Origin of the sequence: Demequina mangrovi, from assembly GCF_000759715.1 — a bacterium.
Lineage (GTDB): Bacteria > Actinomycetota > Actinomycetes > Actinomycetales > Demequinaceae > Demequina > Demequina mangrovi.
This window is the reverse complement of record NZ_BBLU01000001.1, coordinates 171386-286728: the sequence shown is the minus strand read 5'-3', so window position 1 is coordinate 286728 and position 115343 is coordinate 171386. Positions and strand designations below refer to the sequence as shown.

Annotated in this window: 99 protein-coding genes (2 of these 99 running past the window's edge); 33 read left to right on the top strand and 66 right to left on the bottom strand. The window is 72.2% G+C overall.

Features of this window, described 5'->3' with window-relative positions:
* The 12 genes in view from TR42_RS13970 to TR42_RS01225 are tightly spaced (at most 34 nt apart) and all read right to left on the bottom strand, a layout consistent with a single transcriptional unit that may run on beyond the window.
* Positions 1–1087 carry the 5' end (the start) of an eCIS core domain-containing protein gene (locus tag TR42_RS13970; RefSeq protein WP_052405489.1) on the bottom strand. 2717 nt of this gene lie to the left of the window's left edge, so only the first 1087 of its 3804 coding nucleotides appear in the window; the start codon lies at positions 1085–1087; its stop codon lies off the left edge, out of view.
* Positions 1063–2676 (bottom strand): hypothetical protein, encoded by a 1614-nt coding sequence (locus tag TR42_RS14930; protein WP_042212267.1) that lies wholly within the window; start codon positions 2674–2676, stop codon positions 1063–1065. The genes TR42_RS13970 and TR42_RS14930 overlap by 25 nt, the downstream gene beginning before the upstream one ends.
* Positions 2673–3344, bottom strand: coding sequence for a phage baseplate assembly protein V (locus tag TR42_RS01270; RefSeq protein WP_042212264.1), 672 nt, complete (start codon positions 3342–3344; stop codon positions 2673–2675). Before TR42_RS01270 ends, TR42_RS14930 begins: the two co-directional genes overlap by 4 nt.
* Positions 3344–4429 carry a phage late control D family protein gene (locus tag TR42_RS01265; protein ID WP_042212262.1) on the bottom strand — a complete coding sequence of 362 codons (1086 nt, stop codon included), beginning with the start codon at positions 4427–4429 and terminating at the stop codon, positions 3344–3346. Before TR42_RS01265 ends, TR42_RS01270 begins: the two co-directional genes overlap by 1 nt.
* Positions 4422–4610: a hypothetical protein gene (locus tag TR42_RS01260; RefSeq protein WP_143058858.1), complete on the bottom strand. Its 189-nt coding sequence runs from the start codon at positions 4608–4610 to the stop codon at positions 4422–4424. The genes TR42_RS01265 and TR42_RS01260 overlap by 8 nt, the downstream gene beginning before the upstream one ends.
* Positions 4611–4644: 34 nt before the next feature.
* A complete protein-coding gene (locus TR42_RS01255; RefSeq protein WP_042212259.1) occupies positions 4645–5814 on the bottom strand; it encodes a CIS tube protein in 1170 nt (389 codons plus the stop codon).
* A gap of 2 nt (positions 5815–5816) precedes the next feature.
* The gene (locus TR42_RS01250; protein ID WP_201770758.1) at positions 5817–6362 is read right to left on the bottom strand and encodes a phage tail protein; all 546 of its coding nucleotides are present in this window, start codon (positions 6360–6362) and stop codon (positions 5817–5819) included.
* Entirely contained in the window at positions 6349–8334 is a 1986-nt protein-coding gene (locus TR42_RS13965) for a phage tail sheath family protein (protein ID WP_052405488.1), read from the bottom strand. The genes TR42_RS01250 and TR42_RS13965 overlap by 14 nt, the downstream gene beginning before the upstream one ends.
* Positions 8331–8786, bottom strand: a complete 456-nt coding sequence (locus TR42_RS01240) for a phage tail protein (protein WP_042212256.1) — start codon at positions 8784–8786, stop codon at positions 8331–8333. The genes TR42_RS13965 and TR42_RS01240 overlap by 4 nt, the downstream gene beginning before the upstream one ends.
* Before the next feature lie 29 nt (positions 8787–8815).
* On the bottom strand, positions 8816–10690 hold the full coding sequence (locus tag TR42_RS01235) for a phage tail sheath family protein (RefSeq protein WP_042212254.1): 1875 nt from the start codon (positions 10688–10690) through the stop codon (positions 8816–8818).
* A 10-nt stretch (positions 10691–10700) separates the two neighbouring features.
* Entirely contained in the window at positions 10701–11513 is an 813-nt protein-coding gene (locus TR42_RS01230) for a hypothetical protein (RefSeq protein ID WP_042212252.1), read from the bottom strand.
* Positions 11510–12127, bottom strand: coding sequence for a Pvc16 family protein (locus TR42_RS01225; RefSeq protein WP_042212251.1), 618 nt, complete (start codon positions 12125–12127; stop codon positions 11510–11512). Before TR42_RS01225 ends, TR42_RS01230 begins: the two co-directional genes overlap by 4 nt.
* A 115-nt stretch (positions 12128–12242) precedes the next feature.
* Between TR42_RS01225 and TR42_RS01220 the strand changes: the two genes are divergently transcribed.
* The 6 genes from TR42_RS01220 to TR42_RS01195 all read left to right on the top strand — a co-directional run bounded on the left by TR42_RS01220 (position 12243) and on the right by TR42_RS01195 (position 30985).
* On the top strand, positions 12243–13265 hold the full coding sequence (locus tag TR42_RS01220; protein WP_042212249.1) for a hypothetical protein: 1023 nt from the start codon (positions 12243–12245) through the stop codon (positions 13263–13265).
* A gap of 111 nt (positions 13266–13376) precedes the next feature.
* Entirely contained in the window at positions 13377–14126 is a 750-nt protein-coding gene (locus tag TR42_RS01215; protein ID WP_042212247.1) for an AfsR/SARP family transcriptional regulator, read from the top strand.
* Between the two features lie 157 nt (positions 14127–14283).
* Positions 14284–26814: a CshA/CshB family fibrillar adhesin-related protein gene (locus tag TR42_RS01210; protein ID WP_042212246.1), complete on the top strand. Its 12531-nt coding sequence runs from the start codon at positions 14284–14286 to the stop codon at positions 26812–26814.
* 189 nt (positions 26815–27003) lie between these two features.
* On the top strand, positions 27004–28560 hold the full coding sequence (locus tag TR42_RS01205) for a Re/Si-specific NAD(P)(+) transhydrogenase subunit alpha (protein WP_042212244.1): 1557 nt from the start codon (positions 27004–27006) through the stop codon (positions 28558–28560).
* Positions 28557–29963, top strand: a complete 1407-nt coding sequence (gene pntB, locus TR42_RS01200) for a Re/Si-specific NAD(P)(+) transhydrogenase subunit beta (protein ID WP_042212242.1) — start codon at positions 28557–28559, stop codon at positions 29961–29963. The genes TR42_RS01205 and pntB overlap by 4 nt, the downstream gene beginning before the upstream one ends.
* Before the next feature lie 113 nt (positions 29964–30076).
* Entirely contained in the window at positions 30077–30985 is a 909-nt protein-coding gene (locus tag TR42_RS01195) for a DUF6544 family protein (RefSeq protein ID WP_042212240.1), read from the top strand.
* Positions 30986–30991: 6 nt separating this feature from the next.
* Here TR42_RS01195 and TR42_RS01190 read toward each other — a convergent pair whose 3' ends face one another.
* Positions 30992–32350, bottom strand: a complete 1359-nt coding sequence (locus tag TR42_RS01190; protein ID WP_042212237.1) for a pyridoxal phosphate-dependent decarboxylase family protein — start codon at positions 32348–32350, stop codon at positions 30992–30994.
* A gap of 218 nt (positions 32351–32568) precedes the next feature.
* Positions 32569–33399: a hypothetical protein gene (locus tag TR42_RS01185; RefSeq protein WP_042212234.1), complete on the bottom strand. Its 831-nt coding sequence runs from the start codon at positions 33397–33399 to the stop codon at positions 32569–32571.
* Between the two features lie 296 nt (positions 33400–33695).
* Between TR42_RS01185 and TR42_RS01180 the strand changes: the two genes are divergently transcribed.
* Positions 33696–34913: a cobalamin-independent methionine synthase II family protein gene (locus TR42_RS01180; protein WP_042212231.1), complete on the top strand. Its 1218-nt coding sequence runs from the start codon at positions 33696–33698 to the stop codon at positions 34911–34913.
* A gap of 66 nt (positions 34914–34979) precedes the next feature.
* Here TR42_RS01180 and TR42_RS13960 read toward each other — a convergent pair whose 3' ends face one another.
* Complete coding sequence (locus TR42_RS13960) at positions 34980–35624, bottom strand: Pr6Pr family membrane protein (RefSeq protein ID WP_052405487.1); 645 nt, start codon at positions 35622–35624, stop codon at positions 34980–34982.
* Between the two features lie 151 nt (positions 35625–35775).
* Between TR42_RS13960 and TR42_RS01170 the strand changes: the two genes are divergently transcribed.
* Positions 35776–36837, top strand: coding sequence for a tRNA-dihydrouridine synthase (locus tag TR42_RS01170; RefSeq protein ID WP_042212229.1), 1062 nt, complete (start codon positions 35776–35778; stop codon positions 36835–36837).
* 21 nt (positions 36838–36858) lie between these two features.
* Here the strand turns inward: TR42_RS01170 and TR42_RS13955 are convergent, their stop codons facing one another.
* Positions 36859–38562 carry a M15 family metallopeptidase gene (locus TR42_RS13955; protein ID WP_052405486.1) on the bottom strand — a complete coding sequence of 568 codons (1704 nt, stop codon included), beginning with the start codon at positions 38560–38562 and terminating at the stop codon, positions 36859–36861.
* A gap of 556 nt (positions 38563–39118) precedes the next feature.
* Between TR42_RS13955 and nrdD the strand changes: the two genes are divergently transcribed.
* A complete protein-coding gene (nrdD, locus tag TR42_RS01160; protein WP_042212228.1) occupies positions 39119–41365 on the top strand; it encodes an anaerobic ribonucleoside-triphosphate reductase in 2247 nt (748 codons plus the stop codon).
* 5 nt (positions 41366–41370) lie between these two features.
* Positions 41371–41934: an anaerobic ribonucleoside-triphosphate reductase activating protein gene (nrdG, locus tag TR42_RS01155; RefSeq protein WP_042212226.1), complete on the top strand. Its 564-nt coding sequence runs from the start codon at positions 41371–41373 to the stop codon at positions 41932–41934.
* 251 nt (positions 41935–42185) lie between these two features.
* Here the strand turns inward: nrdG and TR42_RS01150 are convergent, their stop codons facing one another.
* The 5 genes from TR42_RS01150 to TR42_RS01130 all read right to left on the bottom strand — a co-directional run bounded on the left by TR42_RS01150 (position 42186) and on the right by TR42_RS01130 (position 48408).
* On the bottom strand, positions 42186–43088 hold the full coding sequence (locus TR42_RS01150) for a glutaminase (protein ID WP_052405485.1): 903 nt from the start codon (positions 43086–43088) through the stop codon (positions 42186–42188).
* A 28-nt stretch (positions 43089–43116) separates the two neighbouring features.
* The gene (locus TR42_RS01145; protein WP_042212223.1) at positions 43117–44859 is read right to left on the bottom strand and encodes an AMP-binding protein; all 1743 of its coding nucleotides are present in this window, start codon (positions 44857–44859) and stop codon (positions 43117–43119) included.
* A gap of 71 nt (positions 44860–44930) precedes the next feature.
* Positions 44931–45788 (bottom strand): MaoC family dehydratase, encoded by an 858-nt coding sequence (locus TR42_RS01140; protein ID WP_042212221.1) that lies wholly within the window; start codon positions 45786–45788, stop codon positions 44931–44933.
* The gene (locus tag TR42_RS01135) at positions 45788–47140 is read right to left on the bottom strand and encodes a 3-oxoacyl-ACP reductase (RefSeq protein WP_042212219.1); all 1353 of its coding nucleotides are present in this window, start codon (positions 47138–47140) and stop codon (positions 45788–45790) included. The genes TR42_RS01140 and TR42_RS01135 overlap by 1 nt, the downstream gene beginning before the upstream one ends.
* Complete coding sequence (locus tag TR42_RS01130) at positions 47140–48408, bottom strand: acetyl-CoA C-acetyltransferase (protein WP_042212218.1); 1269 nt, start codon at positions 48406–48408, stop codon at positions 47140–47142. Before TR42_RS01130 ends, TR42_RS01135 begins: the two co-directional genes overlap by 1 nt.
* Before the next feature lie 74 nt (positions 48409–48482).
* Between TR42_RS01130 and TR42_RS01125 the strand changes: the two genes are divergently transcribed.
* The 4 genes from TR42_RS01125 to TR42_RS01110 all read left to right on the top strand — a co-directional run bounded on the left by TR42_RS01125 (position 48483) and on the right by TR42_RS01110 (position 53107).
* Entirely contained in the window at positions 48483–49106 is a 624-nt protein-coding gene (locus tag TR42_RS01125) for a TetR/AcrR family transcriptional regulator (RefSeq protein WP_042212216.1), read from the top strand.
* Between the two features lie 19 nt (positions 49107–49125).
* Positions 49126–51069 carry an acyl-CoA dehydrogenase family protein gene (locus tag TR42_RS01120; RefSeq protein WP_052405484.1) on the top strand — a complete coding sequence of 648 codons (1944 nt, stop codon included), beginning with the start codon at positions 49126–49128 and terminating at the stop codon, positions 51067–51069.
* A 100-nt stretch (positions 51070–51169) separates the two neighbouring features.
* On the top strand, positions 51170–52429 hold the full coding sequence (locus TR42_RS01115; protein ID WP_042212214.1) for an MFS transporter: 1260 nt from the start codon (positions 51170–51172) through the stop codon (positions 52427–52429).
* Positions 52430–52489: 60 nt separating this feature from the next.
* The gene (locus TR42_RS01110) at positions 52490–53107 is read left to right on the top strand and encodes a YitT family protein (RefSeq protein WP_042212212.1); all 618 of its coding nucleotides are present in this window, start codon (positions 52490–52492) and stop codon (positions 53105–53107) included.
* Here the strand turns inward: TR42_RS01110 and TR42_RS01105 are convergent.
* Positions 53104–53592: a glutathione peroxidase gene (locus TR42_RS01105; protein ID WP_042212209.1), complete on the bottom strand. Its 489-nt coding sequence runs from the start codon at positions 53590–53592 to the stop codon at positions 53104–53106. The two genes, TR42_RS01110 and TR42_RS01105, sit on opposite strands and share 4 nt — an antisense overlap.
* Positions 53593–53678: 86 nt before the next feature.
* On the opposite strand from TR42_RS01105, the gene TR42_RS01100 reads away from it, so the two are divergent.
* Positions 53679–54935 (top strand): DUF2254 domain-containing protein, encoded by a 1257-nt coding sequence (locus TR42_RS01100; protein WP_052405483.1) that lies wholly within the window; start codon positions 53679–53681, stop codon positions 54933–54935.
* Positions 54932–55825 (top strand): NUDIX domain-containing protein, encoded by an 894-nt coding sequence (locus TR42_RS01095; RefSeq protein ID WP_042212208.1) that lies wholly within the window; start codon positions 54932–54934, stop codon positions 55823–55825. Before TR42_RS01100 ends, TR42_RS01095 begins: the two co-directional genes overlap by 4 nt.
* Here TR42_RS01095 and TR42_RS01090 read toward each other — a convergent pair.
* Both TR42_RS01090 and TR42_RS01085 read right to left on the bottom strand, forming a co-directional pair.
* A complete protein-coding gene (locus TR42_RS01090; protein ID WP_042212206.1) occupies positions 55819–56889 on the bottom strand; it encodes a class I SAM-dependent methyltransferase in 1071 nt (356 codons plus the stop codon). The two genes, TR42_RS01095 and TR42_RS01090, sit on opposite strands and share 7 nt — an antisense overlap.
* A gap of 71 nt (positions 56890–56960) precedes the next feature.
* Positions 56961–57587 carry an alpha/beta hydrolase gene (locus TR42_RS01085; RefSeq protein ID WP_052405482.1) on the bottom strand — a complete coding sequence of 209 codons (627 nt, stop codon included), beginning with the start codon at positions 57585–57587 and terminating at the stop codon, positions 56961–56963.
* A 140-nt stretch (positions 57588–57727) separates the two neighbouring features.
* Here TR42_RS01085 and TR42_RS01080 point away from each other — a divergent pair, with 140 nt between their 5' ends.
* Entirely contained in the window at positions 57728–58669 is a 942-nt protein-coding gene (locus TR42_RS01080; protein ID WP_042212203.1) for a PfkB family carbohydrate kinase, read from the top strand.
* A gap of 21 nt (positions 58670–58690) precedes the next feature.
* Positions 58691–59395 (top strand): purine-nucleoside phosphorylase, encoded by a 705-nt coding sequence (gene deoD / locus TR42_RS01075; RefSeq protein WP_042212202.1) that lies wholly within the window; start codon positions 58691–58693, stop codon positions 59393–59395.
* Positions 59396–59423: 28 nt separating this feature from the next.
* On the opposite strand, the gene TR42_RS01070 is transcribed toward deoD, so the two are convergent.
* Positions 59424–60137: a gamma-glutamyl-gamma-aminobutyrate hydrolase family protein gene (locus tag TR42_RS01070; RefSeq protein ID WP_042212200.1), complete on the bottom strand. Its 714-nt coding sequence runs from the start codon at positions 60135–60137 to the stop codon at positions 59424–59426.
* Between the two features lie 156 nt (positions 60138–60293).
* Between TR42_RS01070 and TR42_RS01065 the strand changes: the two genes are divergently transcribed.
* On the top strand, positions 60294–61142 hold the full coding sequence (locus tag TR42_RS01065; RefSeq protein ID WP_042212198.1) for an HAD family hydrolase: 849 nt from the start codon (positions 60294–60296) through the stop codon (positions 61140–61142).
* A gap of 25 nt (positions 61143–61167) precedes the next feature.
* On the top strand, positions 61168–61641 hold the full coding sequence (locus TR42_RS01060) for a hypothetical protein (protein WP_042212196.1): 474 nt from the start codon (positions 61168–61170) through the stop codon (positions 61639–61641).
* Positions 61642–61657: 16 nt separating this feature from the next.
* Here the strand turns inward: TR42_RS01060 and TR42_RS01055 are convergent, their stop codons facing one another.
* From TR42_RS01055 to TR42_RS01035, 5 genes are read right to left on the bottom strand one after another with little or no spacing between them, the layout of a single operon-like run.
* Positions 61658–62863 carry an MFS transporter gene (locus TR42_RS01055; RefSeq protein WP_052405481.1) on the bottom strand — a complete coding sequence of 402 codons (1206 nt, stop codon included), beginning with the start codon at positions 62861–62863 and terminating at the stop codon, positions 61658–61660.
* A gap of 5 nt (positions 62864–62868) precedes the next feature.
* Positions 62869–64128 (bottom strand): aminotransferase class III-fold pyridoxal phosphate-dependent enzyme, encoded by a 1260-nt coding sequence (locus TR42_RS01050; protein WP_042212194.1) that lies wholly within the window; start codon positions 64126–64128, stop codon positions 62869–62871.
* 1 nt (position 64129) lies between these two features.
* Positions 64130–64906, bottom strand: a complete 777-nt coding sequence (locus TR42_RS01045) for a hypothetical protein (RefSeq protein WP_042212191.1) — start codon at positions 64904–64906, stop codon at positions 64130–64132.
* Positions 64906–65523, bottom strand: coding sequence for a TetR/AcrR family transcriptional regulator (locus TR42_RS01040; protein ID WP_042212190.1), 618 nt, complete (start codon positions 65521–65523; stop codon positions 64906–64908). The genes TR42_RS01045 and TR42_RS01040 overlap by 1 nt, the downstream gene beginning before the upstream one ends.
* Positions 65520–66308, bottom strand: a complete 789-nt coding sequence (locus TR42_RS01035) for an SDR family NAD(P)-dependent oxidoreductase (RefSeq protein WP_042212187.1) — start codon at positions 66306–66308, stop codon at positions 65520–65522. Before TR42_RS01035 ends, TR42_RS01040 begins: the two co-directional genes overlap by 4 nt.
* A 176-nt stretch (positions 66309–66484) precedes the next feature.
* Between TR42_RS01035 and TR42_RS01030 the strand changes: the two genes are divergently transcribed.
* On the top strand, positions 66485–66922 hold the full coding sequence (locus tag TR42_RS01030; RefSeq protein WP_042212185.1) for an OsmC family peroxiredoxin: 438 nt from the start codon (positions 66485–66487) through the stop codon (positions 66920–66922).
* Here the strand turns inward: TR42_RS01030 and TR42_RS01025 are convergent.
* Complete coding sequence (locus tag TR42_RS01025; RefSeq protein WP_042212182.1) at positions 66919–68331, bottom strand: amidohydrolase; 1413 nt, start codon at positions 68329–68331, stop codon at positions 66919–66921. The genes TR42_RS01030 and TR42_RS01025 overlap by 4 nt on opposite strands.
* A 78-nt stretch (positions 68332–68409) precedes the next feature.
* On the opposite strand from TR42_RS01025, the gene TR42_RS01020 reads away from it, so the two are divergent.
* Positions 68410–69183 (top strand): EI24 domain-containing protein, encoded by a 774-nt coding sequence (locus TR42_RS01020; protein ID WP_052405479.1) that lies wholly within the window; start codon positions 68410–68412, stop codon positions 69181–69183.
* A gap of 12 nt (positions 69184–69195) precedes the next feature.
* On the opposite strand, the gene TR42_RS01015 is transcribed toward TR42_RS01020, so the two are convergent.
* A complete protein-coding gene (locus tag TR42_RS01015; protein ID WP_042212180.1) occupies positions 69196–70089 on the bottom strand; it encodes a LysR family transcriptional regulator in 894 nt (297 codons plus the stop codon).
* Positions 70090–70188: 99 nt separating this feature from the next.
* Here TR42_RS01015 and TR42_RS01010 point away from each other — a divergent pair, with 99 nt between their 5' ends.
* Positions 70189–73557, top strand: a complete 3369-nt coding sequence (locus tag TR42_RS01010) for a bifunctional proline dehydrogenase/L-glutamate gamma-semialdehyde dehydrogenase (RefSeq protein ID WP_042212178.1) — start codon at positions 70189–70191, stop codon at positions 73555–73557.
* Between the two features lie 36 nt (positions 73558–73593).
* Here the strand turns inward: TR42_RS01010 and TR42_RS01005 are convergent, their stop codons facing one another.
* The gene (locus TR42_RS01005) at positions 73594–74691 is read right to left on the bottom strand and encodes an FAD-dependent oxidoreductase (protein WP_042212176.1); all 1098 of its coding nucleotides are present in this window, start codon (positions 74689–74691) and stop codon (positions 73594–73596) included.
* Between the two features lie 48 nt (positions 74692–74739).
* Positions 74740–75270, bottom strand: a complete 531-nt coding sequence (locus TR42_RS14925; RefSeq protein ID WP_052405478.1) for a MarR family winged helix-turn-helix transcriptional regulator — start codon at positions 75268–75270, stop codon at positions 74740–74742.
* 105 nt (positions 75271–75375) lie between these two features.
* On the opposite strand from TR42_RS14925, the gene TR42_RS14920 reads away from it, so the two are divergent.
* The 9 genes from TR42_RS14920 to TR42_RS15375 all read left to right on the top strand — a co-directional run bounded on the left by TR42_RS14920 (position 75376) and on the right by TR42_RS15375 (position 83309).
* On the top strand, positions 75376–75528 hold the full coding sequence (locus TR42_RS14920) for a hypothetical protein (RefSeq protein ID WP_161786605.1): 153 nt from the start codon (positions 75376–75378) through the stop codon (positions 75526–75528).
* A gap of 21 nt (positions 75529–75549) precedes the next feature.
* Positions 75550–76194 carry a CDP-alcohol phosphatidyltransferase family protein gene (locus tag TR42_RS00995; RefSeq protein WP_052405477.1) on the top strand — a complete coding sequence of 215 codons (645 nt, stop codon included), beginning with the start codon at positions 75550–75552 and terminating at the stop codon, positions 76192–76194.
* Positions 76195–76224: 30 nt separating this feature from the next.
* Complete coding sequence (locus TR42_RS00990; protein ID WP_081953096.1) at positions 76225–76647, top strand: FHA domain-containing protein; 423 nt, start codon at positions 76225–76227, stop codon at positions 76645–76647.
* 111 nt (positions 76648–76758) lie between these two features.
* Positions 76759–77388 (top strand): transcriptional regulator FtsR, encoded by a 630-nt coding sequence (ftsR, locus tag TR42_RS00985; RefSeq protein WP_161786604.1) that lies wholly within the window; start codon positions 76759–76761, stop codon positions 77386–77388.
* Between the two features lie 90 nt (positions 77389–77478).
* A complete protein-coding gene (locus TR42_RS00980) occupies positions 77479–78051 on the top strand; it encodes a MerR family transcriptional regulator (RefSeq protein WP_042212173.1) in 573 nt (190 codons plus the stop codon).
* 149 nt (positions 78052–78200) lie between these two features.
* Positions 78201–81608 (top strand): pyruvate carboxylase, encoded by a 3408-nt coding sequence (locus TR42_RS00975; RefSeq protein WP_042212169.1) that lies wholly within the window; start codon positions 78201–78203, stop codon positions 81606–81608.
* Between the two features lie 82 nt (positions 81609–81690).
* Positions 81691–82188, top strand: coding sequence for a flavodoxin domain-containing protein (locus tag TR42_RS00970; protein WP_042212484.1), 498 nt, complete (start codon positions 81691–81693; stop codon positions 82186–82188).
* A 123-nt stretch (positions 82189–82311) separates the two neighbouring features.
* A complete protein-coding gene (locus tag TR42_RS00965) occupies positions 82312–83058 on the top strand; it encodes an aquaporin (protein WP_042212167.1) in 747 nt (248 codons plus the stop codon).
* Between the two features lie 122 nt (positions 83059–83180).
* Entirely contained in the window at positions 83181–83309 is a 129-nt protein-coding gene (locus TR42_RS15375) for a hypothetical protein (protein WP_268871157.1), read from the top strand.
* Positions 83310–83327: 18 nt separating this feature from the next.
* Here the strand turns inward: TR42_RS15375 and TR42_RS00960 are convergent, their stop codons facing one another.
* The 3 genes from TR42_RS00960 to TR42_RS00945 form a co-directional block, all read right to left on the bottom strand.
* Positions 83328–83903 (bottom strand): hypothetical protein, encoded by a 576-nt coding sequence (locus TR42_RS00960; RefSeq protein WP_042212165.1) that lies wholly within the window; start codon positions 83901–83903, stop codon positions 83328–83330.
* A 21-nt stretch (positions 83904–83924) separates the two neighbouring features.
* Positions 83925–84626, bottom strand: a complete 702-nt coding sequence (locus tag TR42_RS00955) for an N-formylglutamate amidohydrolase (RefSeq protein WP_042212163.1) — start codon at positions 84624–84626, stop codon at positions 83925–83927.
* 575 nt (positions 84627–85201) lie between these two features.
* Positions 85202–86551: an RICIN domain-containing protein gene (locus TR42_RS00945; RefSeq protein WP_042212160.1), complete on the bottom strand. Its 1350-nt coding sequence runs from the start codon at positions 86549–86551 to the stop codon at positions 85202–85204.
* A 398-nt stretch (positions 86552–86949) separates the two neighbouring features.
* Between TR42_RS00945 and TR42_RS00940 the strand changes: the two genes are divergently transcribed.
* Positions 86950–87282 (top strand): RNA polymerase-binding protein RbpA, encoded by a 333-nt coding sequence (locus TR42_RS00940; protein ID WP_042212482.1) that lies wholly within the window; start codon positions 86950–86952, stop codon positions 87280–87282.
* Between the two features lie 42 nt (positions 87283–87324).
* Here TR42_RS00940 and TR42_RS00935 read toward each other — a convergent pair whose 3' ends face one another.
* The 29 genes from TR42_RS00935 to carB all read right to left on the bottom strand — a co-directional run.
* A complete protein-coding gene (locus TR42_RS00935; RefSeq protein ID WP_042212480.1) occupies positions 87325–88068 on the bottom strand; it encodes a polyprenol monophosphomannose synthase in 744 nt (247 codons plus the stop codon).
* Positions 88062–89594, bottom strand: a complete 1533-nt coding sequence (gene lnt, locus TR42_RS00930) for an apolipoprotein N-acyltransferase (protein WP_052405474.1) — start codon at positions 89592–89594, stop codon at positions 88062–88064. The genes TR42_RS00935 and lnt overlap by 7 nt, the downstream gene beginning before the upstream one ends.
* Before the next feature lie 128 nt (positions 89595–89722).
* On the bottom strand, positions 89723–92470 hold the full coding sequence (locus TR42_RS00925) for a DEAD/DEAH box helicase (RefSeq protein ID WP_042212157.1): 2748 nt from the start codon (positions 92468–92470) through the stop codon (positions 89723–89725).
* A 9-nt stretch (positions 92471–92479) separates the two neighbouring features.
* A complete protein-coding gene (locus TR42_RS00920; protein WP_042212155.1) occupies positions 92480–93409 on the bottom strand; it encodes a diacylglycerol/lipid kinase family protein in 930 nt (309 codons plus the stop codon).
* A complete protein-coding gene (tatC, locus tag TR42_RS00915; RefSeq protein ID WP_236623288.1) occupies positions 93406–94179 on the bottom strand; it encodes a twin-arginine translocase subunit TatC in 774 nt (257 codons plus the stop codon). The genes TR42_RS00920 and tatC overlap by 4 nt, the downstream gene beginning before the upstream one ends.
* Positions 94163–94369, bottom strand: coding sequence for a twin-arginine translocase TatA/TatE family subunit (tatA, locus tag TR42_RS00910; RefSeq protein WP_042212151.1), 207 nt, complete (start codon positions 94367–94369; stop codon positions 94163–94165). Before tatA ends, tatC begins: the two co-directional genes overlap by 17 nt.
* A 36-nt stretch (positions 94370–94405) precedes the next feature.
* Positions 94406–95314, bottom strand: a complete 909-nt coding sequence (locus TR42_RS00905; protein WP_052405472.1) for a helix-turn-helix transcriptional regulator — start codon at positions 95312–95314, stop codon at positions 94406–94408.
* Complete coding sequence (locus TR42_RS00900) at positions 95307–96275, bottom strand: helix-turn-helix transcriptional regulator (RefSeq protein WP_161786603.1); 969 nt, start codon at positions 96273–96275, stop codon at positions 95307–95309. Before TR42_RS00900 ends, TR42_RS00905 begins: the two co-directional genes overlap by 8 nt.
* 5 nt (positions 96276–96280) lie before the next feature.
* Positions 96281–97123: an ATP phosphoribosyltransferase gene (gene hisG / locus TR42_RS00895; protein WP_042212149.1), complete on the bottom strand. Its 843-nt coding sequence runs from the start codon at positions 97121–97123 to the stop codon at positions 96281–96283.
* A gap of 10 nt (positions 97124–97133) precedes the next feature.
* The gene (locus tag TR42_RS00890; RefSeq protein ID WP_042212147.1) at positions 97134–97397 is read right to left on the bottom strand and encodes a phosphoribosyl-ATP diphosphatase; all 264 of its coding nucleotides are present in this window, start codon (positions 97395–97397) and stop codon (positions 97134–97136) included.
* A 66-nt stretch (positions 97398–97463) separates the two neighbouring features.
* On the bottom strand, positions 97464–97880 hold the full coding sequence (locus TR42_RS00885) for a hypothetical protein (protein WP_042212145.1): 417 nt from the start codon (positions 97878–97880) through the stop codon (positions 97464–97466).
* A 70-nt stretch (positions 97881–97950) separates the two neighbouring features.
* On the bottom strand, positions 97951–98415 hold the full coding sequence (ribH, locus tag TR42_RS00880) for a 6,7-dimethyl-8-ribityllumazine synthase (protein ID WP_042212142.1): 465 nt from the start codon (positions 98413–98415) through the stop codon (positions 97951–97953).
* Positions 98412–99653 (bottom strand): bifunctional 3,4-dihydroxy-2-butanone-4-phosphate synthase/GTP cyclohydrolase II, encoded by a 1242-nt coding sequence (locus tag TR42_RS00875; protein ID WP_042212140.1) that lies wholly within the window; start codon positions 99651–99653, stop codon positions 98412–98414. Before TR42_RS00875 ends, ribH begins: the two co-directional genes overlap by 4 nt.
* Positions 99650–100240, bottom strand: coding sequence for a riboflavin synthase (locus tag TR42_RS00870; RefSeq protein ID WP_042212138.1), 591 nt, complete (start codon positions 100238–100240; stop codon positions 99650–99652). The genes TR42_RS00875 and TR42_RS00870 overlap by 4 nt, the downstream gene beginning before the upstream one ends.
* Complete coding sequence (gene ribD / locus TR42_RS00865; RefSeq protein WP_042212136.1) at positions 100241–101248, bottom strand: bifunctional diaminohydroxyphosphoribosylaminopyrimidine deaminase/5-amino-6-(5-phosphoribosylamino)uracil reductase RibD; 1008 nt, start codon at positions 101246–101248, stop codon at positions 100241–100243.
* A 10-nt stretch (positions 101249–101258) separates the two neighbouring features.
* A complete protein-coding gene (rpe, locus tag TR42_RS00860) occupies positions 101259–101927 on the bottom strand; it encodes a ribulose-phosphate 3-epimerase (RefSeq protein ID WP_042212134.1) in 669 nt (222 codons plus the stop codon).
* A 43-nt stretch (positions 101928–101970) separates the two neighbouring features.
* A complete protein-coding gene (locus TR42_RS00855) occupies positions 101971–103209 on the bottom strand; it encodes an AGE family epimerase/isomerase (RefSeq protein WP_042212132.1) in 1239 nt (412 codons plus the stop codon).
* Between the two features lies 1 nt (position 103210).
* Complete coding sequence (locus tag TR42_RS00850; RefSeq protein ID WP_042212130.1) at positions 103211–104188, bottom strand: acetylxylan esterase; 978 nt, start codon at positions 104186–104188, stop codon at positions 103211–103213.
* A gap of 42 nt (positions 104189–104230) precedes the next feature.
* Complete coding sequence (locus TR42_RS00845; protein WP_042212129.1) at positions 104231–105577, bottom strand: RsmB/NOP family class I SAM-dependent RNA methyltransferase; 1347 nt, start codon at positions 105575–105577, stop codon at positions 104231–104233.
* Entirely contained in the window at positions 105574–106509 is a 936-nt protein-coding gene (gene fmt, locus TR42_RS00840; RefSeq protein WP_042212127.1) for a methionyl-tRNA formyltransferase, read from the bottom strand. Before fmt ends, TR42_RS00845 begins: the two co-directional genes overlap by 4 nt.
* A 49-nt stretch (positions 106510–106558) precedes the next feature.
* Positions 106559–108526, bottom strand: coding sequence for a primosomal protein N' family DNA-binding protein (locus TR42_RS00835; RefSeq protein ID WP_052405470.1), 1968 nt, complete (start codon positions 108524–108526; stop codon positions 106559–106561).
* Positions 108527–108531: 5 nt separating this feature from the next.
* Positions 108532–109701 (bottom strand): methionine adenosyltransferase, encoded by a 1170-nt coding sequence (gene metK / locus TR42_RS00830; RefSeq protein WP_042212126.1) that lies wholly within the window; start codon positions 109699–109701, stop codon positions 108532–108534.
* 27 nt (positions 109702–109728) lie between these two features.
* Complete coding sequence (locus tag TR42_RS00825) at positions 109729–110313, bottom strand: hypothetical protein (protein WP_042212124.1); 585 nt, start codon at positions 110311–110313, stop codon at positions 109729–109731.
* 64 nt (positions 110314–110377) lie between these two features.
* The gene (gene coaBC, locus TR42_RS00820; protein ID WP_042212122.1) at positions 110378–111601 is read right to left on the bottom strand and encodes a bifunctional phosphopantothenoylcysteine decarboxylase/phosphopantothenate--cysteine ligase CoaBC; all 1224 of its coding nucleotides are present in this window, start codon (positions 111599–111601) and stop codon (positions 110378–110380) included.
* An 8-nt stretch (positions 111602–111609) separates the two neighbouring features.
* Positions 111610–111882, bottom strand: coding sequence for a DNA-directed RNA polymerase subunit omega (gene rpoZ, locus TR42_RS00815; protein WP_042212120.1), 273 nt, complete (start codon positions 111880–111882; stop codon positions 111610–111612).
* A 38-nt stretch (positions 111883–111920) separates the two neighbouring features.
* A complete protein-coding gene (gene gmk, locus TR42_RS00810) occupies positions 111921–112475 on the bottom strand; it encodes a guanylate kinase (protein WP_042212118.1) in 555 nt (184 codons plus the stop codon).
* A complete protein-coding gene (gene mihF / locus TR42_RS14695) occupies positions 112472–112786 on the bottom strand; it encodes an integration host factor, actinobacterial type (RefSeq protein ID WP_042212116.1) in 315 nt (104 codons plus the stop codon). The genes gmk and mihF overlap by 4 nt, the downstream gene beginning before the upstream one ends.
* 27 nt (positions 112787–112813) lie before the next feature.
* A complete protein-coding gene (gene pyrF, locus TR42_RS00800) occupies positions 112814–113653 on the bottom strand; it encodes an orotidine-5'-phosphate decarboxylase (RefSeq protein ID WP_143058860.1) in 840 nt (279 codons plus the stop codon).
* 132 nt (positions 113654–113785) lie between these two features.
* Positions 113786–115343, bottom strand: partial view of a carbamoyl-phosphate synthase large subunit gene (gene carB / locus TR42_RS00795; protein WP_042212112.1) — the 3' end only. The gene runs 1739 nt beyond the window's last position; only the last 1558 of its 3297 coding nucleotides appear in the window; the start codon falls outside the window, past its right edge; the stop codon is at positions 113786–113788.

Here is a 115343-nt window from a genome sequence, read left to right as displayed (position 1 = left end):
AGCCATGGATCACGCGCTCGCGGACGGCCGCATGCGCCCCAAGACCTGTCGCGTCCTCGAGCGCGCGCATCATCTGGGCCCGCACCTCAGGCGAGAGGTTCACGCTCACCGGCGTGTCGCCGGCGCCCGGTGCGACGCGCGACTGGCGCAGGATCACGGACATGCCGTCCTGGGCGCGCGTGGCGATCGCGTCGACGCCGGGCGGCGGGCCCACCGCCTGATAGAGGGAAAACCCGAGCTCGTAGCGATGAGACCTCAGCGCGAGGTCGGCGCCGATGACACCCACCAGCGTGGCGAGCCTGGGGATCTCCGCCGGGTCGACCCACGGGAGGTGGGCCGCCCGCAGTGCGTGAAGTACCTCCTGCATTCGGGTGGGCGCGATGAGCCCGCCGCCCGGCGTGCGGCGCTTGCCGGGGTCGCCCAGCAACCAGGCGTCGTCGATCAGAACCGTCCCGTCGGCGAGCACCTGGAAGTGAGTGCCCTCGGGCAGCTCGGCGGTGTCTACGGTGACGGCGGGCTGGCGGTGCACCAACGAGGAGGGCTCCCGGCGATGCTGGAGCACGTGCGTGAGCTCGTGGGCCAGCAGTCGGCGGCCCTCGGGGGCGTCGGGAGAATATGCGCCCGCGGAGAACGTGATGTGGCTCCCGACCGTGAACGCGGTGGCGCCCACCCTCGCGGCCGCGTCCGACGCTGCTGGACCCGTGTGGATCCGGACGTCGTCAAGGGGCGTGCCCAGGGCGGGCTCGGCCCACGCGCGCGCCGGACGCGGCAGGGGGCGACCGGGATCCGCGGGAGTCGGATCGCCCGCGCCGCCGACCCGGGTGGCCCGCGCCTCCGCCGGGTCCGGCGTCGGCCCGGTCGGCGCGCTCGTGACCCGCGAGGCCGTCGCGTGGGCTTCGGCCTCACGGGGGCTCGCCGGATGCGTGAGCGGTACCCGAGCGGAACCGCCGAGCGCGAGCTGACGGGGAAGCGTGCTCCGGGTGCGCGTCGCCGCGACGTGGCGTGGCGTCGTCGGGGTGACGGGTTGCGGCGCAGCGCGCGCGCCGACGCCCGCGCGCTGGCCTACCGCGACCGCGTCGCCGGGCACAGCGGATCGTCCGGGCTGTCGGTCCGCGGCAACGGCGCGGGCGGCACCGCGGTGGTGGGATCCGTCCCGGCGACCAACGCATGCGTGAGGTTGTGGTTGCCGGCGAACACCTTGCCCGCGCCGTCGGGCAGGTCCGCGTCGTCGAGGGCGCCCGCCCAGTCCGGATGGTCGCCGTCGATCGGCACATCCCGGAAGTCCATGCCCATCGCGAGGTTGAACTCGGCGCGCGCATCGGCGCTGAGCGATCCCAGCGAGGCCGTCGCCAGGAAGTCCTCCATCGCCGCGAAGCCCACGCGAGGCGGGATGCAGAACCTCAGCGCGAGCATCCACCACAGCTGGAACGCGAGCACGACGATCGGCAGGAACATGAGGAACAGGAAGAACGCGACGATGAAGAGCAGTTCGATCGCGAACGTGCACACGGCCGCGCCGGCGCCGATGACGCCTTTGCCGGAGCCTGGCGGCCCGCCGAACGGGCTGAACTTCATCTGGGAGCCCGGCGGGGTGACGATGCGGACGCCACCGGGGCCCTGCGGCTCGCCCGCGCGGGCGGCGAGGCGACGGAAGTCGGGCAGCGTGATGGTGACGGTGCGGTTCTTGGTGCCCGCCGGGTCCATGGGATCGGCGAGGCGGAACGGCTCCGTCGGCGCGCTCGCCCACGTCTCGGGCGGGCAGCCGGGCCGCACGCGCGTGACGACGCACTCGATCTCGTAGATGGCGTGCGGGTCGAGCTTCGGCTCGATCGCATCGGGCCGGCCCCCCGGGCGCGGCGCCATCCAGTGGTCTCCCGAGTAGGTCGGGACCACGCCGAACCAAAGCGAGCGCGAAGCGGGCCCCGCGGGCCCCGCATCGTCCGCGCACTCCTTGTCCCGGGACCGCACAGGCATCCGCGTCATCGGCACTAGCTCCTCGGTCTCCCCGGGGGTCGGCGCATCGGCGGGGGAGCACACCGTCGCCCACCGCCCGCCGCCGCCGGGTGACGTGAGCCAGCGCTGGACGTCGGTGCTCCAGTCGATCTTCGCCAGGTCGTCCTCGTTGGCCTTCTTGAAGCGCTCGCGCCACGCCGTGTCCGCCCACCACACGTCGCGGACGTCCGGCGCGTTCGCGGCCTTCTCGAGCGCGGGGTCCTTCGCGAGCTCGGCGACCAGCTTGCTTGCCACCCGCCGCGACGGCTGGCCCTTGCCCGTGACGCACGTGTGGAGCCGCCGCATGCGGAACCCGACCGTGATGTCCTCGTGCCGGCCCGCACGGGGCAGCCCGGGCGCGTCGCACAGCACCTCGACCACCACCACGTAGAAGCGCTCATGGAGCGGCTGGTAGAGCTTGCGCAGATGAGTGGGCACCAGGCGCGACGTGGCGAGGCGCGCGCGCCCGTTGCCGGACGGCGACGTGACGGGTACCGGGTACGTCCACACGTCGTCGGCCCCGAACTCCACGCTGTCGGCGGGGTCCGCGAGCATGCGGTCGACGAAGTCGGGGGCGTCGTACATCTGCAGCCGAGGCCGATGCGCGAGCGGCGAGCGCAGGTCGACCTGCTCGCGCTCCCTGAAGTACCAGGGGGAGCACATGACGAAGCCGATGTCGTTCACCAGAGGTTCCCCACTCCCGGGCTGTACATGGGCGAGGTCACCGCGACGTTGGCGATGAGCGTCTGGCAGGTGACGATGCCGCTGAACGTGGAGGTCGGGGCGTTCACCGAGAGCGACGGCGCCGTCACCGTCACCACGCTGTTCGCGTTGATGTCGATCCCGCCGGTCGCGTTGAGCGTGATGGTGCAGCCGTTGACGTGCGTGATGGTGATCTCCTGCGGGCTCTCGCTCAGCACCACCTGGTGACCGCTGCGCGTGGTGAGGCTGATCTTCGGCGCGCCCGCGGTGTCATCGAACTCGAGCCGGCTGTCCTCACGCGTGCGGAGCACCCTGATGTTGTTCGGGTCCTGGGGCGACTCCGGCTGCCCGGCGGTGCCGTTCCACGCCGCGCCCACGATGTAGCCGCGGCGGAAGTCGCCGGCCTCGAAGGCGACCACCACCTCGCTGTCGACCTCGGGCATGATCTGGAGACCCTGGTCCTTGTCCGCGTAGGGCGAGCACAGCCGTGCCCATCCCCGCACGTCGCGGTCGCCGTCGGTCCCCAGCGACGGGAACCTGACCTGCACCCGGCCTTGGCGTGCCGGGTCGTCCGTGATCTTGGTGACCAGCGCCGGGTACACCCCGAAGAAGCGGGGACCGGCACCGTCCGTCGGCTGCGGGAGCGCCATCACGCCGCCTCGTTCAGGGTCGCGCGCTCGGCCTGGAACGAGGTCCGCAGCCCGCGCACGTTGTCGTACGTGTGCGTCACGCGCGTGACGTAGTAGCCGTCGCCGTCGAACGGCGGTCCGACCAGCTCGAGCCGCACCTGGCTTCCGACATCCAGCTGCGGCGTCCCTCGCGTGGTGCCATGCACCGTGACGAACCGGCGGGAGCGGCGGAGCATCTCCGCCCGCGCCCACGCTGAGGCCTGCGCGGCGGTCTCGGGCACCTCGCGCACGCGCATGCCGGCGCTCGCCCCGAACGCCTGCTCGAGCACCTGGGGGCCGGTGCGCCCGGGTTGGGCCTCCGCCTGGATGGCTTCGGCACCCGCACGCTCGTCGATCACGTCCTCCGTGCGCGTGTTGTAGCCGCTCACCACCACCTCGGTGCGCTGGTGTGCGAGGTCTGCGCTGATCCGGCATGTGAGCAGGTCGCCACCGTGAAGGAGGGTGATGCGCGCGCCGGTGCGCGACGGGCGGTCGCTGAGATGCAGGGTCCCGTCGCGGCACCACAGGTCCGTCTGCAGCAGCCGCGCGCGCTCACGCAGGAAGGCGAGGTCGCTCTGGTTGATCTGCTGCAGCACGTCGTGGCGGGGGCCCTCGGCGGCGACATCGGCGTCCAGCCCGTGCTCCTGCGCGAGCTGGCGGACCACGTCGGCGTCCGTCACATCGGTGTAGGTGCGCATCCGGCGGGTCATCCGCAGGCGCATCAGCGGGTCCTCGGCAAGCATCACCACCGCCGGAGGCTCGCTGTCCCCGAAGACCGCCTCGATCGCCGAGACCGCGCCGTCGAACACCTCGTGCTGCGCGCCGCTGCCGCCCACCGCGACCTGGATCTCGGTACCGAAGTCGAACTCGCTGCCGTCGAGGTGGAGCATCGGCCCGGGCGGGCCTGCCGCCCCGATGCCGCTCGCGACGAACCGCGCCTCGAGGGTCCGCAGCCCATCCACGCCCTCATCGATGGTGAGCCGCACGCAGTCGCGGGCGAGCGTCCCCACCACCTCGCGTGCGACGGTGAACACCGGCGACGCGACGGCGAGCAGCGCATCAGTCATCGAAGTCCTCGGCCCGGACGCGCCGGCGAAGCTCGGTCACGCGGCGCTCGGCGGCGCTCCAGCGATCCTCGTTCACGCCAGGGTAGGTGGGAGCCTGCTCGCCCGACGAGGCCGCGGCGGCGCCGCCGCCCGCGCCGTTGCTCGAGAGATCCGTGTGGACCTCGCCCACGTGCACGGCCACCGCGACCACCTCCCCCGAGCCTCTGCGTGCAGTCTCACGGCCCTGGCGTCGCCGCAGCGTCACCGGAGACGCGAGCGCGCAGGGGCACGCCGCGGCCGAACGTGAGGCTCCGCGCATCCGTGTGCGCGCTCGCGTGGGCGCTCGCGGACGCCGAGGCCTGGGCCTGGAGCGGCACCGCGAACTGTGCGCGTGCACCCGCCTGCGCGGATGCGGCGGCTGAGGCGTCGGCGCGGGCGCCTGCCTGCACGATGCCGCCAGCCTCGGCGAGCGCGAAGCCCGCGGCGGCCTGCGCGCCGACGCCGCCCACGCGCGCCGCCGCGCCGCCCTCAAGGCCCAGCGCCGCCCGTGCACCCGCCTCCGCCGAGACGCTCGCTGACGCCGTCGCACCACCCGCGACCCCGAGTCCGGCCGATGCGGACGCGGCGGCGCCGAGCTGCACCTGGGCACCCGCGCTCAGCGAGAGCGGGCTGTCGAGGCCGGCCATCGCGGAGCGCCACGTCTCGGGATCCTGGTCGAGGCGTGTGAGCAGCTGCTGCACGCTCTCGCCCGCGCGGGCGATCACCGCCGCGACCGGGTTCGCCGTCGGCGCCGAGCCGGCCCCGTTGCCCAGCGGCGGATCGGGAGTGGTGGCGCCATCGGAGTACTGCGGCCCGGGCGTGCCCTTCAGAGCGTCGTCGCGTTCCCGGGCACCGGGGCCGAGCTCCGCCGCGTCCCACTTGCCGTTGACCTCGGTCATGGACACCGAGACCTTGGCCCGCAGCGGGTAGCCGTCGGGGGAGAAGTAGTCGATGTCCTCGGTGAGCTGGGTGACGATGCCGTAGAAGAGGAACTTCCCCCAGTGGAACAGCAGTGCCGGCGGCGGCTTGCCGGGGTCCTTGTCGTTGGGGGTGCAGAACCTCCGGATGTGCTCCGTGAGCTCGCGGACGTCCTGAGGCTCGCCCTTGTTGTTCAGCGCCTCGGCAGTGTCGAACTCCAGGTCGAAGGAGAGTGTCGACGGCTGCACCGACGGGGTCTGATGCTTCTGCGTCCGCGTGGTCGAGCCCCCGGTATCCACATTGTTCGTGGTGGAGATCTTCAGGGACGTGGGGTTGAACTGCACCCGTTCTCCGGCAGCGCCCTTCTCGTACCAGTACCGACGCGTGCCCTTCTTCTTGTCGACGACCTTGTCCTTGAGCGGGATCAGCTCCGCCACCTCGAGCTCCATGACTACGTCTCCATCCGCAGGCCCTCATGGGCGATGTGCAGCTCCTCGACCGCGATCTCGCCGGTCCGCGCGTTGAGCGTGGGTCCGGTCACCTTCAACGGCAGCCCGCGCTCGAAGGTCCACACCGCCATCGTGCGCGTGCCGGCGGCGTTCTGGATCTCGATGCGGCCGTTGTAGCGCGTCACGGGCAGCTCGCCGCTCACGGTGCGGGTGAGCCACAGCCACAGGTCGGCATTCGCGCGCGATTTGCCGTCCTTCGCGAACATGCCGCGCTTGAGGACGATGGGGGAGAGCTTGACCCGGCCCACGCGGCGGATGACGCCGTCGTTGCGCCCGCCCTCCAGGTACTCCTTCACGTCGGTCTCGAGCTCGAGGCCGCTGCACTCGGAGAACCCTCCCTTGCCCAGCGGCGAGGGGTTCCACTCGCTCGCATTGAACTTCTTCTCCTCGGTCGGTACGGGCCCCGGGGCCGCGGTCAGCGTGACCTGGAAGCGGAAGGCGGGCAGCAGGTAGCTCGGTGCCAACGCGAGGTCGCTAGACTCCGTCACTTTCCACCCCCAGCGCACCGTCGGGGTCCCGTGCGATCCGGACCAGGATGAACTCGAGCGGCGCCGCCGGTGCCACTCCTATCTCCGCGATGAGCCGTCCGAGCGCTTGGGAGGACGGCGGGTTGACGTCGTCGCCGCAGTGCACGAAGAAGGACTCGGCCTCGGAGCGGCCGGCGAACGCGCCCTGGCGAGCGAGTCCGCGCAGCAGGTGCGTGACGAGCTGGCGTAGCCGCTCGCGCAGCTCGGGTGTGTTCGGCTCGAATGCGAGGTCCGCGCACTCGCGTTGCAGGGTGAGGCGCAGCATCGTCATCAGCCGCCGCACGGACAGTTGGCGGTAGTCGGGGTCCGTGGACAGCGTGCGTGCCGCGCTCAGACGGAAGCCGTCGCGCTCTCGCCGGTAGACGTTGACGCCCATGCCGTGGAGCGACTCGTGCAGCGCGTCCGTCACCGCGGACCGTGCCTGCACCGCTCCGTCCGCGAGCTCGTTGGCGGGTCCCCAAGGGAGCCCGAGGCGGTTCTCGCGCGCGGCGATGATCCCGGCGGCGAAGCACGAAGGCGCCATCGTGACCGTCTCGCCGCCGCCCTCTGCTGCGACGGCCAGCCACGGGTGGTACGCCGCGGCGTAGGAGCTGTCGAACGTCGCGCGCCACGCGGCGATCTGTTCGACGGCGAGGCCGTCCGGAACGTCCAGCAACGCCACGAAGCGTTCGGCCTGGCGCGCCACCTCGACGATGCGGTGCTGGCGGAGCGTGATCTCGCGCATCGAGTCCGGGTCGCGTGCGTCCAGCCTGCCGCGGGGTGGATCCGGCGCGCGCCAGCCAGGCTCGGGCGCGGGCGGTTCGCACGAGCGGCACCGGCACGGCAGCGGCGCGTGCGGGTGCCTGGCAGGTGCCTGCGGCGCGGGCTGGTACGCGCCCCAGGTGAGGTCGGGCACGCACAGGAGGCCGATCTCGGTCACACGCGCCATCCGGTCGACGCCCACATGCGGGGCGGGCTGGCCCGGCGCGACCTCCTCGTCGATCGCGTGGAGGTCCGCGGGCCCGTCGTCGAAGAAGGCCGTGGCGTCGATGAGGTGGGCCCGATCGGCGCCTCGGTGCTCCAGCGTGGCGATCAGCGGCGAGAGGCTGGCCTCCGGCGTGAGGTCGACGTCCGTCCAGTCGCCGCGGGGGCTGACGAGACCTGACATCGAGGGATCCGCGAGCACGTCGCGGATCCACCGCGGGTGCCCGGGGTGGAGGCCCAGGCCGTCGATCACCTCGTCGGCGCGCCCCGGGGAGCGGGGCTGGCGCACCGTCAGGGTCGCCGTCACCACCTCGACCCGGAGCAGCACGCCCGACCCGAACGGTGGCGCGGTGTCGAGCGTCACCGCCCGCGCCGTTCCGCGGGGCGCGCGTCCATCCACGGCCTGCACCCGGCGGATCCGTGTCCCCGCCGGGTCGGCCGGCACGCTCAGGCGCAGCACCGAGCCCACCGGCGCATCCGCGCCTGCGGGAAGCATCAGGGAGCCGTCATCGAGGACCTCGGCGAGCACGCGCTGCGATGCGCGATACACGAGGGAGACGGCGAGGTCGTTGCCCCACTCGCCCTCGTCGGCAGCGCTCAGTCCCGCGGGCCGCCCGGCGTCGGGTGTGAGCAGGAAGCGGGCGGTGGCATCGTCGCCCGAGCCTGCCTCGGGGCTGTGCGGTGCGACCCGCAGCACGTACGCCGTGCGCCCGCCCTGGCGGAAGAACGCCGACACCGCGTACGGCAGCAACCGGGTCGGCCCGCCCGGCGGCGCCTCGAAACCGCCGAACGTGTCGACGAAGTCGGACCATCGTTCGACCCGCACCGGGGTGTCCACAGGTCCGCGCAGCGCGACGCCTACGAAGCCGGTGATGTCCAACCGCACGGGCCGGAGGTCCGCCTGCTGGCGCGCAGGCGCGAGGAACACGCCGGGTCGCCCCGGCGTGCGCGCGCCCGTCGCGGTGATCACGACGACGCGAACTCGATGCTCTCCGCGACGAGCTGGAGCTCCTCCATCGCGACCTCGCCGCCGCCCTTGCCCGCCAGGGTGGGGCCCACCCACTTCTTGGGCTGCGCTTGCATGAGGACCCACGAGCACACCACCTGCCGACCCTCGTCGAGCAGCGTGATGGTGACGGTCCGTGGCTCGAGGTCGCCCTGGCGCTGGGCCTTCAGCCATGCGAAGAGCCGCAGGTCGCCGATGACCCCGCGCTTGAGGGTGACGTCATCCGTGCTGTTGATGTTGGGCACCTTGCGCACATGGTTCTCGGCATCGTTGCCGTTGCGGTACTCGGAGTACTTGACCTCGTTGCCCAGGCCGCTGACGTCGGAGAACCCGCCAACGATCTGATCCTCGCCGCCCGCGGTGCCCAGCTTCACGATGAAGTTGAAGGCGCCGTAGGGGTTGTCCCGTGTTGCCATGGCTCACCTGCCTTCCGCCGCCGCGCGGCTCATGCCTGCCGTGAATCCGCGGTCCACTGCCCGATGCGGAAGATCACGAACTCCGCGGGGTAGGTGGGCGCGACGCCGATGAGGCAGATCATCCGGCCGTTGTCCAGGTCGTTCTGGGTCATCGTGGTGCGGTCGCAGCGCACGAAGAACGCCTCCTCGGGCTTGGTCCCGAGCAGCGCGCCCGTGCGCCACACCGTGATGAGGAAGTCCTCGATCGACTGGCGGATCGAGGCCCACAGGCGCTCGTTGTTCGGCTCGAACACCGCCCATTGAGTCGACCGCTCGATCGAGTGCTCGAGGAACAGGAACAGCCGCCGCACGTTGACGTACTTCCACTCGGGGTCGGAGCTCATGGTGCGGGCTCCCCAGACCCGGTTCGCGCGCCCCTCGAAGAAGCGCAGCGCGTTGACCCCCTCCGGGTTGAGCACCGACTGCCGGTCGAACGTGATGTTCTGCTTGAACCCGGTGATGCCCAGCACCACCTCGTTCGCCGGCGCCTTGTGCACGCCGCGCGCGACGTCGCTGCGTGCGTAGATCCCGGCGGCGAACCCGCTCGGCGGGAGCTGGAGCAGCGGCGTCGGTGCGCCGGGATCGGGCCGCACCGTCGGGTCGACGATCTCGACCCAGGGGTAGTAGAGCGCCGCGCGGGAGGTGTCGAACTGGGACCGGAACCCGCGGACCCCCGCGATCGAGCTGTCCTTGGGCGGGTCGACGATGCCGATGCGGTACGCCCGGGGCCGCTCGCAGTGCTCGATCAGGCTGTTGGTGATGGTGATCTGCTGAGGGAGGGGGAAGCGGACGGCGTCCGGCACCGCGACGATCGCGATGTCCTCCTGCTCCGCCAGCGCGCCGAGACCCGTGGCCACCTTCTTCTCGTCGTCGGGATCGGACAGCGCTCCCGCGTAGTCGGCCGGCACCACGGGCTGCCCCTCCGAGGAGCCCGTGAGGAGCGTCCACTCGGCCAACCCCTCGAGCCCGGCGACCAGGCCGGCGATCGGGGGCGTGACCGGTGGGTTCGCGCCGGTGTCGAACCAGATGAGGGTCTGCTCGTCCGGTGGCTCCTCGGGCTGGAGCACGTTGGCGATGCTCCTCGGGTGGTCGCTGCCCAGCTCGAGGCCGGGATAGGTGTCGAGCCGCAGATCTCCCCACCGCACGCTGATCGAGGCGGTGACGTGCGTGATCACGCCGGCGGGAGCGGTGACGGTTCCGTTGGCCTGGATCAGGCCCAGCCTTCCCTGGGCGTCCTTGCCCACGATGCGTACGTTGGCGGCGACGGGAGGGGTGGGCTCGATGCCCTTGGGGATCGCGTCCTCGGACGCGAAGGTCTCGACCGCCGCGCCCGGAAGCACGCCTCGCAGCACCGGCGGCCCGCCGTTGAGGCCCGGCGCCACGATGTTCTTGCTCCGTTCGAACGCCACCTTGACGGCGAAGCCGAGCCCGGCCTCGCCGGGCCAGCGCGTGCGGAAGAACGCGTTCGGCCCCACCGGCAGCTGGCCGAAGTTGCCCGCGAGCGCGACGGCGCCGTTGTCCTGGGTGAACGCGAAGACGCGCGACACGTAGAGCCGCCGCCCGCCGTTCGCGAAGAAGGCGCGTGCCGCGTACGCAAGGTAGTTGGTGCGGTCCGGGAGGCCCGCCTCGCCCACGGGCTCGAGGCCGCCGAAGGCGCGCTCGAACTCGGTGAAGCTGGTGACGAGCGTCGGTGGCGGGGCCATCACCAGCGGGTCCACCCAGTTGGGCGGGGTGAGGAAGTAGGGCACGGGACCGTACCGGGCGAGGCCCGTCATGCCGAGGGTCGAGGTGGCGACGCCCTCGATCGAGCGCGAGCGGAAGCTCGTCTCCTCGACGTAGACGCCTGGGGTCAGGTACTCGGGCATGGTGCTCTCCTCACGGAAGGAACGGGATGGCGGCCTCGAGGGCGCGGGTCCTGCCGACGTGGAGATCGACCGGCGAGGGTTGGGGGTTGCTCGGGACGAGAGCCGCTGGCGCGCTCCTGCCGCGCAGCAGCTCGGTGTCGAGGTCGGTCTCCTGCGGCGGGTTCGGCGGACGCGGGACCGGCTCCACGGGCGGGAGGGCCGCGGGCGCGGGAGGGGCGAACAGGGACAGCGGCACCTTCACGTCGTTGGAGAGCGGGTTCTGGCCCGCGGTGGAGACGCGCAGCACGAACTCGCCGCGGTCGTCCACGTGCGCCCGGCCCAGCACCACGTCGTTGGCGTCGATCGCAGTGAGCCGGGCCCACCGCACGGGATCCTCCCCGTGGACGATGCGTCCGCGCAGCGCGGTGCTCCCTGGCGGCAGCGGGTACGCGGCACCAGGCCAGAGCCACACGTGCAGGGTGCGCGCCCGCACGTCGACGTCCTGGGCGCGCACCTCGGCGAGGGTCCACAGCGGCACCTCGAGCCTGCGCGAGACGTAACGACGGCTCGGGTCGTCGAGGCGCACGGTGAGCGACGGCGGCCACAGCCGGTCGGCGCGGAGGCGGTACCGGCCGGTCCCGAGCCGCTCGAGGTCGAGGCATGGCCAGGTGCGGTCGGTGCGACGCGGCAGGAGCCGGGGCGGCGCCTCCCAGCCGACGCGCAGCGGTGCGTTGGCCGGTCCCGACGTGATGGCATCGTGCACCATCACTCCCAGCGCGAGGCGGTGCAGCACGGGGAGCTGCCCGCCCCCGGACGGGATCGTGTCGGGTTCTGTCGCGGTCATGTCGTCACACGCTCCACGCCGGCGGCGACGGTTCCCACGGCGCCGTAGCCGTCGCCGGGGGGCGCGTCGATGCGGATCACCCGCGCGATGTACGGCAGCTGCAGCCGGTAGGCGGTGTCCAGCGACTGGAACGCCTCGCTCATCGAGTCCATCGCGAGATCGTCCGGGACCACCTGGATCGCGTCGCCCTCGCCCCATGGATCGACGGTCTCGGTCGCCGAGACGGGGACGGGTCGCAGCATCGGCCCGGTGAGCAGGGGCTCGCCCTCGAGGATCTGCGCGGCGAGGCCGAGCCACCGCAGCTCCTCGTTGGCAGTGTCGACGTGCGTGCCCACCAGGAGGTGCATGCGCAACGGCAGGCGCGCGATCCCGTCGGTGCTGCCCGCGGCCGACCATCCCGGGCGAGTCTCGGGATCGACGCTGACGCGGTAGCAGAACACCGAGATCGCGGGCTTGGGAAAGATGTTGTTGACGTCCGTCTCGAGCGTCTTGAGGGTGCTGCTGTTGGCGAGCAGCGCTCGCACGCCCACCCCGCCGTCGCGCTCGTCGAGCCGGCGGCGCAGCAGATCGACGATGCTGAGCCCCGCCGCCTCGAGCGCTTGGTATCCCGCCATGCGGTGATGGTGGTGCCGCAGCCGTCACCGCGGCGTCGCGGGCGCCGCGGCGCGCAACGCCGGGGTGACAGCTGCGCGCCGAGACTCGCCATGCCGTCATCCGAAGGGAGCACCCATGAACACGGAAGAAGCAGCCCCGCAGGACCCGGACACGAAGCGCGGCTGCCGGCCCGACCCACCTGAATGCGGGTGCAGCCCGTCGACGGCGATCGACGAGCGGAAGTGCCGCGACGCGGGACTGTCCGCGCAGCTCGAGTACTCGAGCGCGCACGCCGAGGACCTTGCCGCGGCGAAGGGGCAGTACGACGAGGCGCGCAAGCAGTACCGCGAGAAGCGCCGCGAGGCCGTGCTCAAGGTCCAGGACATGAAGCATCAGGTCAAGCACCTCATCGAGCGCATCAAGTGCCTGATCGAGCAGGACCGGGTGATCCGCCTGCTGGACGAGGCGTACGACGATGTCAGCGAGCAATTGGACTGCTGCGAGGGGTGCGGCGAGTGCTGCGCCGAGGAGCGCGAGTTCGACACGGACCCACCCAAGGAGACGGACAAGGGCGACCGCAAGCTCGCGCACCGGATCGAGCGGTACGAGTCATGGATCGATGAGGCGAAGGAGTGCTTCGCGACGCTGGCGGGGGAGCCCGATGCCCTCGAGGCGCGCGTCGCGGAGGTCAAGCAGGAGCTCGACGGGATCCTCGCGGCGCTCGCGGACGATGCGGCCAAGGTGGATCTCAAGCGGCAGTACGTCCAGGCCAGGGTCACGCATCGCAAGCTCTGCAGGATCTGGAACGGCTTCGACGACACCGCGGCTTACGTCGACTGCCTGTGCACCGCGCTCACCACCTGGTCGGCCGGGGTGGACGCGGTCGCAGTCCTCAAGGGAGAGGCGGCGGTCCGGGAGTGCACGCGGCAGTCCGACGAGGACTGGTGCGCTGCGCTGACCGGGGGGCCGGTCGACGAGATCCTCGGCATGTACGATCACAAGTGCGGCTCCAATTCCCCGTGCGGACCCGACCAACCTGGTAAGCCCGACGACGAGCACTCCGACGACTGCGGTTGCGGCAAGCACAAGGACGACCACGAGCACGAGTACGACGATGACGCCGCGGAGCCGCCGGTCGCCCAGTCCTCCGGTGCGTGATCGAGCAAGGGGCCGAGTGTCCGGGCGTCGTTGTGACGGTTCGGTGACGCGCCAGACCTAGCGTCCCATGCATTGACGTCTCCGATATCGGTCGAGCAGGGGGGTCTGGCTATGACCGTCGCGTCCACCGGCACCCGCCAAGTCGCAGGCGACGTGGTCTGCCTTCTCGGCAATCCCACCGTCATGCAGGGCGGCCGGCGATATGCGGTGCCGGAGGGCTGCAAGCGCGTGCTCGCGTTCGTCGCCCTTCAGCACGGCCGGGTGGACAGACGTCACGCGGCCGGCTCGCTCTGGCCGGACGGCTCCGAGGGCAGGGCCGCGGGCAACCTCCGTTCCGCGCTGTGGAGGCTGCGCGGGGCCGGCATCACCGTCCTCGAGTCGGACAAGGCCAGCATCTACCTGCGTGAGCACACCACGACCGACCTGGACGAGCTGTGCGGGTGGGCCGACAGGCTCATCGATGGCACCGCGGTGGAGGCCGATCTCCGTGTGCCCGACTGGACCTCGACGGTCGCCGAGCTGCTGCCCGGGTGGTACGACGAGTGGGTCATCTTCGAGAGGGAGCGCATCCGGCAACGCATGCTTCACGCGCTCGAGGTCTTGAGCTGCACGCTCCGCCGAGTGGGTCGATACGGCGAGGCCATCGACGCCGCGATGGACGCGGTCGCCGTCGAGCCGTTGCGGGAGAGCGCTCACCGGGTCCTGGCGGAGGCGCATGTCGCGGAGGGGAACATCGTCGAGGCGAGGCGCACCTTCCTCCGCTACCGCGACCTCGTCCGCCGCGAGCTCGGCGTCGAGCCCAGCACGGCGTTCCGTGCGTGGCTGCAGAACTGTGCGGCGCGCCCGGCCAGGAGCGCTTGACGCATGGGCGATACGGCGCGCGACAGCCTCCGTGTAGCACTGAATCTCCCATCCTGCAGCGTGAGATGAATTCCCTGCATGAACCCGGCGCATAAGTCGCGGACTTCGCTTATCGGACTTACGTTGAATTCAAGTCTCCGATGGCGAGGGGTGGTTCGTGAACGGTGCGGTGAAGGGGTCCGTGCGCCCGCTGCGCACGCCGCAGAGGATGGCCACCGCGCTCGGCACGATCCTGGCGCTGGTGGCCACGACGTTCGTCGTGATCGTGGGTGGAGCACCCACGGCTGAGGCGCGTTACGCCGAGGGCGGCGACGGCCTGTACCCCGGATACATCGACTGGTTCGAGTGGGGATCCGACGGCGAGAACATCCCCAACGGCACCGAGCGCACCAACACGCGCAACGTGGGACTCCAGGAGCTCACCACCACGTGCACCATCACGGGCCTCAACGGCCAGGTCGAGGCGTACCGGCCCGGCAACTACCGGGGAGACGCGCTCGACAACCTCTACAACATCGGCGGCATCGACGGCGCCAACGAGCTGGTCTCCGGCGTCGCCAACACGATCAGCGCCGCGACGGTGTCCTTCGACTTCGATTGCGAGGTCACGCTCGACGGCACGCGTGTCGACGTCATGGGCCTCGTGGTCGCCGACGCGGAGTCGAACAACTCGCGTCAGGGCGAGTACGTCGAGGCGACCCCGGTCGAGAACGACGCCGTGTGGCGCGTCGTCGACCGTATGCGCGCGTGCGACACCTCGACGATCGCGACCCTCACGGGAGACACGTTGCGGCTCGAGTCGGACGGCACCCAGTGCTCCGAGGTCAACAACACGTACGGGCCGATCGCGGTCGGCTTCATGGAGGGTGCGACGGGCGCCCACGTGGAGATGCACGGTGGAGGCGTCAGCGCCGTCGCGCTCGGCGTGGTCTTCGAGGCTGACTTCGGCGACGCGCCGCTCAGCTACGGCTCCGCGGGGTCCCTGCTCCAGTCGACGTGGAGCGGCGGAACCGTCGGCCAGGGCGCCACCAACGTCTCCGACGACTCCTTCGTCATGGGCACGCCGGGCGGCTACGAGCCGATCCTGGGCTCCACCGTCGACTCCGACGCGGTCTACATCGGAAGCCAAGGCGCGGACTTCGACGACACCACGGGCAATCCCGCCAACGACGAGGACGGCATCTCGCCGCCCGGCGTGCTCGACACCGACTATGGAGAGACGTACTCGCTCGACGTGGCCTGCGTCGGCACGGGGTGGGTCTCCGGCTGGGTCGACTGGAACTTCAACGGGACCTTCGACGACTCCGAACGCGCGGGCGCCGTCCAATGCGCCGGCGGCACGGTCAACCTCACGTGGACCGTGCCGGACGATGCGGTGCAGACCGTGGTCGACCCGACCTACATGCGACTGCGCGTCGCCGCCGGCCAGTCCGGATCGGAGAACCCCAACAACATCACGAGCCGCGGCGAGGTCGAGGACTACCCGATCTACGTCGACCTGCCCGACCCCGGCCTCACCATCACCAAGGACGCGGAGCCGCCGGACTCGGCGCTCCCGGGCGACACGGTCGACTACACCATCACGGTGACCAACACCGGCGAGGTCGACTACAACGACGAGAACGGGCTCGCCTCGATCACGGACGACCTCAGCGCCGTCCTCGACGACGCGGTCTACAACAACGACGAGGCCGCGAGCACCGGCACGCCGACGTACAGCGAACCGGTGCTGAGCTGGGAGGGTGCGCTCGCGGTCGGGGAGTCGGCGACCATCACGTACTCCGTCACGGTCAACGACCCGGTGTCGGGAGACGGCCTGCTGAGCAACACCGTCGTGGGCCCGGAGGAGTCCAACTGCGCCGACGGCTCCGAGGACCCGGACTGCACCGTCGAGCTCCCCATCCGCGCGCTCGAGATCCTGAAGACCGTCGATCCCTCCGACGAGGCCGCGCCGGGCGACACTGTCACCTACACCGTCACCGTGACCAACCCGGGCCCCGCGGCCTACACCGCGGACGCGCCTGCGAGCTTCGACGACGACCTCAGCGGCGTCCTCGACGACGCGACCTACAACGACGACGAGTCGGCGAGCACCGGCACCGCCAGCTTCAGCGACCCGACCCTGCATTGGGAGGGTGCGCTCGCGGCGGGCGAGTCCGCGACCATCACGTACTCCGTCACCGTCAACTCCCCGCTCAGCGGGGACGGGCTGCTCGACAACTCCGTGGTCGGGCCGCCGGAGTCGAACTGCGACGACGGCACCGAGGAGGGCTGCACCACCGAGGTGCCCATCCGTGCGGTGGAGATCGTCAAGACCTCCGACGGCGCCGACGGCGTGCTGCCGGGCGACACCGTGACCTACGAGATCACGGTGACCAACAACGGCCAGGTCGACTACACGGTCGACGACCCGGCGTACTTCGACGACGACCTCAGCGACGTGCTCGACGACGGCGTCTACGGCGGCGGCAGCGCCACGAGCGGCGACCTCACCTTCACCGATCCCACGCTCCACTGGGAGGGTGCGCTCGCGGTCGGCGAGACCGTGACCATCACGTACACGATCACCGTCGACGACCCCGTGACGGGGGACGGGAACCTCTACAACGTGGTGGTCGGCCCGCCCGAGTCGAACTGCACCGACCCCGCCGAGACGCAGGACGCCGACTGCATCGAGCCCGATCCCATCCGTTCGCTCGAGATCACCAAGACGAGCGACCCGACGGACGAGGTGCAGCCCGGGGACACCGTGACCTACACCGTGACGGTGGAGAACACGGGACAGTTCAACTACACCGAGCTCGACCCTGCCGCATTCGAGGACGACCTCAGCGACGTGCTCGACGACGCCACCTACAACGACGACGCGACGGCCTCCGCAGGCGACGTGAGCTTCTCGGACCCGACGCTCTCCTGGTCCGGTCCGCTCGACGCGGGCGACACCGTCACCATCACCTACTCCGTGACGGTCGACGACCCGCCGGGCGGCGACGGGCTGCTGGTCAACGCGGTGGTGGGTCCGCCGGAGTCGAACTGCGACGACGGCACGGAGGAGGGCTGCACCACCGAGGTGCCCATCCGCTCCCTCGAGATCACCAAGACCGTTGACCCGAGCGGCGCCGTCCGCCCGAGCGACACCGTGACCTACACCGTCACGGTGGAGAACACGGGCGAGACCGACTACACCGTCGACGACCCGGCGTCCTTCGACGACGACCTCAGCGCGGTGCTCGACGATGCGACGTACAACGACGATGCGCTCGCGTCCTCGGGCGACGTGAGCTTCAGCGACCCCACGCTGCATTGGGAGGGCGCGCTCGCTGCGGGCGAGACCGTCACGGTGACCTACTCGGTGACGGTCGACGATCCGCCGGAGGGTGACGGTCTGCTGGTCAACGCGGTTGTGGGGCCGCCGGAGTCCAACTGTGACGACGGGACCGAGGAGGGCTGCACCACCGAGGTGCCCGTCCGCTCGCTCGAGATCCTCAAGACCGCGACGCCGTCCGACGGGGTCCTCCCCGGCGACACCGTCGACTACACCGTGACACTCACCAACACCGGCCAGGTGGACTACCTCCTCGCGTACTTCGAGGACGACCTCAGCGACGTGCTCGACGACGCCACCTACAACGACGACCTCGCCTCGACGAGCGGGATCACGAGCTACGTCGAGCCCGAGATCCGCTGGTACGGCCCGATCGCCATCGGTGGCACCGTGACCATCACGTACTCCGTCACGGTCGACGATCCACCCGAGGGTGACGGCTTCCTCACCAACGCGGTGGTGGGACCTCTCGAGTCCAACTGCGAGGCGGGCTCCACCGACCCCGACTGCACCACCACCGTTCCCGTCGGTTCGCTCGAGATCGTCAAGACCGCCTCGCCCGACGGCGAGGTGCTCCCCGGCGACACGGTGACCTACACGGTGTCCGTCACCAACACCGGCCAGATCGACTACACCGCGGAGAACCCCGCGAGCTTCGATGACGACCTCAGCGCGGTGTTGGACGACGCGACGTACAACAACGACGAGTCGGCGACCTCCGGCACCCCGACGTACAGCGAGCCGACGCTCTCATGGGAGGGCGCGCTCGCGGCGGGCGACACGGTCACGGTCACCTACTCGGTGACGGTGAACGATCCGCTCACCGGCGACGGGTTGCTGGACAACGCCGTCGTCGGGCCGCCGGAGTCCAACTGTGACGACGGCGCCGCTGATGAAGGCGCGGAGGGCTGCACCACCGAGGTGCCGGTCAAGGCGCTCGAGATCGAGAAGACGGCCGATCCCTCGGGCGAGGTGCTCCCGGGCGACACGGTGACGTACACGGTGACGGTGGAGAACATCGGCCAGGCGGACTACACGGCCGAGGCGCCGGCATCGTTCACCGACGACCTCACCGAGGTCCTCGACGACGCGACCTACAACGACGACGAGACCGCGTCCTCGGGCGACGTGAGCTACGCCGAGCCCACTCTCAGCTGGGAGGGCGCGCTCGCGGTCGGGGAGACGGTCACCATCACCTACTCCGTCACGGTCGACGACCCGCCGGACGGCGATGGGCTGCTCACCAACGCTGTCGTGGGGCCGCCGGAGTCCAACTGCGACGACGGCACGGAAGAGGGCTGCACCACCGAGGTGCCGGTCAAGGCGCTGGAGATCGTCAAGTCGTCCGACGGCGACGGCAGCACGCTGCCGGGCGACGTGGTGACCTACACGATCACCGTCACCAACACCGGCGAGGTCGACTACACGGCCGACGACCCGGCGAGCCTGGAGGACGACCTCAGCGGCATCCTGGACGACGCGGTCTTCAACGACGACGAGGCCGCCACCTCCGGCACGGTCGACTTCACCGACCCGACGCTGTCCTGGGAGGGCCCGCTGGCGGCCGGTGAGACCGTGACCATCACGTACTCCGTCACGGTCAACGACCCGCTGTCGGGCGACGGCGAGATGTTCAACGTGGTCGTGGGTCCGCCGGAGTCGAACTGCGACACCGCCGACACCACGGACCCCGACTGCGTCGAGCCCAACCCGATCCAGGCGCTCGAGATCGAGAAGAGCGCGGACCCCGACGGCGAGGTGCTGCCGGGCGGCACGGTGACCTACACGGTGACGGTCACCAACACCGGACAGACGGACTACACGGCGGAGAACCCGGCGAGCTTCGACGACGACCTCACCGACGTGCTCGACGACGCGACCTACAACGACGACGCGACGGCGGCCATCGGCACCGCGTCCTACACGGAGCCGATCCTCAGCTGGGAGGGTCCGCTCGCGGTCGGCGAGTCCATCACCGTCACCTATTCGGTGACCGTCGACGACCCGCCGACCGGCGACGGGCTGCTGGTCAACGCCGTGGTGGGTCCGCCGGAGTCGAACTGCGACGACGGCGCCGCTGATGAAGGCGCGGACCCGTGCACCACCGAGGTGCCGGTCAAGGCGCTCGAGATCGAGAAGGTCGCCGACCCCGCTGACGAGGTGCTCGCGGGCGACACCGTCACGTATACGGTCACCGTGACCAACTCCGGCGAGGCGGACTACACGGCCGAGGACCCCGCGTCCTTCGACGACGACCTCACGGAGGTCCTCGACGACGCGACCTACAACGACGATGAGTCCGCGACCTCGGGCGACGTCACCTTCTCCGACCCGACGCTGCACTGGGAGGGTGCGCTCGCGGCGGGCGAGACCGTCACCGTGACCTACTCGGTGACCGTGACGGAGCCGCTCACGGGTGACGGTCTGTTGACCAACGCGGTGGTGGGTCCGCCGGAGTCGAACTGCGACGACGGGACCGAGGAGGGCTGCACCACCGAGGTGCCCGTCAAGGCCCTCGAGCTGGCGAAGTTCTCCGATGCGGTCGGGAGAGCGCAGCCCGGCGACGTGGTGACGTACACCATCACGATCACCAACACGGGCCAGGCCGACTACACCGCGGAGGACCCGGCATCCTTCACCGACGACATCTCGGACGTGCTCGACGACGCGGTCTACAACGGCGACGAGTCGGCTTCCTCCGGCACGCCGTCGTACGCGGAGCCCACGCTGTCGTGGGAGGGCCCGCTCGCCGTTGGCGAGTCCGCGACCATCACGTACTCGGTCACGGTCAACGATCCGCTCAGCGGGGACGGGCTCATGACCAACGCGGTGGTGGGTCCGCCGGAGTCCAACTGCGACGCCGAGGACGCGGGACCCGAGTGCGAGGTCACCGTGCCGCTCGCCGCGCTGGAGATCGAGAAGACCGCGGACCCGGACGACGAGGTCTTGCCCGGCGAGACCGTGACCTACACGGTGACGGTCGCCAACACCGGCCAGGTCGACTACCTCGACGTCTCGTTCTCGGACGACCTCACCGAGGTCCTGGACGACGCGGTGTACAACGACGACGAGTCCGCGACAGCGGGCACCCCGACCTACAGCGAGCCGACGCTCAGCTGGACCGGTCCGGTCGACGCGGGTGAGACGGTGACCATCACCTACTCGGTGACGGTGAACGACCCCCTGACCGGCGACGGCCTGCTCGACAACGCTGTCGTGGGTCCGCCGGAGTCCAACTGCGAGGACGGCACGGAGGACGGCTGCACCACCGAGGTGCCGGTGAAGGCGCTGCTGATCGAGAAGACCGCCGAGCCCGCGGACGAGGTGCTTCCGGGCGGCACGGTGACGTACACGGTGACCGTGGAGAACATCGGGCAGGCGGACTACACGGACGATGCGCCGGCATCGTTCACCGACGACCTCACCGCGGTGCTGGACGACGCGGTTTACAACGGCGACGAGTCGGCGACGTCGGGCACGCCGTCCTACGCCGAGCCGGTGCTGAGCTGGGAGGGCGCGCTCGTGGCGGGAGAGACGGTGACCATCACGTACTCGGTGACCGTGAACGATCCGCTCACCGGTGACGGGTTGCTGGACAACGCCGTCGTCGGTCCGCCGGAGTCCAACTGCGACGACGGCACGGAGGAGGGCTGCACCACCGAGGTGCCGGTGAAGGCGCTGCTGATCGAGAAGACCGCCGAGCCTGCGGACGAGGTGCTCCCGGGCGGAACGGTGACGTACACCGTCACGGTCGAGAACATCGGCGAGGCCGACTACACCGCGGACGCCCCGGCGAGCTTCGAGGACGATCTGAGCGCCGTGCTGGACGACGCGACGTACAACAACGACGAGTCCGCGACCTCCGGCACTCCGACGTACAGCGAGCCCACGCTGTCGTGGGAGGGCGCGCTCGCCGCCGGCGAGACGGTCACCATCACCTACTCCGTCACCGTGAACGACCCGACCACCGGCGACGGGCTGCTGGACAACGCGGTCGTCGGTCCGCCTGAGTCCAACTGCGACGACGGCACCGAGGAGGGCTGCACCACCGAGGTGCCCGTTCGCGAGCTCGAGCTGGTGAAGACCTCCGACTCGGGTGGCGAGGTGCTCCCGGGCGACGTGGTGACCTACACGGTCACCGTCACCAACACCGGCCAGGTCGACTACACCGAGGACGCGCCCGCGACCTTCGACGACGACCTCAGCGAGCTCCTCGACGATGCGACCTACAACGGCGACGAGTCCGCGACCGGCGGGACCCCGTCCTACGCGGAGCCCCTTCTCAGCTGGGAGGGTCCGCTCGCGGTCGGCGAGTCCGTGACCGTGACCTACTCGGTCACCATCAACGAGCCCCTCAGCGGCGACGGCGAGCTCTTCAACGTGGTCGTCGGTCCGCCCGAGTCGAACTGCGACAGCGTCGACACGACGGATCCCGACTGCGTCGAGCCGAACCCGATCCGGGCGCTCGAGATCACCAAGCAGGCGGCGCCCGGCGACGAGGTGCTGCCCGGCAACGTGGTGACCTACACGATCACCGTGACCAACACGGGCGTGCTCGACTACACGGACGAGGACCCGGCGACGCTCGACGACGACCTCACCGAGGTGCTCGACGATGCGACGTACAACGACGACGAGTCCGCGACCGGCGGCACGGCGTCCTACAGCGAGCCGACCCTGCACTGGGAGGGTCCGCTGGGCGCGGGCGAGTCCGTCACCATCACGTACTCGGTCACGGTCAACGATCCGCTCACCGGTGACGGGCTGCTCGACAACGCCGTCGTCGGTCCGCCCGAGTCCAACTGCGACGACGGGACCGAGGAGGGCTGCACCACCGAGGTGCCCGTCCGTGCGGTCGAGATCCTCAAGACCTCCGACCCGTCGGACGAGGTGCTGCCCGGCGACGTGGTGACGTACACGGTCACCATCACCAACACGGGTCAGGTCGACTACGGCGCCGACCCGTCGGCGTACCTCGACGACGACCTCAGCGATGTCCTCGACGACGCCACCTACAACGGGGACGGCGCCGCGACCAGCGGCAGCGTCGACTTCTCCGACACGCTGCTGTCGTGGACCGGCGGCCTCGCGGTCGGGGAGACCGTGACCATCACGTACTCGGTGACGGTGAACGACCCGCCGACGGGCGACGGACTGCTCGACAACGCGGTCGTGGGTCCGCCGGAGTCGAACTGCGACGACGGGACCGAGGAGGGCTGCACCACCGAGGTGCCGGTGCGCACGCTCGAGCTCGTGAAGTCCTCGGACGGCGTCGGCTCGGCGCTTCCGGGCGACGTGGTGACCTACTCGATCACCGTGACCAACACCGGCCAGGTCGACTACACGGCGGAGGAGCCGGCGCAGATCACCGACGACCTCACCGACGTGCTCGACGACGCCACCTACAACGACGACGAGTCCGCGACGTCCGGGACGCCGACCTACAGCGAGCCGACGCTGTCGTGGGAGGGTCCGCTCGCGGTGGGCGAGAGCGTGACGATCACCTACAGCGTCACGGTCAACGACCCCCTCACCGGCGACGGGATCATGGACAACACCGTCCTCGGCCCGCCCGAGTCGAACTGCGACGCCGAGGACGCCGGCCCCGAGTGCGAGGTGACCCTCCCGATCCAGGCGCTCGAGATCCTCAAGACCGCGGACCCGGACGACGAGGTCCTGCCCGGCGAGACCGTGACCTACACGGTGACGCTCACGAACATCGGCCAGGTCGACTACCTGGGCGCGAGCTTCACCGACGACCTCACCGAGGTCCTCGACGACGCGGTCTACAACGACGACGAGTCCGCGACGTCCGGCACGCCGACCTACAGCGAGCCGACCCTCAGCTGGTCCGGGTCCATCGCCGCGGGCGACACCGTGACGGTCACCTACTCGGTGACGGTGAACGACCCGATGTCCGGCGACGGGCTGCTCGACAACGCCGTGGTGGGTCCGCCGGGATCCGCGTGCGAGGACGGGACCGAGGAGGGCTGCACCACCGAGGTGCCCGTGAAGGCGCTCGAGATCCTCAAGGTGGCCGACCCTGCCGACGAGGTGGTCGCGGGCGACACCGTCACCTACACGGTCACGGTGGAGAACATCGGGCAGGCGGACTACACGGACGATGCGCCGGCCTCCTTCGAGGACGACCTCACCGCCGTGATCGACGACGCGGTCTACAACGACGACGAGTCCGCGACGTCAGGCACGGCGTCCTACGCGGAGCCGGTCCTCAGCTGGGAGGGTGCGCTCGCGGTCGGCGAGACCGTCACGGTCACCTACTCCGTCACGGTCAACAACCCGCCCACGAGCGACGGGCTGCTCGACAACGCGGTGGTCGGGCCGCCCGAGTCCAACTGCGACGAGGGCACCGAGGAGGGCTGCACCACCGAGGTGCCGGTCAAGGCGCTGCTCATCGAGAAGGAGGTCGACCCGGCGGACGAGGTGCTGCCGGGCGAGGTGGTGACGTACACGGTCACGGTGGAGAACATCGGCCACGCGGACTACACCGCTGAGGCGCCCGCGTCCTTCGAGGACGACCTCACCGAGGTCCTCGACGACGCGGTCTACAACGACGACGAGTCCGCGACGTCCGGCACCGCCTCGTACGCGGAGCCGGTGCTGAGCTGGGAGGGCGCGCTCGCGGTCGGCGAGACCGTCACCGTCACCTACTCGGTCACGGTCAACGACCCGATGTCCGGCGACGGGCTGCTCGACAACGCGGTCCTGGGCCCCGACGGCTCCAACTGCGAGGACGGCTCGACCGACGAGTCCTGCACCACCGAGGTGCCCGTGAAGGCGCTGCTCGTCGAGAAGGAGGTCGACCCGGCCGACGAGGTGCTGCCGGGCGGCACGGTGACGTACACGGTCACGGTGGAGAACATCGGCCAGGCGGACTACACCGAGGACGCGCCCGCGTCCTTCGAGGACGACCTCACCGAGGTCCTCGACGACGCGGTCTACAACGCCGACGAGTCCGCGACCTCGGGCACGCCGTCGTACGCGGAGCCGGTGCTGAGCTGGGAGGGCGCGCTCGCGGCAGGGGAGTCCGCGACGATCACCTACTCGGTCACGGTCAACGATCCGATGTCCGGCGACGGTCTGCTCGACAACGCGGTGGTCGGACCTCCCGAGTCCAACTGCGACGAGGGCACCGAGGAGGGCTGCACCACCGAGGTGCCGATCCGCGCCCTCGAGATCCTCAAGACGGCCGACCCCGACGACGAGGTGCTGCCGGGCGGGACGGTGGAGTACACGATCACGCTCGAGAACATCGGTCAGGTCGACTACACGCGTGCGACCTTCACCGACGACCTCAGCGACATCCTCGACGACGCGACCGCGAACGGCGACTTCGCGGCCACTGCCGGCGGCTTCACCTACGCGAACCCGAACCTCACGTGGGTCGGTCCGATCGCCGTGGGCGACACGGTCACGATCACCTACTCGGTGACGGTCAACGACCCGCTGACCGGGGACGGATTCCTCACCAACGCCGTCGTCGGCCCGCCCGAGTCCAACTGCGACGAGGGCACGGAGGAGGGCTGCACGACCGAGGTGCCGGTCAAGGCCCTCGAGATCGAGAAGACCTCGGACCGCGGCGTCCGGGTACAGCCGGGCGACCCCATCGTCTACACGATCACGGTGACGAACATCGGCCAGGTGCCGTACACAGAGGAGGACCCCGCGGAGCTCACGGATGACCTCACCGCGGTGATCGACGACGCGACGTACAACGACGACGAGTCCGCGGACATCGGATCGGTGTCGTACGCCGAGCCGACGCTCAGCTGGAGCGGGTCGCTCGAGCCGGGGGAGACGGCGACCATCACCTACTCGGTGACCGTGAACGAGCCGGTGACCGGCGACGGCGAGATCGACAACGTGGTGGTCGGTCCCGAGGAGTCCAACTGCACGGATCCCGAGTCGACCGACGCCGACTGCATCGAGCACCACACGCTGCGCGCGATGGAGATCGTCAAGACCGCCGAGCCGGAAGGGTCGGTGACGGTCGGCGACACCGTGACCTACACGATCGAGGTGACCAACGTCGGCTCGGTCCCGTACACCTTCCTGTTCCCGGCCCGCATCGACGACGACCTCTCGGAGATCCTGGACGATGCGACGTACAACGACGACGCCGCCGCCGACACCGGCACGGTGAGCTACGCCGAGCCGACGCTCACGTGGACGGGTTCGCTGGGTGTGGGCGCCACCGCGACGATCACCTACTCGGTGACGGTGGACGACCCGCCGGAGGGTGACGCGTCCCTCGACAACGCGGTGCTCGGCCCGCCCGAGTCCAACTGCTTCGTGGCGACGCCGCGCGATGACGGTGAGGTGCAGCTCCCGGACGAGTGCCACGTCGAGACGCCCATCCGTCTGCTCGAGATCGAGAAGGTGGCCGACGTCGACGAGGTGATCCCCGGGGACGTGGTGACGTACACCGTGACGGTGACGTCGACGGGCACAGGCGACTACACGGACGAGGACCCCGCGTCGATGTCCGACGACCTCACCGGCGTGCTCGACGACGCGACCTACAACGACGACGCCGCCGCCGACGTGGGCGACGTGTCCTTCGCGGATCCGGTGCTCAGCTGGTCGGGCCCGCTCGCCGCCGGCGAGTCCGCGACGATCACGTACTCCGTCACGGTCGACACGCCGCCGACCGGCGACATCACCCTCGCGAACGCGGTGCTCGGCCCGCCCGAGTCCAACTGCCCGTCCGTGCTCCCCGTGAGCGGCGGCGGCATGGCCGTCGGCGTCGCGACCGCGATCCCGGAGATGCCCGAGGGCTGCCAGGTCATCACGCCGATCCGCATGTTCGAGGTGGAGAAGTTCGCCGACGCCGTCGAGGCGGACCCGGGTGACGTGGTCACCTACGTCGTCACGGTGACCTCGACCGGCACGGCCGCCTACACCGACGAGAACCCGGCGTCCTTCGAGGACGATCTCTCCGAGGTGCTCGACGACGCGACCTACAACGACGACGCCACGGCCACCGCAGGCGATGTCACGGTGTCCGCGCCCACGCTGTCCTGGACCGGCCCGCTCGAGGTGGGCGGCGTCGTGACGGTGGAGTACTCGGTGACGGTCGACGATCCGATGTCCGGCGACGGGACGATGGTCAACGTCATCACCCCCGGCGAGGGCATCGGCGGCGAGTGCTCGAGCGACGAGGCCTGCAGCACCGAGACCGTGATCGTCGCCCCGGAGGAGCCCGGCACCGGCGGGGTGCTGGGCAGCACCGGCCCGGAGCGTGCCGCGCTGTGGACGTGGGCCGCAGCCCTGCTGCTCGGCATGGGCGCGGTGCTCTACGGCACGGGCGCGGTGCGTCGCCGGAAGGACGGCGCGCGCTAGAAGGGACGAGCGGACGTCCGCCGGAGCGGCGCACGTCCGCTCTCCGTGCGAACGGAAGCGCGATAGCGCATGTCGAGACGTGGGCTACCGGGCCTTTCGCACCAGAACCCGGCACCGACCCTGCGACTAGAGTTCCCGGAGGGTCACGATGCGCGCGCGGAGGACCGCGCGCGTGACGAAGGAGGACGGATGAGGATCGGCGTTCCCATGGAGACGCGCTCGGGTGAGCGGCTGGTCGCCGCCAGCCCCGCCTCGGTCGCGGGACTGGTGAAGCTCGGCTACGAGGTGGTGGTCGAGACCGGTGCGGGGACGCACGCGAGCTTCCTCGACCAGCAGTACGTCGACGCGGGCGCGACGCTCGGCACGCCGGCGGAGGCCTGGGGCGCGGACGTCGTGACATGCGTGAACGCACCCGGCGACACCGAGATCGCCGCGCTCGCCGAGGGCTCGACGCTCGTGTCGATGATGGCGCCGCAGGCGAACGCCGCGCTCCTCGACGCGCTCAACAGCCGCGACGTCACGGGCCTCGCGCTCGACGCGGTGCCGCGCATCTCGCGTGCTCAGGCGATCGACGTGCTGAGCACGCTGTCGAACGTCGCCGGCTATCGCGCGGTGATCGAGGCGGCGGAGCAGTACGGCGGCATGTTCACCGGTCAGGTCACCGCGGCGGGCAAGACGACGCCCGCGACCGTGTTCATCATCGGCGCGGGCGTCGCCGGTCTCGCGGCCATCGGCGCCGCGAGCTCGCTCGGCGCCCAGGTGCGTGCGTTCGACGTGCGTCCCGAGGTCGCGGAGCAGATCGAGTCGATGGGCGGCACCTTCGTGCACGCGCCCGAGGCCCAGCAGGAGATCAGCGCCGACGGCTACGCGAAGCCCCTCACCGAGGAGCAGCAGGCCGCCGCGATGCGCGTCTACGCGGCCGAGGCCGCGAAGGCGGACGTGGTCATCACCACCGCGCTGGTCCGCGGCACCGCGCCCACGACCATCACCGCGGACGTGGTCGCGGGCATGCGCCCCGGCTCCGTCATCGTCGACCTCGCCGCCTCGGGCGGTGGCAACTGCGAGCTCACCGAGCCCGGCGAGGTGATCGTCAGCGACAACGGCGTGACCGTCGTCGGCTACACGGACCTCACGAGCCGCATGCCGCGCCACACGTCGCAGCTGTTCGGCACCAACATCGTCCACCTCATGGCGCTCCTCACGCCGGCCAAGGACGGCACTCTCGTGCTCGACCTGGACGACCCGGTCCAGCGGGGCATGACGGTCACCCACGGCGGCGAGATCATGTGGCCGCCGCCGCCGGTGAGCGTCTCGGCGGCGCCCCCGGTCGCCGCCGGCCCCACCGAGGAGGAGCTCGCGGAGGCCGCACGCCTCGAGGCCGAGGCTGCCGTCGCGCGGCAGAGGCGGCGGAACTGGCTGTACGGCGCGGGCGCCGTGGCGTCGCTGCTGCTGCTCGCCTTCGCGGACTCCGCGACCGTGGCGCACCTCACGGTGTTCGCGCTCGCCGTGATCGTCGGCTTCTACGTCATCTCCAACGTCAAGCACTCGCTGCACACGCCGCTCATGGCGCAGACCAATGCGATCTCCGGCATCATCCTCGTCGGTGCGCTGCTGCAGATCGGCTCGGCCGACGCGGTGGTGTCGACGTTCGCCTTCATCGCCGCCGCTGTCGCGAGCATCAACATCTTCGGCGGATTCCTCGTCACGTACCGCATGCTCGGCATGTTCCGGAAGGACGCGTCATGACCCTCGTCTCGCTCGCCCAGGCGACCTACGTGGTCGCCGCGGTGCTCTTCATCCTCTCGCTCGCGGGCCTGTCGAAGCAGGAGACCGCGCGTCGCGGCAACATTCTCGGCATGGCTGGCATGGTGCTCGCGCTGGCCGCGACGGTCGTGCTCTCGCTCGACAACAGCGAGCGCCCCGTGCTCGTCACCGCGCTGCTCATCGCGATGGTCTTCGCGATCGGCGCGGGCGTGGGCGTGTGGCGTGCCCGCACCGTGGAGATGACGCAGATGCCCGAGCTCATCGCGATGCTCCACAGCTTCGTGGGCCTCGCGGCGGTGCTCGTCGGCTTCAACTCCCACCTCACGGAGGAGGCGGACGCTGTCCACCAGGTCGAGGTGTTCCTCGGCGTGTTCATCGGCGCCGTGACCTTCACGGGGTCGATCGTGGCGTACCTCAAGCTCTCGGCGAAGATGAAGTCCCGGCCGCTCACGCTGCCGGGGCGCAACTGGCTTAACCTCGGCGCCGTGCTGGTGAGCCTCGCGCTCATGGCCTGGTACATCGGGACCGCCTCGGTGGTGCCGCTCGTCGTGATGACGGTCATCGCGCTCGCGCTGGGCTTCCACCTGGTCGCCGCGATCGGCGGCGGCGACATGCCGGTCGTGGTGTCGATGCTCAACTCGTACTCCGGCTGGGCGGCGGCCGCGGCGGGCCTCATGCTGAGCAACGACCTGCTCATCGTCACCGGCGCGCTGGTCGGCTCCTCCGGTGCGATCCTGTCGTACCTCATGTGCAAGGCGATGAACCGCGCGTTCATCAGCGTGATCCTCGGCGGCTTCGGCACCGAGGGCGGCACGTCGGCGAGCGCGGGGGAGCAGGGCGAGCACCGCGAGGTGAAGGCCCCCGAGGTCGCCGACATGCTCACGAGCGCGAGCCGCGTCATCATCGTCCCCGGCTACGGCATGGCGGTGGCGAAGGCCCAGTACCCGGTCGCCGACATGGTGGCGAACCTGCGCCACCACGGCGTCGACGTGCGCTTCGGCGTGCACCCGGTCGCGGGCCGTCTCCCCGGGCACATGAACGTGCTGCTCGCCGAGGCGAAGGTGCCGTACGACATCGTTCTCGAGATGGACGAGATCAACGACGACTTCGCCGAGACGGACGTCGTGCTCGTCATCGGTGCGAACGACGTGGTCAACCCCTCCGCCATGGAGGACCCGGGCTCCCCGCTCGCCGGCATGCCCGTGCTCGAGGTCTGGAACGCCAAGCAGTGCATCGTGTTCAAGCGCTCGATGGCGACCGGCTATGCCGGCGTGCAGAATCCGCTGTTCTTCCGGGAGAACTCCGCGATGCTGTTCGGCGACGCCAAGGCCCAGGTCGAGGAGATCCTCACCGCGCTGCGCGTGAACGAGGGCGCCTCCGCGTAGGCGTCGACGCGCTCACGGCCCCGGGGCCGTGGCGTGTCCGCGTCCGCGATGCGATGCTGGGAGGAAGGCCGACGACGCCGGGTCCCCGCGGCGCCGCTCACGAAGGAGGACGCATGCCGCAGGGGACCGATGCCGCGCTGGACGGGCGCAGGGGAGCCGAGGGAGCGCGCGCCCTCGCGATCGGAGGGGCGCTGGTCGCCGGAGCGGCGGCCGGCTGGTCCTGGCGCGCCCGGGGTCCGCGGTCGATGCGGGCGCGCTTCCGGCGGGCCTACGAGGCGCCCTTCCCGCCCGCCACGCGGCTCGCGACCGAGGAGGACATCGGCGGCCTGCCCGATGCCGTCGCCCGCTGGCTGCGTCACGCGGGCGTGGTCGGCAAGCCGGTGCCGAACGGGATGCGTGCCCGGCTGTCGGGGCGGCTGCGCGGCGCTCCGGACGCGCCATGGATGGTGGTCACCGGTGCGCAGGTCAACACGTTCGGCGCCGACTGGACCCGCTGGTTCCACCTCGACGCGCGGCTCATGGGGCTCCCCGTCGAGGCGCTGCATGTGATGGAGCGCGGCGCGGCCACGATGCGGGTCGACGCGCTCTCGCTCGTGCCCGTGATCCGCGAGGCGGGGCCGGAGATGAACGTCGCGGAGTCGGTCACGCTGCTCAACGACGCGTGCCTCATGGCGCCCGCGGTGCTGCTCGACGCGCCGATCGAATGGCGGGACGGGCATGAGCGCGGCGCGACCGCGGTGTGGACCGCCGACGGCGTGTCCGTCTCGGCGGCGCTCGAGATAGACGAGGAGGGGAGGCTGGTCGACTTCGTCTCCCGTGATCGCTACCTGCGTACCGGGAGGCACGAGGTGGAGCAGGTGCCGTGGGCGACGCCCGTCGGCACGCGCAGGAGCGCCGACGGTGTCGAGGTGTGCGGCGAGGGGGTCGCGCGCTGGGGCGAGGGCGAGGACGCGTGGACCTACCTCGAGATGCGCATCGACCAGGTCGATTACAGCGCGGTGCCGACCGTAGCCGGCGCATGACCTGCGTCAGGCGAGGGTGTCGAGCACCTCGCACAGCAGCGCGTAGGACGTGAGCGGGTTGATGATCGCGATCCGCAGCACGGGCTCGCCGTCGTGCGAGCTCGGGACCACGAACGCCCGCTGCGACGCGAGCAGCCGCTCGGACCAGGCGTCGTAGTCCTCCGCGGTCCACCCGTCGCGCCGGAAGACCACCACCGAGAGCTGCGGGCGCCTGACGAGGCTCAGCCCGGGTCGGCGCTCGATCTCCTCGGCCAGACGCGCCGCGAGGTCGATGCCCTGCGCGATGGCGGCGCGGTACTCGTCGGTGCCGTAGGTCGCGAGCGAGAACCACAGCGGCAATCCGCGTGCTCGACGCGTGAGCTGCACCGCGAGGTCCGAGGGGTTGGCGGCGACCGCGCTCGTAAGGGTGTCGAGGTACTCGGCGTGCTGCGTGTGGGCGCGAAGCGCGATGCTCGGGTCGCGATACAGGAGCGCGCAGGCGTCGAACGGCGCGAAGAGCCACTTGTGGGGATCGACGATGACCGAGTCGGCGTGCTCGACGCCCGCGTAGGCGGGCCGCATGCGCTCGACGAGCATCCCGGCCAGCCCGTAGGCGCCGTCGACGTGCAGCCAGATGCCGTGGTGCCGCGTCACCTCCGCGATGGACGCGATGTCGTCGATGATGCCGAAGTTGGTGGTGCCGGCCGTCGCGACCACCGCGAGGACCGCGTCGCCGTGGGTGGCGACGGCCTTCCTCACGGCGCTTCCGTGGAGGCGCCCGTCGGCGTCCGGACGGATGCCGACGATGTCGACGTCCATCACCGCGGCCGCCGAGGCGATCGACGCATGCGACTCCGCGCTGGCGATCACCTTCCACCGCGCAGGATCGCGCCGGCCCTGCTCGCGGTTGCGGCGCCGCGCGGCGTCACGAGCGGCCACGAGCGCCGAGAGGTTGCCGATGGTGCCGCCCTGGACGAAGACCCCGCCCGCGGTCCCCGGCAGCCCGAACTCGGAGGCGAGCCACGCCAGCACCTCGTTCTCGGCGTGCACCGCGCCGGCACCCTCGAGCCATGAGCCGCCGTAGATCGACGAGGCGGAGACGATGAGGTCGAAGGCCATCGCGGCCTTGCTCGGAGCGGAGGGGATGAAGGACAGGTAGCCGGGGTGGTCCGTCGACAGGCACGCGGGGGCGAGGACGTCTCCGAAGAGCGCGAGCGCCTCCTGCGCCCCGATGCCCGAGGGCGTGATCGACATGGGCGCGATGCGGGCCAGCTCCTCCGGAGGGACCGGAAGGTCGAGCGGGATGTCCTCCCAGAGCGCGCGACGACGCGAGTAGGCGAGCACGTCGTCGACGATCGCGCGGCTTTCGTCGGACAGGGCGTGCATGCGCGCAGGGTGCGTGCTCGGAGCGGGGGACTCGGGGATCACTGAGTCAGGATAGGTCCGCCGTGAAGCAAAGAGCGGGCGCGAAAGCACCGACCTGGCGCGCGTTCCTTGCGTGCGTGAAGCGTTGGCGCGCGAAAGCGTCGCGCGTACGTCGCCGTAACGACCGAGCCCCGCCCTCCGGGTGCGGAGGGCGGGGCTCGGGGAACGGAGTTCCCAGATCAGCGCGCGGAGGGGTCTCCCAGCCGGCGACGAGCGGCGGCTGCGACGTCGTGGTGCGAGAACTCGATGAAGAGCCGCACGCGGTCGGTGGGGAGCGCCGGGTTCTGCAGCAGCGCGATGAGCACCTGCGGGTGGCGCTCCGTCATCACGGCGGAGGACAGGGTCTCGACGGAGGTCGAGGGGTTCTGAGCGACCCACCAGCGGACGTCGGCGTCGTTGTCGCGCGCGAGCGCGGCGAGCTCCTCGACCGGGGTCGAGATGTCGGTCGCGCGCTGCAGCCGGTTGACGCCCTCGGTGCCCTTCTCGATGTCGCCTGCGACGCTCGACAGCGCCTCGGCCACGTCCGTCTGATCCTGGTAGCGGGTCGAGACGTCGCGGACGTACTCCGCGAGCTCGAACGCCTCCTCGGCGCGCGCCATGATCTCGAGCGCCGTGCGCGAGGTCGGGTTGCGGACCTCCGAACGGATGACGAGCGCGGTGCTGCGCAGCGCCTCGGCGAGCGCGAACGAGAGATGGGAGGTGTCGCCGTCGGCCTCCGCGCGGTACTGACCCTCGGTGCGGCCGAGCACCGCGAGCGCCTGCGCCACCGCCTCGACCCTGCCGGACTCGTGGGCGCGCTGGATGCCCTCGTCCGTGGTGCTGGCCTCCGCGGTCAGCCGGAGATCGTGGTTGAGCTCGACCACCGCGGCGGCGAAGAAGATCGTGTCGCACACACGGCCGGTCGCGCACGTCCCGCACGAGTGGCTCTCGACCGTCTCCTGCGCGGCATGCACCACGCGCTCCCGGTCCATGGTGATGGTCGGTGCTCCGCCCAGGTCCTGCGTGTCCACCGGTTCCTCCTCGCGCTGCCCGGCCCGGTTCGCGGGCGCGGTGTTCTGATGGCACCCATCGGCTGCCGCGTCGGGAAGTGTAGGGATCCCGTCGATGCTGTTTCCTGCCGGTGTGCGGAATCTCACCCGGGCGACGGGCCGCCCGCCTGTCGGTTTGCCGCGACCCCCGGATCCCGGGCAGACTGGGTCAGCCGCCACGCATCAAACGAGGCCTCGGATCCACCTGCGGTGGGCATTGCGGGCGGGCCGCCCTGCACCCCATGCGGGTCCTGTCGCCCGCGTTCCGAGGAGATCCGATGTCCGAGCTCATCATCGACACCACCACCGCGGGATCGCTCCCGCGCTCGCCCGAGCTGGTCGAGGCCACCAAGGCGCTCGAGGTCGCGGAGGACGGCTTCACGCTGATCCCGACCGACGAGTACCGCGAGACCGCGGCGCAGGCCGTGGCCGACCTCGTGCAGAAGCAGGTCGACGCCGGCATCACCATCGTCGGCGACGGCGAGCTCGGCAAGGCGATGACCGCGTCCGCCGACTTCGGCGCCTGGTGGTCGTACTCGTTCCAGCGCACCGCCGGCCTCGCGCTGCCGTCGAAGGACGCCCCGCGCCCCGAGCCGGTGCGCTCGTCGCCGGGCAACGTGCGCCTCACCTCGATGGAGGACCGTCGCGACTGGGTGCGCTTCGCCGCCGCCTACTTCGACCCGACCTCCGGCGTGCTCATGGGCGAGCCGCCCTTCTGGCCCCAGGCCGTCGGCCCGCTCTCGTACCGCGGCCACGACGCCATCGCCTCGGACGTCGCGCACCTGCGCGCCGGCCTCGACGCGGCCGGTCTCGAGACCGGCTTCATCACCTCGCTCGCCCCCGGCTCCGCCGCGCGCATCGGCAACTCCTACTTCGCGACGGAGGAGGAGCACATCTGGGCGTGGGCCGACGTGATGCGCGAGGAGTACAAGGCGATCGTCGACGCGGGCCTCACCGTCCAGCTGGACGACCCGTCGCTCGCCGAGAGCTGGGACCAGATCAACCCCGAGCCGTCGGTGGCGGACTACCGCGCCTTCATCCAGACCCGCATCGACGCGATCAACCACGCGATCGAGGGTCTCCCGCGGGAGCAGGTGCGCATCCACCTGTGCTGGGGCTCGTGGCACGGCCCGCACACCACGGACCTCGAGCTGCGTCACATCGTCGACCTCGTCGCGCAGATCAACGCCGGCTCCATCTCGTTCGAGGCGGGCAACGTCCGCCACGAGCACGAGTGGAAGGTGTGGCGCGACGTCGAGCTGCCCGCCGGCACCAAGCTGCTCCCGGGCGTCGTGAGCCACGCCACCAACGTCGTCGAGCACCCCGACCTCGTCGCGGACCGCATCGTGCGCTTCGCGGAGATCGTGGGACCCGAGAACGTGGTCGCCTCGACGGACTGCGGCCTGGGCGGCCGCGTCCACTCGCAGATCGCGTGGGCCAAGGTCGAGTCGCTCGGCGAGGGCGCGCGCCGCGCCGCCGCGCTTCTCAACGGCTGATCGCTCCGGGCGGCGTCACCCTCAAGGGGGTGGCGCCGCCCGCGTGCGTTCGGGCGTCCGCGCGCCTCAGCGGCGCGGCGGTGCGACACGCACCGGCGCGGGCCGGGGCCAGAACGTCGCGGGGCGGAGCACCGCGAGCACCCTCAGCACGCCCGAGACGGCGAGGCCGACGGCTGCGATCGCGCCGAGCGTGGCGACGATCGCGGCCGCGCCGCGCGCGGGATCGAGGAACGGGTAGGGCACCCAGCCGTCGAGGAAGGCGCGTACGAAGAGGTACGAGACCCAGATCGCCGGAAGGCTGAGGACGCTCCACAGCGTGCTCAGCGGCAGGCGCCGTCGACCGCCGATGAGCACCCAGTCGGCTGCGAGGATCAGGCCCGAGCCGCCGTGCAGAATCGCGTTGGCCCACGGGAAGTACGGCGTGGTGTACGGCGCGAGCAGCGCCCAGTAGACCGCGCCGACGACCACGAGGTACGTCGCGGAGTTGACGCGCAGCAGCGTCACCCATCGTCGTTCGCGGCCGGGCACGCGCGCCGCCGCCAGCAGCGCGACGATGCCGGCGACGTTCGCGAGGGGGGTGAAGTAGCCCGGGAGCTGTCCCCACGTGAACGTGCCGAAGGAGAGATCGGCCCAGGCCTGGAATCCAAGCGCCGAAGCGATCAGGGACGCGCCGATGAGGCGAAGCGTGCGGATGGTGGCGTCTTTGCTCACAGTTCGGGACTTTACCAAGAGATGACCCAGACTTGGCAAGGTCCCGCGCGTGTCTTTGAGTCCGGATTCGGCGCGCGCGGTGCTGGCGTGTTGCTGACCGTTGGCCCAAGGTCCCCTGCTGGGGCCCTGGCGACGGGCTAGCCTCGCCCGTATGACGTGGTTCTTCGATCCCCACCGCACCTACGAGGACAACCTGGCGCGGGGGCCGTTCGGGGCGTTCGCCGAGGATGGCGTCGTCGCGCCGGACGGGGAGCCGCGCCACCTGTTCCTCGGCACGCCCGTTCACAGCCCGTTCGGCATCGCAGCCGGCCCGCTCGTGAACGCCGCGTACTGCGCGGCGGCCTTCCGCGCCGGCTTCGACCTCGCGACCTACAAGACGGTGCGCAGCGGAGCCCACCCCTCGCACCCGTTCCCGAACACGCTGGCGGTGCATGTCGACGGCGACCTCGAGGCGGGCCGCACGGAGCCGCTGCTCGCGGATGCGGACCTCGACGGCGCGACGAGCATCTCCAACTCGTTCGGCGTGCCCTCGCGCGACCCCGACGGCTGGCAGCCCGACATGGCCGCGGCGGTGGCCGCCGCGGGGGAGGGCCAGGTGCTCGTCGGCTCGTTCCAGGGCACGCGACCGTCATCGGGTGGCGTCGACGCCTACGTCGCGGACCATGTGCGCGCGGCCAGGCTGGTCGTCGAGACCGGAGCGTCCGTGCTGGAGATGAACCTCAGCTGCCCCAACGAGGGGACGGGGAACCTGCTGTGCTTCGACACGCCGGGCGTCGCGCGTATCGCCGGCGCGGTCAAGGACGCCGTCGGCGACGTGCCGCTGCTGCTCAAGCTCGCGTACTTCCGGGACGATGCGGCGCTCGCCGGCCTCGTCGACGCGACCGCAGGCATCGTCGACGGCTACGCCGCGATCAACACGCTCCCGGCGCGGCTCGTCGACTCGCGCGGCGTGCAGGCGTTGCCGGGCGAGGGCCGGGAGACCGCCGGCGTGTGCGGCGACGCGATCCGCTGGGCCGGCCTGGAGATGACGGCGCGGCTCGCGCGGATCCGCGAGGACCGAGGTGCGGAGGTGACGCTCGTCGGTGTCGGGGGAGTGCTGACGCCAGAGCACCACCGCGCGTACCGCGCCGCAGGCGCCGACGCCGTCATGTGCGCGACCGGGGCGCTCCTCGACCCGGGGCTGGGACGTGAGGTGCGCGCCACCAGCGTCTGACCGGCGGCGCGCCGCCCCGGGTCAGGACGTGAGCGAGCTCTTGACCTTCGCGAGCATGTTGGGCTCTTCGGGCAGGTTGGCCGAGACGCCCGGCGCCACGAACTCGAGGTGCCACGACTCGGGCTTGCTGCCGCCCGAACGCGCCCACAGCGGGTGCACCCAGCCGTAGTCCTCGCCGTTCTGGCGCATCCAGGTCGCGGACGCCGAGCCGAAGTCCGCCGCCATGCCCCATCCGTGGTTCGACGTGCCGGGGGTCGCAGCGAGGTAGCCCTTCGACGCCTTGGTCGCGACCTGCGCGCTGTACGAGCGGTACGAGGAGCTCACATCGAGGTGGCTGCCGGTCTGCGCGTAGTAGTCGTCGTCCGCCGCCTCGAGGGCGTCCGCGGCGTCGCACTGCAGCATGTGGCCGCTCGCGAAGGACAGCTCGCACAGCTGCGAGGACGGGATGCCGCCGTTGCTGTAGGTCACGCCCGACGGCGCGCCGGACCAGCCGGAGGCGCGCAGCTGCGTCGCGTAGCGGTAGTCGGCGGTCATCGCCTCGTAGGCCGCCGCCACGTCACGCTTGTACTGCGCGAGGCGCTCCTCGTTGACGGACTCGCGGCGGGCGTTCTCCTGCTTGACCCACTTCTGGTGGGAGGCGTAGAGCGCCTCCTCGGCCTCCGCGACGGCTGCGGTCGCCTCCTCGATCTCGACCTTGACCGCCTCGAGCGCCTCGGCGTCCTCGCGGTCGACGTCGGTCTCGCGGTAGGCGACGAGCGCCTTCCGTGCGGCCTTGGCGTCGGCGATGGTCTGCTCGTCCGCCACGTTGCCGTCCACGGCCTCGATCATGTCCTTGGTGGAGCTCGCGGTGGCCTTGATGGCCTCGATCCGCTCATCGAGCGAGAGGTTGGCCTTCTCGAGCGCGGCCTCGGCGGTCGCGGCCTCGAGGACGGCGGTGGTGCCCTCGATGCGGCGGGTGGCCACGTCGAGCTGCGATGCCGCGGCCTCAAGCCTGGCGACGGTGGCGGTGACGGTCTCGAGGTCGTCGACCTCGCCTCGCAGCACCTGCGCGACCTCGGTCTCCTGCACGATCTCGGCGAGCGCCTCGGCCTCGTCCTCGGCGGTGAGGGAGCCGTCGGCGAGCACGGTCGTGTCGGTGTCGTCGTCGGCGGTCGTGCCGCTGTCGCCGTCCGTGGCGTCCGCGGACTCCGTGGCCTCGGGCGTCGGGGAGGCGCTGGGCTGCTCGCTCGCCTCGGTCTCCGCCTCCTCGGCGGCGCTCTCCTCGACGGCGTCCTCATCCTCGGCCGCGGTGGCGCCCAGCACGGCGCTCGGGTCGAGGGTGATCGTCGGGGACGTCGCGTAGGGGCCGTGGAGCTCGGTCGCGGCGCCCTCGGGGTCGAGGTACGAGGGCGGCACCACGGCCGTCGCGCTCACCTCGATCTTGTGGTTGGCGGCGGCGTTCGCGGCGTCGTTGGCGGCCTGGGACAGCTCGGTCGCGGCCGCCGCGACCAGCTCCTCGTCCGACAGGGCCTCCGAGACCTCGGAGACCTCGCGGGCCTTCGCGAGCGTCTCCTCGAGCTTCGCGCGCTCCTCGTCCAGCAGGCGTGCCTGGGCACGCGCCTCCTCCACGGCGTCTCCGACGCGGTGCTCGTGCACGCCGAGCGAGACGGCGACGCCGCCGAGGAAGCAGCAGACCGCGAAGGTGGACGCGGTCTGCCAGGTGAAGGACTTCTTGTTCGGGCGCACGGATCTCCAGGGAAGACGACAAGGACTGGCCATGCAGCGTGCGACCGCGGCGCGGCCTGCGGTGCACAGGAGGCATGGGCACTGCGAAGACGATAACTTCGCTATCGGGTGACATAACGGGACAGAAGGGAGTAAGGTTCCCGCCGCCTCGCGCGCTCGCCCGCTCCGGCGCGCTCAACCTCCACGGCACCAGGGGCGATATGGCCCCCGGGGTATCGCGCCATTCCGCGTGTGATCTACGTCTCACGGATGCCGGATCAGGCCCGCGATGCGCGCTCCGGCGAGCGAGGCGGGCGGCGCGCGTGCGATCGCCGCCGGTTCCGTGCGCGACACGCCGACGGTGCGGAATCGTTCGACTCCCTGCGCTCGGGCATCCCCGCACGCAGGTCGCGGTTCGTCCGCGGAGGGGTGGTCGGCCAGGGACCTAGGGCCCAGGATCCATGGACCACGAGATCTAGTGTTCTTGCGTGGTTTCGACCCCTACATCTAGTGGTTCGGAGCGGTGAGGCCTCGAGCATCGGGGCGGACGAGGCAGCGCAGCGAGGAGGAGACGGGCATGAGCATCACCGAGGTCGACAGGACCAGCGTCGGGCAGGCGACGGATTCCGGCGAGACCCTTCGGGTGGTGAAGCGCGACGGACGCACCCTCCGCTTCGACGAGCGGCGCATCGGCGTGGCGCTGGCCAAGGCCTTCGCCGCGGTCCACGGCGAGCTCACGAGCGCGCACGAGCAGGCCGTCGACGCCCTGGTGGCGCGCATCGGCGCCGAGCTCGACTCCCGGTTCCACGGCGAGGTGAAGATCTACGAGATCCAGAGCGTGGTGGAGCACGAGCTCCTCGAGGCGGGGGAGTACGACGTCGCCCGCGCGTACATCGACTACCGCGTCGACCGTGACTTCTCGCGGTCGAAGGCGATGGACCTCAACCACTCGATCTCCCGCCTCATGAGCAAGGACTCGGCGGTGGTGCACGAGAACGCCAACAAGGACGCCGAGGTCTACAACACGCAGCGCGACCTCACCGCGGGCATGGTCGGCAAGGCGGTCGGCCTGCGCATGCTCCCCGCGCACGTCGCGAACGCCCACCAGAAGGGCGACCTGCACTACCACGACCTCGACTACCACCCCTATGCGCCGATGACGAACTGCTGCCTCATCGACTTCAAGTCGATGCTGTCGACGGGCTTCCGCATCGGCAACGCGCAGGTCCAGCCGCCCCGCTCGATCCAGACCGCGACCGCGCAGATCTCGCAGATCATCGCCAACGTGTCGTCGAGCCAGTACGGCGGCTGCACGGTCAACCGCATCGACGAGCTGCTGGCGCCGTACGCGGACCTCAACTACGCGAAGCACATCGCGGATGCGCAGGAGTGGATCGACGATGCGGGCCGCAGGGCCGACTACGCGCGTGAGAAGACGTCGAAGGACATCTACGACGCGATGCAGAGCCTCGAGTACGAGATCAACACGCTCTTCACCTCGAACGGCCAGACCCCCTTCACCTCGGTCGGCTTCGGCCTGGGCACCGGGTGGTACGAGCGTGAGATCCAGCGCGCGATCCTCGAGATCCGCATCCGCGGGCTCGGCCGCGAGCGCCGCACCGCGATCTTCCCCAAGCTCCTGTTCACGCTGCGCGAGGGCGTCAACCTCAGCGCCGGCGACCCGAACTACGACATCAAGACGCTCGCGCTCGAGTGCGCGACAAAGCGGATGTACCCCGACGTGCTCTCGTACGACAAGATCGTCGAGCTCACCGGGTCCTTCAAAGCGCCCATGGGCTGCCGCTCGTTCCTCCAGGGCTGGGAGGACGCCGACGGGCAGGACGTGGTCGAGGGACGGATGAACCTCGGCGTCGTCACGCTCAACCTGCCGCGCATCGCCCTCGAGGCGGACGGGGATCTCGACACGTTCTGGCACCTCCTCGACGAGCGCCTCGACACCATGCACGACGCGGTCCTCTACCGCGTCGAGCGGTGCAAGGAGGCGGTCCCCGGCAACGCTCCGATCCTCTACATCCACGGGGCCTTCGGGAAGCGGCTGGCGCCGGCTGAGGATGTCGACACGCTGTTCCGTGACGGCCGTGCGACGGTGTCGCTGGGCTACATCGGGCTGTACGAGGTCGCGACGGCCTTCTTCGGCGGCGAGTGGGAGTCGGATCCCGAAGCGAAGGAGCTCACGCTGCGCGTGCTGCGCACCCTGCGCGACCGGGCGGCGGCGTGGAAGGCCGAGTCCGGCTACCACGTGAGCGTCTACTCGACCCCCTCGGAGAGCCTCACCGACCGGTTCTGCCGGCTCGACAAGGAGCGCTTCGGCTCCGTGCCGGACATCACGGACAAGGACTACTACACCAACTCGTTCCACTACGACGTGCGCAAGAACCCCACGCCGTTCGAGAAGCTCGACTTCGAGGCGGAATACGCGCAGTACACCTCCGGGGGCTTCATCCACTACTGCGAGTACCCGGTGCTGCAGCAGAACCCCAAGGCGCTCGAGGCGGTCTGGGACTACGCGTACACGCGGGTCGGCTACCTCGGCACCAACACCCCCATCGACCGCTGCTTCGAGTGCGGCTACGCGGGCGACTTCGAGCCGACGGCGCGCGGCTTCGCGTGCCCCGCGTGCGGCAACGCGGATCCGGGTTCCTGCGACGTGGTGAAGCGCACGTGCGGCTACCTGGGCAACCCCCAGCAGCGCCCGATGGTGCACGGCCGCCACCAGGAGATCTCGGCGCGCGTCAAGCACCTTCCGGGCGACGTGCGGGTGCCTCCGGCGCTGGTGGACCGCATGACCGACCCCCAGCGGTGAGGACGATGCACCGCGCACCCGACGCACGTACCTGGCGCTCCGACGCGGTGAGCCAGGGCTACGTCGCCGACTACAAGCCGTTCGTGTTCGTCGACGGCGAGGGTGTGCGGTGCAGCCTCTACGTGAGCGGCTGCCTGTTCGCGTGCGACGGGTGCTTCAACGAGGACGCGTGGAGCTTCCGGTGCGGCGAGCCCTACTCCGCGGAGCTCGAGGACCGCGTCCTCGCCGACCTCGCGCACGAGGCGGTCCAGGGGCTCTCGCTCCTTGGAGGCGAGCCCTTCCTCAACACCGGCACGTGCCTCGCGGTGGTGCGGCGCATGCGGTCCGAGCTTCCGGGCAAGGACGTGTGGTGCTGGACGGGCTACACCTTCGAGCGGATCGTGGCCGAGGGCGGAGACAAGCGCGAGCTCCTCGATCAGGTCGACGTCCTGGTCGACGGCCCCTTCGACGCGGCACGACGCGACCTCACGCTCGCCTTCCGCGGCAGCACCAACCAGCGGGTGCTCGACGTGCCTGCCTCGCTGGCCGCGGGGCGCGCTGTCGAGTGGGCGGGCCTGATCGCGAGCTGATTGTCCCGGCTTGCGCGCCCGAGGCTCGCTGTCGGCAGGCGCAATGGCGCGTGCTCGCGCCTTTCATGCACGAACGTCGCCGCGCGAGGGTGCTTCAACCGCCGGAGCCTCCCGCACCCCCACGAACTGTTCCTTCGTGCGTGAAAGGTGCGAGGAGCGAGGTACGCACACCATCGCGGTTGGTGCCGCCTCACGCATGAAAGGTGCGAGGGCGCTTCGCTCACGTCTCAGGTCTCAGGTCTCGGGACGCGTCAGCCCTGGGATGCGGCGAGCCGAGGTGCCATGACCCGCGCCACGTGCTGCGCACGCAGCGGGTTGCCCGTCGGATCGAGGCCGGGGGAGTAGGCCGCCAGCGCGCCGACGCCCGGCGCGACCATCACGAGCCCGCCCGCGATCCCGCTCTTCGCCGCCAGCCCCACCGAGGCCATCCACGCCTTGCTCGCCTCGTACAGGCCCGCGACCGCCATGGCCTCGACCGCGACCCGCGCGGCCTCGGCGCTCACCACCCGCTCACCGGTCGCGGGATCCACGCCGCCGCCGGCGAGCACGCCACCCATGCGCGCCAGCTCGACGACGCCGAGCCCCAAGCACGACTGGAACGTGTACAGGTGCAGCGCCTCCTCCACGCCGGAGCCGAGGAGGCTCCGCTCCGCGAGCAGCGTCGCGAGCAGCCGGTTGCGTTGGTTGGTCGCGTGGATCGCGGACACCATCGCGGCGTCAGCGGCGAGCGAGCGACCCGCGAAGCGCGACAGGCCCTCCCGGATCGCGTCCTCGGTCAGCAGGCTTGCGACGCTGATCGCGCCCGGGTTGACCATGGGGTTCGTCAGCCCGCCGGGCCGCCCCGTGATCGCGGCGGGGTCGTTGAAGGGCAGCCCGGTCGGCGCATCGCCCGTGAGGGCGAGCACGCGCGAGGCGCCGTGGAGGTCGACAGCCAAGGCGAGCGTGAAGGGCTTCGCCACGCTCATGAGGATGAACCTCGACTCGATGTGACCGGTGGCCACGGGATCCCCGGCAAGCCGGTGCACCCCGGCCGTGAGCAGCGCCGGATCCACGGCGGCGAGCGCCGGGTACACCTGGGTCACGTCCCCCGCCGGCCCGCGGCGCGCATCGGCCACGGCCGAGGCGAGCGCGGCGTGCATCGGTTCGGTGGTCACGCGCAGCATCGTCGCACGCGACGGAGCGTCACGATGCCGTGGCGTCCTCCGCGCGCGAGGCCTCGAGCTCGCGCAGCTCGCGCCGCAGCACCTTGCCGACGTTGTTCTTGGGAAGCACGTCGATGAACTCGATCTCGCGCGGACGCTTGTAGCCCGTGAGGCGCTCCTTGAGGAACACGCGGAGATCGTGCTCGGATAGCGTCTCGTCCCTGCGCACCACGTAGAGCTTGGGCACCTCGCCGGAGTGCTCGTTCGGGATCGGGATCGCGCCCGCCTCGACCACGAGCGGGTGGAGCATCGCGGCGTCCTCGATCTCACCGGGGTACACGTTGAAGCCGCCGCAGACGATGATCTCCTTCTTGCGGTCGACGATCGTGAAGAACCCGTCCTCGTCCTCGACCGCGATGTCTCCGGTCAGCAGCCAGCCGTCCTCGGTGAGGACCCGCGCGGTCTCCTCGGCGTTGTTCCAGTAGCCCTGCATCACCTGCGGGCCACGCACGGCGAGCTCGCCACGCTCACCGAGAGGCAACGGCTTCGCCTCGTCGTCGACGATGCGGACGTCGGTCGAGGGCAGCGGCACGCCGATGGTGCCGATGCGCGGCGGCATGTGCGTGGGGTTGACGCTCACCACCGGCGACGCCTCGGTGAGGCCGTAGCCCTCGGTGATGTCGTGACCCGTGACGTTCTTCCAGCGGTCGGAGACCGCCGAGCGCACGGCCATGCCACCGCCGACGGTGAGCTTGAGGCGGTCGAAGTCGATGTCCGCGAAGCCCTCGGCGTCGAGCAGGGCGCCCGCCAGGGTGCTCACGAGGATGAGCCCGTCGGGCTTGGTGGCATCGAGGGTCTTGACGAAGCCGGGCAGGTCGCGCGGATTGGTGATGAGCACGTTGTGCGAGCCGAACTTGTAGAAGCCGATGCAGTTCACCGTGAGCGAGAACACGTGGTAGAGCGGCAGCGCGGCGATGATCACCGACTGGCGCTCCTCGCCGAGCGTGTTGCGGATCTGGGCCATGAACTGGTCCTGGTTGGCCAGCAGGTTGCCGTGCGTGAGGACAGCGGCCTTGGCACCGCCGCCGGTGGTGCCTCCCGTGTACTGGAGGAACGCCACATCGTCCTGGCTCATCTCAGGCTCGACGAACGTGCGGCCCTTGCCGCGGGAGAGGGCCGCGGGGAAGGAGATCGCGTCGGGAAGGTGGTAGTCCGGCACCATCTTCTTGATCTTCGCGGCGACGAAGTTGACGATGGCCCGCTTGGGCTGGGGCAGCAGGTCGCCGGCCTGGGTCACGATGATGTGCTCGAGCGTGGTCGCGCCGCGGATGCCCGCGACCTTGTCGGCGAAGTTCGCCATCACGACGATCGCGCGCGGTCGTGCGTCGCGGAAGACGCCCTCCATCTCGCGCGCCGTGTACAGCGGGTTGGCATTCACCACGATGAGGCCGGCGCGCAGAGCGCCGTACAGCGCCACCGGGTACTGGAGCAGGTTGGGCATCTGGATGACGATGCGGTCGCCCTTGGCGAGCCCGAGGTCCTGCTGCAGGAACGCCGCGAAGCGCGTGGCGAGCGCGTCGACGTCGCGGAAGCTCAACGTGCCGCCGAGGTTCGAGAACGCGACGTTGTCCCCGTGGGCGTCCGCGGCGCGCGCGACCATCTCGCCGAGCGAGCGGTCCGTCACCGGCGCGATGGCGTGAGGCACACCCGGGCCGTAGTACTGGTACCAGGGGCGATCCTCGCCGCCGACGGGGTCGTGGGCGGTGGGGGCGTGGGGGGACATGGCGTCACATCCTCGTCGATGGGCGGTTGCTGATGCGGACGATTCTTCCCTGTCCCGGGGGGTGCTCGCGACTACGACGCGCTGCGGGCGCTCATGAGGAGGTGCGGCTTGGCCCCGTCGCGGGTGGTGACGGCGGCCCGGAAGCCGTCCTCATCAGGCGTGACGGAGAATCCGACCGTCGCGGGCAGCAGCACCGGCTTCACGAAGGAGACGTCCGCGGTGTGCGCGGCGGGAACCCGTCCCTCGAGCGCGGCCAGCGCGCGGGCGTGGGTCCACATCCCGTGGATGATGGGCCGGGCGAAACCGAAGGCCTTCGCGGCGACGCGGTTCGTGTGGATCGGGTTGGGGTCCTGCGACACCGCACGGTAGCGCCGTCCCAGGTCGGCTCCCAGGCGCCACAGCGCCAGCGGCGCGGTCGGCTCGAAGGGGTCGCGCACCTGCTCGGCCGGCTCGCCCGGCACACGCATGCCCGACACCAGGTACGTGCTGACGCCGCTCCACACCGTCTCGCCGTCGACCGACGCGGTGCCGACCAGGTCGAGCATCGCCCCGCGTGCATGCGGTCGCAGCCCCTCGGCGCGCACCTCGAGCGCGAGCTCCTCGGCGGCATGGACGGCGCGGTGCATGGTCATCGAGTTGCTCCCGTGGACCGCGCCGACCAGCCGCACCGACGAGCGGCGGTCACCCAGCAGGCTCACATGCAGGGGGAACGTGAGGACGTGGATCCAGGTCGCGGGCACCGTGTCGCGCAGCGTGTAGCCGCACACCCGCGAGTAGGCGGCCAGCCTCGCCAGGTCCTGCGTGACGCCCTCGACGCGCACCGCGTGGCTCGGGATGCGCGCCTCGCCCTGGCGGCTGGGCACGAGCGCGCGCGCGAACGCGGCCCCCATGGCAGGCAGCCCGTCGAGCAGCTCGACGTCGTGCGGCATCAGGCGCCCACCAGGTTCTGGCCGCACACGCGCACCACCTGGCCGGTGACGCCCTGCGATGCGGGGTCGACGAGGTAGCCGATGGTCTCGGCGACGTCGACCGGGCTGCCGCCCTGGCTCAGGCTGTTGCTCCGACGGAACACCTCGCGCTGCACGAACGGGATGCGGGCCGTCATGTCGGTCTCGATGAAGCCGGGCGCGACCGCGTTGACGGTGATGCCCCGCTCGGCGAGGTCCGGCGCCATCGAGATGACGAGCCCGGCGACCCCGGCCTTCGAGGCGGCGTAGTTGGTCTGCCCCTTGTTGCCCGCGAGGCCCGAGGTCGAGGCGACGCCGATGATCCGGCCGTCGTCGGCGAGCCCGCCCTCGACCGCGGAGTCGAGCAGCACCTCGTTGATCCGCATCTGCGCCGCGAGGTTGACGTCGACCACCGAGCCCCAGCGGGCCGCGTCGGTGTTGACGAGCATCTTGTCGCGAGTGATGCCGGCGTTGTGGACCATCGCGTGGATCCGCACGCCCCGCGCGGCGACGTGGGCCGCGATCCGTGCGCCCGCATCGTCCGCCGTGATGTCGAGCTGCAGCGCCGTGCCGCCGACCTCGTTCGCCACGGCGGCCAGCGACTCGCCCGCGGCGGGGATGTCCACGGCGACGATGATCGCCCCATCGCGCGCGAGCGTCCTCGCGATCGCGGCGCCGATGCCGCGCGCGGCGCCCGTGACGACGCAGACCTTGCCCTCGAGCGGACGCTCAGCGAGCTCGTCAACGGCCGTCGCCGCGGGCCGCACGTGCCAGGACTGGCCGTCGACGAAGGCGCTGCGGCCCTGGAGCACGAAGCCGAGCGTCGACAGGAGGTCGCCGGGCGTGACGCCCTCGTGCGCATAGACCAGCGTCGCGGTGGCGCCGCCGCGCAGCTCCTTCGCGACGGTCCGGTTGATGCCGTCGAGGCCGCGGGCGACCGCATCGGCCTCCCAACCCGCGCCCGTGCCGCCGGGCCGGGCGACCACGACGATCCGGCCGGATCGTTCGATGCCGCGCACCGCGGGACGCAGGACCGCGCGCAGGCCCTCGAGCTCGGCCGCGGTGCGGACGTCGGTGGCGTCGACGACGAGCGCGCCGATCCGGTCGCCGTAGCCGGGCGCATCGTCGCCCGTGTCGATCACCGGGGACTCGTAGGCGCGTCCGAGCATCGTGAGGGTGTCCGCGACCAGCGTCGACCCGCCCAGCGGGGCGAGCACGATCGCGCCGTGGGGGAACGTCCGTCCCCGTCGCAGGCGCGGCGGCTCGGCGAGGCCGGCCTTCGCGGCGACCTTCCGGCCGACGGGGGAGTAGAACGCCTTCTCGAGCGCGCTCATCACACGGCCTCCAGGAGCGCGACGACGCCCTGGCCGCCCGCGGCGCACACCGAGATGAGCCCGCGCGAGCCGGGACCCCTCTCGTGCAGCAGCTTGGCGAGCGAGGGCACGATGCGGGCGCCGGTCGCGGCGAACGGGTGGCCCACCGCGAGGGACGATCCCGCCACGTTGAGCTTCTCCCGGTCGAGCGAGCCGATGGGACCGTCGAGCCCGAGGCTCCGGCAGTAGTCCTCGTCCTGCCACGCCGCGAGGGTCGCGAGCACCGTCGAGGCGAAGGCCTCGTGGATCTCGAAGAGGTCGATGTCGTCGACCGTGAGGCCCTGGCGCGCGAGCAGCCGGCCGGTCGCCCCGACGGGAGCGAGCAGGAGGTCAGCGCCGCCCGGGTGATCGACCGCCGCGACCTCCGCGTCGACGATGCGCGCCCACGGGGTGAGGTGGTGCTCGGCGGCCCATTCCTCGGTGGCGAGCAGCACCGCCGCGGCGCCGTCGGACAGCGCGGTCGAGTTCCCCGCCGTCATCGAGCCGTCAGGGCCGCCGAACGCGGGCTTGAGACCCCCGAGCTTCTCGACGGACGTGTCGGGGCGGAGGAGGGCGTCCTTGGTGACGCCCAGGTAGGGCGTCACCAGGTCGTCGAAGAAGCCGCGGTCCCACGCCTCGGCGAGGCGGTGGTGGCTGGCCGCCGCGAGCAGGTCCTGCGCCTCGCGGTCGATGCCCCAACGGGTGGTGGTGACCGCCTGGTGCTCGCCCATCGACAGGCCCGTGCGCGGCTCGGCCACGCGGGGCGCCAGGGGAGCGAGGTGCGACGGGCGGATCTTCGCGAAGGCCGCGAGGCGCTGCTTCGCGCTTCGAGCCCGGCTCGCCTCGAGCAGGATGCGTCGCAGGGGGTCGCTCACGGCGATCGGCGCGTCCGAGGCCGAGTCGACGCCCGCGGCGATGCCGTGGTCGAGCTGGCCCAGCGCGATCTTGTTCGCGATGTACATGGTGGTCTCGAGCCCCGTCGCGCACGCCTGCTGGAGGTCGCAGGCCGGCGTCTCGGGCGCGAGCGCCGAGCTCAGCACCGCCTCGCGCGTGAGGTTGAAGTCGTTCGGATGCTTGAGGACCGCGCCGCCGGCGACCTCGCCGACCCGTGCGCCCGAGAGTCCGGTGCGCGCGACGAGCCCGTCGAGCGCGGCGGTCAGCATGTCATGGTTGGACGCCTGCGCATAGGGTCCGCCCGCCTTCGCGAAGGGGATGCGGTTCCCGCCGACGACCACGACCTTGTGGTGCATAGCTCCTCCGTAGATCCGGTGGTTATCCGGTACCGAAGGTAGCAGATACCGCCGGTACTGGATATAGTCCGGTTATGCCCTCCGATGGCCGCGCTACCAGGTGGGAGCAGCACCGCGCCGACAGGCGACGCGAGCTGGTCTCCCACGCGCTGCGCGCCATCAGGGTCCACGGGCCCGGCGTCGCGCTCGAGGAGATCGCGTCAAGGGCGGGCACCTCGAAGACGGTGCTGTACCGGCACTTCGGCGACCGCGCGGGCCTGTACGCGGCGGTGGTGGAGTCCGTGCACGCGTACATCCACGACGGCCTCACCACCGCGCTCGAGCTCACGGACACCGAGGACCTCGGACGCATGGCCGGCGACCTCGCGGACGCGTACCTGGGCCTGGTGGAGCGGGACCCTCACATCTACCGCTTCGTGCTCGCCGTGCCCGTCGTGACCCCTTCCGGTGCTCCCGATCCCGCGGGCAACCTGCCCGCGATCATGGGCCGTCACGTGTCCGCCGCCATCGGCGAGCACCTCACCCGCACGGGCGCCGATCCGGCGTCCGCGGCGATCTGGGGTCACGGCCTCGTCGGCTTCATCCGCGCCGCCGCCGACCAGTGGATGGACGCCGACCCCCGACCCCCGCGCGAGGCCGTCGTCAGCCACATCACCGCGATCTTCGCGCCGGGCTTCACCGGCGCGCTCACCCCCTGACCCGACCGAAGGAGCAACAATGACGTTGACCGACCAGTCCCCGATCGCGCACGAGCGCCTCACCACGATGGGCGCGGCGCTCCGCGTGGCGCTCGACGGACCCTACGCCGCCCAGCGCGCCGTGGCGCGCGCGACGTTCCCGGCCGAGGGCGCCCTGCGTCCCGTGGATCTCGACGTCGAGGCGTCGCGGGACTGGACGCTCGCGCGTCTCCAGGAGCTCCAGGCCGCGGGCTTCGGCTCCGCGGGCGTCCCGGATCGCGCGGGCGGGCACGGCGACCCGCTCGAGGCGGCGCTCACCTTCGAGACGCTCGCCGCGTGCGACCTGTCGGTCACCATCAAGTCAGGCGTGCAGTTCGGGCTCTTCGGCGGCGCGATCATGAACCTCGGCACGGACTGGCACCACGACGCCTTCCTGCCCGGTGTCACCACCATGGAGCTGCTCGGATGCTTCGCCATGACGGAGCTGGGCCACGGCTCGGACGTCGCGAGCCTCGAGACCACGATCACCTACCTCCCGGAGACCGACGAGCTCGAGGTGCACTCGCCGACCCCCGGCGCGACCAAGGCGTACATCGGGAACGCCGCGCGGGACGGCCGCATGGCGGCGGTCTTCGGCCAGCTGGTCGTCGACGGCGAGCGGCACGGCGTTCACACCGTGCTGGTGCCCCTCCGCGACGAGCGGGGCGCGACCCTCCCCGGGGTCACCGTAGGCGACCATGGGCACAAGGGCGGTCTGCTCGGGATCGACAATGGCACGCTGCGCTTCGACCGGGTCCGCGTGCCCCGGCGGATGCTGCTCGACAAGTACGGCGGCATCACCGACGAGGGCGCCTACACGTCGCCCATCGCGGACCCCGGCCGACGCTTCTTCACGATGCTCGGCACGCTCGTGCGCGGGCGCGTCTGCGTGGGCGGCGGCGGGGCGATGGCCGCGCGCCGCGCGCTGTCGATCGCGACCCGGCACGCGCTGCGCCGGCGGCAGTTCGCGGCCCCGGGACGCCCCGACGGAGTGCTGCTGCTCGACTACGTGGTGCACCAGCGACGCCTGCTGCCGCTGCTCGCGCGCTCCTACGCCTTCGGCGCGGCCCAGAACCAGCTCATCGAGGCGATGGCGCATGTTCAGGGCGAGGACCCGAGCACCGAGCGCGAGCAGCGCGAGCTCGAGACGTTCGCGGCCGGGCTCAAGTCGATGCAGACCTGGTTCGCCAACACCGCGGTCCAGGCGGCGCGCGAGGCCTGCGGGGGAGCGGGATACCTCAGCGAGAACGAGCTCACCGCGCTGCGCGGCGACGTCGACATCTTCGCGACCTTCGAGGGCGACAACACCGTCCTCATGCAGCTGGTGGCCAAGGCGCTGCTCACCGACTACAAGCAGGCCTGGAGCGCGCTCGACCGCACCGGCGTGGTCCAGGCGACCACGCGGGCCGTCGGCGGCATGGTGATGGAACGCACGTCCGCCGGTCTCATGCTCGAGCGCCTCGCCGCGACCGCGCGCCGGCGTCCCGACGAGACGACGCTCGTCGACCGCGGCTGGCACGCCCTGATGTTCGAGGAGCGGGAGCGCCACTCGCTCGAGTCGCTCGCGCGCCGCATGCGTTCCGCCGCGAAGAGCGGGGGAGACGGCTTCGAGGCCTTCAACCGTCTGGGCCCGCACGTGCAGTTCGTCGCCCGGGCGCACATGGAGCGCGTGACGCTCGCGGCATTCGTCGCCCTGATCGACGCCTGCGAGGATCCGGAGGCGCGCGCCGTGCTCGAGACCACGTGCTCGCTCTACGCGCTCTCCAGCATCGCGGAGGACCGCGCCTGGTTCCTCGAGCACAGCAGGATGACCACCGCACGCTCCAAGGTCATCGGCGACCAGATCGACGCCCTGTGCCGCGAGTTGCGTCCCCACGCGCTGGCGCTCGTCGAGGGGCTGGGCATCCCCGAGGCGTGGCTGGGCGCGGCGATCCTGCGCGATTGATCGCGCCGCGCGGAATGCGCGGGGCGGTCGGGATGGTTGACTGAACGTCCACGCGCTCGACGATGAGCGGTCTCGTCAGCTCATCACAGATCGGCGCCCCATGACCTCGCTCAGCCCCGCGCGCACGCGCCTGGCCCTGCTCGCCCTCGCCCTCGGAGGCTTCGGCATCGGCACCACCGAGTTCGTGGCGATGGGCCTGCTGCCCGACATCGCGCGCGACCTGCTGCCCGACCTGTACGCGTACGACCCGGACGCCGCGATCGCCCGCGCGGGCATCGTGATCTCCGCCTACGCGATCGGCGTCGTCATCGGCGCCCCCACGATCGCGGCCGTCTCGGCGAGATATCCGCGCAAGGCGCTGCTCACCGTCCTCGCGGTGGCCTTCACACTCGGCACGGCCGCCTCCGCCCTGGCGCCCACCTTCGAGACGGTGGTCGCGGCGCGCGTGCTCGCGGGCCTGCCGCACGGCGCGTACTTCGGCGTCGCGGCCCTCGCCGCGGCGGACCTCATGGGGCCGGGCAGGCGCGGCCGCGCCGTCGCGTTCGTCCTGTCCGGGCTCACGATCGCCAACGTCGTGGGCGTGCCCGTGATCACGTGGGTCGGCCAGCAGGCCGGCTGGCGCCTCGCCTACCTGGGCGTCGCGGGGATCTTCGCGCTCACCACGGCGGCGATCGCGCTGCTGGTGCCGCGCTCGCCCGGCGATCCGGCGGCGACGGTGCGTCGCGAGCTCGCGGCCTTCGGCCGGCCCGCCGTCTGGTTCGCCCTGGCGACGGGCGCGTTGGGCTTCGGCGGGTTCTTCGCGGTGTACTCGTACGTGTCCCCGCTCGCGACCGAGGTGACCGGCACCGCGGAGGGCTTCGTGCCCCTCGCGCTCATCGTGCTCGGGCTCGGCATGACCGCGGGCAACGTGGTCGGCGGGAGGATGGCGGACGCCGGCGCCATGCCCGCCGTGTTCCGCCTCTTCGGCGCGTTCGCCGGGGCGCTGCTGCTCCTCGCCCTCACGGCGAGCACGGTGCCCGGACTGCTCGCGGGGCTCTTCCTCGTGGGTGCCACCGCGGCCGCCATCTCGCCGGCGATCCAGACCAGGCTCATGGACGTCGCGGGCGACAGCCAGACCATCGCCGCGGCGGTGAACCACTCCGCGCTCAACCTCGGCAACAGCCTCGGCGCTTTCCTCGGCGGCGCGGTGATCGCCGCCGGATGGGGCTACCTCGCTCCCACGTGGGTGGGCCTCGCGCTGTGCGTCCCCGGGGTGCTCGCCGCTGTCGCCGGGTGGGCGGTGACCCGGGTCCCGACGGACGATGCGGTACCCTCCTTGGCGGCCGAAGGCGACCGGATCGCCGCGCGAGCCCGGAGCTGAACCGGCCCCGCATCGTCCGTCAGGGCCCCGTGCCCCATCCGCGCCACCTGGAGCAGCACCGTGACCGTCGTCGAGCCTCCCGTCGAGATCAAGCCCCACGCCATCTGGGAGGACGTGCTCGCGATCCCCACGGGCGCCTTCCTCATGTCCTGGGGCATGTACCTGCTCAACGCGATCGACGGCGTCACCGGCGGCCTCGCGGGCGTCTCGTTCCTCACCAGCTACGTGACCGGCTGGTCGCTCGGGCTCGTGTACTTCGTGATCAACCTGCCGTTCTACTGGCTCGCGGTGAAGCGTCTCGGGTGGGGCTTCACCGTGAAGACGCTCATAGCCGTGGGGCTCATCTCCGTCGGCGTGGGGCTCCACCCGCACTTCATCGACGTCTCCTCGCTGCAGCCCCTGTACGCCGCGATCTTCGCCGGCCTCGCGGTGGGCACCGGCATGATCGTGCTCTTCCGTCACGGCGCGAGCGCCGGCGGCTTCGGGATCCTGGCCCAGTGGCTCCAGCAGACGCGCGGCTGGCGCGCCGGCTACGTCCAGCTCGCGCTCGACGCGTGCGTGCTCGCGGCCTCGGTGGCGCTGGTCGAGTGGCGGATCCTGCTGGTGTCGGTCATCGGCGGCGTGCTGCTCAACCTCGTGGTGGCGATCAACCACCGTCCTGGCCGCTACTTCGGCTAGACCGTCGCGCCGAGCGCGCGCCGCACGTCATCCGCGATCGCGGCGGGCTCCGTGGTGGGGGCGTAGCGCTTGATGATCCGGCCGTCGCGGCCGACGAGGAACTTGGTGAAGTTCCACTTGATGCGCCCGCCGGTCACGCCCCGGGTCTCGGCCTTGAGCCAGCGGTAGAGCGGATGCGTGCCACGGCCGTTGACGTCGATCCTCGCGAACATCGGGAACGAGACCCCGTAGTTGCGGGAGCAGAACTCGCCGATCTCCTCGGCGGTGTCGAGCTCCTGGCCGGCGAACTGTCCGCAGGGGAAGCCCAGCACGGTGAGGCCCTCGCCCGACAGCTCGCGATGGAGCGCCTCGAGGCCCTCGAACTGGGGTGTGAGCCCGCACTTGGACGCGGTGTTGACCACCAGCACCACCTGGCCGGCGTAGTCGGCGAGCGCGCGCTCCTCGCCGTCGAGCATGGTCGCGGAGAAGTCGTGAAGAGTGGGCATGCGTCCATCATCGCATCGGCACGTCGCTTCCCGGCAGGCCCGGCCGCCCGGCAGGATGGGGACCGGAAGGGGCGGGAGGTGGAGCCGTGGAGCGGCAGGGATGGCGCCTGGTGATGGAGCGGCTGCGCAGGCGCGTCTGGTTCCGTCTCGCGTTGTTCGCCGTCGGGGCGGTGCTCCTGGCGCTCCTCGCGGGCACATGGGGCGCGTGGCTCGCCGAGCTGGTGACCGTCGACCTGGGCCAGGGATCCGTGCAGGGCCTCCTCCAGATCCTCGCGACCTCGATGCTCGCCGTCACCACCTTCTCGCTCACGGTCATGGTGTCGACGTACGCCTCCGCGTCGACCGTGTCGACTCCGCGCGCGACGCAGCTCCTCATCGAGGACCAGACCTCGCAGCGCGCCCTGTCGACCTTCCTGGGCGCTTTCGTCTTCGCGATCGTCGGCATCGCGGCGCTGTCGACGGGCTACTACGGCGAGGACGGGCGCATCGTCCTCTACGCGGGCACCCTCGCGGTGATCGCGATCGTGGTGATCACGCTCCTGCGATGGATCCAGCACCTCGTCACCTTCGGCCGGATGGCGGACGTCCTCGACCGCGTCGAGTCCGCCGCCTGCAGCACGGTGACCGACGCGGCGCGCGCGCCTCACCTCGGAGGGCGCCCGCCCGTCGACGTGCCCCCGGAGGCGTGGGCCGTGCGCGCGGAGCTGTCCGGAGTGGTGACGCGGATCGACATGGACACGCTGTCCGCGGCCGCCGAGGAGGTCGCCGGGACCGTGCACGTGCGCGTCCGTGCGGGCGCCCTCGTGGCACGCGGCGAGGAGATCGCACGGGTCGGCGGCACCCGGAGCGACGAGGCCGCGGCGCGGGTCAGGCGCGCGTTCGTGGTCGAGCGGCACCGCACGTACGAGCAGGACCCCCGGCTGGGGCTCATCGCGCTCGGCGAGATCGGCAGCCGGGCGCTCTCGCCGTCCACCAACGATCCGGGCACCGCGGTCGAGGCGCTCCACGCCATCCAGCGCGTGCTCACCGCGTACCTCGTCACCGAGCGGGTCGAGGACGACGACCATCCTCGCGTGCATCTGGCGGCCGTGGGCTTCGCCGACCTGGTCGAGGACGGCATCCGGCCCATCGCGCGGGACGGCGCGGGCATCGTCGAGGTGGCGCTGCGCGTGCAGCGGGTGCTCGGGGGCCTCGCGCTCGTCGCCGCTCCCGCTGAGGTCGAGACCCTCCGGCAGGCGTCCGTCCGCGCCGAGCGGCGGGCGCTCGCCACGCTGTCCGACCCCGAGGACGTGAGCCTCGTCGAGGAGGCTGCGCGGCGGGCGCGGGCGGGGCGCGTCGCGTGACCACGCCGCCGCCGCTGCATCCCGGCCGCGACCCGGGCGACAACTGGGCGTACGCGGCCGACGGCACGCGCTACTGGGGCGCCTTCGGGGCCGCGGGCCTGCTCGCGCATGACGCCGAGCGCGGCGTGCTGCTGCAGCACCGCGCCGCCTGGAGCCATCACGGCGACACGTGGGGGATCCCCGGCGGCGCCCTCCACCGGGGCGAGGGGCCGCTCGACGGCGCGCTGCGGGAGGCGGCGGAGGAGGCGCAGGTCCCCGCCGGTGCGCTGCTGCCGAGGGCCACGCACCTCCTCGACCACGACGTCTGGACCTACACGACGCTCGTCGCTGACGTCGCCTCGCCGTTCGAGCCGGTCGCCGCGGACGCGGAGAGCCTCGCGCTCGCGTGGGTGCCCGTGGACCGCGTCGCGGATCTCCCTCTGCACCCGGGCTTCGGCGCCTCGTGGCCGCTTCTGCAGGAGGCGCTGCGCGAGCACCCCGTGGTCGTGGTCGACATGGCGAACGTCGTGGGCTCGGTGCCCGACGGCTGGTGGAGGGATCGCCGGGGCGCCGCCGAGCGGCTCCTCGGTCGCCTCGCACGGCTGCGGACCGCCGGGGTCGCGTCCGACAGGCTCGGCCTCGGGCTCGACGCCTGGTTCCCCCGCATCATCGCGGTGGTCGAGGGGCAGGCGCGTGGCGCGCAGCCCCGCGACGGGGTCGAGACGGTGGCGGCGCCGGGTGCGGGAGACGACGAGATCGTGGCGCAGGCACGGTCGCTGGGCGCGGCGGGTGCACGGGTCACGGTGGTGACGTCGGACCGGGGGCTGGCGGCGCGTCTCGACGGCGCCGCCGCCGTGAGGGGCGCGGGATGGCTCCTCGAGATGCTCGACGAGGTCGCGCCGCGTCAGTGATGCAGCCGGTAGAACCGGAAGAAGGCGAAGTCCTCGATGGGGAGTACCGACACATCGGTGAAGCCGGCCTCGGTCGCATAACCGCGCAGCACGGGCTCGCGCATCACCGTGCCGGTCGCCGCGGTGGGGGTGCTCGACATGCTGTCCGGCAGGCACACGAGGAGCGAGTAGCCGTACATGAGCCGCTCGACCAGGTCGCCGGGCTCCGCCGGCTCGTCGGCCACCGCCTCGTCCATCACCACGACCGCGCCGTCGGGGCTGACGGCCTCCCGGACCGCGGAGAGCACCGCGACGGGCTGCGGCATGTCGTGCAGCGCCTCGAAGATGAACGCGGCGTCGAACGGACCGCCGAGGCTCTCGCCGTCGGCGTGCACCACCTCGACGCGGTCCTCCAGACCGGCCGCCCGGACGTGCTCCCGGGCCCGCGCCACCGACGGCTCGTCGACGTCGATGCCGATGATCCGCGCCGTCGGGTACGCCCGGGCCAGCGCGATGGCGGACCAGCCCGCGCCGCACGCGACGTCGGCGATGCGGGCGTCGGGCCTCCCGAGCACGTCGTGCAGCTCGGGCACCGCCGCGACGGAGGGCGCGAGCATCGTCTCGAACCACGGTCGGTTGATGTCGGCCTGGGCCCACCGCGCATCGTCGCCGAGATCGGCCCAGCTCACGCCGCCGCCGGTGCGGTACGCGTCGAGCAGCGCGGGCATCTGCGACGCGGCGGCCGCCAGCATGCGTGCCAGGGGAGAGACGTACGCGAGCGAGCCCCCGTCGGTGAGCGCCTCCGCCGCGCCGTCAGGGAGCGAGAAGACGCGGACGCCGTCGTGCTCGTCCGCGGTCACCATGCCTGCCGCCGCCTGGTGGGCGAGCCATTCGTGCGCGTAGCGCGTGTCGGTGCCGGTGCGCTCCGCGAGCGCGGTCGCGGACAGCGGGCCCTGGTCCGCGAGGGCGCGGTACCAGCCGAGCCGGTCGCCCAGGTGGATCGCGAGGGTGTCCATGGCGCCCAGCGCGGCGGAGAGCACGTGCTCCGCCCATTCGTCGGCCGTGGCGAGCTCGTGCGGTGACATGTGCGGTCCTCCCCGTCGCCCGACGGTGGACGACCCCCTGCGCTCCAGGGAAGCCCAGGAGCGCGGAGCCGTCAACCGCGCAGCTGCGCGCCGAGGAACGTGCGCACGTCCTCCATCTCCTCCTCGGTGATGGAGTGCCCGAGCCCTGGGTAGACGTGGGCCTCGACCGTGGCGTGGGAGTCGAGGAACCCTCGCGTGCGGGCGATCGCGTCGGGCCAGATCACCGGGTCCGCGTCTCCACGACCCCAGAAGACCGCGGGGCGGGACGCCGCGAGCACCTCATCGGCGGCCTGACCCTCGTGAGGGACGAAGCCCGCGAGCACCACGGGGGCCAGCACCCGGGCGGGGCGGGTCCGCAGCAGCTGCAGCGCCATGAGGCCTCCCTGCGAGAAGCCGACCGGCACGATGCGCGCGTCGGCGCCGAGGTGCGCGTCGACCCATGCCCAGACCGCGTCGGTCGCGGCCGCGATGGCCGCCTGATCCATCCCGCCGTCGGGGGACAGCGGGAACCACGCGGCGCCGCCGTAGCCCATCTCGAGCGGGGCGCGCAGAGACGCCCACGGCAGGCCCGTCGGCAGCCACCCGGCGAGGCCCGCGAGGTCGTGCTCGTGAGAGCCGAAGCCGTGCAGCAGCACCGCCACCGTGGGGCTCTCGGACGTCGGCGGGACGGGGGACAGGACGCTGCGCAGGGTGCTCACCGCCCCAGTATCGCGGCTCGGACGCACCCGGGCGGACGGCGCGGCGCGCCGCGTTGCGGCACCGGGGCGCCGGGCCTAGGGTCCAAGGACGGACCCCCGCAGGGCGCGCGACGAGGCGCGTCCGCACCACAGGAGGGCTAGTGCAACGCGACGTCACCGTGCTCGGCAGCGCCAACGCGGATCTCAGGGTGCTCGTCGACGAGCCGCCGATGCGGGGCACCGCGACGGTCGCGCACGACCTCGAGATGGGGGCGGGCGGGATCGGCCTCAACCAGGCGGTCGCGGCGGCGCGCATGGGCGCGCGCACCTGCTTCATCGGGGCGATCGGCACGGACGACCACGGCGTGATGCTCCAGCGCTGCCTCGCGGAGTCCGGCGTGGAGCCGTGCGTGGACGAGGTCGACGGCGCCGCCACGGGCGCGGCGCTCATCGCGCTGGACGCGGGCGGGCAGATCACCGTGATCGAGCTGCCGGGTGCCAACGCCCTCCTCGACGAGCTCTCGGACCGCGCTGTCCACGTGCTGAGGCGGACCAGCGTGCTCCTGATCCAGCTCGAGACGGCGCTCGAGGGATCCGGTCGGGCGGCCGGCATCGTGCGCGCCTCGGGCGGCACCGTGGTGCTCAACGCCGCACCCCAGACGGAGGGAGCGGACGCGCTTCTCGGAGAGGTAGACGTGCTCGTCGCGGAGGCCTCTCTCGCGGCGTCGATCGCGGGGACCGACGCGTCGCGCCCCGAGGAGACCGCCCGCGCGCTGAGCACACGCGTGCCGGCCGTCGCGGTGCTGACCGAGGCCCGCGAGACCGTTCTCGCGGACGCCTCCGGCGTGCGCACCCTGCCGGCGCACATCGTCCACGGTCTCGACATGTCCGCGGTGACCGATACGTTCTGCGGGGCGCTCGCGGCGGGGCTCGCGACGGGCGCCACGCTCGACGAGTCCGCGGCCCGCGCCTCCGCCGCGGGGGCCCTCGCACAGCAGCGGCCCGGATCGTCCGCCTCGATCCCGACGGCCGCCGACGTGGAGGACTTCCTCGCGCTGGAGCGGGCCGAGCGCACGGAGGGCTCGGCGCCGCCGCCGGCGTAGCCGACGGCCTAGGGTGGCGTCATGCCTACTCCGCACATCCGCGCCGAGCGCGGTGAGATCGCCCCTCGCGTCATCATGCCCGGCGACCCCCGCCGCGCCGAGCGCATCGCCACGGACTACCTCGAGGACGCCGAGCTGGTGACCGATGTCCGGGGCGTCCTCGGCTTCACCGGCACCTGGGAGGGTCGACCCGTGACCGCCATGGCCTCGGGCATGGGCGGCCCGTCGATCACCATCTACGCGACCGAGCTCGCGCGCGAGTACGGCGTCGAGCAGATCGTGCGCGTCGGGACCGCCGGCGGCATGAGCACCGACGTGGTGGTGCGCGACGTCATCATCGCGACGGGTGCGCACACCGACTCCGGCATGACCGCGAGCCGGATCCCCGGCGTGCACTTCAGCCACCTCGCCGACTTCGGCCTCGCGCGTGCGGCGATCGAGGCGGCGGAGCGGCTCGAGGGGGACGCCGCGGTCCACGCGGGCGCCGTCTTCACCTCGGACCACTTCTACCTCGAGCGGCCGGAGCTGAGCGCGGCGCTCACCGCGCACGGCACCCTGGCCGTCGAGATGGAGGCGGCGGCGCTCTACGCGGTCGGCGCCGCGGAGCGGATCCGGACGCTCGCCGTGGTGACCGTCTCGGACCACCTGGTGACGGGCGAGAGCATGACGGCGGAGGAGCGGGAGACGCAGTTCGATGCGGCGGCGCGGATCGCGCTGAGCCTGTGAGGAGCCGGGGGAGCGGGGCGCGCGGCGCCTAGCGCGTCGCGTACGCCCGGGCCGCCGCGACGAAGCCCTCCCACACCGCGGTGAGGCCGTCGAGCTCGGGGTGCCACTGGAGGCCCAGGCAGAACGCCCGCGAGGGGTCCTCCACGGCCTCGATGAGCCCGTGGACGCTCCGAGCCGACACGACCAGGCCGTCGCCCACGCGGTCGATCGCCTGGTGGTGATAGACCGGCACCTCGCACTCGAGGGGGTGGAGCGACGCGAGGGCGGTCTCGGGCAGCACGCTCACGCCGAGATCGCGGAAGATCGCGTCGCCCATCTGATAGTCGTGATGGCCCACGACGTCCGGGACGTGCTGGTGGAGCGTGCCCCCGCGGGCGACGTTGAGCAGCTGAGCGCCGCGGCACACGCCGAGGACCGGCATGCGTGCCTCGCATGCGGCCCGGACCAGAGCGATCTCCCACGCGTCGCGGGCCGGACGAGGCGCATCGGTCTCCGCGTGCGGCTCGGCGCCGTAGAGCGCGGGATCCACGTCGTAGCCGCCGGTGAGGTAGAGCGCGTCGACGCGAGCGAGCGCCGCGGCCGCGAGCTCCGGGTCCTGCTCGGGGAGGACCGCGGTGATGGCGCCCGCGGCACGCAGCGGCGCGACATAGGAGTCCGGGAGCCAGACCGACCGCTGGTCGTGCCAGGGACCGCTGCTGGCCTCCTCGACGTACGACGTCACACCGATGACCGGTGCCTCCATGGCTGCCCCCCGCTCCGGAGGCGACGCACCCCCTTGGCGAGGAATCTAGCGGTCTTCGGAGGCGCCCTTGACCACCGCTTGACCCGCGGCGCCCGTCGGCGCGGCGCCCGGTCCGGTCACCGGTAGGCTGGAACGCGGTTCCGAGCAGGAGAGACGATGACCCATCACGACGCGTTCCATGTGCCGGACGGACCCCACGACATCCGCCTGGTGGTGTGCGACATGGACGGCACGCTGCTGGACGCGGCGAAGCGGATCCCCGAGGCGCTGTGGCCCCTGGTGACGCGGATGAAGGAGCGGGGCATCCTCTTCGCGCCCGCCTCGGGACGCCAGCACGCGACGCTCGCCCGGCAGTTCGCCCGGCTCGGAGACGGGCTCGTCGTGATCGCGGAGAACGGCGCCTACGTCCGCGACGGGGCCGACGAGGTCTCGGTCTCGCCCCTGCCCGACGCGGCGGTGGGCGAGATCGTCGGCACGGTGCGGGCGCACGCAGCGCGGGGCCACGACGTCGGCGTGGTGGTGTGCGGCAGGCGTTCGGCGTACGTCGAGCGCACCGACGCCGCCTTCCTCGCCAAGTGCGAGCCCTACTATGCCGCGCTCGACAAGGTCGAGGACCTCGACGACGTCGAGGACGACATCCTCAAGGTCGCGATCTACGACTTCGGCGACGCGGCGCACGACACCGCGCCTGCGCTCGCCCACCTCGCCGGCGAGCTCAAGGTGGTGGTGTCGGACCGGCACTGGATCGACGTGATGCGGGCCGACGTGGACAAGGGGGTCGCGGTCCGGGCGCTCCAGGAGGCGCTCGGCGTGACGCCCGCGCAGACGGTGGTGTTCGGCGACTACCTCAACGACCTCGAGATGATCGACGCGGCCGAGCTCTCCTTCGCAATGGCCAACGCGCACCCGGACGTGGCGGCGCGGGCACGCTTCACCGCGCCGGCCAACACCGATCACGGCGTGGTGGTGACCCTCCGCAGGCTGCTCGACCATCCCCGCGGTTGATACCCCCTGGGGTATAGTGCCGCGCATGGACGTCCTCACCTCGCTCCGCGCGTGGCCCGCCCGCCGGTGGCTCGTCGCCGCGGCGACCGCCGTCGGCACCTACGTGTTCATCGCGCTGCCGACCGACCTCATCGACAACCCCGTCTTCGGACGCGAGATCCCGCCCACCGCGTGGTCCTACTGGGCGCTCGCCCTCTCCGCGGCGCTGTCGGGCCTGCTCGCCGCCACGTACGTCGCGACGCCCGAGGAGGCGAAGGCGGAGAGGGACGGGCGCCTCGGCATGGCCGGCGCGTTCGTCACGTTCTTCGCCGTCGGCTGCCCGGTGTGCAACAAGCTCGTCCTGCTCGCGCTCGGCTACACCGGGGCCATCCAGTTCTTCGAGCCGATCCAGCCGTACCTCGCCGTCGGGGCGATCGTGCTGCTGGCGTGGGCGCTCGTCTCGCGGGTGCGCAACGAGTACGCCTGCACCCTGCGCCCCCGCGAGACCGTCGACGCCTGAGCGGAACCGATGCGCGCTACCCGGTCGCGTCGGGACGCCTCGGCACCGCCGGCACGCGCGCCACGTCGCCCGCGCGGAAGCGCCTCACCGCTCCGAGCGCCGGCAGCAGCAGGACGGCCGCGAGCAGGAACGAGACGCGGAAGTCGCCGTCCGACGCGAGCATGCCCGGCAGCACCGCACCGATGAGCGCGCCAGGGTAGTTGAACAGGTTGACCCGCGCGATGATCTCGTCGCCGCGCCGGTGGTCGAGGTCCCCGGCGGCGGAGAACGCCAGCGGGATGAGCGCGCCGACGCCCATGCCGGCGAGGGCGAAGCCGAGCAGCGCGGCGGGCACGGCGGGGACGGCGCCGGCGATCAGCAGGCCCGCGCCGGCGATGCTCACGGTCGCGATCGCCAGGGGAGCCCTGCCGAAGCGGCGCACCGCGAGATCGGACACCAGCCGCGTGAGCAGCGTGGTCCCCGCGTAGACGGCGTAACCGAGCGGGGCGACGGCCGCCGAGGCGCCCAACCCGTCGGACAGGTGGATGCTCGACCAGGTGGCGACGGTCGAGTCCGCGGTGAGCGCGGCGAGGACCACGAGCCCGAGCGCCCACAGCCCGCGCATCGGCAGGGGCGGCCGGGCGCTCCCGGTGTCCGCGGCGCGCTCCCGCGTCGGATCGAGCAGCCGCACGCCGAGGGCGGCCGTCACGGCGGCGACCGCACCTGCCGCGACCAGGCCGAGGCTCGCACCGAGCGGGGTCGCGGCTCCGGCCGACATCAGCAGCGCGCCCGCGATGGCGGCGCCGGTGTTGGCCGCGAAGAACGACCCCATGACGGCCTTGCCCATCCGGCGCTGCACCAGCACGCCCTGCATGGCGGCGGAGGCGTCGACACAGCCGAGACCCAGGCCGTACACGGCGAACAGGGACCAGAAGACGGGGAAGGGCACGGGCGCCGCGATCGAGACCAGCGCGGCGGCCTGGAGCGCGAGCCCCAGGACCAGGGAGGCGCGCGAGCCGAGCCGCACGGCGACGCGGTCCGCCATCACCGATCCGGCGGCGGCTCCGAGCACCACCGTGAGGGTGATGAGCGACACCGTGTCGTCGTCGATCGAGTAGCGCTCCTTGAACTGCGGCAGCGCCGTCACGACGGTCGCGTAGCTGAGGCCCTGCGCGATGTAGGCGGCGGTGACGCCGAGGCGCTCGAACCTGATGGGGACCAGGGGGGACGCGAGCTCCGTCATGACCGCTACCGCTCCCGAGCGACGACGCCGAAGGCCTCGTCCGCGATCTCGAGGGTGCGCCTCACGTCTGCGCTGGTGAGCGACGCGTTGAGGAAGTGGTTGTGATGCGAGGTGAACCACACGCCGCGCTTCACGCATTCCGCGACCCATCGCTGATGGAGGTCGAGCGAGTCGTCGTCCGCGATCCGCAGGTAGAACAGCGCCGGTTCTCCCGACGCGACCAGGGTGAGGCCGTGTCCGGCCGCCGACTCGACCAGCCCGGCCGTGAGCTCCGAGCCGACCCGCCTGAACATGGCGGGGGCGTCGAGCTCCTTGAGCCGGGTGATGGTGGCGATCGAGGCCGCGAACGGGACCGCGCTCATCCAGTACGAGCCGGTGTAGGTGAGCGAGGCCACGGTCTCGCGCAGGCTCTCCCGTCCTGTCAACGCGGCGAGGTTGTACCCGTTGCCGATCGCCTTGCAGAAGCAGAGCAGGTCCGCCTCGATGCCGTAGTGGCGGTCGGAGCCGGCGAGATCGAGCCGCCAGCCGGCCCGTACGTCGTCCATGATGAGGACCACGCCGTGCTCGTCGCAGAGCCGGCGCACCCCCTGCCAGTAGCCCTCCGCGGGCAGCTCGTTGTCGACGAAGTTGCCATGCATGTACGGCGTCGAGATGAAGGCCGCGATCTCGCCCCGGTGCTCCCGGAAGGTCGCCTCGAGCGCGTCGAGGTCGTTCCACGGCACGGAGAGGTTGTGCGCGACGTCCTCCTCGAGGACGCCGGGGTAGTCGAGCTTCTGGGTCCACGGTGCGACGCCGTGGTAGTAGCCCTTGACGAAGACGACCTTCTTGCGCAGCGTCGCGGCGCGCGCGGTCATGACCGCGAGGGTGGTGGTGTCGCCGCCGTTCTTGGCGAAGAAGGCCCAGTCGGCGCTCGCCACGGTGTCGACGAGCAGCTCCGCGAGGTCGACCATGATGCTCGACGGGATGGTGACCACGTCCTCGAGCGCGGTCTGCCGGCGCGCCGCGGCGTCGACCACGGGGTCGCCGTAGCCGAGCACGTTGGGGCCGTAGCCGCACATGTAGTCGAGGTACTCGTTGCCGTCGAGGTCCCAGAACCGCGATCCCTCGGCGCGCGAGCTGAACAGCGGGTACGCGTCACGAGGGATGTAGCACCCCTCGGTGGGGCCCTGATGGCCCGGGATGCCCGCGGGGATGACACGCCGCGCGCGCTCGAAGGCCTCGAGGCTCTTGGCGTAGGTGAAGGGCGTGGTGGCGGCGGTCGTCATGTCAGTCTCCGAGGTAGTGGCCGACCCGGTCGAGGATCCGGCTGACGTTGTCGATCATGGGGATGAAGCCGCGCATGGACATCGACCCGTCGCCGATGCATGCGAGGGCGCTCGCGCGACCCGCGAGCACGTCGCCGGCCACGTCGAGGTCCCGGAAGGCCAGCACGGCCCGGGCGGGGGACGATGCCGGCGCGGGCTCGAACGTGAGCGCGTGGTCGAGGGCGACGAGCCTGAGCTCGTGTCCGTCGCCCACCTCGACGCCGATCTCGCCGTCCGGGATGAGGGCGGCCGAGAAGCGCCCGGAGCGGTCGGCGTTGGCCACCTGGGCGACCGCGGCGATCGCGACGTGCAGGGTGAGGAGCGCGCTCGTCGCGCGGAACGCGGGATCGGCGAGGCCCTCCTCGCTCGGCTTGAGGTAGCGGCCAAGGAGGTCGGCGAGGGGTGCGAAAACCTTCGTGAGGAACGCGAGGCCGGCGGGCCCCGCGATCGGGATCGGCTGGCGGTGGCCGTCCACCATCGCGTTGAGGTGCGCGGGCGATGTGAAGGCCAACGTGACCAGGCTCTCGTCGCCCTGAGCGGACGCGCTCACGCCGTCGGACGCGAAGCGCAGCTCGCGCGGGGGCAGCCCGGGCACGCGCAGCCGGACCAGCATCGGCCGGTCCACCGCGGCGAGCAGCGGGGGCGCCTCCGGTGCCCGCTCCGCGAGCACCACGAGCGCACCCAGCACCGCGTGCATGTTGATCCGCGCGAGGACGGCGGGATCGGTGTCGGTGAGCATCAGTCCTCCTCGGTGGGGCGGCCGGTGGCGTGGGCGGCGAGCGCGGATGCGAGGAAGCGCGCTCCCGCCATGGCGGCCTCCGTGTCGTGGTCGGCCAGCCAGGTCGTGGTGATCCCGTCGAGCATCGCGACCGCGTGTCGAGCGAGCGCGCGCGGGGGAGCGGTCCACACGCAGCCCGCGGTCGCGGCCGCGGTCTCGAGCAGTCCCGCGAGGACGTCGTATGAGCGCTCGTACCCGCCCGCCCCCGGCCCGTCGTCGAGACGCTGGCGGGAGGCGTGCAGCATCAGCTCGAGGTAGGCGAGCTCGCGCGCGGGGCGCTCGACGAGGAGGCTCACGTAGCCCTCGACGCCGGCGGCCAGCACCTCCGTCAGGTCGGCGCCGGTCCCGGTCGCGAGCGGGGCCTCGGCCACGATCCGCTCCTGGTCCGTCACCGCGTCGATCGCCGCGGCCAGCAGGTGGTCGACCGAGGCGAAGGCGTAGTGCAGCGCGCCGAGGGGCATCCCGGCCTCGGTGACGATCGCCCGCGTGGTGGCGCCGCCGATGCCGTCCCTCTCGACCACCGCGAGCGTCGCCGCCACGAGCGCCTCCCGCCGCTCCTCGAGCGGCATCCGGCTCATCGCGTCGCTCCGGTCGCGCGGGCGGCCGCCGCGAGCGACACGCGGGTGGGCACGAGGCGGTTGGCCCCGGCGACGGCGGCGTTACGCCATCCGACGATGCGGGAGGGGCGCGGCGCGCCCTTGTCGAGCTCGCGCATCGCGGCGTCGACCACGGTCGGGACGGGAAGCGTCTGGCCGACCTTGAACCGTTCGGACCCCGCCGCGGAGAAGAACTCGGTCTCGGACGGCCCCGGCGCGAGCGCGAGCACGCGCAGCCCGCTGCCGCGGGTCTCGTGCCACAGCGCCTCGGTGAGCGACCGGACGTAGGACTTCGAGGCGGCGTAGAGCGCGATCGTGGGGATCGGCTGGTAGGCGGCGGTGCTGGTGACGGTCACGAGGACGCCCGAGGGCGCGTCGAGCAGGCGGGGCAGGAGCAGCCGCGTGAGCTCGGTGACGGCCACGACGTTGACGGCGAGGAGCGCGCTCACCCGCGCCGGGTCCGCCTCCGCGAAGCGGCCGTCGATCCCGAACCCCGCGTTCGCGATGAGCCCGTCGACGGTGAGGTCCTGAGCGGCGAGCTCGTCCACCAGCGCTGCGGCCGCCGCCGGCGCCGCGAGGTCGAGCACGATCGGGGTCGCACGCACGCCGTGACGGCTCTCGAGCTCGGCGGCGAGCGCCTCGAGCCGGTCGCGGCGCCGCGCCACCAGCACCACGTCGGCACCCTCCGCCGCGAAACGTCGCGCGAACTCCGCGCCGAATCCGGAGCTCGCTCCGGTGATCACCACGCACCGCGGGGCTGCGCGCATCGTCCCTCCAGGTTTTTGGTCGTCCGTCCAAGTTGAGGTGAGGCTCCCACCCGCCCATGGCGCGCCGCAAGGGTCCGTGGCAAGGTTTAACAGGGCCGTAACGCGGCCCCGAGGGTGGTCAGGTCCACCCGGACGACGGCGCCCGGCCGTCGCCGCGACACGCGAAGGAGGAGTCCATGGAGGTCTCGAGCAAGGCGAAGGCCGAGTGGTACAGCGGGCTCACGACGGGCCAGGGCAAGGCGCACCTCGAGTCGGGCAACGGCAGCTTCGACGTCAACTGGAAGGCGCGCTCCGAGGGCGAGGCGGGCGTCACCACTCCGGAGGAGCTGCTGGCCGCCGCTCACGCGTCGTGCTTCTCGATGGCGCTGTCGTTCGCGCTCGAGCAGAACGGCACGCCGCCGCACTGGGTCAAGGTGGACGCCGAGGTCAAGTTCGAGGCCGGGGTGGGGGTGAAGTCGAGCATGCTCACCGTCCACGCGAAGGTGTCGGGCATCGACCAGCTCGAGTTCACGCGCTTCGCCGAGGACGCGAAGGAGAACTGCCCGGTGTCGAAGGCGCTCGCCGGGGTCGACATCTCGCTCGAGAGCGCGACCCTCGAGGAGTCGGTCGTCTAGACGCCGCCGTGGGTGGTGCGGCCGCCCACGAGCGTCATGGCCACCGGAAGGCCGCGCAGGCCCTCGACGTCGGCCGTCCACGGATCGGCGTCGAGGACCACGAGGTCCGCGGGCTCGCCCACGGCGATCCGCGTGCGCGTGCTCGCCGCGAGCGCCTCGTCGACGGTGATCGCCTGCTCGGGATGCCAGGGCGCGCGGCCGTCGCGCGTCCGGTGCACGGCCGCCGCGATCGCGATCCACGGATCGAGCGGCGCGACCGGTGCGTCGGAGCCGAGCGCGAGCCTGCCGCCGGCGTCGAGGATCGAACGCAGCGCGAAGGCGCGCGCCGTGCGGCCGTGCCACAGCACGTCCGCGACGTCGCGGTCGTCAAGAGCGTGCTCGGGCTGCACGCTGGCCACCACGCCCAGCCCGGCGAAGCGCGCGACATCGCCCTCGCTCACCAGCTGCGCATGCTCAATGGAGCCTCGCGCGCCGGAGGAGGCGAAGGCGTCGAAGGCGATGGTGGTGGCGGCATCGCCGATCGCGTGGATGGCGCACGAGATGCCGGCCGACGCAGCCCGCCGCATGATGTCCGCGAGGTGCGCACCGGAGACGTTCTGGGTGCCGTGGCCCCCGTCGTCGTAGGGCTGGACGCAGTGCGCGGTCCGGGTGTTGAGCGAGCCGTCGGTGATGACCTTGAGCGGGCCGTGCCGCAGGAGGCCGCCGCCACCCTCGACCGGGGTTCCCGACCGGGCGCCCGTCGCGATGCGTGTCTCGAGCAGCGGCTCGTAGAAGCCCACCTCCACACGGAGCCCGTCGATCCCCGCCGCGACGCGGTCGCGCCAGCGGGCGAGCCCGTCGTCCATCTCGAGGTCGACGATCCCGACGACCCCGCGCGCGGACGCGGCACGGACGGCCTCCTCGACCGCGCCGGGGGCGAGGGGCCTCGCGCTCAGCGCCACCTGCACCGCGAAGGCGTCGTCCTCCCGCAGCAGACCGGCGGCGCAGCCGAGCTCGCGTGCCGCGGAGGAGTTGACCCAGGCGGTGTGCAGGTCGCCGCTCAGCAGCACGGTCGGCGCGACCCGCGCGGCGTCGAGGGCCTCGCGGGTCGGCAACTCGGCCCAGGTGGCCCACCGGTAGCCGAAGCCGACCAGCATGCCGTCGGCCGCGGCGTCCCGGACGATCGCGCAGGCCTCCGCTACCGATCCCGCGCCCGACAGGTCGAGCCGTCCACGGGTCCGCGCCCACTGCGTGAAGTGCACGTGCGCGTCCCACAGCCCCGGCACCACGAGCCGCCCGTCGAGCGCGACCTCGTCTCGACCCGGTCCCGCGCCCGGACCGACGGCGGAGATGCGACCGGCGTCGACGGCGATGTCGACTCGCTCGCCGTCGCTGCTGAGACGCGCGTCGCGCAGGACCAGCTGGTGCATGACTCTCCTCGGCTCGTCTCGCGGGGACGACGCGCGCCACTGTAGCCCCGCGGGTCCCGCGTCGTTAGCATTCCCGCCATGACAGCAGCCGACGCGTCCACCGCCGCGAGCGAGGTGATCGCGGGCGTGCGGACCGCGGTCGCCGGTCTGCGCCTCTGGGCACGGGAGCCCCGGCTGCTCGGGTTGGGAGTCCTGCCGGGGGTGGTGGTGGCGGCGGGCATGAGCATCGTGCTCGGGGTGCTGCTCTTCAACCTCGGCGCCATCGGGTCGGGCCTCGCGGACGCGCTGGGCGTCGACGGCGGCCGGTGGCACGGGCTCGTGTCCGTGACCGCCGCCGCGGCGGTGCTCGCGGCCTCTGCCGTGATCTCCGTCGCGCTCTTCGCGTCCCTCACGCTCACCGTGGGTCAGCCGTTCTTCGAGGCGATCTCGCGGCGGGTGGACGAGGTGGCGGGCGGGCTCGAGGGCGCGGAGGCCGAGGAGGGGTGGGGTGCGTCGCTGGCCCGGGGGCTGCGGGAGGGCGCGCTCACGCTCGCGATCTCGATCGCCATGTCGCTCGCGCTGCTGCTCGTGGGCCTCATCCCCGTCGTCGGCGCCGGTGCGGCCTTCGCGCTCGGAGCCGTGCTCGGCGGACGGCTGCTCGCGATCGAGCTCACCGCGTACCCGTGGGCCCGCAGAGGGGTGCTCGCGCGCCGCGACCGGGTCCGGCTGCTCACGCGCCACCGGCTGCGCGTCATGGCCTTCGGCGCCACGATCTTCCTCGTGTTCCTGCTTCCGCTCGGCGCGGTGCTGGCGATGCCTGCGGCGGTGGCCGGGGCCACGCTGCTCGCGCGCGACACGGAGGCCGCGCGCTAGCAGCGCCGGCGATCACGCGGCCGCGGGACCGCCCTCGGCCTCGAGTGCGCCGCGCACCGCCTCCACCGCGGGATCGAGCCTCGACGTCGCACGCAGCGCCGCGAACACCGTGCGGCGCGGTCCGCCGTCGAGCGGCAGCACCCGCGCGCCGATCCCGGCGTACTCGACCATGAGCCCCGGCAGGATCGCGACGGCGAGCCCCCTCTGGACCAGCTGGACGTGCGCCTGCAGGTCCGAGCTGGCGAATCGCACGTCGGGCTCGAAGCCCGCGAGGCGGCAGGTCTGCTCGGCGAAGTGACGGGTCGCGGTGCCATGCGGCTCCATCACCCACGGCGCGTCCGCGACCTCGGCCACCGACGAGGCGCCCGCCCACTCGCCGCCGACGGCGAGGAGCAGCTCGTCCCGCACGAGCGGACGTCGGACCACGCCCGGGTAGTGGGGGGCGGAGTGCCCCGGATACTCCTCCGCGACCACGAGGTCGTACTCGCGTGCCCAGGTGTCGGCGAAGGCCTCCTCGGGCTCGGTCTGGGTCACCATCACGCGGATCCCCGGGTGCGTCTCGCGCAGGCGCAGCAGCGCGCCCGTGACGAGCGTGAGCGCCGCCGACTGGAACACCGCGAGCCGAACTGTGCCCGTGAGCAGGCCGGAGCCTGCGCGGAGCTCCGCCTCCGCGACCTCCATCGTGTCGAGCAGTTCGTGCGTGCGGGACACGAGGCGCTCGCCGGCCGGGGTCAGCACCACGCCCCGGCCGGCCCTGATGGTGAGCGGCACGCCGGCCTCGCGCTCGAGGGCGGCGAGCTGCTGGGACACGGCCGACGGCGTGTACCCGAGCGCGTCGGCCGCCGCGGCGATGGTGCCGCGCAGGGCGAGCTCGCGGAGGGCGACCAGGCGGGTGAGCTCGAGCATGCCGAAAGCATAAGCAGCACTTACGAATATGCGTAAGTCCACCGCGCTGGTGCTGTGCGGTCCCGATGGCTCACCATGTCCTGTCAACGAAGGAGAGCCATGACCATGTCCCCCCTCGCGCCCGAGCGCCTCCACACCGCGGACGACACCGTCGCGCTGGTCCGCGACTGGCTGCGCCGTTCGCATGCGTTCCCGATCGACGGCTCCGCCCGGCTGCTCGCCCGCATGCTCCGCGACCCGCAGGGGCTTCCGTTCCTCACCGACTTCGTCGACGGCATCGTGCGGCCCGAGGACACCGCGGTGGCCGCGGCGAGCCTGCGCCGCATCGTGCGCCGTCCTCATCGGTTCCTGCCGATGTACCAGCGCATCGCGCTGCAGGCGGGCGCGCTCGCCTCGTATGTCCTGCCGGGACTGGTCGTCGCGGTGTGCCGCCGGGTGGTGCGCGCCATGGTCGGGCACCTCGTGGTCGACGCCTCGGAGCGGCGCCTCGCGGGCGCGCTCACAGCGCTGCGCGCGAAGGGCAGCGAGCTCAACCTCAATCTGCTCGGCGAGGCGGTGCTCGGGGCCGCCGAGGCGGACCGCAGGCTCGAGCGGACGCTCGCGCTGCTCGGCCGCGACGACGTCGACTACGTGTCGCTCAAGGTCTCGGCCGCGGTCGCCCCGCACTCGCCGTGGTCCTTCGACCGCACCGTCGACGCGGTGGTCGAGCGCCTGGCGCCCCTGTACGAGCTCGCGGCCCGCAAGGACGGCGCGTTCGTCAACCTCGACATGGAGGAGTACCGCGACCTCGACCTCACGGTCGCGGTGTTCACCCGCCTGCTCGAGCGGCCGGGGATGGAGCGCCTCACCGCCGGGATCGTGCTCCAGGCGTACCTGCCGGACTCGCTCGGTGCGATGCACCACCTGCAGGAGTGGGCCGCCGCCCGTGTCGCCGGGGGAGGGGCGCCCATCAAGGTGCGCCTGGTCAAGGGTGCGAACCTGTCGATGGAGAGGGTCGACGCGGAGCTGCACGGCTGGCCGCTCGCCACGTGGGGCTCCAAGGAGGAGTCCGATGCGCACTACAAGCGCATCCTCGACTATGCGCTCGATCCCGAGCGGATGGCGAACGTCCGGCTCGGCGTCGCGGGTCACAACCTCTTCGACATCGCGCACACGCTGCTGACGGCGCGCGACCGCGGCGTGGACGAGGGCCTCGACTTCGAGATGCTGCTGGGCATGGGCGAGCATGTCGCCCGGGCGGTGGCCGAGGACACCGGACCGCTGCGCCTCTACACGCCCGTGGTGCACCCTGCGGAGTTCGATGTCGCGCTGGCCTACCTGGTGCGCCGCCTCGAGGAGGTCGCGAGCCCGGCGAACTTCATGTCCGCGCTCTACGACCTCGATGACGACGCGACGTTCGCCCGCGAGGAGTCACGGTTCCGCGGCTCCCTGGCGCGCGCCGAGGAGCCGGCGGCGGGCTCGCACCGGGCCGTCGGCCGCCCGGCCGTCGCCACGGACACCTTCGTCAACACGCCGGACACGGACCCCTCGATCGCGGCGAGCCGCGCGTGGGCCCGCGCGATCCAGGACGGCGCCGCCACCGCCGACGCGGGGCTCGCGACGCTCCGTGCTGCCCGCGTCGAGGATCCGGCCGCGGTGACCGCCGAGGTCGCGGCGGCCAAGACTGGCGCCGCGTCCTGGCAGGCGCGCACGCCCGAGGAGCGCGCCGCCGTGCTCCACGCCGCCGGCCGCACGCTCGAGGCGCGCCGCACCGACCTCGTCACGGTGATGATGGCCGAGGCGGGCAAGACCATCGACCAGTCCGACCCCGAGGTCTCGGAGGCCGTCGACTTCGCGCACTACTACGCCGTGCGCTCGCTCGACCTCCACCGCTTCGAGGGCGCCGTGCCGCGACCCCGTGACGTCACCGTGGTGACGCCGCCGTGGAACTTCCCGGTCGCGATCCCCGCCGGCTCGACGCTGGCCGCGCTCGCCGCGGGCTCGGCCGTGGTGCTCAAGCCGGCCGAGCAGGCGGCGCGCTGCGGTGCGCTGCTCGCGGAGATCCTGTGGGAGGCCGGGGTACCCCGAGAGGCGCTGCGGCTCGTCGACATCGACGCCGCCGGCATCGACGCGGGTCTCGGCGACGCTCTGCTGGGCGATCCGCGCGTGGACCAGGTCATCCTCACGGGCGCGTACGAGACGGGCGAGCTCTTCCATCGGGTGCGACCGGGACTGCGTCTCGTCGCGGAGACGTCGGGCAAGAACGCCGTCATCGTCACGCCCAGCGCGGACCTCGACCTCGCCGCTCGCGACGTCGCGCAGTCCGCCTTCGGCCACGCCGGTCAGAAGTGCTCCGCGGCCTCGCTGGCCATCCTGGTCGGCTCGGTCGCCACGTCACGGCGCTTCCACGCGCAGCTCGAGGATGCGGTGCGGTCCCTCGCGGTCGGCGCCGCCGACGATCCCACCACCCAGATGGGCCCGATCATCGAGCCCGCCCAGGGGAAGCTGCTGCGCGCGCTCACCACGCTCGAGCCGGGGGAGAGGTGGCTCGTCGAGCCGAGTCGTCTCGACGACGAGGGCCGGACGTGGACCCCGGGCGTCCGCACGGGTGTGCGACCGGGCTCGTGGTTCCACCTCACCGAGTGCTTCGGCCCGGTCCTCGGGATCATGACCGCGGCCACGCTCGACGAGGCGATCGAGATCCAGAACGCGGTGGACTACGGCCTCACCGCGGGCATCCACACGCTCGACGGCGCGGAGATCGCGCACTGGCTCACCCAGGTCGAGGCGGGCAACGCGTACGTCAACCGCGGCATCACCGGCGCGATCGTCCAGCGTCAGCCCTTCGGCGGCTGGAAGCGGTCCGTCGTGGGCCCGACCGCCAAGGCGGGCGGGCCGTCCTACCTGGTGGGCCTCACCGGATGGGAGCGTCGCGACGTCGAGGCCGACGAGGCTCCCGTGCTGTCGATCGTGCGGGACGCCCCGGCGTGGGTGCGCGCCGCCGCTGCGGCCGATGCGCGCGCGTGGCGCGAGCACTTCGGCACCGCGATCGACCGCAGCGGGCTCGCGAGCGAGCACGACGCCCTGCGGTACTCGCCCGCGACCACCGAGATCCGGTGGGACGGGGTGGACGAGGACGACCTGCGGCGCGTGTGCGCCGCGCGCCTTCGCGCCGGCGGCCAGGGAGGCGTGTCGACCGCGCACCGGCCCTCCGCCGGGCTCGCCCGCGCGCTCGCCGTCGCGGGTCTCGCCGTGACGGTCGAGACCGAGGACCAGCTGGTCGACCGCCTCGCGGGCGACGGCGCACGCGTGCGGGCGATCGGTACGGCCCCGGCGCAGCGCCCCGACCTCGCCGTCTACGACGGCCCGGTCACCGGCGCCCCGGAGGTCGAGCTGCTGCCCTTCGTCCGCGAGCAGGCCGTGTCCGTCACGATGCACCGCTTCGGCACGCCGTGGCCGGTGGCCGACGCGGTGGTCGCGGCGCTGTGACGCTGCTGACGGGTCGCTCCGCCGTGGGGCGGCCCGTCAGGCGCGCAGCAGCTCGACGATCGCCTTCGCGGTGACGCGCGCGGCGCGGTTGGACGAGAGCGTGCTCGCCTGGGGACCGTAGCCCGCGAGGAACAGGCCCGGCTCGTCGGCCACACGGCCGTCCGCGACCACGATCCCACCGGCGTCGTTGACCACGCCCAGCGGCCGCAGATGGCCGATCGCGGGCCTGAAGCCCGTGGCCCAGATCACCGCGTCGAGCGCGATCTCCTCGTCCTCGCGCGTGATCACGCCGGTCGGGGTCATCGCGGCGAACATGGGCAGGCGCTCGAGGCGGCCCGCCTCCTCGAGCCTGCGGACCAGCGGCGAGCGGGGGAGCCCCGTGACCGACACGATCGACGGCAGCGGGCGTCCGGCGCGCGCCGCCTCGTCCTGGATCGCCACCGCGACGCGGCCGCGCTCCGGCGAGAGCTCGTGCTCCTCGTCATGGAACGTGGGTGGGCGACGCGTGAACCAGAGCACCTGGGACGCGACGTCCCCGACCTCGTCGAGGAACGTGAGCGCGGACGTGCCTCCGCCGACCACCGCGACGCGCAGCCCGGCGAAGCGCTCCGCCGAGGCGAAGGCGGCGGTGGTGAGCTGGGCGCCGGCGAACGTCTCGCGTCCCGGCACGTAGGGGATCCGCGGGCTGGTCCAGGTACCGGTCGCCGACACGACGACGCGGGCGCGGACCGAGGCGAGCGCGGATCCGGGCGCGGTGGTCACCAGGTACTCGTCGCCGAGGCGCGAGACGCCCGTGACGGTCACGGGCCGCACCACGTCGATGCCGTGGCGCTGCTCGTACGTGCCGTAGTAGTCGGCGACCAGCTCGCGAGCGGGGACGTCGCCGGGGGCCGAGGCGAACGACAGCCCGGTCTCCGCCATGCCGGGGAGGTCGTGAAGATGGTGGGTGCCGCCGAGCGTGAGCGAGGCCCAGCGATGCTGCCACGCGCCGCCGGGTCCCGGTCCGCGGTCGAGGACGAAGACGTCGCGGCCGATGGTCAGCCCGCGCCGGGCGAGATGGTAGGCCACCGCGAGCCCGGCCTGTCCGGCCCCGATGATGACGACGTCGACGGACGGGATGGACGGGTCAGGCATGGCCCCCACCCTAGGCCGTGCGACGCCCCGCGCCGCACGACGCGCGGATCACCGTCGGGCCGCCGCGTCCGCGACCGGTTCCACGCCGAGCTGCACGCCGAGCCGCTCGATCTCCGCCTGGCAGGCGGTGGCCGGCGAGGCGTGGAGGATGCGGAGCGCGGCGCGCCCCAGCGCCTCGGCCTCGTCCTCGGGAAGCACGTCGACGAGGCCGTGCTGGAGGTGCTCGGAGAAGATCGGGAGGGCTTGCGCCAGGGCGGTGCGACCCGCGGCGTCCGTCTCGACCCACGTACCCCGCAGGTCCTCGTCGCAGGTGACGCGGCGCACCAGACCGCGCGCCTCCATGCGGGTGACGTGGTGCGAGATGCGGGACTTCTCCCATCCGAGCATCTCGCCGAGGGATCCCGCGCGGAGCCTGCCGTCCGGGGCGGCGTCGAGCGCCATGAGGATGTCGAGGTCGGGGACCGAGATCCCCACCGCCGCCTGCAGCCGCTGCTCGAGGCCGGCGACCAGGCGCCGTCCCATCAGCGTGACGGCGCGCCACAGCGCCCATGCATGCGTAGGAGGCTCGACAAGGCTCACGCCTCCCATCGTAGAGCGACGTACCCGGGACCTTCCATCCCGTCGGGCGCGCGCCGCGAGGACGGCGCGCCTAGGCTGGAGATGCCATTCGATCAGCGGAGGTGCATGGTGAACGACGAAGGCGTCACGGACACCCGTCACTACAAGTTCGAGCAGATCAAGGCCAAGGAGCTCGCTCGCGGCGCGAGCGAGGACGAGGCCACCCGGATCGCCGCCGCGACCGTGGACAAGGTGATGGAGCAGGACTCGTCCCAGTGACCTGCCCCTAGACTGACGCGCGTGGAAGCGATCGAGCACCCTCAGTCCGGGCACGTCCATCCGGTGCCGGCCACCGCGGTGTGGACCATCCCGAACGCGATCAGCGCGGTGCGGCTGGTGCTCATCGTGGTCTTCGGCACGCTGCTGGCGGCCGAGCGCGACGCATGGGCGATCGTGGCGCTGGCGGCCGCCGGGATCACGGACTTCCTCGACGGCTTCCTCGCCCGGCGCTGGGGGCAGGTCACCAGGCTCGGCCGTCTGCTCGACCCGGCCGCCGATCGCCTGCTCACCGCGGCGGTGGTGCTGGGCCTCGCCTTCCGGGACGTCATCCCGTGGTGGCTCGTGGCCGTGCTGCTCGCACGCGACGTCATGGTCGGCGTCGGCCTGCTCATCGCGCATCACCACCACGTCGAGTCGCCGCAGGTCACCTTCGTGGGCAAGGTGGCGACCGCGATGCTCTACCTCTTCCTCCCGCTCGCGTACCTCGCGGTCGTTGCGTTCCCGTCCTGGGGCATCGTCAGCGCGATCGCCGTCGCGGGCGCGTCCGCGGCGTCCGTCCTCTACTGGTATTCGGGCATCGGGTACATCCGCGACCTTCGCGCGCGCACGCCGCGACGCGACGCGCCGCAGGACGTTAGGCCCGACGACGTCACGGGCCTAGGATGAGGGACGACCGTTCGAGCCGAAGGAGGCGTCATGACCTATGACGAGAGCCCCGCAGAGCGCACCATGTCGCTCGACTCGGCGGCCGCCGCAGCCGAGGGTGCGCCCGCCGCGCCCAGCCAGCAGGACAACGCAGCGATCGACGCGCTCGGCCCGGACCACGCGCTGCTGATCGTCCACCACGGCCCCAACCTCGGAGCCCGTTTCCTGCTCGACGTCGACGTCACCACCGCGGGGCGGTCGGTGAGCTCGGACATCTTCCTCGACGACGTCACGGTGAGCCGCGAGCACGCGCAGTTCATCCGCGACGGCCACGACTTCTACGTGCGCGACCACGGTTCGCTCAACGGCACCTACGTCAACCGCGAGAACGTGTCGGAGCGCAAGCTCGAGGCCGGCGACGAGGTGCAGATCGGCAAGTACCGCCTCACCTTCCACCCGGGTTCCCAGGCCTGACGGATGTCGCAGGCCGCACGTCGCGCTTCCTCCCTCACCGACGCCGCGCCGGCGCAGGCCGTCGACGCCCCCCTCGGGGGCCGCTGGCCCCACGCGCTGTCGCATGAGCCGATGCTCCGGGTGAGCGACGTGCTCGGCCTCGTGCAGCGCCAGTTCCCGACGCTCACACCGTCGAAGCTGCGCTTCCTCGACACGCACGGGCTCGTCAGCCCGCAGCGCACGCCGTCGGGCTACCGCCAGTACTCGCCCGCGGACGTGGAGCGGCTGCGCTTCGTGCTGAGGCAGCAGCGCGACCTCTATCGACCCCTCAACGTCATCCGTGAGCACCTCGACGGTCTCGACGCCGGCCTGCTGCACGAGCCCGTGACGCTCAGCGAGATCGGCGAGGCGCAGGACGACTACCTCACGACCGCCCAGGTGGCCGAGCGGGGCGGCGTCTCCCGGGAGACCCTCGACGCGCTCGAGGACGCGGGCATCGTCCTTCCGTCGGTGCCCGACGGCTACGAGCCCGGCGTGCTGCCGGTGGTCGTGGCGGCCTCGGCGTACCTCCAGGCCGGGGGAGACGTGCGTGCCCTGCGCACCCTGGTGCTCGCCGCACGCCGTGAGGCCGACCGCGCCGAGGCGTCCGCGGCGCCGCTGCGCAGGCGCGACGGGGGAGAGGCCGAGGCCGCCGCGAACGAGTTCGGCGAGGCGGCGATCGCCGCGTTCTCCGCCGTGGTCCGCCACCAGGTGGGAGGATAGGGACACGCCTCCGCGACACGGCGTCGCGGTCGTTGACCGGGGCCTTCGCCGGCCCTAACGTTTGAGTGAAGGTTGAACCTAGGAGGATCGATGACCGACACGCCCGGCCAGAGCACGCCTCCGCGCTTCGACCAGGGGGTGCTCTTCGACGACGGCCTCCCGCCGCTCGACGACAACGCCGGGTACCGCGGCCCGACCGCGTGCAAGGCCGCCGGGATCACGTACCGCCAGCTCGACTACTGGGCCCGCACCGGGCTCGTCGAGCCGACCGTGCGCTCGGCCACGGGCTCGGGCACGCAGCGCCTCTACGGCTTCCGCGACATCCTGGTCCTGCGGGTCGTCAAGCGGCTCCTCGACTCGGGAGTCTCGCTCCAGCAGATCCGCAGCGCGGTCGAGCACCTGCGCGAGCGCGGGGTCGAGGACCTCTCGCGCATCACCCTCATGTCCGACGGCGCCTCCGTCTACGAGTGCACGTCGGACGACGAGGTCATCGACCTGGTCCAGGGCGGCCAGGGGGTCTTCGGCATCGCGCTGGGCAAGGTGTGGCGCGAGCTCGAGGGCTCGCTCTCGGCGCTGCCGGCCGATCGTGCGGACGATGCCGCCCGCACCCCGGACGTCGACGAGCTCGCCGAGCGCCGCGCGCGCCGCAGCCAGGCCGGCTGACACGTCCCGCCCCGCCGACGCGGGGCCCCTCGCTCCTGACCCGCACGAGCATCGTGCCGGGCCCATGAGCACGCCCGCGCGCACCCCGCGCGGCGGCTGACTGCCATCTCGAAACCTGGCAGGATGTCCCCATCGACGAAGGGAAGCAGATGTTCGCCAAAGTCCTCGTGGCCAACCGTGCAGAGATCGCCGTCAGGGCGTTCCGCGCCGCCGTAGAGAACGGTGCCGCCACGGTCGCCGTGTTCCCGTACGAGGACCGGATGTCCGAGCACCGCGTCAAGGCGGACGAGTCCTATCAGATCGGCGAGGAGGGCCACCCGGTCAAGGCCTACCTCGACGTCGAGGCCATCCTGGACGTCGCGAAGCAGGCCGGCGCGGACGCGGTCTACCCCGGCTACGGCTTCCTGTCCGAGAACGTCGACTTCGCGCGCCGCTGCGCCGAGGAGGGCGTGACGTTCGTGGGACCGCCGCCGGAGGTGCTCGCGAAGGCGGGCGACAAGGTGGCGGCGCTCAAGGCCGCGCGTGAGGCGGGCGTCCCGGTGCTCGACTCCTCGGAGCCGTCGCGCGACGTGGACTTCCTCGTCGCGGAGGCCGACCGCATCGGCTACCCGGTGTTCGTCAAGGCCGTCGCCGGCGGCGGCGGCCGCGGCATGCGCCGCGTCGAGCGTCGCGAGGACCTGGTCGAGATGCTCTCGGCCGCGATGCGCGAGGCGGAGAACGCGTTCGGCGACCCCACGGTCTTCCTCGAGCAGGCCGTGCTGGGCCCGCGTCACATCGAGGTGCAGATCCTCGCCGACGCCACCGGCGACGTGGTCCACCTGTTCGAGCGCGACTGCTCGCTCCAGCGCCGTCACCAGAAGGTCGTGGAGATCGCGCCGGCGCCGGCGCTCGACCCCGCGATCCGCGACGCGCTGTGCGCGGACGCCGTGAAGTTCGCGAAGAGCCTCGGCTACGTCAACGCGGGCACCGTCGAGTTCCTCGTGGCGACCGAGGGCGAGCGCGCCGGCCAGCACGTGTTCATCGAGATGAACCCGCGCATCCAGGTCGAGCACACGGTGACCGAGGAGGTCACGGGCATCGACCTCGTCAGCTCACAGCTGCGCATCGCCTCGGGTGAGAGCCTCGCGGACATGGGGATCCGCCAGGAGGACATCCGGGTCAGCGGCTTCGCGATCCAGACCCGCATCACCACCGAGGACCCGGCCAACGGCTTCCTCCCCGACACCGGCCGCATCGTGGCCTACCGCTCGCCCGGCGGCGCGGGCATCCGCCTCGACGGCGCGACCGGCATGGCGGGCAACGTCATCACAGGTCACTTCGACTCGATGCTCGTCAAGCTCACGTGCCGCGGTCACGACTTCGCGACCGCCTCGCGCCGTGCGCTCCGCGCCCTCGCCGAGTTCCGCATCCGCGGCGTCACCTCGAACATCCAGTTCCTGCGCGCGGTGCTCTCGCACCCCGACTTCCAGGCGGGCGGCGTCACCACCGCCTTCATCGAGCGCCACCCGGAGCTCCTCGAGGTCGCGACCACGCCGGACCGCTCCACCAAGCTGCTCGCGTTCCTGGGTCACACCACGGTCAACCGGCCGCACGGCGAGCACGCCGAGGTCTTCGTGCGTCCCGCGGACAAGCTCCCGCGCGTCGACCTCGACGCCGAGCCCCCGGCCGGCTCGCGCCAGCGCCTGCTCGAGCTCGGCCCCGAAGGCTTCGCCAAGGCGCTGCGCGAGCAGAACGCCCTCGCGATCACCGAGACGACGATGCGCGACGCGCACCAGTCCCTGCTCGCCACCCGCGTGCGCACCTACGACCTGCTCGCGGCGGCGGGGCACGTGTCCCGCATGACCCCCGAGCTGCTGTCGATGGAGGCCTGGGGCGGCGCGACCTACGACGTCGCGATGCGCTTCCTGTCCGAGGACCCGTGGCTGCGCCTCGAGGACCTCCGCAAGAAGATGCCGAACATCGCGCTGCAGATGCTGCTGCGCGGTCGCAACACCGTGGGCTACACGCCGTACCCCGACGAGGTCGCGGTCGCGTTCGTCGAGGAGGCCGCGGCCACCGGCATCGACATCTTCCGCATCTTCGACGCGCTCAACGACGTCGAGCAGATGCGCCCCGCGATCGAGGCCGTCCGCGGCACCGGCACCGCGGTCGCCGAGGCGACGCTGTGCTACACGGGCAACATGATCTCGCCTGACGAGAAGCTCTACACGCTGGACTACTACCTGCGCCTCGCCGACAAGCTGGTGGACGCCGGCGCCCACATGCTCGCGATCAAGGACATGGCCGGGCTGCTGCGTCCCGCGGCGGCCTTCATGCTGGTCTCCGCGCTGCGCGAGCGCTTCGACCTGCCGGTCCACCTCCACACGCACGACACCGCGGGCGGCCAGATCGGCACGCTGCTCGCCGCCGCGGAGGCGGGCGTCGACGCGGTCGACGTGGCCAACGCCGCGATGTCGGGCACCACCTCGCAGCCGCCCATGTCGGCCCTCATCGCCGCCCTCGAGCACACCACGCGTGACACGGGCATCTCGCTCGCGGCCGCGCAGGACCTCGAGCCGTACTGGGAGTCGGTCCGCCGCCTCTACGCGCCGTTCGAGTCCGGGCTCCCGGGCCCCACCGGTCGCGTGTACCACCACGAGATCCCCGGCGGTCAGCTGTCCAACCTGCGTCAGCAGGCCATCTCCCTGGGTCTCGCGGACAAGTTCGAGGCCATCGAGGACATGTACGCCGCGGCCAACCGCATCCTCGGCAACCTCGTCAAGGTGACGCCCTCGTCGAAGGTCGTGGGAGACCTGGCCCTGCACCTCGTGGCGAACGACGCCGATCCTTCGGACTTCGAGGAGAACCCCGACAAGTACGACCTGCCGGACTCGGTCATCGGCTTCCTCGCGGGCGAGCTGGGCGACCCGCCCGGCGGGTGGCCCGAGCCCTTCCGCACCAAGGCGCTGCAGGGCCGCACCGTCGAGCGCAAGATGGCGGAGCTCACCGACGACGACAGGGCGGTGCTCGCCCAGGGCGGCGCCGACCGTCAGCGCCGGCTCAACCACCTGCTGTTCCCCGGGCCGGCCAAGGAGTTCGACCGGGCGATCGACAAGTACGGCGACATCTCGGTCATCGACACCTTCCACTACCTGTACGGCCTCTCGGTCGGCTCGGGTGAGGAGGCCGTCATCGAGCTCCACCGCGGGGTCAAGATCATCGCTGCCATCGAGGCGGTCGGCGAGCCCGACTCGCACGGCGAGCGCACGGTGATCTTCAACTTCAACGGCTCGATCCGCCCGATCCAGGTGCGCGACCTGTCCGCGAAGGTGGACGTGGTCGAGCGCGAGAAGGCGGACTCGTCCAAGCCGGGCCACATCGCCTCGCCGTTCACCGGTCTCGTCACGCCCCGCGTCGCCGAGGGCGACGAGGTCGCCGCGGGCCAGACGGTCGCCGTGATCGAGGCGATGAAGATGGAGTCCTCCATCACGTCGCCGGTCGCGGGCAAGGTCGCGCGCGTCGTCATCGGCGGCTCGCAGTCGCTCGCGGGCGGCGACCTGGTGGTCGTGGTCGAATAGTCGGGTGGTCGGGGACCATCGTCCTGTCGATGGTCCCCGGCGTCACGGCACGATGGAGCCGTTCACCCCGGAGGAGGTCACCATGAAGGTGCTGGTAGCGGTCGGATCGAAGTACGGAGCCACGCGCGAGGTCGCGCAGCGTATCGCGGAGGAGATCGCGAGCCACGGCTTCGAGGTCGACCTGCAGGATGCGTGCGATGTCCAGGGCATCCACTACTACGAGGCCGTGGTGCTCGGCTCGGCCGTGTACGGCGGCCTGTGGCGCCGGGACGCCTCCTATCTGGTGAAGGAGCACCTGGACGAGCTCCGCGAGAAGGACGTGTGGATGTTCTCCGTGGGCATGGAGACCGTGGTGGAGCCCGGCCAGCCCCTCGACGAGGCCGACGGCTTCGCGAAGGACATCGAGGCGCACGACCACGCGCGGTTCCCCGGGGCGCTCGATTGGGACAAGCTCAACGTGGGGGAGAAGGCGCTCATCAAGGTGCTCAACCCGCCCAAGGGCGACTTCCGCGACTTCGCGGCCGTGCACGAGTGGGCCGCCGAGGTTGCGACGCAGCTCGAGGCCATCGCCGCCGCCTGATCTTTCACGCAAGGGCCGGGCTCCGTGAGGGAGCCCGGCCCTTCGCATGTCCGTCGCCGGATTTACCTCAATGCGTATTGAGAAAGATTTGACGCGCGCGGAACGGACCGCCACGATGTCCTCGTGACCCACGCCGTACGCCCCTCGCTCGCTCGCCGGCTCCTCGCGGAAGGGGTCGGCACCGCGCTCCTCGTCGCGATCGTCATCGGCTCCGGCATCGCCGCGCAGACGCTGTCGCCGGACGATGTCGGGCTCCAGCTGCTCGAGAACGCGATCGCGACCGCCTTCGGGCTCACGGTCCTCATCCTCATGCTGGGACCGGTGTCGGGAGCGCACTTCAACCCCGTGGTCTCGCTCGCCGACTGGTGGGTGGGGCGGTCGCGGGGGAGAGGCCTCACCCTCGGCGAGGTCGGGACGTACTCGATCGCGCAGATCCTCGGCGGCTCGCTGGGCGCGGTGCTGGCGAACGTCATGTTCGCCGTGCCGACGGCGTTGTCGACCCACGACCGCGCGACCGGGGCGCACCTCGTCTCCGAGGTCGTCGCGACCGCGGGTCTCATCACCGTCATCCTCTCGCTCGCGCGCACCGGCAGGGGCGCGCTCGCCGCGCCGGCGGTCGGCGCCTACATCGGCGCCGCGTACTGGTTCACCAGCTCGACGTCCTTCGCCAACCCGGCCGTCACCATCGGCCGCATGTTCTCGGACACCTTCGCGGGCATCGCGCCCGGCTCCGTGGCACCGTTCATCGCGGCCCAGGTGGTCGGCATGGGCGTGGGCGTCGCGCTGTCGCTCGCGCTCTATCCGGACGCAGGCGACGCCGCCGACGAGGTCGTGGTGCCCGCGCTGGACGAGGACGACGCGACCTCCTGAGACACGGTGCACCGCGTGCACGCCGGGGGCGCGGCGGGGCTCTAGGCTGATCTCAGGTCCCCACCTGGCAGCGAGGCCGGTGCGATCCATCGACCCTCGCCGAACGACTCAACGGAGAGTTCATGTTCACCGTCGACAGCACCGTCCTCGGCTCCTTCGAGCCCGGCTTCTACCTGATGCTCGCCCTCCTCGCGGGCAGCGCGATCGCGAGCATCACGGTCGCGATCCAGAACCGCCGGGGGAGGCGCTGAGGCGGCCGCCGCCGCGGTTCAGGCGTCGCAGCTCTCGAAGGCCGTGCGCGCGACGTCGACGTGGAGCTGGGCGTGGCTCGAGTACTCGTGCGCCTCGTCGAGGTCGTCGGTCTCGAGCGTGAGCGTGGCCCAGCCGACCACGCGCTGAGGATGGGACGCGAGCGACGGGAACGTGTTGTTGCCAGGCGCCCACGCGTCGATCGCGGTGAGCGCCTCGTCCCAGCGCTCCTCGGGCTGCTCCCACGAGCCGCCGAGCACGTCGCGCTCGACGCAGGCGTTGACCGCGGGCTCCGCGGTGACGCCGGGCGAGCCGTCGAGGCCCGGGAGCAGGCCCGCGTCGACCTCACCCGCGATCATGCCGTCGCCGTCGGCGTCGCCGTAGAGCGGGCCCGCCGGGCCGACGACCAGGTTGCGTGCCGCCTCGGCGGCGATCTGCGCCTCGTCGAGGGACGATGCGGCGGCCCAGTCGGCGACGGCGGCGTCGAGCGCGTCGAGCCGGGCAGCGACGTCGGGCGCGACCTCGGGCTCGTCGACAGCCCCCGTGCAGCCCGCGAGGACGGTGGCGGCGAGGGTGAGGGCGAGGAACGCGCGCATGGCACCCACCCTAGCGACGCCTCACGCGGCGTCGCGCAGGTGCCGGTCGACCGCGGCGAGGGCTCGCGTGAGCGCGCTGACGCCCGGCGCGGCGGCCTCGTCATCGGGGCTGCGCCACCGCGCGGCGACCTCGATCTGGAGAGCGGCCAGGCCGAGATGACGCTGCGCGAGGCTCGTCACCGTGTAGTGCGGGCGAGCGTCGAAGGGGGAGTCCACCGCGACGTCGAAGCCGTCGAGCTCGTCCCGCAGGATGTCGACGGCGGCGTCCTCGAGGGCGCCCGGCCGGGGGCCCGTGCCCAGGCAGAAGTCGGGCCCGTGGTGGTCGCCCATGCCGTGGATGTCGAGGATCATCCGGGCGGGTTCATCCAGGTCGCGAAGATGGCGCACGAACGCGTCGTCGCGTTCCACCCAGGTGGACCACGCGGCGCGCGCCCGCGCGGAGACCACCGTCGACACCTGCGCCACCTCGCCGGCGAGAAGCGTGAGGGAGCCCGTGTGGAGATCGGCCTGCTTCATGGCGCCCGCACGGTAATGCCGCGTGCCGTGGGGGGCGGTGAGCACCACGGCGCTGTCCCTGTCGACGTGGAGCGCGGCGTCTTGGTCGGGGGTGTCGGCGCGTGCGCTCCGGAGACGATCCGCGCACTTTCGCCAGCGCGATGACAGGTCCACCACGTCCGCTGTCGCCTCACGAACGGTGTCGAGGGCTTCGATATCAGTGGTCATCCGCGGGTTCCTCCAGCCTTCTCAGGGTGGTGTGCACGGCTGCGCCGGTGTCGTGACGCTACCTCAGGAGGCGGAATACCTGGGGTCACGCCTGCATTTCGGGCGTGTCGGGCCGCCGGACAGGCGCCAGGGGAGTCCGCCGGGTTCCGGGGCCCGCCGAACCGCCAGGCGCCAGGTGGTCCCGCATCGTCGCGCGCAAGGCGGGCGCCGGACCAGCTTCGCGACGAGGCCCTAGCGCGAGCACGGAACACAGGACGCCGGCGAGCTCATGCTCAAGGGTCACCTGAGACGGCGCGTGCGCGCCCAAGGCCCAGCGCAAGATCTGCGGCATCCCACGGCGCTGGTCGCACGGAACGCTCATCCGGTCGTGCAGCTCGGACACGCGAAGCGCGTGCTCCTGCGTGGCAGCGGGCTCCGTCGGTGGAACTCGGTCGGCACACGTCGTCATGGCAGCGCGCCGCCCGGGGGACGACCTCTCTCGCGTCCCCTCACGACAGAATGACATAATGCGCATTATCGGCGTTAGGTGAGAGTGCGCAGGTGGCAACGAGAGCAACCGGTCCGAGACCTGAAGCTCACGCCCTCCAGTAGCCGACGAGCTGCATCCCCGAGACCGGATACGGTGAGACGCGCGCCGTGTTGAAGTAGCTGCGGGTGGCGTTGTTCTGGTCGTACAGCCGACCGTTGTACCAGATGCCGACATGACCCGTATGGCCCGCGCGACGCGACTGGAAGACGACGATGTCGCCGGTGCGAAGCGCGCGCGACGTCGACGCGGAGTGCCACGTGAGCCCGTGGCTGCGGAGCGTGCCGGCTCCGTCGCCGCCGCCCGGCACGTAGTCGCCGAGCGCGGTCACCGTGATGCCGTGCACCCGCTCGAGGTAGTTCTCGGTGAGCCCATGGCAGATGCCTCGGGAGGTTCCACCAGGGCCCGCGACCGTCGTGCCGTACGTCTTGCCGTAGTACGAGGCGACGGCCGACGTGAACGTCGACGCCGTGCCCGCATCGTTCAGGCGGAACCACTGACCGCGCTCGCCGCAGGCCTCGACGGTGAGCTTCGTGCTGCCGCTCTTGGGCGCGGTGAGACACAGCTTCGGGTTCGATGCCGGACGCAGGGTGACATAACCATCCTTCCGAGTGGCCCGCACCACCCAGCGCTGGCTGTCACGCCCGTCCCAGCGCCGGGTCACGAGCTTGGCGCCGGCCTTCGTGGTGGCGCGCGGACCCCCGCTCGCCGTGATCACCTGGCTGCGCTTCGTCGCGCTGACGATCCTGTAGGTGCCGAACTCATCACGGATGAAGCGGAACTTCTGCGTCGACCGTGCGTTGGCGGAGACGGACCTCACGGCGGCGCGGTTGTACGCCGTCGAGGTCGTGAGCCCGACGCGGGCCCCGGTGCGGTTGGACGTGATCCGTTGCCACGCCGTCGTCGTCACGGAGACGTTGGAGGTCAACGTCGGGCACTTGCGGGTGACCGCGGTGTTGCTTCCGGTGTCGAGGTGCACATCCGCGACGTAGTAGCCGTCAGAGACGCGGTACCAGAGCCTGCTGAACCCCCCGGGGATGTTCGCGCTCCCCCGTCCGAAGGTCGCGGTGCCGTTCGTGTAGCACTCGAGGGTGACGGTGCGCCCCTTCCGGTACGTACCGCGCTGCTTGGCCCAGTCCGCCGGGCGCGACATGCGGGGCGCATCCGCCATCAGCGTCGCCGTCCGCGCCTTCGCCGTCCCCGTCGCAGCATGCGGCCTGCTGCCGATCTCGTACGCCGCGGTGCACGCCGGCGCGGTCGAGACCATGAGCGCCGCTGCGACGACGGCGGCCGCGGCGGCGCGCAGCATGCCGGTGGCGGCCCCTCCCCTGGCGGCTCGGCGATGGTGGCGCGAGGAGGTGTCGCAGGCGTGCGGATCCGTCCCGTGGGTGCTCGACATGGCGGCGAGCCTAGGTCGGTCAAGGGGTCTCGCCCGAGCGCGCCGCAGACCCCGGCGTGCCGCCTCGGAGCGCCGTCGACACGCCTATCTACCAGGGAGTTCAGTGGATGGAGGGATGAACCGAGGCGCACGGCGGCAGCCGGGGATGGGGCTTCTCACATCCCCTCAACTCTGGGCGACGGCTGCCTTCGTGCGGGAGGCTGCGCGCGGGATGGAGAACATCACAACCGCTCACCGCGGGGCCCTGCGCCGTCACCGCCCGCAGGGCAGGCGGCCGAGGCGCGTGGAGCCTCGTCGCGATGCACCCGCCCGGTTTCGACGCGACGCAGGAACAACGGTGCCATAGCGTTCGTTCTGTGACAGTGCGGATGACCCCCATCCGCCGGAAGGAGGACGCCATGGCAGACCGCGCGCTTCGAGGAATGCGACTGGGCACCCAGTCGATGGAGTCGATCCACCACGCCGAGCTCGCCGAGCGCGTCGAGGTGCACTACGACTGCCCCAACGGCCACGTCCTCGCGATGCCGTTCTCCGTCGAGGCCGACGTCCCGCTGTCGTGGGAGTGCCACTGCGGGTCCCTCGCGCTGCTGCGCGACGGCGACCGCCCCGAGGAGAAGGACGTCAAGCCGCAGCGCACCCACTGGGACATGCTGCTCGAGCGCCGCACCATCCCGGAGCTCGAGGAGCTCCTCGAGGAGCGGCTCGAGGTGCTGCGCGCCAGCCGTCGCTGAGATCTCACGAACCGAAGGGCTCCGCATCCGCGGGGCCCTTCGTCACGTCCGGCGCCGCACCGCGCCCAGGACCTGCCGCGCACGATGCGCGACGCCCCAGACCGTCACCTTGAGCAGCGCCTCGCGGATGATGGCGCCCGACATCTTCGACTCGCCCTCGGCCCGCTCCACGAACGTGATGGGCACCTCGACCACGCGACCGCCCGCGCGCAGCACCCGCCAGGCCATGTCCACCTGGAAGCAGTACCCCTGGGACTCGACGTCGCCGAGCGCGAGACCTCGCAGCGCCTCGGCGCGGTAGACGCGGAAGCCCGCGGTCGCATCGTGCACCGCGATGCCCAGCGCGAGCCGCACGTACAGGTTCGCTCCGGTCGACAGGAGCCTGCGGTGCGCGGGCCAGTTCACGACCGTCCCGCCAGGGATCCATCGCGACCCGATCACCAGGTCCGCATCCGCGGCACGCACCAGCAGGCGCGGAAGGTCCTCCGCCCGGTGCGAGCCGTCGGCGTCCATCTCGCACAGCAGGTCGTAGCCCCGGTCGAGACCCCACGCGAAGCCCGCGAGGTACGCGGCGCCGAGGCCGTTCTTCGCCGTCCGTCGGAGCACGTGCACCCGACCGTCGACCTGGGCGCGCTCCTCCGCCCACTCCCCCGTGCCGTCGGGCGAGCCGTCGTCGACCACGAGCACGTCGACCTCCGGGGCGGCCGCATGCACCGCCGCCAGCTGGCGCGGCAGCGACTCCCGCTCGTTGTACGTCGGGATGATCACGAGGGTGCGCGTCACCAGTCGTACCTCCTCGCGATGCGACGACGGACGGCGAGCAGCACCAGGACGGCGGGCGCCAGCAGCGCCGCCCAGCCGATGGCCCAGCCGAACGACACGGCCGGGGTGATGTCCGTCCGCAGTCCCACCCGCTCGACCAGGTGCGCCGCCTCGAAGAGCTCGGTCTCGGACACGATGCGGCCGCTCGGGTCGACGACGGCGCTCACGCCGACGGTCGAGATCTGCACCGCCCAGCGTCCCGTCTCGATCGCGCGCATGCGGGTCATCTGCAGCTGCTGCGTGCTCTCCGCGGTGCGGCCGAACGTGGCGTTGTTGGTCGGCACGATGAGCAGCTCCGCGCCCGCGGCGACGGACTCCCGCACGATCGAGTCGTACGCGACCTCGAAGCAGATCGGGGTCGCGACACGGACCTCCCGGTCCAGCGAGGCGATCGGCACCCCGACGGTCGCGACCCCCTCGCCGGCGAGCATGTCGGTGACCTGGTCCACGATGGGGGCCACCTGTCGGGCAATCGAGCGCAGCGGGATGTACTCCGCGAACGGCGCGGGTCGCTGCTTCGAGTACGTGTCGAGGACGGCGCCGTCGGTGCCGAGCACGAGCATCGTGTTGTAGCGGCCGTCGACGGGTGTGTAGTCGACCGTGCCCATGAGGAGCGGCGCACCGGCCGCGGCGATCGCCTCGTCCACGGCGGCCGCCGTCTCCGCGTCGACCCGCGGGTCGATGTCGGCGGCGTTCTCGGGCCACACGACCAGGTCCACGGGCGTGCCGGCGTTCTCCTCGGCCATCACGAGCGTCTCGTCGCGGTGGTTCTCGGTCACCTCGCGCGCCTGCGAGAACGCGTCCAGGCCCCTGTCAGGGACGTTGCCCTGCACGGCGCCGACGCGCAGCGTCCCGGTCTGCGCCTGGTTGTCCAGGGGCACCAGGTAGCCGGTGCCGAGCAGCACCAGCGCCACCACGGGCGCGAAGGCCGCGGTGACGAGCCGGCGGGCGCGCGCGGACTCCCATGCGAGCCCGAGCAGCGCCCCGGCGAGCACCACCGCGAACGTCACGAGCGGGACGCCGCCCAGCCAGGCGAGGCGCGCGACGGGCGCGTCGACGAAGGCGTAGCCGACGCGGCCCCACGGGAAGCCGCCGAAGGGCACCATGCCCCGCAGCTGCTCGGTCCCGACCCAGATCAGGGCGAACACGGGCGCCGCGGCCCACCGTCGGCCGTCGAGCATCCCCGAGCGGCGGACATGCGCCCAGCCGGCGCCGAGGAGGCCCCAGGCGAGGCCCTCCGCGACAGAGAGCGCGACCCACGGGACGGGTCCGACGGCGTAGTCGGCCCACCACACGTGCGGGAGCATGAACGCGGTGCCGTAGACCCACCCGAGGGCGAGGCCCGACCAGGCCGTCGCGCGCTCGAGGATCCACCACAGCACCGCGACGGAGACCGGTGCGAGGTACCACCACCCGGTGTCGGGGAACGCGAGGTTGAGCGCGGCTCCCGCGACGAGGGCCAGCACCAGGTTCCTCAGTCCGGTCAGCACCCGGCAAGCCTAAGGGAGCGCGCGCCCGTCGATTCCCAATGACACAGGTGACGCACCAATACTCGTGTGGCCGATGGTGCCGATCCTTAGGTCACCTGACCCCCGTGAGTCACATCTGTCATGGGGAGTCAGTAGGCCACCACTCCCCTGCGCATCGTCCTGATGGCGCTCACCGCGGCCGCGCGCACGGAGGCGCTGGGCGCGACGTCGGCGATCTGGTCGAGCGCGTCGATCACCTGCTTGCACCACCGCACCATGTCGCCCGGGGCGATCTCGGAGCCGCGCAGCACCGCGTCGAGGCCTTTGCCCTGCGCCCAGCCGTGGATCGGGCCGACGATGCCCCAGTGCGGCGCCGGCAGGTCGGGAAGCCCGCGCTCCCGCTGCATGTCGTCGACCTTGGACCACAGCCGCACGGTGTCCGTGAGCGCGCGGCCGAGCACGCCGGACGGGCCGCCAGGCACATGCGGCGCGCGCGCCTCGTCCTCGCGTCGTCCCTGGTACAGCAGGGTCGAGACAGCCGCGGCGAGAGCCGCCGGGTGGAGACCCTGCCACGCGCCGGTGCGCAGCGCCTCCGCGATGACGATGTCGTTCTCGGCGTACAGGCGGCGCATCATGTCGCCGTCGCGGGTGATCGCGGGCTCGCCGTCGACCACCTCGACGTAGCCGAGCGACTCGAGGATCGCGAGGCGGCGATCGAAGACCTTCGCGATGGAGCCGGTGGCGCGCTGGATCTCGCCCACCACGCGGTCCTTGTCCCGCAGCGCGCGGTGGTACCGCTCCGCCCACCGGGCGTGGGCCTCCCGGTCCGGGCACTGGTGGCAGGGGTGCTCGCGCATCGCGCGGCGCACCTCGAGCTCGGCGGCCTCGGTCGACTCGGCCTCAGGGCCACGCCGCTTCGCGCGGCGGAGCTCGAACGAGCCCCGCGCGTCCTCGATGAGCTGGGCCAGCTCGCGGCGGCTGCGCGCGTTCCTGGCGTCGAACCGTCGCGGGATCTTGACGGCGCCCACCGTCTCGAGCCCGTGCCGCAGCTCCGAGATCGCGAGCCTATGCACGCGGGCGTGCTCGGTCACCACCAGCGGGCGCGGGGCCACGGGGTGGTCGTCGGGCACCACGACGGCCGCCAGCCCGGCACGACGGCCTCCGCCCACGCGCACCACGTCGCCCTGCCGCAGCGCCGCGAGAGAGGCGGCCGTGGCCTCCTGGCGTGCGCGCGACGCAGCCTTGGAGGCCTGCTTCTGGAGCCGGGCCAGCCGCTCGCGCAGCGCCGCGTACTCCATGAAGTCGCCGCGGTCGCATGCCGCCGCCTCGGCGTAGCCGTGAAGCGTGGACTCGAGCTCGCGCGCCTTGCGCGCCTTGCCCACCACGGACTGGTCGGCCTGGTACTGCGCGAAGGACATCTCCAGCACCTCGCGGGCGCGGGTGATCCCGAGCTGCGCGACCAGGTTGATCGCCATGTTGTAGGTCGGCTGGAACGAGCTCACGAGCGGGTAGGTGCGCCGGGACGCGAGGCGCCCCAGCTGCGTCGCGTCGAAGCCGGGGTGCTCGACCACCACGGCGTGGCCCTCGACGTCGATGCCGCGCCGGCCCGCACGCCCGGTGAGCTGCGTGTACTCCCCCGCCGAGAGGTCCTTGTGCCCCTGGCCGTCCCACTTCACCAGCTTCTCGAGCACCACCGAGCGGGCGGGCATGTTGATGCCCAGCGCGAGGGTCTCGGTCGCGTAGACCACCTTGATGAGGCCGGCGGCGAAGAGCTCCTCGACCACCTCCTTGAACAGCGGGATCATCCCGGCGTGGTGGGCCGCGATGCCCGCCTCGAGGCGGTCCCGCCAGTGCCCGTAGCCGAGCGCGCTGAGGTCGTCCGCGGGGATCGCGGCGCAGCGCTGCTCGACGATGTCCGCGATCTCGTGCCGCTCCGCCTCGGTGGTGAGGGACATGCCGGCCGCGCGCACCTGGTCCGCGGCGTCCTCGCACCCCGCGCGGGAGAACACGAAGACGATCGCCGGGAGCAGGCCCTGCCGATCGAGCACGTCCACCACCGCGAAGCGCGGCGGTGCGCGGCGTCCCGCCGGGCGCCGGCCTCCGCGTGTGGGACGGCCGCCGCCGCGGCCGGCTCCCCGGCCGTCGTCGTAGCGGCCCCTCTTGGCGACCGCCTCGAGCTCGGGGTTGAGGCGGGGGGTGAGCCCCGGCTCCTGCGGGTCGACGCCCGGGGCGTAGAGATCGAAGATGCCCTCGCGGAGCAGCACGTGCGGCCACAGCGGGACGGGACGATGCTCGGACACCACCACGCGGGTGTCGCCCCGCACCTCGCGCAGCCACGCACCGAACTCCTCGGCGTTCGAGACCGTCGCGGACAGCGCGATGATCGACGTGCGCTCGGGCAGGTGGATGATGACCTCCTCCCACACCGAGCCGCGGAACCGGTCCGCGAGGTAGTGCACCTCGTCGAGCACCACGACACCCAGGCGGTCGATGGTCGACGAGCCCGCGTAGATCATGTTCCGGAGCACCTCGGTGGTCATCACCACGATGTCCGCGTCCGGGTTGATGGTGGTGTCGCCGGTGAGGAGCCCCACGTTCTCCGCGCCGTACGCGCGCTCGAGATCGTGGAACTTCTGGTTCGACAGCGCCTTGATGGGCGTGGTGTAGAACGCCTTCTCGCCGTTGCGGAACGCATGCCGGACGGCGTACTCCCCCACGAGCGTCTTGCCGGCTCCGGTCGGCGCCGCGACCAGCACGCTGTGCCCGTCGGCGACCGCCTCGGAGGCCTCGCGCTGGAAGGGATCGAGCGGGAAGGACAGCCCCTCCTCGAACTCGGCAAGGTCGCTGTGGCGGGCGCGGGCGCGCGCCGCCGCGTACCGCTCGGCGGGGCTGGTCATGCCGTCAGGCTACTGTGCGCGCCCGCCCAGGACCGTCACCGCGGCGCGCGCGATCGACACCGTGAGCGGCATCGCGCCGACGAGCTCCCCGTCGGCGAACGCGGGGGGCAACGGAGCTCCGGACGGATCAGGCACGATGCTCACCTTGTCGACCTGCTGGATCCTCAAGAGCGGGTCCGTCACGTGGCTGCCGTCCTTGAGCTTGGCGAACAGCCGGGCGATGTCCCGCTTGCCCATCGCGTCCGCGGTCACCAGCTCGAGCCGACCATCAGCCACGTGGGATTCGGGCGAGATCACCAGCCCGCCGCCGAAGATGCGCGCGTTGGCGACGGCCACGAGCGTGCAGGTCTGGGTCCACTCGCGACCGTCGGCGCTGATCCGCACCCCGTACGGCCGGAAGCGAGGGACCTCCCGCATCGTCGCGACCTTGTACTTGAGCGGACCGCGAGGGAACGTGATCGCACGGGCGTACGACGCGACCGCCGCGTCGAGGCCCGCAGACAGGACGGCGCCGAAGTAGCGGGGCCGGCACGGCTCCTCGATCGCGTCGCCGTCCACCTTGCCGAGATCGAGGTTGGCGGTCAGACCTCTGAGACCCTCCTCGATGCGACGGACGGACGCGGGGATGTCGTGACGCGGCAGTCCGACCGCCATGGCGATGTCGTCCCCCGAGCCTGCCGCGATGATCCCGAGCGGGAGCGAGTGCTCGGCGCACACCTGGAGGCCCAGGTGCGCCATGCCGTCGCCGCCGACCACGACGAGCGCGTCGAGCTCGTCACGGCGCGCCATCGCCGCCTCGTAGGACGCCGCCCACGAGCCGCGCGACAGGTCCACCAGGTGGTGGCCGCCCGCGGCGAGCGCCGCCTTGGCCTCGGCGCCTCGTCGCGCCCCACGTCCCGACCCCGATGTCGGATTCGTGATGATCCCCAGCGTTCTCAAGCAGCCCTCCGTCGCACCGCTCTGTCGCGCAGCAGGCACACTCCCACCGCGCTGAAGTACAGCCCCACCATCGGGACGGCCATCACCATCATCGTGACGGCGTCCGGCGTGGGCGTGAGCACCGCCGCCGCGAGGCAGATGAGGAACACGGCCCAGCGCCAGCCGTGCAGCCAGGTCTGCGCCTTGACGATCCCGACCCAGGTCACGGCGACCATGATGACCGGGAACACGAAGGCGAGCCCGAACGCGAGGATGAGCCGCACCGCGAAGGTGAGGAACGTCTGCGCGTCGAGCAGGTTCGCCGCGCCCTCGGGCGTGAAGGAGATGAGTATCTCGACCGCGCGCGGCAGCACCCACCACGCGACCGCCACACCGCCGAAGAACAGCGGGATCGCGCTGCCGAGGAAGGCCACGGTGTAGCGCTTCTCCCGCTGGTGGAGCCCCGGCGCCACGAAGGCCCACAGCTGGTACAGCCACCAGGGCGCAGACAGCACGATGCCGAGCACCAGCGACACCTTGATCTGCATGTCGAGCGCGCTCGCGACGCCGCCGAAGTTCACGGTGACGAGCGAGTCGTCCTGCTCGGCGATCGCCACGATCGGCTCGAGCAGCGACTCGAAGATCATCGGGTACAGGAGCCATCCCCCGACCATGCCGACGACGATGCCGACGGCGGAGAGGATGATCCGCTTGCGGAGCTCGCGCAGATGGTCGGCGAGCGCCATCCGCGCCTCGGGATTGCCCCGGCGCGCGCTACTTCTGGCTGTCACGCGGCTCGTCCGAGGACGGAGCGGTGGGCGTGCTCTCCGTCTCGGCGGCGTTCTCCTTGGTGTCGGAGGTGGTCTCGTCCTTGAGGATGCGCACCGACTGGCCGAGCGAGCGCGCCAGCTGCGGGAGCTTCGGCGCGCCGAAGAGCAGCAGGACGATCAGCAGGATGATCAGGATCTCTTGGTAACGCATGCGAGAGGACTCCTCAGGTAAGGGCTGATCGCCAGTCTATCGCTGCACGTCGAGCACAGCCGTCGCCTGGCGCCGCAGCGCGTCGGCGAGTCTCTTCGGCTCCACCGACCGCAGCTGAGGCGCGACCGAGAGGAGCCTGCCGGCGGCCCACGCGGCGTCGACGACGTCGAAGGTCGCGACCACGTCGTCGTCGGCGTCCTCGATGGCGACGCCCGGCATGTCCTCGACCGCGTAGCGCCCGGCACGCCCGACGCGCACGGTCGCCCGGAACGCCGGCGTGAGCGAGAAGCCCGCCGAGTCGGTCGGCGCATGCTCGATCGCGCCGTCGAGCACGGTCGCCGAGGCGATGCGGTCGAGGCGCAGCACGCGGTAGTCCTGGGCGCGTCGGCAGAAGCACTCGAGGTACGCGTGGCCGTCGATCACGACGAGCCGGTGCGGGTCCACGATGCGGGTCGAGCGCCGGTCCATCGCGTCGACGTACTCGACCTCGACGCGGCGGTAGCGGTCGATCGCCGAGACGAGCGGCTCCCGCACCTCGGCTCCGACTTGGTCGTCGCCCACCACGGTGACGGGCTCGGCCAGCGCGTCGCGCAGCTTCGCGAGCAGCTGGGCGCCCGCCTCCGGCAGCGCACCGGCCGCGCCCATGGTCGAGAGCGCCCCGACGAGCGCGACGGCCTCGCGCGGCGACAGCCGGACCTGGGTGACGCCGTCGTTGCGCACGAGCGACGCCACGTCCTCGTCGTAGGCCTCCGAGGAGAAGTCGATGGGCGACCACGAGTCGCCGGGCTCGGACGCGACCCACAGCGCGTTGATGTCGGCCTGCACCTGCGCGACGGTGACCCCGAAGTGCTCCGCGAGCTCCGAGAACGGGGTGTCGCCGTGACGCTCGACGTAGGTGAGGATGCCCAGCATCCGCACCAGCCGATCGGTCGCGTGCTCAGCCATGCTCCACCTCCAGGGCCGCGGTCGCGGCGCGCACCACGGCATCGGCCAGGGTCTTGGGCTCCACGATCCGGGCGCCCCCGGCGAGCGCGAGGACCTCCGCGACGAGCGAGTCGCCGTGCGCGTACGCGACGTCGTAGAGGTCCCAGCCGTCCTCGACGCCCGCAGGCGTGCCGCGGCGGCGCAGTGCGTGGCCCGACTCCGGTCGCACCGCGACCCGCGCCGTGCTGACGTCCTCGCTCTCGGCCAGCGCGCCGAGCGGGATGTCCTTGGGGATGGCGTACGCGCCCGTGTCGCCGACGGTACGGACCTTGCCGCCGATGCGCTGGATGCGGAACGTCCGCGGCGCCTCGCGGTCGCGGTCGAAGCCGATGACGTACGCGATGCCGGCGCGCAGGACCACGCGCCACGGGTCGATGGTGCGGGTCCCGGCGCCCGAGCTCACCGAGGAGTACTCGAAGCGCACGGTCTGCCGGTCGGCCACCGCCTCGACGAGCGTGCCGAAGGCCTCGCTCGCCACCGACGGCAGCGCGGCGAACGGCAGCTCGACCCGCGGGCCGTGCTCGGCGGACGACGCGAGCTTCATCACGGTCCGCTGGGCGTCGCCGCCCAGGACCGCGCCACGCCAGTAGTCGGTCGCGATCGAGACGACCGCGAGCTCCGCGGCCGTGAGGTCGAGCGCGGGCATCGCCGCCTCGGCCGGGCGGATCCGGTAGCCGATCTCGTCGCCGTGGACCGGGTCCTCGACGGTCTCGATGGGCACGCCGAGCTCGCGGAGCTCCTTCTTGTCGCGCTCGAACATGCGCTCGAAGCTCTGCTCGGCCTTGCGGCGCTCCTCGTCCGAGGCGCCGTACGGCAGCGGCTCGTACCCCTCGATGGTGTCGCGGATCTGGTCGCGGGTGAGCCGATGGCGCGTGCTCGACAGGCCGATGACCAGGTTGAGCAGGCGCTGAGACTTCTCCACCGGCATCAGACGCGGACCGCGAGCAGCTCGGTGGTGAGGATCGCGCGGGCCCCCACGGCGTAGAGCGCGTCCATGATGTGGTTCATCTCGGCGCGCGGGATCATCACGCGGACGGCGTGCCAGTCGGAGCCGTGCAGCGGCGTGACGGTGGGCGCCTCGAATCCGGGGCTCACGGCGATCGCGTCGTCGAGACGGTCCGACGGGACGTCGTAGTCGACGAGCACGAACTTCCGGGCGGTGAGGACGCCGCGCAGGCGGCCGGTGAGGATCGCGAGGTCCTCGACCGGCGCGTCCTGCGCCCGGATGAGGATCGCCTCGGAGCTGAGGATCGGCTCGCCGAAGATCTCGAGACCCGCGGCGCGCAGCGTGGTGCCGGTCGACACGACGTCGGCGACCACATCGGCCACTCCCAGGCGCACCGAGGACTCGACGGCACCGTCGAGCCGCACCACGGGCGCCTCGACGCCGAACGTGGCGAGGTGCTGCTCGACCAGGCGCGGGTACGACGTCGCGACGCGCTTGCCCTGGATGTCCTCGATGGCGGACGCCACGCCCGGGGCCGCGGCGTAGCGGAACGTCGAGCCGCCGAAGCCGAGCTCGAGGTGCTCGACGGCGTCGGCGCCCGAGTCGATGAGCAGGTCGCGGCCGGTGATGCCGGCGTCGACCGTGCCCGCACCCACGTAGACGGCCACGTCGCGAGGACGCAGGAAGAAGAACTCGACGTTGTTGCGCTCGTCGACCAGCACCAGCTCGCGGGGGTCGCGGCGCTGCTTGTAGCCGGCCTCCTTGAGGAGCTGGACGGCGGGATCGGACAGGGAGCCCTTGTTGGGCACGGCGATGCGGAGCACTTCTTCTCCCCTAGAGGTTCTTGTAGACGTCGTCGAGCGTGAGGCCCTTGGCGACCATCATCACCTGCGCCCAGTAGAGCAGCTGGGAGATCTCCTCGGCGGCCTCGTCATCGGTCTGGTGCTCGCAGGCCATCCACGACTCGGCGGCCTCCTCCACCAGCTTCTTGCCGATGGCATGGACGCCCTTGTCGAGCATCGCCACGGTGCTCGAACCTTCGGGCCGCTCCACGGCGCGGCGCTGCAGCTCCTCGAACAGGCTCTCGAACGTCTTCACATCCGCCAGCCTATCGGGCCGGACGCCGTGACCCGGCCGCCGAGCCGCGCGTTCTGCGACGCGGGCTCAGCGGAGCCCGTCCCGAAGCGCGAGGCCGAGCATGCACGCCCACGGGACGGCCATGAGGACCGCCCCGACGACGGAGAGCAGCAGCGAGCGTGCGGTCCACCCTCCCCGTATGGCCGCGACGTCGTCGGGCGAGAGGTGCGTGCCCTGCGCGCGGGCGCGGATCGAGAACCCGAGCGCCGCGATCGCGACCGCGGCGGGGACCACGACCCAGCCGAGCAGCTCGCCCACGGAGAGCGGGTTCCCGCCCTCGGTCATGGCGGATCCGATGCCGGACAGCAGCACCCACGGACTCGCGAGCACGTAGAGGACGCCGAGCAGCACCGATGCCAGGCTCAGGACGCGCGCGGCGGTCAGGACGCGCGACGCCGCGCGTGTCCGAGCGCCGGGTGCCGCCCCGTGCTCCGTGATCGCCACGGGGCGATCCCACCATGGCGCCGTCCCCGCCGCCAGCCCCCACCTCGAGGGGCAAGGGCCGGACCGGGGCTTACAGGTCGCGCAGGACCAGCGCCGTCGCCAGCGCGGCCTCGACCGCCTCGGCGCCCTTGTCCTCGCTCGAGCCCGGCAGGCCGGCGCGGTCGAGCGCCTGGGCGTCGTCGTCCGTGGTGAGGATGCCGAAGCCGACCGGCGTCGCGTGGACGCGCGCCACGTCCGTGAGTCCGCGCGTGACCGCGTCGCACACGTACTCGAAGTGGGGCGTGCCCCCGCGGATCACGACGCCGAGGCACGCGATCGCATCAGCGCCCTTGCGGGCCAGCGCCTCGGCGACCACGGGAAGCTCGAAGGCGCCGGGGACGCGCGTGACGCGGTAGGACGCGCCCGCGGCCTCGGCGGCCCGGATCGCGCCGGCGACCAGGCCGTCCATGACCTCGGTGTGCCACAGGCTCGCGACGATCTCGACGGTCATGCCGCTCGCGTCGACCTCGACGGCAGGTGCTCCTGCTCCGCTCATGCGTTGTCTCCCCACAGGTGTCCCATCCGCGCGACCTTGGTGCGGATGTAGCTCTCGTTCTCCGGATGCGCGCCCACGCGGTGCGGGATGCGCTCGATGCAGTCGACTCCCGACGCGCGCAGGCCCTCGACCTTGGCCGGGTTGTTGGTCAGCAGACGGATCTGCGTGAGGCCCAGGTCGTGCAGGATGGAGGCGGCCGCGCCGTACTCGCGCCGGTCGACCGGCAGGCCGAGGTGCGTGTTGGCGTCGACGGTGTCGTAGCCCTCGTCCTGGAGCGCGTAGGCCTGCACCTTGGCGGCGATGCCGATCCCGCGGCCCTCGTGCCCGCGCAGGTAGATCACCGCGCCACCCTCCTCGACGATGCGTGCGATCGCGGCGTCGAGCTGCGGACCGCAATCGCAGCGCAGCGAGCCGAACGCGTCGCCCGTGAGGCACTCGGAGTGCACGCGGACCACGGGCACCACGCCCTCCTTGGGCGGCACCACGAGCGCGATGTGCTCGTCGCCCGTGCGCGCGTCGCGGTAGGCCCTGATGGTGACCTCGCCGTGCCGGGTGGGCAGCCGCGAGGTGCCCACGTGGAGCACGCGCTCGGGTCGCGCCGCGATGGGCGGCGGCAGGTCGTTCGTGGCGCGGCGGTACTCGATGAGGTCGGCGATGGTGAGGAACGTGAGCCCGTCGCGCTCGGCGATCGCGGTCGCGTCGCCCTGGCGCATCATCGTGCCGTCGTCGTTGACCATCTCGCCGATGACCCCCACCGGGGACAGGCCCGCGAGGCGGCTGAGGTCGACGCAGGCCTCGGTGTGGCCCGGACGATGCAGCACGCCGCCGGGCACCGCGCGCAGCGGCAGCACGTGACCGGGGCGGATGAGGTCGTCGGCGGTCGATCCGGCGTCGGCGAGGACCTTCAGCGTGCGCGTGCGGTCCGCCGCGGAGATGCCGGTGGTGACACCGACGGCCGCGTCGACCGACACGGTGTACGCCGTGCGTCGGGGATCCTGGCTGCTCGGCACCATGAGGGGAAGGTTGAGCGCATCGGCACGCTCGGTCGGCATGGGCGCGCACAGGTAGCCGCTCGAGTGGCGGATGCCCCAGGCGATCCAGTCGGCGGTAGCGGTCTCGGCGGCCATGATGAAGTCCGCCTCGTCCTCGCGGTCGCGCGAGTCGGACACGAGGACGGGCTTGCCGGCGCGCATGTCCTCGAGGGCGCGCTCGACGAGGGCGATCGGGTCGACGGTCATGCGTGGGCCGCCACGAGCTTCTCGACGTACTTCGCGACCACGTCGACCTCGACGTTGGCGCGGCCGCCCACCTCGAGCGTGCCGAAGGTGGTCTCGGCGAGGGTGGTCGGGATGAGCGACACCGTCACGAGCGCGCCCTCGATCTCCGCGACCGTGAGCGAGACGCCGTTGAGGGCGATGGAGCCCTTGCGCACCACGTACCGCACGAGGTCGGCGGGGATCTCGAAGGTGAGGTCGGTCCAGTCGGGCTGGGCGTCGCGCGTCACGAGGGTCGCGACTCCGTCGACGTGACCCTGCATGATGTGGCCTCCCAGGCGGCCGCCGGCCGGCGTCGCGCGCTCGAGGTTGACGCGGTCGCCCGCGGACAGGTCGCCGAGCGCGGTGGTCTCGAGGGTGACGCGCATGACGTCGGCGGTCCAGGTGGAGCCCTCGTGCGAGGCGACGGTGAGGCACACGCCCTGCACCGCGATGGACTCGCCGTGCACGAGGTCGATGAGGCCGGGGGCCTCGAGGGTGAGCCGAGCCGTGGCTCCGGTGCCGGTCACCTCGGTGACGGTGCCGAGCGACTCGACGATGCCGGTGAACATCTACTGGGGTCCTCTCTGGAAGAAGGCGGTGACAAGCGTATCGACGCCGAGGGCGGTCGCGGTCACGTCCTGGCCCCTCAACGCGCCGCCCATCGTCCCGATTCCCAGGTCGCCGACCGCGGCGGTGCCCGCGCCCAGGATCGCCGGCGCGATGTACGCGTGGACCTCGTCGACGAGGCCCGCACGCAGGAACGCCGTGGTCACGGTGCCGCCGCCCTCGACCACCACGGTACGCACCTCGCGAGCCGCGAGCATGCCCAGGGCCTCGTGGGGGTCGCGGGTGGCGAGCGCGAGCGCGTTCTCGTCGCGCCACACCTTGGCGCCGAAGGTGTCGCGCAGGCCCATGACGGCGCGCAGAGGCTGGTGCGCGTCGTCGACGTGAGGGGGTCGTGCCGAGAGCGAGGGGTCGTCGGTGAGGACCGTGCCGGTGCCGACCAGGATCGCGTCGACCTCGGCACGGACGCCGTGCGCATGCGCGCGGGCCTCCTCGCCGGTGACCCAGAAGCTGGTGCCGTCGACCGCGGCGGTGCGCCCGTCGAGCGTCTGGGCCCACTTCGCGATCACCCAGGGGCGTCCCGTCTCGGCGGCGCCGAGCCAGCGGCGGTTGATCGCGCGCGCGGGGCCGAAGGCCTCATGCCGCGCGTCGATCCCCCGGGAGCGCAGCACCGCTCCCCCGCCGGCGGCGAGGGGGTTCGGATCCGCGACGGCGTACCGCACCGCGCCGATGCGCGCCTCAGTCAACGCGTCGGTGCACGGCCCCGTGCGGCCGGTGTGAGCGCACGGCTCGAGCGTGACGTAGGCCGTCGCCCCGGCGACATCCAGGCCGCGCGACCGGGCGTCGGCGAGCGCGGCCGGCTCGGCGTGCGGAGTGCCGGCGCCGCGGTGCCACCCCTCGCCCAGCACGGTGCCGTCGGCGGCGACGATGACGCAGCCCACCCGGGGGTTCGGCCCCCAGGACGGCCCGAGGGAGGCGAGCTCGACCGCGCGGGCGAGGTGCGCCGCGTCCATGCCTGTCGCCTCAGGCGTGATGGTGCACCCGCTCCCCGAGCTCGCGGAGCATCGCGATCTCCGCGGCGCGGTCCTCGGCGCCGTAGATCGCGGAGCCGGCAACGACGACGTCGCAGCCCGCCTCGACCACGGTGCCGACGGTCGCGCGGGCGATGCCGCCGTCGGTCTGGAGGCGCAGGTCGCGTCCGGCCGCCTCCGCGGCGGCGCGCAGCGTGCGGAGCTTGGGCATCATGTCCGCCATGAAGGACTGACCGCCGAAGCCGGGCTCCACCGTCATGACGAGCACCATGTCGAGCCTGTCGATCAGCGGCAGGACGTCCTCGACAGGCGTGCCCGGCTTGATCGCGCACGAGGCGCGCGCGCCGAGGCTGCGCAGATCCGCGGCGATGGCGCGCGGGTCGTGCGCCGCCTCGAGGTGGAACGTGACCGAGGCGGCGCCCGCCTCGGCGTAGCGCGGCGCCCAGCGGTCGGGGTCGTCGATCATGAGGTGGGCGTCCACCGGCAACGGGGACACCTCGCAGATGCGCTCGACCACGGGCAGCCCGAAGGTCATGTTGGGCACGAAGTGCCCGTCCATCACGTCGACGTGAAGCCAGTCCGCACCGCCGACGGTGAGGATGTCCCTCTCGAGGTTCGCGAAGTCCGCGGAGAGGATGCTCGGCGCGATCTGGATGCCCATGCGGAAGAGCCTAGTGCGGTGCGGGACCCGTGGAATCCGCGCGTCAGCCGAGCGGGCCGTGCGCCCGCAGCGCCGCCGCGAACGAGGGTGCGATGGGCAGCTCCGGCAGCAGCGCCGCCTGATACGCGTGGTAGACGTCGGGCTTTCCGGGCCACACGAAGCCCGCGGGCCGGTTGTGCGCGTCGAGCTCGTGGTGCCAGGACCCGCGGTGGTGGTCGATGAGATGCGCGTCGGCGTACTCCCACCACTGCGCGGCGTGCTCGCCGTACACGGCGTCGCCCGTGGCCTGACGCAGCGCCTCGGCCGCGTTGACCGCCTCGGCCAGCACCCAGTGCATGCGCTCCCGCACCACCGGTGTGCCCGTCCAGTCGGTGGTGTAGACGAAGCCGAGCGCGCCGTCGGCCTCCCAGCCGTCGGCGACCGCACGGTCGTACAGCGCGAGCGCCGCGTCGCGGAGCCCGGCCGGGGCGTCGTCGCCGAGCGTCGCATCGACGCTGAGCAGCAGCCGCGCCCACTCGAGGCCGTGCCCGACGGTGGCGCCGTAGGGCCGGAAGGGATGCGCGGGCTCGTCGCGGTGATGCTCGAGCATGGGCGTCCACCGCGCGTCGAAGTGCTCGGGAATCCGCCAGCCGTTCTCGGCGGCCCAGGCGACCACGCGCTCGGCGATGCGTCCCGCACGGGCGTGCCATGCATCGTCCCCGGTGACGTCGCCCGCGGCCAGGTACGCCTCGACCGTGTGCATGTTGGCGTTGACGCCCCGGTAGGGTTCGAGGGCCGACCAGGCGGCATCCCACTCCTCGACCGAGAGCCCCTCGTCCTCGTCCCAGAAGTGCGCGAGCGACACCGCGAGCGCGTCGTCGAGCAGGTCCTGCGCGCCGGTGACGCCGGCGGCGACCGCGGACGATGCGGCGAGGATCACGAAGGCGTGGCCGTAGGCCTGCTTGGCGGTCGACACGGGCTCCCCGTCGCGCACCTCGGCGTACCAGCCGCCGTGCTCGGGATCGCGCAGCCGCCGCCGCAGCGCCCGCACGCCGTGGCCCGCGAGGGCGCCCAGCCGGCCCGCGTCCGGCCCGCCCGGCGCGGGGTGCTCGCCCGCGAGGACGCCGAGCGCGGCCACGTGCGTCATGCGGCACGTGATCCACAGCTCCGTGCCGCGGGTCTGGTCGAGCCTGCCGTCCTCGTCCAGCCATCCGAAGCCGTCCGCGTTCGCCGACGCCGCGGCGAAGCGCAGCAGATCGGCTCGCTGGGCCGCACGGTAGGCGGCGTCTCCCGGCACGGTCATGTCAGCTCCACAGGTCCTCGAGGAACGCGGCCTGGCGCTCCTGCTGGTAGCACTCGCCGCCCTCATGCCCATTGAACCGGTAGGTCTCGATCTCCGCCGGTCCGCCCCAGGCGTGATAGGCGGCGAACACGGTCGACGGCGGCGTGATCGGATCGCGCAGCGCGGCGGAGAACAACGCGGGAGCGGTGGCGCGGCGCCCGTGGTGGACGCCGTCGACGTAGCGCAGCGTCGCGAGCACCTCCCGCTCGTGGCCGCGATGGACCGCGAGATAGCGGCAGATCTCCTGGTACGGATCGGAGTCGGCGATGTCCATGCCGCGCTCGATGTCGCACAGGAACGGGACGTCGACCAGCGCGGCCGCGACGTCGCTGAGGCCCGCCGCCGCGATCGCCAGCCCCCCGCCCTGGCTGCCGCCCGCGACGACGATGCGATCACCGTCGATGCCCTCGAGCGCACGGGCCGCGTCGACCGCGCGCACCGCGTCGGTGATGACGCGGCGGTAGTAGTAGGTGTCGAAGTCGAGGATGCCGCGCGTCATGTAGCCGGGGTGGGCGGGACCCGCGGCGGCTCCCCCGGCGGACGCATCGTCCGTGTGGCCGCCCGAGCCCCACGCGGAGCCCTGCCCGCGGGTGTCCATGACGAGGTGCGCGTAGCCCGCCGCGGCCCAGAACAGGCGCTCGTGCGGCAGCCCCCGCCCGCCGCCGTAGCCGTTGTACTGGACGATGACCGGGAGGTCACCGGTGGCGCCGCGCGGGCGCAGCAGCCATGCCTTGACGGGGTCGCCGCCGAAGCCGGCGAACGTGACGTCCTCGACGTCGATCACCGCCAGCGGGTGCGTCGCGGGCGTGGCGGTGAGCGCCAGGTCGTGGGTGCGCGCCTCGTCGAGGGTCGCGGACCACCGGGCATCGAAGTCGTCGGGCTCGGGTATCGCGGGGCGGTACTCCGCGAGCTGCGCGGGCGACATGTCGATGTAGGGCATCGGTGCTCCTCTCTCGGCTGCTCCCGGGAGCGTAGCGCGGCCTCAGTCGAGCGGCTTCTCCAGCAGCGCGAGGAACATCGCGTCCGTGCCGTGGACGTGGGTCCACAGCTGGACGTGCGGCCCGGGTCCCCACATCCGCGCGGTGGTCCCGGTGACCTTCGCGACGGCCTCGCGGGCGTCGAGCTGGCGCAGCGTCGATCCGGCGACGATGTCCCGGGTCTCCGCCACCACCGGAGAGCAGGTGATGTAAGCGAGAAGCCCGCCAGGAGCGAGCAGGCGCTCGGCGTTGGCGAGGAGCGACCGCTGGAGCGCCTCGAGCTCGGGAAGGTCCTCGGGCTGGCGGCGCCACCGGGACTCGGGCCGGCGACGCAACGCGCCGAGCCCCGAGCACGGGGCGTCGAGCACGATGCGGTCGTACGCGCCGTCCTCGCCCCACGTGGTGCCGTCCCCGGTGTGCACGGTGACCACGCCCTCGGGCACGGCCCGGGTCGAGCTCTTCACCAGGTCGGCGCGGTGCGGGTGCAGCTCGACCGCGTCGAGCGTGGCGGCGCCGTCGGCGGCGAGCGCGCCGAGCAGGGCCGCCTTGCCGCCAGGTCCGGAGCAGAGGTCAAGCCATCGCTCGCCGGGCTCGACGGGCTGCGCGGCGGCGAGAGCGGCGGCGACGATCTGGCTGCCCTCGTCCTGCACGGCCGCGGTGGCCTCGGCCACCGCGGGGAGGTCCCCGGGACGCCCCCCGGGCAGGACCACGGCATAGGGCGAGTACTCCCCCGCCTCTCCCCCGGCCTCGTGGATGAGCTCCTCGCGGTCGATGAGGCCCGGGCGCGCGACGAGCGTGACGCGCGCGGGTGAGTTGTCGGACTCGAGCAGCGGGACCACCTCGCCCGGGCGGCCGTCGGCAGCGAGCGCCTCGTCGAGCGCCGCGACCACCCACTCCGGGTGGGAGTGGCGGATCGCGAGGGCGGAGCGCGAGTCGCCGGGCGCCACGGTGGCGAGCCAGCCCTCGGCGTCACGCTCGGTCACGCGCCGCATCACGGCGTTGGCGAACTTGGACGCGCCGACGCCACGCTCGCGGCGCACCTGGTCGACGGTCTCGTTCACGGCGGCATGGGACGGCACGCGCATCGCGAGGGCCTGATGCGTGCCGAGCCACAGCGCGACGCGCACCTCAGCGTCGAGGTCGCGAGGGTCCCGTCCCGAGGCATGGCCGATGATCGCGTCGTAGAGCCCGCGCATGCGCAGCGCGCCGTAGGCGAGCTCGGTGGCGAAGCCCGCGTCGCGGCCCTCGAGGCGTGCCTTCTCGAGCAGCGAGGGCAGCAGCAGGTTGGCGTACGCGCCCTCGGTCGAGACCGCCATCACGCAGTCGTAGGCGATGTCCCGTGCGGTGCTCATGCCTCCCCCAGCTGGGCGCCCTCGCCCAGGCGCGCTCCGCGCCACCAGGCGGCGGCGTCCATGGGCTTCTTGCCGGCCGGGGCGATCCAGCCGAGCGCGACGGGCTCGGTGCCCGTGCCGACGAGCACCTCGCCGGCCTCCTCACGGAGCTGTCCGGGCACGGTGCCGGCGCGCTGCGGCCGCGGCGACACCGGGCCGAGCTTCGCGACTGAGCCGTCGGGCAGCGTGGTCCAGGCCCCGGGAGCGGGCGAGCATCCGCGGATCCGCCGGTCGACCAGGTGGGCCGCGAGGTCCCAGCGCACGTAGGCGTCCTCGCGCGTGAGCTTCTCCGCGTAGCTGATGTCGTCGGTGCTCTGGGGCGTCGGGCGCGCGACCCCGGCGTCGAGAGCCTCGAGCGACTGGACCATGAGCGGGGCGCCGAGCTGCGCGAGCCGCTCGAGCAGGTCGCCCGCGGTGTCGGTCATCCGGATGCGCTCGGTGAGGGTGCCGATCACGGGTCCCGTGTCGAGGCCCTTCTCGATCACGAAGGTGGACGCTCCGGTGACCTCGTCGCCGGCCATGATCGCGCGCTGCACCGGCGCGGCGCCCCGCCATGTCGGCAGCACCGAGAAGTGGAGGTTGACCCACGCGAGGCGCACCGCCTCGAGCAGCGCGGGGCGCAGGATCTGGCCGTAGGCGACCACCGCGGCGGCGTCCACCTCGAGCTCCTTGACGCGCGCCACGATCTCCGGCGCGGACGCCTTCTCGGGGGTCCACACGTCGAGGCCGCGCTCGAGCGCGTACTCCTTCACGGGGGACGGATGGAGCGTGCGGCCGCGGCGTCCGCGGGCATCGGGCTGGGTGAGCACCGCGACGATCTCGTGTCCCGCATCCTCGAGGGCTGCCAAGGTCGGGACGGCGATCTCGGGCGTGCCGGCGAAGATCAGGCGCATCCCACCATCGTAGTGGCGGGGCGCCGTCGGCCGGTTCCGCGGGGCGGCCTCAGGAGACGGGGTCGAGGGGCGCGTCCACTCGCATCCGCAGCTCGCCGTCGCCCGCCTTCGAGAAGGCCTGCTGGCGGCGCCTCAGCACGTCGACGACCGCCTGGGTCGCGCGACGCGTCACCAGCAGCGTCGCACCGCCCTTGGCGTCGACGACGGCCACCTCGCGGTGCCGCTCGAGCCGCTCGCCCTCGACGGTCTCGGACAGCGCGAGCGTGATGACCGGGCGCTCGCCCCAGAGCCGGATCGCGCGGCGGTACGGCGGCAGCATGAGGTCGGCGCGCTCGGCGTAGGCGTCCCACGCGGCGTCTCCCGCCGTCCAGCCGACGAGCGCCTCGCGCACCGCTCCGGGCAGCTCGCCGACGGCGATCACCTCTCCCCCGTCGCCTCGGGGACGCGCGAGCGCGGCGATCGACAGCCACCAGCGCATCGCCTGGAGCTCCGCGCCGAGCCCTCCGCCGGCCGGCACCTCCGCGCCGACGATGACGATGCAGGCGTAGCCGCCCGCGACCGCCGGGAGCGCGGCAGGCGTGGCCACGACGATGCCTTCCGTCACCTCTCCGTCCGCGACGGTGCCCACCGCTCCCGCGGACAGCATCACGGGCACGTCCTTGGCCATCGCGGTGACCTGCTCGGCGATGCGCTCGACGCCCTGGCGCAGCTGCTTGGTCGCGGGGCTGGTGCACTCGGCGCAGTGCCAGTCCGGATGCTGCGCCCCGCACTCCGCGCAGTGGAGCGGGGCCGTGGCCGACTCCCGGCGCAGGGGTCCCCCGCACGCCGAGCACTCGGCCCACGTGCCGCATCGTGCGCATGCCGTGGCCCGGACGTAGCCCGCGCGCGGCACCACGATGCCCACCGGGCCTGTCTCGAGCGCCTTGCGGGCCCGACGCCACACCGAGCCTGGCATCCAGTGCCATCCGGCCGCCCCCTCGGCCTCACGCCGCGCATCGTCCACCGGGGTGACGAGCGGCGTCGCCGCGCGCACCTCGGGACGCGGCGGGGCCGCACGCTCGGCCCAGCGGTGCGCGACCAGCGACATCGCCTCGACGCTCGGGGCGTACGAGGCCAGGAGCACGCCGGCGCCCGCCTCGTCGGCCCGCATCGCCACGATGGTGCGGGCGTGCGGGTAGGGCGCGTGGGGCTCGTCGAAGACGTTCGACCCCTCGTCCCACATCACCACGAGGCCCAGCGACGGCACGGGCTGCATCGCGACGGGCCGCGTGCCCAGCACGATCCGCGCGTGGCCCTGCAGCGCGGCAAGATACGAGCCGTAGCGGACCGCTGGGCCGTCGTCCGCGTGCAGCACCGTGAAGTGCCCGCCCGAGCGGGAGGTCCACCGCGACAGGCCCGCGCGGGTCAGCGCATCCGCGGCCGCGGCGACGGCGCGCGCGTCGGGCAGCACCACGATCGCCGTGAGCCCGCGCGAGGCGACCGCAGCCGCCGGGGCGAGCAGCGCATCGGCCGGCAGGCCATGGCGGCGGGACGGATCGGGGACGGCCTCCCAGACCACCCGGGCGCCGCTCACCACCGCGTCGGCGGGCAGCGAGGCCTGCACCGCATGCGGCGCGAGCGTCGCGTGCGCCTCGCGGTACGCCTGCTCGTCGTGCTCGACGAGGCTCCAGTCGCGCTTCTCCACCGAGGCCACCCGCGGCGGCGCCATGAGCCGCAGCACGTCCCACAGGCTTCCGCCGTAGCGCCGGGCCACCTTCTCCGCGAAGGCGATCGCGTCCGGCGTGTACGACGGCACGGCGGACGACGAGTGCACAGGAGCGAGCGTGCCCGCGAAGTCGGTGACGTCGTCGACCGCGGTGACGACCCCGCTGACCAGCCGGCCCGCGAAGCGCACGCGCACGCGGGATCCCGCGACGATCACGCCCGCGAGCTTGTCCGGGATCGCGTAGTCGAACGGCCGGTCGAGGTGCGGGAGGGCCGCGTCGACGCAGACGTGCGCGACGGTGGGAGGGGCCATCGGAGCTATCGCGCGGCGCTGACGAGGGCCTCCGCCCTGTCGGTGCGCTCCCAGGTGAAGTCGGGCAGCTCGCGCCCGAAGTGGCCGTACGCCGCGGTGCCCCGGTAGATCGGGCGGCGCAGGTCGAGGGCGTCGATGATCGCGCCGGGACGCAGGTCGAAGACCTCGCGGATCGCCTCGGCGATGCGCACGTCCGGCAGCGCGCCCGTGCCGAAGGTCTCGACGTACAGCCCGACCGGGTGCGCCGTGCCGATCGCGTAAGCGACCTGCACCTCGCAGCGCTGCGCCAGCCCGGCGGCGACGACGTTCTTGGCGACCCACCGCATCGCGTACGCCGCGCTGCGGTCGACCTTGGACGGGTCCTTGCCCGAGAAGGCGCCGCCGCCGTGGCGCGCCATGCCGCCGTACGTGTCGACGATGATCTTGCGGCCGGTGAGCCCGGCGTCGCCCTTGGGCCCGCCGATCTCGAAGCGGCCGGTCGGGTTGATGAGCGACCGGTGCGCGGAGGCGTCGAGCTCGTAGCGCGCGAGCACCGGCGCGATGACCGACTCCTCGATCTGCGCGCGCAGGGTCTCCGTCGCGATCGACTCCGCATGCTGGGTCGACACCACGACGGTGTCGACGGACACCGCGCGGTCGCCGTCGTAGCCGATGGTGACCTGCGCCTTGCCGTCGGGGCGCAGGCCCTCGACCTCGCCGCTGCGGCGCACCTCCGCGAGGCGCGCGGTCAGCGCGTGCGCCATGTGGATGGGAAGCGGCATGAGCTCGGGGGTGTCCGTGCAGGCGTAGCCGAACATGAGGCCCTGGTCGCCCGCACCGAGCTCGTCGACGGCCGAGTCGGTGGCGTTCCCCACACCCATCCAGATGTCGGGCGACTGCTCGCCGATCGACACGGAGACGCCGCACGAGTCTCCGTCGAAGCCCACGTGCGAGGACGTGTAGCCGATGTCGTTGACCACGCCGCGGATGGTGCCGGGGATGTCGACGTACGCCTCGGTGGTGACCTCGCCGGCGACGTGCACGAGCCCGGTGGTCACCATCGTCTCGACGGCGACGCGCGAGCCGGGGTCCTGGCGCAGCATCTCGTCGAGGATCGCGTCGGAGACCTGGTCGCAGATCTTGTCGGGGTGACCCTCGGTCACGGACTCGGAGGTGAACAGCCTGAGGGAGGTCATGCGGGCCATCGTAGTGGCGGGGTGGGACTAGTCCGCGGGCGCGAACTCGACGGCGTGAAGGAGCATCGAGAAGCTGCCCGCGGCGTCGTCGTCGCCGGCCAACGAGGCGACGCGCCAGATCGCGTCTCCGGTGTCGACCACGAGCAGCGGGTCGGGGGTCGCGTCGGGATCCCAGCGGAGGGCGAGTCCGTCGACCGGCTCGGGGAAGGCCTCCCACGCGGCGCCGTCGTCCGCCGTGGTCGGCAGCAGCGTGTAGGCGTAGGGGCTGATGACGCAGAGGTCGTCCGTCTCCTCGAAGTCGGCGGAGTCGCCCGTCCCCGTGTACAGGCAGACGCGGTAGCCGGCGGTGATCCTGTCCACCTGCGTGCTCTCGGCGACCACGATGCCGTCCGCTGCTGCTGCCTTCCGCGCGGCGTCCGGCCCGACGGTGCCGGTGAACCAGCGCCACCCGAGCACGGCGGCCACCACGACGAGGGCCATCGCGACGAACGCGATCCATGTGCGCGGGCTCTCCGGGGCGGCGGCCCCGTCCCCGCCCGCGGACGCCTCGGGAACGCGAGGCTCGGGCGTGCGATCGCCGTGATGCGCGGCCGGCGGCTGATTCGGAAGCATGATCGTCCCCCCTGGTCGATGCCGTGATGGTACGCCCGCAGGTCGGGCCGGACCACCGACACGCTCAGGCGCGGAGCCGCACCACCGCGTCGAGCACCGCATGCGCGACCGCGAGCTTGGTGCCCGCCGCGCGCGCGACCTGCTCGCCGTCGGCGTCGAGCATCGTCACCTCGTTGGGGACGTCACCGAAGCCTCGTCCGCCGCCGACGGGGTTGAAGACCAGCAGGTCGGTGCCCTTGCGCCGCGCCTTGGCACGCGCATGCTCGAGGGCGGAGGCGGCATCGTCGCCCGTCTCAGCGGCGAAGCCGACCACCGTGCGGCCGGGCATCTCCTCGGCGACGAGGCCGCGCAGCACGTCCTCGGTCTCGACGAGCTCGAGCGTGAGGGTGCCGCTGCCGTCCTTCTTGATCTTGGTCTGCGAGGCCTCGCGCGCCCTGAAGTCGGCGACGGCGGCCGCCATGATCACCACATCGGCGTGAGACGCGCTGGACCGCACCGCATCGGCGAGCTCGACGCTGCTCTCGACGTCGATCCGCGCCACTCCCTCGGAGAGCGGCAGCCCGACGTTCGCGGCGACCACGGTGACGTCCGCGCCGCGCTCGCGGGCCGCCTCGGCCAGCGCGAAGCCCTGCAGTCCCGTCGAGCGGTTGCCGAGGAACCGCACCGCGTCGAGCGGCTCGCGGGTCCCTCCGGCGGAGATCACCACGCGGAGCCCCGCCAGGTCGCCCCAGGGCGCGGGCGATGCGCCGGCCGGCACCGGACCGCCGCCCACCGCGGCATAGGCGGCGGCGACGATGTCCTCGGGATCGGGCAGGCGGCCCGGCCCGGAGTCAGGGCCGGTGAGCCTTCCGACGGCGGGCTCGATCACGGTGACGCCGCGCGCACGCAGCGTCGCGACGTTCGCCTGCGTCGAGGCCTTCTCCCACATCTCGGTGTGCATTGCGGGGGCCACCACCACAGGGGCCCGCGTCGCGAGGAGGGCGTTGCCCAGGAGGTCGCGCGCCTCGCCGTGAGCGAGCTGCGCGAGGAAGTCGGCGGTCGCGGGGGCGACCAGCACGAGGTCCGCCTGCTGGCCGAGCCGCACGTGCTCGACCGCGGGGACGTTGTCGAAGGTCTCCGCGGTCGCCGGGAGACCGGACAGGGCCTCCCACGTCGCGCGCCCCACGAACTGCAGCGAGGCAGGCGTGGGGACGACGCGGACGGTGTGCCCGTCCTCCTTGAGGCGTCTCAGCACGATGGCGGCCTTGTAGGCCGCCACGCCGCCGGTGACGCCCAGGAGGACGCGCACGGGGTGGGTTACTGCTGCTCGGCGGAGTCGCCGAGCTCGAGCAGGTCGCCCTGGTTGAGCTCGCGCAGGGCGACGGACAGCGGCTTGTCCGTCGTGTCGGCCTCGACCAGCGGGCCGACGTTCTCGAAGTGGCCCTCGCCCAGCGCCTCGTAGTACGAGTTGATCTGGCGGGCACGCTTCGACGCGTAGATGACCAGGGCGTACTTCGAGTCGACCTTCGCGAGCAGCTCGTCGATCGGCGGGTTGGTGATGCCGATGGGGTTGGCGACGGTTCCGGCCACAATCACTCCTCAGATTTCACAAAAAGACTCAGGACAGTCTACCGGGTCCCGCGGACCACGGACAGGAGCTCGGCCGCCGCGCGTTCCACGGTGTCGTTGACGATCACCTGGTCGAACTCGGAAACGGCCGCCATCTCGTCGCGCGCGGTCGCGAGCCGACGCTCGCGCTCCTCGGCGTCCTCGGTGCCGCGGCCCACCAGGCGGTTGACCAGCTCGTCCCATGACGGAGGCGAGAGGAACACGAAGTGCGCGTCGGGCATCGTCTCCTTGACCTGGCGCGCGCCCTGGAGGTCGATCTCCAGAAGGACTGGCTCGCCCTGCGCGAGCCGCTCGTCGACGGGTCCCCTCAGGGTGCCGTAGCGGTTCTGGCCGTGGACGATGGCGTGCTCGAGGAACTCCCCCGCCTCGATGCGGTGCTCGAAGTCGTCGCGCGAGATGAAGTGGTAGTGGACACCGTCCATCTCGCCGGGGCGCGGGTCGCGCGTGGTCGCGGAGACCGACACGTAGACCTCGGGCGCCATGTCGCGCAGCGCGCGGACGACGGTGCCCTTGCCGACCGCCGTCGGGCCGGCAAGGACGACGAGTCGGCTCACCGACGCTCGCGTTCGACGAGCGCGTCGACCTGGTGCTGACCGAGGCCGCGGATGCGACGGGCGAGGGAGATGCCGATCTCCTCCATCACGAGCTGCGCGCGCTTGGGGCCGATGCCCGGGAGGCACTGCAGCAGGTCGCGCACGCGGATGCCGGCGAGCGCCTCGTCCGCCTTCGCGCGGCGGATCGCCTCCGCGAGCGACATCTCGCCGCGCGTGAGCTCCTCCTTGAAGACACGTCGCGCGGACCGCACGGCGGTCGCCTTCACCAGCGCAGCAGCGCGCTGCTCATCGGTAAGTTCCGGGGTGGCCATGGCCTCTCCCTCCAAAGTCGGCTGCGCTCAGCGCAGGATGCTCTTCGCTGCGGACGAGGCCTCGATGACGGCCTCACGCAGCTTCTCGACGGTGGGGCCCGCCTGGAGCACGCCCCTCGACTGATTGACGAGCACGCGACCTCGCGCGTTCCCGAAGACCAGGGACAATTCTGCCGGACCCGCGCCTTGAGCACCCACTCCAGGGCTCAACAGGGGACCATTGACCCGGTCGAGATCGATGCCGAGACGCTGGACCGCGTCCCCCACGGTCGCGCCGACCACCAGGCCGACGTCTCCCATGGGGCTGGCACCGTTGTTGAGCGCGGCCGCCTCCTCGGCGACCACGGCCGCGACGGCTCGGCCGTCCGGCGCGATGGCGTGCTGCACCTCGGGCCCCTCAGGGTTCGAGGTGAGGGCCAGCACGAAGATGCCCTTGCCGTGCTCCTGGGCGAGGTCCAGCGCGGGCTTCAGCGAACCGAAGCCGAGGTAGGGCGACACCGTGAGCGAGTCCGCCTCGAGAGGCGCCCCCGGACGGAGATACGACTCCGCGTAGCCCTGCATCGTGGAGCCGATGTCGCCGCGCTTGGCGTCGAGCACCGTGAGGATGCCCAGCTCCCTCGCGCGGCCCAGGACGTGCTCGAGGGCCGCGACGCCCGCGGAGCCGTGACGCTCGAAGAAAGCCGCGTTGGGCTTGACCGCCGCGCACTCCCCCGCGCTCGCCTCGAGCACCGCGTCGCCGAAGTCGACGAGCGACCGCGCCGTATCCTCCATGCCCCACGCCGCGAGCAACCCGGGGTGGGGATCGATCCCCACGCAGAGCGGACCATGCTGGTCCATCGCGGCCGCGAGACGGGCGCCGAACGCCATCCCTACCTCCTTGACGGGCTGCCCGAAATGTGCAGCCATTGCTACCCTACCTGCGATGTTGAGCGGACGCGCGGGGGCGCGCCCGGGCGCGCCGCATCGTTCCCCAGCGGGTACGATGCGGCGCCGACGACCCTAGCCGCGCGCGGCGTCCTGAAGGCTCAGCACGTCGAACGGACCGGCCTGGAGCGCCTCGATCGCGAGCACCGCGGCCGAGAGCTGCTGCGTGGTCGTGACGATGGCGATGTCCGCGGCGGTCGCCGCCGCACGGATCTCGTAGCCGTCCGCACGCGCGCCCTGGCCGGACGGCGTGTTGATGATGAGGTCCACCCCGCCCTCGTGGATGACGTCCACGATGGTCGGCTCGCCGTTCGGGCCGCGCCCCTCCGAGTGCTTGCGCACCACGGTCGACGGGATGCCCATGCGCTCGAGCACCTGCGCGGTGCCCTCGGTCGCGAGGATCTCGAAGCCCAGCTGGCGCAGGCGCGCCACAGGGAACGTGATCGAGCGCTTGTCGCGGTCCGCCGTCGAGACGAAGACCTTGCCGCCGGTGGGGAGCCCGCCGAAGGCCGCGGTCTGCGACTTGGCGAACGCGAGCGGGAACGTGGCGTCGAAGCCCATGACCTCACCCGTCGAGCGCATCTCCGGGCCGAGCACCGAGTCGACCGCGATGCCCTCGTGCGTGCGGAAGCGCTTGAACGGCAGCACCGCCTCCTTGACGGCGACGCGCTGGCTCATGTCGACCTGCGCGGCGTCGTGCTCGGGGAGCATGCCGCTCGCCTTGAGCTCCGCGATGGTCGCGCCGGCCATGACCTCCGACGCCGCCTTCGCGAGCGGGATGCCGGTGGCCTTGGCGACGAACGGGACCGTGCGCGACGCGCGCGGGTTCGCCTCGAGGACGTAGAGCACGTCGGAGACGAGCGCGTACTGGACGTTCATGAGGCCTCGGACGCCGATGCCGCGGGCGAGCGCCTCGGTCGAGGTGCGGATGCGCTCGAGCTCGGCCTTGCTGAGCGAGAACGGCGGGAGCACGCACGCCGAGTCGCCGGAGTGGATGCCGGCCTCCTCGATGTGCTCCATGACGCCGCCGAGGAACATCTCCTCGCCGTCGAACAGCGCGTCGACGTCGATCTCGATCGCGTCGTCGAGGAAGCGGTCGACCAGCAGCGGCGCGTCGGTGGCGTGGTCGCCGACCGAGTCCATGCGGGTGCCGTAGTCCTCGAGCTGCGCGCGGTCGTAGACGATCTCCATGCCGCGGCCGCCGAGCACGTAGCTCGGGCGCACCAGGACCGGGTAACCGATGGACTCGGCGATCTCGATGGCCTGCTCGATGCCGTGCGCCGTGCCGTAGGCCGGGGCGGGCAGCTGCGCGCCGTCGAGGACGCGGCCGAACGCGGCGCGGTCCTCGGCGTTGTCGATCGCCTCGGGGCTGGTGCCCAGGATCGGCACGCCCGCGTCCGCGAGGCGCTGCGCGAGCGACAGCGGGGTCTGGCCGCCGAGCTGCACGAACATGCCCTTGACCGGGCCGACCGCCTTCTCCGCCTCGTACACGGCCATGACGTCCTCGAACGTGAGGGGCTCGAAGTAGAGCCTGTTCGCGGTGTCGTAGTCGGTGGAGACGGTCTCGGGGTTGCAGTTGACCATGATGGTCTCGTAGCGGTCCTTGAGCGTCAGCGCCGCGTGCACGCACGAG

Coding starts and splice junctions, on each gene's coding strand:
- TR42_RS00875 (WP_042212140.1), bottom strand. CDS start 99,653: ATGACCGTCGACCCGATCGCCCTCGTCGAGCGCGCCCTCGAGGACATG.
- TR42_RS00905 (WP_052405472.1), bottom strand. CDS start 95,314: ATGGCTGAGCACGCGACCGATCGGCTGGTGCGGATGCTGGGCATCCTC.
- TR42_RS01045 (WP_042212191.1), bottom strand. CDS start 64,906: ATGCTCACCGACACCGATCCCGCCGTCCTCGCGCGGATCAACATGCAC.
- TR42_RS01090 (WP_042212206.1), bottom strand. CDS start 56,889: ATGTCACCGCACGAGCTCGCCACGGCCGACGAATGGGCGGAGCACGTG.
- TR42_RS01145 (WP_042212223.1), bottom strand. CDS start 44,859: ATGTCCCCCCACGCCCCCACCGCCCACGACCCCGTCGGCGGCGAGGAT.
- TR42_RS01040 (WP_042212190.1), bottom strand. CDS start 65,523: ATGAGCCGGATGCCGCTCGAGGAGCGGCGGGAGGCGCTCGTGGCGGCG.
- TR42_RS01010 (WP_042212178.1), top strand. CDS start 70,189: ATGACCATGTCCCCCCTCGCGCCCGAGCGCCTCCACACCGCGGACGAC.
- pntB (WP_042212242.1), top strand. CDS start 28,557: ATGACCCTCGTCTCGCTCGCCCAGGCGACCTACGTGGTCGCCGCGGTG.
- TR42_RS00980 (WP_042212173.1), top strand. CDS start 77,479: ATGACCGACACGCCCGGCCAGAGCACGCCTCCGCGCTTCGACCAGGGG.
- TR42_RS01135 (WP_042212219.1), bottom strand. CDS start 47,140: ATGAGCGCGCTCGAGAAGGCGTTCTACTCCCCCGTCGGCCGGAAGGTC.
- TR42_RS01195 (WP_042212240.1), top strand. CDS start 30,077: ATGCCGCAGGGGACCGATGCCGCGCTGGACGGGCGCAGGGGAGCCGAG.
- TR42_RS01270 (WP_042212264.1), bottom strand. CDS start 3,344: ATGGCGCTCCCGCAGCCGACGGACGGTGCCGGTCCCCGCTTCTTCGGG.
- TR42_RS01115 (WP_042212214.1), top strand. CDS start 51,170: ATGACCTCGCTCAGCCCCGCGCGCACGCGCCTGGCCCTGCTCGCCCTC.
- TR42_RS00955 (WP_042212163.1), bottom strand. CDS start 84,626: ATGACCACTGATATCGAAGCCCTCGACACCGTTCGTGAGGCGACAGCG.
- TR42_RS01130 (WP_042212218.1), bottom strand. CDS start 48,408: ATGCACCACAAGGTCGTGGTCGTCGGCGGGAACCGCATCCCCTTCGCG.
- TR42_RS00960 (WP_042212165.1), bottom strand. CDS start 83,903: ATGCGCGCGTTCCTCGCCCTCACCCTCGCCGCCACCGTCCTCGCGGGC.
- tatA (WP_042212151.1), bottom strand. CDS start 94,369: ATGCGTTACCAAGAGATCCTGATCATCCTGCTGATCGTCCTGCTGCTC.
- TR42_RS15375 (WP_268871157.1), top strand. CDS start 83,181: ATGTTCACCGTCGACAGCACCGTCCTCGGCTCCTTCGAGCCCGGCTTC.
- TR42_RS00850 (WP_042212130.1), bottom strand. CDS start 104,188: ATGCCCTACATCGACATGTCGCCCGCGCAGCTCGCGGAGTACCGCCCC.
- TR42_RS00940 (WP_042212482.1), top strand. CDS start 86,950: ATGGCAGACCGCGCGCTTCGAGGAATGCGACTGGGCACCCAGTCGATG.
- nrdD (WP_042212228.1), top strand. CDS start 39,119: ATGAGCATCACCGAGGTCGACAGGACCAGCGTCGGGCAGGCGACGGAT.
- TR42_RS01055 (WP_052405481.1), bottom strand. CDS start 62,863: ATGACGGAGCTCGCGTCCCCCCTGGTCCCCATCAGGTTCGAGCGCCTC.
- TR42_RS01025 (WP_042212182.1), bottom strand. CDS start 68,331: ATGCACCAGCTGGTCCTGCGCGACGCGCGTCTCAGCAGCGACGGCGAG.
- deoD (WP_042212202.1), top strand. CDS start 58,691: ATGCCTACTCCGCACATCCGCGCCGAGCGCGGTGAGATCGCCCCTCGC.
- ribH (WP_042212142.1), bottom strand. CDS start 98,415: ATGAGCGGAGCAGGAGCACCTGCCGTCGAGGTCGACGCGAGCGGCATG.
- TR42_RS01180 (WP_042212231.1), top strand. CDS start 33,696: ATGTCCGAGCTCATCATCGACACCACCACCGCGGGATCGCTCCCGCGC.
- TR42_RS01225 (WP_042212251.1), bottom strand. CDS start 12,127: ATGGCGGGATACCAAGCGCTCGAGGCGGCGGGGCTCAGCATCGTCGAT.
- pyrF (WP_143058860.1), bottom strand. CDS start 113,653: ATGGCGTTCGGCGCCCGTCTCGCGGCCGCGATGGACCAGCATGGTCCG.
- TR42_RS01215 (WP_042212247.1), top strand. CDS start 13,377: ATGACCGTCGCGTCCACCGGCACCCGCCAAGTCGCAGGCGACGTGGTC.
- TR42_RS01020 (WP_052405479.1), top strand. CDS start 68,410: ATGACAGCAGCCGACGCGTCCACCGCCGCGAGCGAGGTGATCGCGGGC.
- TR42_RS01050 (WP_042212194.1), bottom strand. CDS start 64,128: ATGACGACCGCCGCCACCACGCCCTTCACCTACGCCAAGAGCCTCGAG.
- TR42_RS01255 (WP_042212259.1), bottom strand. CDS start 5,814: ATGGAGCTCGAGGTGGCGGAGCTGATCCCGCTCAAGGACAAGGTCGTC.
- TR42_RS01240 (WP_042212256.1), bottom strand. CDS start 8,786: ATGGCAACACGGGACAACCCCTACGGCGCCTTCAACTTCATCGTGAAG.
- TR42_RS01005 (WP_042212176.1), bottom strand. CDS start 74,691: ATGCCTGACCCGTCCATCCCGTCCGTCGACGTCGTCATCATCGGGGCC.
- TR42_RS00835 (WP_052405470.1), bottom strand. CDS start 108,526: ATGGCCCCTCCCACCGTCGCGCACGTCTGCGTCGACGCGGCCCTCCCG.
- TR42_RS00945 (WP_042212160.1), bottom strand. CDS start 86,551: ATGTCGAGCACCCACGGGACGGATCCGCACGCCTGCGACACCTCCTCG.
- nrdG (WP_042212226.1), top strand. CDS start 41,371: ATGCACCGCGCACCCGACGCACGTACCTGGCGCTCCGACGCGGTGAGC.
- TR42_RS01220 (WP_042212249.1), top strand. CDS start 12,243: ATGAACACGGAAGAAGCAGCCCCGCAGGACCCGGACACGAAGCGCGGC.
- TR42_RS01235 (WP_042212254.1), bottom strand. CDS start 10,690: ATGCCCGAGTACCTGACCCCAGGCGTCTACGTCGAGGAGACGAGCTTC.
- TR42_RS00845 (WP_042212129.1), bottom strand. CDS start 105,577: ATGAGCACCGCACGGGACATCGCCTACGACTGCGTGATGGCGGTCTCG.
- TR42_RS01205 (WP_042212244.1), top strand. CDS start 27,004: ATGAGGATCGGCGTTCCCATGGAGACGCGCTCGGGTGAGCGGCTGGTC.
- TR42_RS01070 (WP_042212200.1), bottom strand. CDS start 60,137: ATGGAGGCACCGGTCATCGGTGTGACGTCGTACGTCGAGGAGGCCAGC.
- TR42_RS01015 (WP_042212180.1), bottom strand. CDS start 70,089: ATGCTCGAGCTCACCCGCCTGGTCGCCCTCCGCGAGCTCGCCCTGCGC.
- fmt (WP_042212127.1), bottom strand. CDS start 106,509: ATGCGCCTGATCTTCGCCGGCACGCCCGAGATCGCCGTCCCGACCTTG.
- TR42_RS00825 (WP_042212124.1), bottom strand. CDS start 110,313: ATGCTTCCGAATCAGCCGCCGGCCGCGCATCACGGCGATCGCACGCCC.
- ftsR (WP_161786604.1), top strand. CDS start 76,759: ATGCTCCGGGTGAGCGACGTGCTCGGCCTCGTGCAGCGCCAGTTCCCG.
- TR42_RS14920 (WP_161786605.1), top strand. CDS start 75,376: ATGGTGAACGACGAAGGCGTCACGGACACCCGTCACTACAAGTTCGAG.
- ribD (WP_042212136.1), bottom strand. CDS start 101,248: ATGGACGCGGCGCACCTCGCCCGCGCGGTCGAGCTCGCCTCCCTCGGG.
- mihF (WP_042212116.1), bottom strand. CDS start 112,786: ATGGCCACCCCGGAACTTACCGATGAGCAGCGCGCTGCTGCGCTGGTG.
- TR42_RS00990 (WP_081953096.1), top strand. CDS start 76,225: ATGACCTATGACGAGAGCCCCGCAGAGCGCACCATGTCGCTCGACTCG.
- TR42_RS01120 (WP_052405484.1), top strand. CDS start 49,126: ATGACGTTGACCGACCAGTCCCCGATCGCGCACGAGCGCCTCACCACG.
- TR42_RS01230 (WP_042212252.1), bottom strand. CDS start 11,513: ATGACCGCGACAGAACCCGACACGATCCCGTCCGGGGGCGGGCAGCTC.
- TR42_RS00870 (WP_042212138.1), bottom strand. CDS start 100,240: ATGTTCACCGGCATCGTCGAGTCGCTCGGCACCGTCACCGAGGTGACC.
- TR42_RS00975 (WP_042212169.1), top strand. CDS start 78,201: ATGTTCGCCAAAGTCCTCGTGGCCAACCGTGCAGAGATCGCCGTCAGG.
- TR42_RS01125 (WP_042212216.1), top strand. CDS start 48,483: ATGCCCTCCGATGGCCGCGCTACCAGGTGGGAGCAGCACCGCGCCGAC.
- TR42_RS00855 (WP_042212132.1), bottom strand. CDS start 103,209: ATGACCGTGCCGGGAGACGCCGCCTACCGTGCGGCCCAGCGAGCCGAT.
- TR42_RS01190 (WP_042212237.1), bottom strand. CDS start 32,350: ATGCACGCCCTGTCCGACGAAAGCCGCGCGATCGTCGACGACGTGCTC.
- rpe (WP_042212134.1), bottom strand. CDS start 101,927: ATGGGCATCCAGATCGCGCCGAGCATCCTCTCCGCGGACTTCGCGAAC.
- metK (WP_042212126.1), bottom strand. CDS start 109,701: ATGACCTCCCTCAGGCTGTTCACCTCCGAGTCCGTGACCGAGGGTCAC.
- TR42_RS00970 (WP_042212484.1), top strand. CDS start 81,691: ATGAAGGTGCTGGTAGCGGTCGGATCGAAGTACGGAGCCACGCGCGAG.
- TR42_RS01035 (WP_042212187.1), bottom strand. CDS start 66,308: ATGCGCGCAGCCCCGCGGTGCGTGGTGATCACCGGAGCGAGCTCCGGA.
- TR42_RS01065 (WP_042212198.1), top strand. CDS start 60,294: ATGACCCATCACGACGCGTTCCATGTGCCGGACGGACCCCACGACATC.
- TR42_RS01170 (WP_042212229.1), top strand. CDS start 35,776: ATGACGTGGTTCTTCGATCCCCACCGCACCTACGAGGACAACCTGGCG.
- TR42_RS01265 (WP_042212262.1), bottom strand. CDS start 4,429: ATGACTGATGCGCTGCTCGCCGTCGCGTCGCCGGTGTTCACCGTCGCA.
- TR42_RS01140 (WP_042212221.1), bottom strand. CDS start 45,788: ATGCCGCACGACGTCGAGCTGCTCGACGGGCTGCCTGCCATGGGGGCC.
- TR42_RS01105 (WP_042212209.1), bottom strand. CDS start 53,592: ATGCCCACTCTTCACGACTTCTCCGCGACCATGCTCGACGGCGAGGAG.
- TR42_RS00925 (WP_042212157.1), bottom strand. CDS start 92,470: ATGACCAGCCCCGCCGAGCGGTACGCGGCGGCGCGCGCCCGCGCCCGC.
- TR42_RS01030 (WP_042212185.1), top strand. CDS start 66,485: ATGGAGGTCTCGAGCAAGGCGAAGGCCGAGTGGTACAGCGGGCTCACG.
- TR42_RS01060 (WP_042212196.1), top strand. CDS start 61,168: ATGGACGTCCTCACCTCGCTCCGCGCGTGGCCCGCCCGCCGGTGGCTC.